Raw genomic sequence first — 96616 nt, 5'->3', positions numbered from 1 at the left:
TTGAGATTGTGGTCCTTTTTTTGGTGCGTATATTTTAGAAATGTTCTTACAAAAAGAAGGTAACATTTTTGTTACGGAATGTTAGAGGAAACCCGGTATAATATAGGTACTGAATCCCATATACACGCGCTGCGTTCTTGCAGAATTATGCAAATTCTCGAATAGGGTTTGTATAGTGAATCAAGCTGGTAAGGAGGGAAGATCATGCGGCGAAATAAATGGCTTGCTCTTTTGGTGCTATTCAGTGTCGCTGTCGCGATTCTTACCGGGTGCGGGACAGAGGAGCCTTCTTGGACATCGTTTGAGGGGGCAGCGAATGAAAAAACGTTTCCGGTCCCTAAAGAAGCGAGTAAAACCGATCGGGCCAGCAGCAACTCGGATATGGACTATGTACGCTATGCTTTACCGGCTTTGAAGGAAAGCGATAGCTTGCCAGCTCCCTATCTGGAGGAAATTGCAGCCTGGGGCTGGACGGAAGAACCGAATCTATCGACCTTTAATCAGAAAGTATTCCTGAAAAATAAACATATGGTGCACTTATCTGTGCATGATGGTTCTTTTACTGTATTGGTCCCGAAAGATGGTAAAGCTGCTGGGAAAAGCAAAAGTGTGGACCTTAATTAATGATGTTACGGTTCCCCACTGGATACAGGAGTTGCGGACATAGGGGGTTGGTTTAAGTAAGTCACAGACGACCTCAATGTAGCAGATAGGTGCTGTGCATATTGAATAATAAAGCTGGATATCAGGAAGCACTCAAAACTGCGGTTAAGTAGATGGGGCTTCCTTTTTTATATTGGCATATCAGATTGGCTCGGAACTTAAGGGTAGGATAAAGAATAAGGGTTAGACAATCCAACGAGAGTATTAGAGGGTAGTGTCGGTGGATGAGGGACATAAAAAGGAACAACCTTATGGGGTTGCTCCTTTTTTTAATATGCGGTTCTAGTCATTGGATATATGCGAGATCGGGTATAAGCTCCTATCTATACGGATAGAGAATAGCTAGTCTATTGTTGATAATACGAGGCATCTTCGTCGGTGAACTTCAACATGCCGTCTTTCCTTTCGCCTGTAAGACGGCTCAGGATGTATAGGCGCGGCGCAATAAGCCACAGATGCCAAAAGAGCAAGGATACAGTAAAGGCTGGTGGAGACCAGAGAATGAATACAGCCGACAAGCAGATGCCGATCCATAGCGTATGTATATGCACACGGCGAAAGAGGCCGTAGCCTATGTACTGGTCTGTCATATAGCCCAGCCAAGGCAGCTTGCGGTGAAACGCCCAGCGCTTGCGGAAGGCTGTTTTGCTTATGAACAGTACAGATCGGGAGATCACGAAGTGTACCCATAAGGTCAAGAAAAAAGCTAAAGCAAACAAAAACAGGCTGGTCCATGAAAAGGCAAGAAGCAGGAAAAGAAGCATAATAACAGGCAACGAGATGTGACTCCATATCAGCTGACGCGGAATACTGATTTTTTTAATAAGCTTGTAGTGATAGTAGGTAGCTTTGGTTCCGGTTTCCTCTGTCATGCAAACAGTCCTTTCATTAATCTACTGCATCACAAGTGGCTTCTCGACCGCCCACAGCCGGAAAAAGGGACGGTGCTGCGCTCATGCGGCTCTGACAAGTACTAAATCGTTTGGGTAAGGCTATAGAATGATCGGCTTCTCGTGTGAGCCAACCTATTCTATAATTACAGGGAAAAGCTATCACGAATGAAGTATGCAACGGCTCCAATGAAAGGGTATCCATATGTAGGAGCTTTTCTTATTATATCGGCATAGACGGCTGTTTTTTAAACCTGTGGGGTACAAACACCATAAGGGCTCACATGGAATATATATAGAGTATATCGTCGATCTGGGCTATGAAAAGGTTTAAAATAGTAGAAAGTGCCCCATACTAATAGTAAAAGATACAAGGGTGGGATGGATATGCATGATCAAGGCGGCCACCGCTGCATTATATGCGGACAACACAAGCATGAAGGCATCTTTATCGTTTCCGAGTTTATCTGTGATGCGTGTGAGGCTGAAATGGTGCGCACGGATGCGACAGACGCCAAATATCATTTTTTTATTGATCAACTAAAGCAAATTTGGGTACAGAAAAATGCATAATATCCTTTGTCAGCTAGTCTTTAAAGGGTTAGTATTCTAGGGCCTGTCGGTACGGGCTTTTTTTTCTGTGAGTAAAAGTAGGATTCCGCTTGATTTTACGATAAAATAGGGTAGATATAAAGCTTTGTTTCGGAAGGATTGCAGAATGATGGGGAAAAAGGCTTCACATGCACCATTAATGGAAGCTCTATTACGTTACCGGGCTCAGGACAATGCTTCTTATCATGTGCCTGGCCACAAAAATGGACAAGTATATGAAAATGAAGATATTGCATCTCTCTTGAAAGAAGTAATGTCTATTGATGCGACCGAAATTACCGGACTGGACGATCTGCATCATCCGGAGGATGTGATCCGTGAGGGTCAGGGGCTGGCCGCGATGTGCTTTGGTGCAGAGGAAAGCTTTTGGCTGATTGGAGGAAGCACGGTCGGTAATTTGGCAATGATTTTGACCGTGTGTACGGAACCGGGGGATTTACTGCTGGTACAGAGAAATGTACACAAGTCAGTCCTGAATGGTCTTATGCTGTCCGGGGCTGCTGCGGTGTTCTTGGAGCCGGAAATAGATACGACCAGCGGGCTTGCGGTTGCTCCTTCGGCGGATACGATACAGACCGCATTAAAAGCCTATCCTTCCGCCAAAGGCGTACTGCTTACGATGCCTAACTACTACGGGATGGGACATGACCTAACAGCGACGGCCAAGGCTTGTCATGCGGCCCATGTGCCTCTGTTGGTGGATGAGGCGCATGGCGCCCATTACGGCTTGCATCCCCGTTTGCCAGTGTCTGCTTTGTCCTGTGGGGCTGATGTGGTCGTCCAGTCAACACATAAGATGCTACCAGCCATGACTATGGGGGCCATGCTACACGTGCAGGGAGGACGGATTAACCGAGAGTTGCTTCGTCAGCGATTAGCAATGGTGCAAAGCTCCAGCCCTTCATACCCGCTAATGGCTTCTCTGGATTTGGCAAGGCGGCATATTGCAGTTCATGGGGCCAATGCCTTTACGGAAGGTTTGGCGGCAGCAGATGCTTTTAGAAAAGGTCTGAAGCAGCTTCCACGCTTTCGACTCGTAGAGCCTATTCAGCTAGCACATCAGGAGAATGAAGCCCAAGAGGGCATTTCTGAGCGCTTGGAGAGGGATGAGGGAGAAGCGGACGGATATTCGACTCATGACCCTTTTAAAATGGTGTTGTATGATACATTTGGTGTATTGGATGGCTTTGGCTTAAAGCGTGAGTTGGAGGCGTATGGCTGTATTCCGGAGATGAGTGACGAAAAACATGTTGTTTTATTGTTTACGTTAGGCTCCATGATTAAAGATGCTAATCACCTGTTGCAGGCTCTTGTGCATATAAATGATGATATACGGTTTAAGGAGACGGCTGGTGGGCCGGGTTCTATGCAGAAGGAGCAATGTGGACTGGATTTAGATTTTTCCACGTGGAACAATGATGGTGCGATGGTTTATTCTAGTCCGGTGCAGTTTGGGCTTCAACCGGTTAAACCGGATCGGATGGAGGTAGTAGCTGTTGAGGACTCTGCGGGCAGGGTGGCTGCGGAAATGATTATCCCGTATCCTCCAGGTATTCCACTGTTATACGCAGGAGAAACAATCACGGAATCCATAGCTAAACGAATGAGACGTCTCCGTGAGCTGGGAGCCAAATGGCAAGGGGCAGCAGATGAAAGGTTGCTTACAATTCGGGTATTCCGTTTAAAATAAAGATTAGATGTTGGAGACTTAACCAATAAAGAAGACTGAATAAAAGAAGCATACGAGCCTGTAGGTGACTCTTATTTTTCAGGCTGGAAAGCAGGGAATGGCATGAATCGCAAAGGAATTTTTATTACGCTGGAGGGGGGAGACGGCTCCGGTAAAACAACGATGATCCAACGGCTGGCTAAGTTTATGGAGGAAGAAGGCTATCCAGTTATTACGACGAGAGAACCGGGTGGTATCGAAATTTCGGAAAAGATCCGCTCTATCATTTTGGACCCTGCCCATACAAGTATGGATGCCCGGACAGAGGCGCTTCTATATGCGGCAGCCCGGCGTCAGCATCTGGTGGAGAAGGTAAAGCCGGCTATTGAAAAGGGAGCTATCGTATTATGTGATCGTTTTGTGGATAGCAGCTTGGTCTATCAGGGATTTGCGAGAGGCATCGGAATTGAGGAAGTGGCTTCGATTAATCGTTTTGCAGTAGATGATTGGGAGCCGGATGCTACATTTTATCTGGATATCGAACCTGAGTTGGGATTGGCCAGAATTAATGCATCCCGGGGAGAGGGAATGGATCGCCTTGATATGGAAAGCATATCCTTTCACCACAAGGTACGTGAGGCGTACCTGGAGCTGGCCTACAAATTTCCGGAGCGAATTACGATTGTGGATGCATCTCCCGCACCGGAGCAGGTAGAGCAAGTATTGAAGGATTTGCTGAAAAAGCGGTTTATTCAAAACTTTAGCATGTAATTGTCGAAGGATATACGGTAAAATTGAGCTAGGGACTAGCTTGTTCCTAATATGGCTTGAAGGAGGAATACAGGATGAAGCTGATTATTGCGATTGTGCAGGATAAGGATAGTAACAGATTATCCAGCGGACTGGTGAAAGCTAATTTCCGTGCTACCAAATTGGCGAGTACAGGCGGATTTTTGCGAGCAGGGAATACGACATTTATGATCGGTGTCGATGACAATCAGGTGGACTCGTTGATGAATGTCATTCGCAGCAGTTGCAAGGTACGTGAACAGCTAGTCACACCCGTTACCCCTATGAGCGGTACGACTGACTCCTATCTGCCTTTGCCTGTTGAAGTACAGGTGGGCGGAGCGACGGTGTTCGTGATGCCTGTAGACCGTTTTGAGCACTTCTGAATCTACACAATAGGACCTATTCTGCCGATATGATAGGGGAATTACCTGTTTCTTGCCCGTATCATGGGAGTAAGGAACAGATCCACTATAACGGTAGCGCCAAGGCGCGGTCCCTGGAAGGCCGCTGGTTTCCCTCAGTTCCATGTTGAACTGTTTTATGAAGGGGAAAAGCGGAAGTATTCGGGGGGAAAGCAGGTTTATATGAAAATAAATCCGGGCTATCGCCCTTTACAGAGTACGTTGTCTACCAATGAAATGAATGCGAAGCCGATCCAGTCCAAGAGCTTTTCCGATGTTATGCAGCAAAATGGGCAGCAGGCTTCACAGGAGGAACTAAACCGTCGCTTCAAGGAAATTCAGATGCAGGGAGACCGTCTGGCACGCTCGATGACGATTCGTGAGCTGAAGGCTTATAAAATGCTGGTTAAACGGTTTCTGGAGGATACGGTTCGGCGTGGCGTGTCGATGAAGGACACAAAGGGCTGGGATCGTCGGGGACGCAGCAAACGATATAAGCTGATTGATGAAGTGGATGAGCTGTTGCTCAAGATGGCAGATGATCTGCTCGAAACTGAGCAAGGCAAGATTGAGCTTTTGCAAGGAGTCGGTGAAATTAGAGGGCTGCTGATTAATCTCTCGTTTTAAATGTAGACTTCTGCCATAAACGAATACGAACGGGCTGTCGCCACGAAGGAATAATCTGCTTGCTGATGATGCTAGCAGATTATTTTTGACTATATTCAGGTAGGTAACGGTTGGAAATATGGAAAAATAGCAGCAAAGCTGCCCTGAAGGACAACTATTTGATGATAGATAACAGTTGTTTTCAGGAGAGAAGGTGAGGAAATATGTCTTTCCAAAATATAATGGGGCAGGATATAGCTAAAAAAATGCTGCAAAGCGCACTTCGGAATGAGGCGGTCAACCATGCCTATGTATTTAGCGGACCGCCGGGAAGCGGACAGATGAAGATGGCGCAGACCTTTGCCAAGGCATTATTTTGTGAACGAATGACGGATGATGCATGTGGCGAGTGTCTGTCCTGCCGTAAGGTAGAGCACGGCAATCACCCGGATCTGTTTATCGTAGAGCCGGATGGAGCTACGATCAAAATTGACCAGATTCGCGGACTTCAGCGCATATTCTCTTATAAATCGGAAAGCGCCAATCCGAAGGTATATATTATCCAGCAGGCGGATACCATGACAGTGCAAGCTGCAAACAGCCTGCTTAAATTTTTGGAGGAACCTCAAGTGCCTGTGGTGGGCATACTCATTTCGGAAAATGGACAGGCATTGCTGCCCACGATCCAATCACGTACGCAGCAGGTTCCTTTTCATGCTTTGCAGCCTGAAGTGATGATGCAGGCCTTGATTGGGGAAGGCTATACGGCAGGACTTGTCCGGTCGGCGGTTCATATTGCCTCGGGACTGGAATCATGTAGAGAAATTCTCCAGCAGAATTGGTTTGCAGAAATTAGAAACGTAGTGTTACAATTAGTGAAGGAGTCCATGAGCCGGGGAAGCTCGTCCATTATTCTCGCTCAACAGAAGATTTTTAAAACTGGACTTTCTGAACACCTGGATATTCTGTTTCATCTGTTTCATTTGTGGTTCAAGGATATGCTTCATTTCCGTTACGGAAGGCACGAAAGCATTGTTTTCATAGATCATTTGGAGTCCGTCTCCAAATTGGCAATCACCCGCAGCACGGAACAATGGGTCTCTTATATGGATTTGGCCGCGAATTGCAGGAAGAAGCTCCGTTTTCACGTCAATGGTCAATTGTGCGTAGAGCAGCTTCTGATCGGGTTGTCCGATACAAGCGGTTCCATCACCGGCTAACAGGAAGGCGCGCTTGTTCCACTCTGCACAATCCGCGACGCCAGGTTCCCGGTTTGTGCGACAGTGAGACTTCAATTGCGGCCATTCGTACATGTCGGCTTCAAATGAGGTTTAGTGGCATACAAGGGGGTTAATTTTTGTATAGTGTAGTGGGTGTCCGTTTCAAGAAGGCGGGCAAGACTTATTATTTTGATCCACTGGACCTTCCGGTGGAGAAAGAAAACTGCGTTATTGTAGAAACCGCGCGCGGTATTGAATATGGCAAGGTTGTGGTGGGCAAAAAAGAAGTAAATGATTCGGACGTTGTCCTGCCCTTAAAGAAAGTCATCCGTATTGCCGGAGATGATGACGCCCTTGTTGTAGAAGAGAATAAATTGGCGGCCAAGGATGCATTCGGTACGTGTTTAAATAAAATCAAAGACCATGGCCTTAAAATGAAGCTGGTAGACGTGGAATTTACATTTGACCGCAATAAGATCATTTTTTATTTTACGGCAGAGGGCCGCGTGGATTTTCGGGAGCTTGTAAAGGATTTAGCCAGTATTTTTCGTACACGGATTGAGCTGCGGCAGATCGGAGTACGGGATGAGGCTAAAATGCTGGGCGGGATCGGTCCTTGCGGACGTATCCTGTGTTGCTCTTCGTGGCTGGGGGATTTTGAACCGGTATCCATTAAGATGGCGAAGGATCAGAGCTTGTCGCTGAATCCGACGAAGATTTCCGGGTTGTGTGGAAGATTGATGTGCTGTCTCAAGTTCGAACATGATAACTACGAGAGTATGAAGGAAGAATTGCCGCAGGTTGGCAAGATGGTCGTCACCTCTCTTGGAGAAGGCAAAGTTGTAGGCGTAAATGCTGGCCATCGTACAGTGCATGTTCAACTGTTTGAGATTAGCAAGGTCAAGGAACTTCCAATGGACGATGTAGTCGTCAAGTAAACCATTAGGTTGCTTCGGGGTGGAAACTTGGATAAATTAAATGTTTTTGCGCGTATTCACGAAATGGAAACCCAAATGGGACAGTTGCATAGCGATCTGGGTGAATTGAAACTGGCAGTAAAAGAGCTGCTGGAGGAAAATCAACGACTAACGATTGAAAACGAACAGGTGCGCAAGATGCTCAAACGTGAAACCTCCAGAGAAGAAAAGACGGCAAAAAGGCCGAAGCTTTCTCCTCCGATCGTCATTAAGGATGAAGAGGAAACGGGTGAGGTTGTGGGCGAAGGCCACGACAATCTGGCGAGGCTGTATCATGAAGGATTTCATATATGCAACGTGTATTACGGACATTTGCGAACGGAAGGCGATTGCCTTTTCTGTCTGTCATTTTTGAATAAATAAAAACAAGCCGTAGGAGCAAGGTGCCTACGGCTTTTTTGTAAGGAAGTATGGGTTTAGAACGATTTGGGATAAAAAGATGGGAGAGCGCTATGTACGAAAATGAACAGAAGTCTGAACGAATTGACGATCTATTGTCACATAATTTGCGTATTATCCAAAGTGATGAGGTGTTCAGCTTTTCCATGGATGCGGTTTTGCTGGCGCGGTTTGCCGGTATTCCGCAGCGTGGAAAAATTTTGGATCTGTGTACAGGCAACGGGGTCGTCCCCCTGCTGCTAACGACACGAACTAAAGCGGCTATTGAAGGAATTGAGATTCAACCACGCTTGGCTGATATGGCTAGACGCAGCGTCAGCCTGAATGGACTGGAGGCAGCGATTCAGATTCGGGAAGGGGATCTGCGCGAGCTGGTTCAAATCACGGGGCATGGTGTATATGATGCAATTACGGTAAATCCCCCCTATACGCCGCTAAACGGCAGTGATATCAAGCTAAACCCTCATCAGGCGATTGCGCGTCATGAGGTACATTGTACACTGGAAGAGGTCATTCAGGCGTGTACGCGGCTTGTCCGTAATGGTGGAAAAGTGTCGATGGTTCATCGTCCGCAACGGCTGGGTGAGATTATAACCCTGATGCGTGCTAACAGATTGGAGCCGAAACGGATTCGGTTTGTCCACCCACGAGCTCATATGGAGGCGAATATGGTGCTCATCGAGGCGCTATGCGATGGTAAGCCGGAGGTTCGTCTGTTGCCCCCGCTCATTGTATATCAGGAGAATGGGAATTATACTCAGGAAATAAGGGATATCTATGGAGAAGTAAGCAAGGGGGATTTACTGTGAAGGCAGCGGTGCAAAAAAGTTTTATAACCAGCGGAGAAGAACGGGGTAAGCTGTATCTCGTTGCGACACCGATTGGTAATCTGGATGATATGACCTTTAGGGCGATTAACACCTTAAAATCGTGCAGTATTATAGCGGCGGAGGACACGCGGCAGACGCGCAAACTGCTCACACATTTTGACATCACGCCGGAAATGCTATTCAGCTATCATGAACATAATAAAGCTGCCAGTGGGCCTGAGCTGATACGTTATATAATGGAAGGAAAAAATTTGGCATTGGTTAGCGATGCAGGTCTGCCGGCCATTTCGGACCCGGGTTCGGATCTGGTCAAGCTGGCGCTGGAAGCGGGAATTAGCGTTATTCCTATTCCTGGGGCGAACGCAGCCTTATCAGCTTTGATTGCCTCCGGACTGAATACGGAAAGGTTTACATTTGCCGGATTCCCTCCACGGGAGAAAAAGGAGTTGGAGAAGCTGCTACAGTCATTTCAGGTATCTCACGGCACGATCCTGTTTTATGAATCACCTCATCGTATTGCACGGACGTTGACGGTATTGAAGGAAACACTGGGGGAACGCAGAGTGGTGCTTGCACGTGAGTTGACCAAGCTGCATGAGGAATGGATACGAGGAACGGCGGAGCAATGCCTTGCCAGACTGGAGGAGCATCCACCGCTTGGTGAATATTGCCTGGTAGTTGAAGGGAAAAACGAAGCAGAAGAGGAAGAGGAGCGACAGGCATGGTGGCAGTCCTTGTCTTTGGAGGCCCACGTTGCGCATTATGAGACAGAAGGGCTGACACGCAAGGACGCTATGAAGCGTACAGCTACCGACCGCTCCATTTCCAAAAGGGATGTATATAACGCGCTTTTATGAAAACTTCCCGAAACAAAAAAGGGCCTTCCAACGGTTGGGTTCAAACCGTGGAAGGCAACAAGGAGTATATATGAAAAAGGTTAGAATTAACAATCTCTTATAAGTCTATTATATACTAAAAATCTTAGTTTGTCACAGGTGTTGGAATTTCTGAGATGCAATCTTGGCAAACAATTTTTCCTTTGAAGTAAATTACGTTCTCGGCGTTGCCGCAGAAGATACAAGCAGGCTCGTATTTTTTGAGCATAATGCGTTCGCCATCAACATAAATTTCCAAAGCGTCTTTTTCGCCAATACCCAATGTGCGGCGCAATTCGATTGGAATAACAACACGTCCGAGCTCGTCAACTTTTCTTACAATACCAGTGGATTTCATCATAATAAATCAGGCTCCTCTCGCCGTTTAAAATAATATAAGTGTCATGATTCGACAAAATTTTCTCTTTTCTGATATTTACTATACCAACGATTCCCAAAACAGTCAACCTTAAAAATGAGCTAACAGATTAATTATGCAAAAGTATTTAGAATAAAGAGCATGATGCGTGTGTATTACCTTATTTTATTGATGATTTAAGCCATTTGTCGATTTGGAAATGCCGAAAAGCTATAATTCGACATATTACGACAAGCTATGTCGAATGAAGGGAATCGTTTAGGATTTTATTGTATCTTAATCCATTATTCAGAATATTAAAGGAGTTGATATCTTGCACCAGCCACTCAGTGAAGAAAAAGTTTTTAAGGACCCGGTACATAACTATATCCATGTTCAGGATACAGTGATATGGCGTTTGATCAATACTCCAGAGTTCCAACGCTTGCGTCGTATTCGGCAGTTGGGTACATCTTATCTTACGTTTCATGGAGCGGAGCATAGTCGTTTTTCGCATTCGCTAGGTGTGTACGAAATTACACGGCGTATTATTTCCCAATTTGAACGCGATGAATTTTCCGATTGGCCGAAGGAAGAAAGTTTAGTCGCATTGTGTGCAGCTTTGTTGCATGATGTGGGGCATGGCCCGTTTTCCCATTCTATAGAAGAAGCCTTTCATATGAATCACGAGGATTGGACATGCCGGATTGTATTGGGGAATACGGAGATTAACGCTGTGCTGCGGCAAGTCGATGAGGAGCTTCCTGCGAAGGTGGCTGCGGTAATTGCCAAAACGTACGACAAGCCGATTGTCGTAAACCTGGTCACAAGCCCACTGGATGCGGACCGTATGGATTATTTGCTGCGGGATGCGCACTCAACAGGCGTCAATTATGGCACCATAGATTTGGATCGTATTTTACGACTGCTGCGTCCTCATAATGGAAGAATTGTTGTGAAGGAGTCAGGTATGCATGCGGTAGAGGATTATCTGATGTCGCGCTATCAGATGTATTGGCAAATTTATTTTCACCCTGTGACGCGCAGCTCGGAAATTTTATTACGTAAAATTTTCAAGCGGGCAAAGGAGCTATTTAGAAACGGATATAAGTTTAGTTTTCTGCTGGATCCATTGCCAGACCTCTTTCGGGGAGAGCTTACGGTGGAACAATATTTGATGCTCGACGAGTCTTTGATTCAGACAGTGTTCAGTCAGTGGAAACGGGAAAAGGACGAGATTTTAAGCGATTTGAGTACCCGTTTTATGGATCGCAAGCTGTATAAATATGTAGAGATCGAAAATATGGATACAGATACCATTGACAACATTCGGACAGCGCTAGAGCTGGTTGGTCTGCATCCGGAATATGATCTGGAAATTGATTTTCCGACGGATCTTCCTTATGATGTGTTTCGGCAGGGTGGCTCGACGGACAACCAGATTTTACTCCTGGGACGTAAAGGAGAAGTGAGAGAAATTTCCGAAGTGTCGGAAATTGTGCGCTCCATTAGCGGCATTCACCGGGGAAAATATCACATGTACTATCCCCAAAATAAATTGGATGGGGTAAAGGACAAGCTTCCTGCCGAAATAAGGAATTATTTTGTCAAACAATAGACAATTATATGCCAAATAAAGTAATAAAGGAGACAAAAAACCTTGAATTTATTCGACACTCACACTCATTTGGATGCGCCGCAATTTGACGAAGACCGCGAAGAAGTTATAGCACGCGCTGTCGAATCGGGAGTGACCCGAATGATTAATATCGGATTTAACCGTGAGACCATTCCGTCTACCATGAAATTGGCCGAAACGTATAATTTTATTTATGCGGCAATTGGATGGCATCCACAGGATGCGATCACGATGCAGGAAGGCGATCTGGAATGGATTGCATCGTTATGCAGTCATAAAAAAGTCGTGGCGATCGGAGAGATTGGCCTGGATTATTATTGGGATACGTCGCCGAAGGATGTACAGCATCGGGTGCTACGCAACCAGATTGGACTGGCTCGTGAGCTGAACATGCCTATTGTCATCCATAACCGGGATGCGCATGAAGATATTGTTAAGATTTTGCGTGAAGAAAAAGCGAGTGAGGTAGGCGGAGTGATGCACTCCTTTTCCGGGAGCTGGGAGACGGCTAAAATGGTGCTGGATATGGGCTTTCACCTCTCCTTTGGCGGGCCGATAACGTTCAAAAATGCCAAGCAGCCAAAGGAGGTACTGGCACAGGTGCCGCTGGACCGTCTGCTCATTGAAACGGACGCGCCCTACCTGACACCGCATCCGTTCCGCGGGAAGCGAAATGAGTCCGCACATGTGGGACTGGTCGCAGAGGCGGCTGCCCAAATCAAGGGAATAGCGGTGGAGGAATTAGTGTCAATAACGACCCAAAATGCCTTGGAACGATTTGACATTAAGTAAAAAAGTGAAGAAATCAATCAAAATAATGAGATAGACGAAGCTAATCATGAATTTGTTGCAGGAAACTCGAGAATATTACAATATTTTAACCGAATATTTTAGAAAATGTACTTGAAACCTGCTTTACAACATGCATAGAAACAGGATATCATCTTTTCAGTGAATTGTTGTTTGAATGTAAACACCAACAGCTCATTTCATGAACCAGTCTCGCTGAGTCCCTTTTACAGGGAACGGGGGAACCGATATGGCTTACTGTACGTCCGGTGTATGGGCAAGAAGGGAACGTCTCTTCCGCCAGCCGGCTCGACCTAGATTCCTTTCCCGGATGGGATTGAACAGGTGGAGGGGCCGTATTTTGATTTCTTTCTGGGTCTTCGGGGTGAATGTGAAGGCGACCGCCATGAGCGGTTGACCCAAGCTAGGGCGTCTCTCTACGTCCGAACCCGACAGCTAACCCCGTAAGCGTAACAAGAGAGAAGCCATCTCGTGCATGATTTTTCCGCATATTCGCACATGTCGGAAGCCACGAAAGAGCTCTCTAGTCTCTTTCTCTGGCTTTTTTTGTTGTGAATAAAAGAAAATCTGTCATCATACTGTGATTAAACAGGGGAGGACAGCATGCCGCGAAGACGGGTACATGGTGCAGGACAGTCGCAGTACGGGCTTGTCTTGTAGAAAATCTGTTATAGTCACGTCAATCTCAACTATGTCTTACTCCAGACGGCGGGCTATGTAAGGAGGACGGAGGAAATGGGCATTTTCCAAAAACAGGAGACCCATGAGTCACGCTCATCCAGCATGTCTTACGTATTGCGTTGGAAGCAAGAAAATGTGCGCCAGGCTGCTTTGGTTGCTATTTTTCTAATCGCACTAACGATTATGATTTCAATTCTGGTGTACACTCAATCTAAAAAACAGGTCTTTTTTGTCATCGATGGTAAGGCATCTGCGGTAGAAACCCGGGAATCCCAGCTCCAAGATTTGCTCAAAGAGCATTCGATTTCACTTCAGCCGCATGATACGGTTTCGATGCCGCTGAACGGAGCAGTTCAGGATGGGGATCGCGTAGTTATCAAACGTGCCAATCAGGTCAAAGTATCCTCAGGCAATGAGACGAAAAAGTTGTACACAACAGAAAATACAGTAGAGGGTGCCATTCGCACCTCGGGCTATAAATTATCGTCAAATGATAAAGTTTACCCTGCTCTGGATGCCTCTGTTTCGTCTAACATGGACATAAAAATCGTCCGTGTGAAGAAACAGCAGGTCGAACAGAAGCAACAGGTGCCTTATCAGGTCATCAAAACGGCCGATCCGAGTCTCTATAAAGGCGATAATCGGGTCATCCAAAGCGGTAAAACGGGTGTTGTGGTCCAGCATGTTCAAAAGGTATACCATGACGGAAAATTGGTATCCAAGCAACTGGTAAACAAGGAAGTCGCGCAAAATCGTGTGGATAAGGTGATTGCGGTAGGAACGAAGAAAAAACCGGTCGTTCTGGCTGCTTCCGTCGGTCCCGAAGATGCCGTTAAGGCAACACGGGTTAGTTCGGGCAATGCTGTCCGTAAAGCAGGTGTGAATTTCAAATACAGTAAAGTATTACAAAACGTCTCCATGACGGCGTATTCCTCACAGGAGTCAGGTATCGGTACACGTACCGCATCCGGCACGCGTGTCACGGAAGGGCGCACCATTGCTGTCGATCCAAGTGTGATTCCAATCGGCTGGTGGGTGTATATTGAAGGGGTGGGCTTCCGCCGTGCGGAGGATACCGGTGGCGCGATTAAAGGCCACAAAATCGATGTGTATTATGAGAGTTTGAGTCAAGCCAATCAGTTTGGTCGGAAGCACGGAAAAACCGTATATGTGATTGGACCCGTGAAGCCTGAAATGAACTAAAAACGTGTTGTATATGTTTGGGTCAATGCGATACTATTAACGTCATAGTTATGCCATGCTAAGAAGAGGATATCCTCTTCTTATTTTGTTTTCAAAAGCAGGGAAAGATGAATATAGCTTACTGTGTAGTAGTGGAGGGAAACGCAAATGATCAAGGAAGTGATCGTGGTAGAGGGTCGGGATGATACGGTGGCTATTCGCCGTGCTGTCGAGGCGGATACGATAGAAACGGGCGGCTCCGCCATCAATAAAATGACGCTGCGCAAAATTGCATTGGCACAGGAGCGGCGGGGTGTCATTATTTTGACCGATCCCGATCATGCAGGGGAGCGCATCCGCAAAATTATCGCCTCCAAGGTGCCCGGTTGCAAGCAGGCCTTTATACCGGAGGCGGAAGCGACGCGCAAAGGGGATATTGGCGTAGAGAATGCCTCGCCTGAAGCGATCAGACACGCTCTCGCACGAGTGCATACGACGGTGGAAGGGGCTGATCCTCTAATCGATTGGGCGGATCTGATTGACGCCGGACTTATTACCCACCCAAATGCTGCTGCACGGCGTATGGCTTTGGGTAATGTGCTGGGGATTGGTTACTGTAATGGTAAGCAGCTACATAAACGGCTCGCTGTGTTCCAGATCAGCCGTGAGGAATTTGCTGGTGCGCTGGCACAAATTGAAAGTGAAGGATTGTGATATCCGTATGACAGGGATTCAAGATATAGCAACACCGCGGCGCACGAAGGAGATTATTCAGCGGCACGGGTTTTCGTTCAAAAAGAGCTTGGGACAAAATTTTCTGATTGATCAAAATATTCTGAACAAGATCGTGAATGCTGCGGGATTGGACGATACGAAGGGTGCACTTGAGATCGGTCCAGGGATTGGCGCTTTGACCGAGAAGCTGGCGCAATCAGCCAAGGTAGTTACTGCTGTCGAGATTGACCAGCGGCTCTTACCTATTCTCGAAGAGGTACTGGCCCCTTATGAGCATGTGAAGGTACGCCACGGAGATGTGCTGAAGCTGGATTTGCGCGAGGTATTCGCTTCCGATTTTGCTGGGGTCAGTAAAGTGAGCGTCGTCGCTAATCTGCCGTACTACGTCACTACACCGATTCTGATGAGGCTGTTGGAGGACAAGCTCCCTCTGGAGAATATCGTCGTCATGATCCAAAAGGAAGTGGCTGAGCGTATGGCTGCGTCTCCTGGGACGAAAGACTACGGCAGTTTGAGTATTGCAGTGCAATATTACAGCGAGCCTGAACTGGTCTGCATCGTACCGAATACGGTGTTTATTCCTCAGCCGAATGTAGAATCGGCGGTCATCCGTCTGCGTGTGCGGGAAGTGCCTCCGGTAGAGGTGGTGGATGAGCAGCATTTCTTCGAAGTCGTTCATGCTTCCTTTGCTCAACGTCGCAAGACCATTTCGAATAACCTGAAAAGCCGTTTCTTTACCAAAGAGAACAGGGACACGCTGGAGCCGCTGTTGCTTCAGGCAGGCATAGAGCCTTCCCGTCGGGGCGAGACGCTGAGCATCGAGGAATTTGCGCGTCTGAGCGCTGTGCTGCTGGGGGCCGGGCTTTCCTAACCTGACGCACAAGTGATCGCTTAGCAGCAGTCAGAGGGCGTCTGGTTGCGCTTTGCACGGTTGTGGCTGGCTTGCATAAGCTCCTGAGCATGGATAAGGAACCAAACTGTGCATTCACCCATACGATATGGGAGGGGTGATACAGTGTGATGATTTTAGGAGACTTGGTCGTTCGAAAATCGTACGGCGGAGATGTCACGTTTCGCGTTGAGGACATCCAGCGGGATAAAGCGATCATTAAAGGGACGGAATTTCGGCTGCTTGCCGATTCCCCCGTGAACGATCTGGTCAAGGTGCCTGCTGACCAGATTAGCGGGAAGACACGGCAAGCCCATATTAAGGCGGATGAGTCTCTCAATCTGTTGCAGCAGGCACGGCAGAAGCAAGCTGCCCGCAGTCAGGCGGCTTTGATCGGGGAGTGGAGTGATCCGGTGGAGTCGACGTATTTTGAAATGCCCGGCAAGGTACTTCATCTGGATGGGGATGCCGGCTATTTGAGAAAATGTCTCAGCCTATATGAGCAACTCCGCGTTCCTGCAGAGGGGCATCATGTACATGAATCGGCAATGGCCGACACGTTGTATCGGTTGCTTCCCCGTATTCGCCCGGATATCGTAGTCATTACCGGACACGACGGGGTATTGAAGCAGCCGCAGCCTTATGATTTATATAGCCTGAAAAGCTATAAAAATTCGCAAAATTTTGTGGCGGCGATCCAGGTAGCGAGACAATATGAGCGTCATCTGGATTCACTGACGATTGTGGCGGGAGCATGTCAGTCCCATTTTGAAGCGCTGCTGCGTGCAGGAGCGAATTTTGCCAGTTCGCCAGGGCGCATTCTGATTCACGCGTTGGACCCGGTATATGTGGCTGCCAAGGCAGCCTTTACGTCGATTCGTGATACAGTCAACATGGGTGACTTGTTTCATCAGACGATCAGTGGCAGCCGTGGCGTGGGCGGTATCGAAACCCGGGGAAGCTATCGTATCGGTCTGCCCAAGCTCGAAAATTTGTCGACTCTTAAAGTAACGCCTTCTGCAATCTAGGGTTTAAACCTGTTGAATAGGATTTGCGTGGATAAAAAGCCTCTGGTTACAGGGGCTTTTTGGCATTTTTATACGCATATTCCTGTTCGCAAAAAATTAAATTGACAAAATATTTTTCGTGTTGATATAATATTTAGCTTGATTTGACATTGTCTCTAAAATTCGTTATAATGGACAAGGAAAGAGGTGGTCGTTAGGCAATGGCTAAAAATACGCTGTTGGAAATCAAACGCAGTCTCGACGCACATGTAGGGCAAAAAATTTTGCTGCGGGCTAACGGCGGACGCCGTAAGACCGTCGAACGAACTGGTGTCTTGGAAGAAACGTACCCTTCTGTTTTTATCGTCAAGCTGGATCAGGAGCAACAAACGTTCAAACGTGTCTCCTACAGCTATGCTGACATTCTTACTGAGTCGGTGGAAGTTACTGTATATGATCCCGACTCCCATACAAGTGTCGAATATTTTGACACACCTTAATTGATTTTATGTAATCTATACCGGCTTTGCAGGTTTAACGGCGGCTTCGTCATTTCAAATGACGGGGCCGTTTTGTATTTATAGGGCAGGATGAAGCATCGCGTCTCTGCGCATACTAAGGCGGGAATGATCTTCCTTATTACACTGCCGAAGGAGGCGTATGCATGAGTCGAAGAAGACGAAGTGTCATGTCGGAAGAGCTTAAGTATGAGCTGGCCAAGGATCTTGGATTTTACGATACGGTCAAGGAAGAGGGCTGGGGAGGCATTAAAGCCAAGGATGCGGGCAATATGGTCAAGCGGGCCATTCAGCTTGCAGAGCAGGCAGCTTCCCGCAAATCGTAGCCATCGTTAGTGCTTCGGTAGTACTGATGAAAAAGCGGGGATCTCCGGTTTTATACCGGGTGGTCTCCGCTTTTTTGAACCTCATGACTTGACACGCTGAGTCTGATATAATATGTTAAGCTGTCTTGAGGGAAAAGTTGAAGGTGGGTGAACGCCTTGAAAATATACGAAAAAGCACCGGCAAAAATCAATTTAATGCTTGATGTATTACGCAAACGGGATGACGGATATCACGAGGTCGAAATGATTATGACCATGGTCGATCTGTCTGATCGCTTGACCATGTCCGAGCTACCGCGTGATACGATTATTATTTCAAGCCAAGCCGGGTACATACCGCTAGATGAGAAAAATCTAGCTTTTCAGGCCGCGCGTCTGATTAAGGAACGTTATGATGTGTCTACGGGTGTGCATATTCATCTGGACAAGCATATTCCGGTAGCCGCAGGATTGGCAGGCGGAAGCAGTGATGCCGCGGCAGCACTGCGTGGACTGAACAAGCTGTGGAAGCTTGGCATCTCGGATGCTGAATTAAGAGTACTGGGCGCAGAGCTTGGCTCTGACGTGCCCTTCTGTATTACAGGCGGTACAGCTTTAGCGAGCGGGCGCGGGGAATTGCTTAAGCCACTTCCGAATCCACCCCAATGCTGGGTGATTCTCGCAAAGCCGCCGATTAATGTATCGACGGCTGAAGTGTACGGACGCGTCAAAGCGGATCAGATCACGCATCATCCGTCTGCCCGGCAGATGGAGCAAGCGATCCTTAACGCTTCTTTTGCCGATGTGTGTAATGCGCTCGGGAATGTACTGGAGGATGTCACACTCAAGCTGCATCCGGAGGTGGAGCATCTTAAAAACTCCATGATCCGACTGGGAGCGGATGGGGTGCTGATGTCAGGCAGTGGTCCTACGGTGTTCGGGCTGGTGTCGAAGGAAGCCAAAGTACCGCGCATCTATAACGGACTCAGAGGATTTTGCAAGGATGTATACGCAGTACGACTTTTGACCTGATTTTGGTTATTTATTTCTAATTTTAGTGGTATTTGTTGTACAAATACGTACGAAGATGATATATTTACTATTAAATATTCGGATTTTACTATATCACTTACATTCCGCCAGCAGCCGGCCAGTCCGCCGGTGCTTTTACTGTACGAAGCGGGCGGCAGGAGAAGAATAGATCGCGAGGAATTGTTGTGAAAAAACTTAAAAGAAGCTCACGATTGGTGGAAATGACACAATTTTTGCTGTCACGGCCGCATACGCTGGTGCCTCTTACGCATTTTGCGGATCGTTATGGGGCGGCTAAATCGTCCATAAGCGAAGACCTGGCCATTATCAAGGAAGTATTTGAGGATGAAGGTATTGGTGAGCTTCTGACGTTGGCGGGAGCGGCAGGGGGCGTCAAGCTGATCCCAAGACTATCCAAGGAACATGCGCTCACATTTGCGAATGACCTGTGTGCCCAGTTGGAGCAACCGGATCGCATCTTACCCGGAGGGTATTTGTATCTGTCGGATCTGCTGGGCCAACCGGCCATGATGAATGAGGCGGGTAAAATATTCGCTACTGCATTTGCCAACAGACAGATCGATGTGGTTATGACGGTGGAAACCAAAGGCATTCCGCTTGCATATGCAACCGGAGCACAGCTAAACTTGCCAGTTGTCCTCGTACGGCGTGACCATCAGGTGACGGAGGGCTCGGCAGTGAGTATTAATTACGTCTCAGGATCACAAAAGAGCCTGCATACGATGTCATTGTCCAGACGTGCTATGCGCGAGAAATCACGTGTACTCATCGTGGATGATTTTATGAAGGCAGGCGGTACGATTCAGGGGATGGTCGACTTGCTGGCTGAATTTGATGCTGAGGTAGCCGGAGTAGGTGTGCTGGTAGAATCGGGCGAGGTGGAGAACGAAGAGCGCTTGCTGCACGATTATATTTCACTGGCGAATCTGACCACAGTCGATTCCCGAAGCAAGCAAATTACAGTCAAGCTGGGGAATTATTTTGATGAGTCTACAGGTCAGTAAAATGTCACAATTCATCAAAAAATACCTAAATATGTCGAAAAGAAATCTTTTCAAAAAAATTACCTGAATTTAGGATACGTTTTGTCCAAAAAAAGAAGGAATTCGAAATGCTGTGTGGAATGTATACACCAAGTCCTATTTGGAAAAAGGTGGTGAAACACACATGCAGATTACGGATGTCAGACTCCGCCGAGTGAACTCAGAAGGAAGAATGAAGGCGATTGCATCCATTACGATTGATAACGAGTTTGTTGTTCATGACATTCGGGTTATCGACGGTAATAACGGGATGTTCGTGGCTATGCCTAGCAAACGCACCCCGGACGGAGAGTTTCGCGATATCGCTCATCCGATATCTTCAGGAACCCGGGAGAAGATCCAGGCTGCTGTACTTACTGAGTACGAACGCGCGGCGGTGGATGAAGAAGTAGCTATTGAAGAAGGCGCTTAATTCGCCTAAAGCAAGATTGGGGTACAAAAGAAAAAGAGGGCCACAAACTGTGGCTCTCTTTTCTTTTTGTCTGGAATGAGATATATTCTTTAATGAGTTAACAGTCAGTTTTAAGGCAACTTGGAGCCATCCGGGCTGCCGAAGCGACTTTTTCATAAGACAGGGATCAAGCAGCAATGCGTCCCAGGGGATGAATGTCCAGCACAAGCTGGCCTGAAAAAATAGCCATTAACTAAAGGTTCGCCGTTATTTTTCAGGAGGATTGTGAAAAGGTAAGAAAAATCTGATCTGGAAATTAACGTTTTAGCCAAAGGGAAATTGTTATTTTCAGGATAGGAGGTTGGACTTGTTGGAAAGGTTGGCAGTCATTCTTGCCGCAGGGCAGGGAAAACGTATGAAATCCAAATTATATAAAGTTCTGCATCCGGTATGCGGGAAACCGATGGTCGGTCATGTACTCGACACGGTTCGTGAAATCGGAGTGTCCCGCAGTGTGGTGATCGTGGGTCACGGTGCGGAAGCGGTACAGTCTTATTTGGGCCCGTCGACAGAATATGCGCTTCAGGCAGAGCAGTTGGGAACGGGGCATGCTGTCAAGCAGGCCAAAGACTTGCTCGGTCAGGAGAAAGGTACGACCATCGTCATCTGTGGAGACACCCCCTTGATCACAGCGGAAACGCTGGAGGGCTTGGTGCAGTTACATGAGAGTCGGGGAGCTGCTGCAACGATTCTGACCGCTGAGCTGGACGACCCTAAGGGGTACGGCCGGGTCATCTGTGATGCTGCGGGAGCAGTGCTCAAGATCGTGGAGCAGAAGGATTGCTCACCTGAGGAAGATGCTGTTCGGGAAATCAACACGGGAACGTATTGCTTTGATAATGCCAAGCTGTTCGCAGCGTTGGACAAAGTAACCAACACCAATGCACAGCAGGAATACTACCTGACAGATGTCATTGGTATTTTGCATGGCGAAGGCGAGAAGGTTGAGGCATATTTAACAGATGATATGTCGGAATCCATCGGTGTGAACGACAGGGTTGCTTTATCAGTGGCTGAGGGATACATGCAGGAACGCATTGTGCGCAAGCATATGCTGAACGGTGTGACCATCATTGACCCGTCCTCTACCTACATCGAGAGTGAGGTTGTCATTGGCTCCGATACCGTGCTGTACCCGAACACATGGCTGCGCGGCCGAACGCAAATCGGCGAAGATTGTGTGATTGGTCCGCAGACTGAGATTCAGGATACCCTGATTCATTCGGGCGCAACGGTGAAACATTCGGTGTTGAACGAAGCTGAAGTGGGCAGCAGTACATCTGTGGGTCCGTTTGCCTATCTGCGTCCGGGTGCGAAGCTGGGCGAGCATGTGAAGATTGGTGATTTTGTTGAGGTGAAAAATGCGACCATTGGTGATCATTCCAAGGTGTCCCATTTGAGCTATGTCGGTGATGCCAAGGTAGGTACAAACGTTAATATCGGTTGCGGGGCAATAACGGTTAATTATGATGGGTATAATAAATCTATTACAGAAATTGAAGATGATGCCTTTATTGGCAGTAATGTGAATCTGATCGCCCCGATTAAGATCGGAAAAGGTGCTTATGTCGTAGCAGGCTCCACCGTAACACATGCTGTCCCTGATAACGATCTGGCCATTGCCAGACCGCGTCAAGAGAACAAAGCCGGATATGCGGATAAAATCCGCGCGCGTGCCAAAGCGAAGAAGAAAAGATCGGAATAACCTTAATCAGCAAGCTGTTGGATCTGTAATGAATGAATCAGCACGGAGGGTTTCTATAAATGACTTATTGCGATTCCAAACTCAAAATATTTACTTGTAACTCCAATCCGAAGTTGGCCCACCAGATTGCGGACTACATCGGAATTCCAATGGGGGAATCCCATACCACATCGTTTAGTGACGGTGAAATCCAAATCAAGCTGTCTGAAAGTGTGCGCGGTTGCCACGTATACATTGTGCAGTCGACTTGTCTGCCAGTTAACGACAACTTGATGGAGTTACTGGTTATGATTGATGCACTCAAGCGGGCTTCCGCCAAAAGCATTAATGTCGTTATGCCATATTACGGCTATGCCCGTCAGGATCGGAAAGCACGTTCGCGTGATCCGATCACGGCGAAGCTTGTCGCTAACCTGATTGAAAAAGCGGGCGCTCACCGTGTAATTAGTATGGATTTGCATGCGATGCAAATTCAGGGATTCTTTGATATTCCGGTGGATCACATGTTCGGCGCGCCAATTCTGGCCCAGTATTTCCGTTCGAAGCAGATTGAAAATCCGGTTGTCGTTTCCCCTGACCACGGCGGTGTTGTGCGTGCGCGGAAGTTAGCGGATTTCCTGAATGCTCCGCTGGCTATTATCGACAAACGTCGTCCTGAGCCGAACGTAAGTGAAGTAATGAACATCATCGGAAATATTGAGGGTAAAACCGCTATTCTGATTGATGACATTATTGATACAGCGGGAACCATCGTGCTGGGCGCGAATGCGCTCAAGGAAGGCGGCGTAACGGACGTATATGCGTGCTGTACGCATGCCGTGCTCTCCGGGCCTGCTATGGAAAGACTGGAGAATTCACCGTTAAAAGAGGTGGTCGTGACGGATACCATTCCAATCGTTCACCCCAATCCGACAAGCAAGCTGAAGGTATTATCTGTGGCCCCATTAATGGGAGAAGCCATTATCCGTGTGCATGAGGAATTGTCAATCAGCAAACTGTTTGAAATCGAATAAGCGCTGGCTCATTAAAAAAGGGGTTGCCTCTTCCAACTGGAAAAGGTAACCCCTATCAGCATGTCAAGCTAAAAGCCTGGTCTGGATATAAACGTGAAGCACTGACGATTGTATAGCGTGTCTTCCATTTCGACAAAATGCTCGTTAAAACGCGCAATGATGCCAATCTGGATATGTACATTCCCGTCATAGACTTGGACAGGAACCGAATGTTTTAAATGATATAGAAAATGGCTGTCATATAAGAGAATATCACCCTGATTGAGCATACCAGCACGCACCTTCCTGTTCAGTATAACTATTTTACCAAAAAATCAAGACTTCGAAAGAGGGTGTCACGGTTTATGAAGTGGATTGTAGGATTGGGCAATCCCGGTCCCCAATACGAAAAAACGAGACATAATGTTGGATTTATGGCGCTGGATGCTCTGGCCGCCCGTCATAACATCCAGATTAACCAAAGCAAATGCAAGGCATTGATTGGAGAAGGACATATTGGCGGAGTAAAAACCGTGCTGATCAAGCCGATGACCTATATGAATCTCTCGGGCGAGTCTCTGCGTGCTTATATGGACTATTACAAAGCGGATATGGATGATTTGGTCGTGGTTTACGATGATTTGGATACAGAAGTCGGCAAAATAAGACTCCGCTATCAAGGTAGTGCAGGCGGGCATAACGGGATCAAGTCGATTATCCAGCATACCGGCACACAATCCTTTAATCGGGTTCGTATGGGTATTTCCCGCCCTGAGCCTGGATACGCCATTGTGGACTACGTTCTGGGAACCTTTCCTAAGAAGGAGAAGGAATTGCTGGCTGGAATGATAGAGGACACGTGTGATGCTTTGGAATACAGCTTGGATCATCCTTTTGAACGGACCATGGCTGAATTCAATAAGTAAGGTCTGGGACAGGCAGGATGGGCTTAAATGGAAGTTTGTTGGACATACTGAAAGGTATAGAAAACTTTCAGGAGGCATATACATTACATGATTGTGAATTATGTATGCAGACATTGTCGAACTTTCTTGGGACGGATTGATTCCGCTGCGATAACCGAAGAAAGGTTGGGCTTCCATTCCTTGACCCCTGCCGAACGTAGAGATATAATAGCGTATAATTCGGGCGGTGAAGTGACCGTCAAAGTCATTTGCGAGCATTGCAACCAGGCGCTGGAAAATAATCCCGAGCTAAGCCTGCTCGTAAATCCGCTCCAATAACAGGTATTCAACTGGTCTCATGTACCAGCTTGAGAGGTGAAGCGGTAATCCCGCTTATGGAGCCTTGGCAGCCTTGCTGAGGCTTCTTTTTCAGTTTGCTGCTCTCTCCAGAGTAAGCATGTAATACCTGTTGCTATTCAGTTACCTGCCGTTATTGTGAATAAATTTACATGCAACTATTTATAAGCATAAAGGGGTGCCTTTTTTGTTACAAGCACTTATTCAGGCTTTTACCAAGGATGCTGATTATGCATCCATTGCAGCAGGTATATCATCAGGCATGAAGGAACAGCTCATATCTGGTTTATCGGGCTCTTCCCGACAGGTACTGATGGCTGCGCTTGCCGAAGATACCGGACGACCGATCCTGGTCATGACGCACAACATGTTTGCCGCTCAAAAAATAGCAGATGATTTGCAGGAAGCGCTTCCTCCAGAACGGGTTTTGTTGTACCCCTCGAATGAGCTGGTAGCTGCTGAGGCCGCCATATCCAGCCCGGAGACGCTATCCCAACGAATTGAAGTATTGATACGATGCGCCCAGGGTTTTCGTGGGATTGTTGTCGTGCCGTTTTCTGGTGTCCGGCGTTTGCTGCCGCTTCTAGAGACATGGCGTGAAGCCCGAATCGAGCTGAAAGAAGGCGAAACGATCCAACTGGAGCCGTTTTTGCTGCATATGGTCGAGATGGGGTACCAGCGGGTGGAGCGTGTAGAATCACGTGGAGAGATGAGTGTTCGTGGCGGGATTATCGATTTTTATCCGATGACAACCCGTTGGGGCTACCGCGTGGAGCTGTTCGATGATGAGATTGACTCCATCCGTATGTTCGACCCGCAAGATCAGCGTTCGGTGGAAAAGGTACAGGAAGTTACCGTAACGCCGTGTAAGGAAGTCATCGCGGATAACGCTCGTATGGATCAGGCGGCAGATGCCGCTGCGATTCTGTTGGAGGAGCAGCTCGGCAAAATGACAGACCGTCAGGCCAAGCTGCATCTGAAAGAGGAGATTCACCGCGAAATTGAGCTGCTGCGGGAGCATGTGTATTTTGACGAAATCTATAAATATATCTCGTTGTTGTATCCTGAACGCAAAACCTTGGCAGATTACATGCCGGAAGACACCATTCTGATCATTGACGAGCCGGCGCGGATGCTGGAAACAGCCAAGCAGCTTGAACGGGATGAGTCCGAGTGGAATTTGCATTTGCTTCAAAACGGTAAAACGTTACCGCAGCTAGAGCTGTCGGATAACGCGGACAATCTGCTGTATAACCGGAGATTCCAGACGTTGTTCCTGTCGATCTTTCTCCGTCAGGTTCCACATACACAGCCGCAAAATATTTTGAATTTCATCTGCCGGGGCATGCAGGATTTCCACGGTCAAATGAATGTGCTCAAGGCGGAAATGGATCGCTGGCGCAAGGCGGGCACACAGGTTATGATGCTGGCGAGTGGAGACGAGCGGCTGGATCGGATGCGCCGGGTGCTTCAGGATTACGGTATTGATGAGCCAACGATGGCTATCGGCAATTTACAAAGCGGTTTTGAGATGCCATCTATTCATTTGGCAGTGATTACTGAGGGCGAAATGTTCTCGCAAAAGCAGCGCAAAGCACGCAAGCAGGGCCGTCATGTGGACAACGCAGAACGGATTAAGAGCTATAGCGAGCTGAAGGTGGGCGACTATGTCGTACACCAGAATCACGGGATCGGGAAGTACATGGGGATCGGTACGCTAGAGGTTGGCGGTATCCATAAGGATTACATGCACATTCTCTATGCGGGCGGCGATAAGCTGTCTGTACCGATTGAACAGATTGACCTAATTCAGAAGTATGTCGGCTCAGAGGACAAGGAACCTAAGATTTACAAGCTGGGCGGAAATGAATGGACACGGGTGAAGAGCAAGGTTCGCAGCTCGGTTCAGGACATTGCTGATGATTTGATCAAGCTGTATGCAGAACGGCAGTCAGCGCCGGGTTTTGCTTTTGAAAAGGATTCACCGGAGCAGCAGGAATTTGAGGATATGTTCCCGTATGAAGAGACGCGCGACCAGATTCGGGCGATTGAAGAGATCAAGAAGGACATGGAGCAGAGCCGTCCGATGGATCGTTTGCTGTGTGGTGATGTGGGCTACGGCAAGACAGAGGTTGCCATTCGCGCTGCGTTTAAGTCGGCTATTGAGGGCAAGCAGGTGGCCGTGTTAGTACCGACGACGATTTTGGCACAGCAGCATTATGAGACGTTCCGTGAGCGCTTTTCCGGGTATCCGTTCAACATTCAGGTGTTGAGCCGTTTCCGTTCGCGCAAGGAGCAGAATGAGACGATTAAAGGGGTTCGTCAGGGGACGGTCGATATTGTCATTGGCACCCATCGCTTGCTTTCGCAGGATCTGGTGTTTAAGGATCTGGGGATGCTCATTGTCGATGAGGAGCAGCGGTTTGGCGTGACGCACAAGGAAAAGCTGAAAAAGCTGAAAACGAATGTGGACGTGCTGACGTTAACGGCTACACCTATCCCGCGTACGCTACATATGTCTATGCTCGGGGTTCGCGACTTGTCGGTCATTGAGACACCGCCGGAAAACCGTTTTCCGGTGCAGACTTATGTTGTCGAGCACAGCCAGACGTTGGTGCGTGAGGCGATTGAACGCGAGATGGCACGCGGAGGACAGGTGTACTACCTATATAATCGCGTACAGGGTATTCAGGAAATGGCTGCCGAGATCAATGCGCTTGTGCCGGATGCCAAGGTGGGCGTGGGTCACGGTCAGATGTCCGAATCCGAGCTGGAGAAGACCATTTTGGACTTCCTGGACGGTGAATACGATGTACTGGTCAGCACCAGCATTATTGAGACCGGGGTGGATATTCCGAATGTGAATACACTCATCGTGCATGATGCCGATAAAATGGGGTTGTCCCAGCTTTATCAGCTGCGTGGGCGGGTAGGCCGTTCCAACCGGATTGCCTATGCTTATTTTACGTACCAGCGAGATAAGGTGCTGACGGAAGTGGCAGAGAAGCGTCTTCAGTCGATCAAGGAGTTTACGGAGCTGGGCTCCGGGTTCAAGATCGCGATGCGCGATTTGTCTATTCGCGGAGCGGGGAATTTGCTCGGTGCAGAGCAGCACGGATTCATTGCATCCGTCGGTTTTGACCTTTACTCGCAAATGCTGGCTGAGGAAATTAATAAACGTAAGGTTAGCGTACTTGGAGAAGAGGATCTGTCGAATCGAAATTGGAGTACATCCATAGATTTGGGCGTAGATGCTTACCTGCCGGGAGATTATATTTACGACAGTATTCAGAAGATTGAGATTTATAAAAAGGTTGCGGCAGTCAGCACGTTTGACGAGGCTATGGAGCTGGAGGATGAGCTGGTCGACCGCTTTGGCGACTTGCCGGAGGCTGTGCGTCATTTGCTGGCTGTGGCCCGTCTCAAGGTGTACGGACGCATGTATGGCATTGAGTCCATTGTCCAGCGGGATGACAACATCGTGTTGAAATTCCACGAAGGGCGCCAGCAGGCGGTACAGACCGCCAAACTTGCGGAGATTGGCAATCGCTTTGAAAGACGTGTACAATTTGAACAGGGCACTCCTATGAGCGCACGCATCAAAGGCAGAGGTCTGGATGATCCACAGATACTAGAGCTGCTGGAGCAATTTTTGAGTGCACTAAAAGATGCATTCACATTGAAGGAGGAACTGCAAAATGTCACAACCAAATAAAAGAAAACCTTGGAGAATGCTATCGGTGGCCATTGCCGCGGTGCTGGCTATATCGGTGCTGGCGGCATGTACGAAGCAAGCCGAGGAGAGTAAGGTCAAGGACCAACCGAAGGATAGCAGTAAGGTTGTCGTGACCTACACTGGCGGAACCATTACGGAAAATGAGTTTAACCAGGAAATCAGTATGATGAAATTCCTGTATCCGGAATATGGAGCGATGCTTGCTTCGGATCAGGTGCGGGAGCAAATTGCCAAGCAAGAAGTGGTGTACAAGCTTCTGGCTGAAAAAGCAGACGATAAGTCCAAGGAACAGGGCGCCAAAGAAGGAACCGAACAACTGGAGCAGTATAAAAAGTCGGTTGGAGATGCTAAATTCAAGACATTTTTAAGTGATCAAAAGCTGACTGAGCAGGGTGTGAAGGATTACTTTACGCGTGTGATGACGGTGATCAACAGTGAGACAAACAAAGTGACGGACGATCAGCTGAAACAGGAATTTGAGAAAAACAAAGATCAATTCACGACAGCAACTGTGCGTCATGTACTGATTAATTTCCAGGATCCAAAAACGAAAAAAGAACGCAAGAAAGAAGATGCTCTCAAGCTGGCCAAAGAAGTGAAGGCGAAGCTGGATGGCGGAGCTGATTTTGCGACGATTGCCAAGAAATACTCAGAAGATCCGGGTTCGGCTTCCAATGGCGGTTTGTATGAGAATGCATCCGTAGCCCAATGGGTGCCTGCTTTCAAAGAAGCAGCCGAGAAGCAGCCGATCAACAAAATCGGTGATCCGGTGGAAACAGAATACGGATATCACATCATCAAGGTGGAATCCCGCAATGAGCCTACGTTTGATAAATTGAAGGACAACGAGAAGGCTGCTTTGAAAAACAAGCTGGCTGGTGAAAGTATTCAAAACTTTACCGAAAAAGATTTGGCCAAACTTAATTTGAAATTCAACCTGCCGAAGGCACCTGCTACGCAAGAGAAAAGCGGCACCACACCGGGCGCTGGCAGCACAACTGCGCCTGGAGGCACAACAAGTGGCACCAGTGATACCAAAGCAGGAACAACCAAGGACGGAGCTACAACCGAAGGTAAATAACTGAACATGCATAAGGAATTGGGAACAGATGAATACTATGGTCAGATATCACCATAAACACCATGACCGTGACGTTCTTCGTGACCGCTTCCGGGGGGGCGGAAGCGTCTTTCGATACCGTCAGTAGTTGACTAAATTCTTCTTGAGAAAGTGGGGCAACATGTGAAATGAAAGCTACTGGTATAGTTCGCCGTATTGATGATCTGGGGCGGGTAGTTATTCCTAAGGAAATTCGCCGCACCTTGAGAATTCGTGAAGGAGATCCGCTTGAAATTTTTGTGGATCGTGACGGAGAAGTCATTTTGAAAAAGTATTCACCTATCGGTGAACTTGGTGATTTCGCCAAAGAATACGCTGAGTCCCTGTTTGAAAGCACAGGCCATATTACGATGATCACCGACCGCGACACCATTATTACGGTGGCCGGAGGCTCCAAAAAAGAGTTTCTGGACAAGCCGATCGGCAGCATTATCGAAGGCAGTATGGATAATCGCAAAACGGTACTGGAAACAGCCAGCGGCTCCTATGAGTTGACCCGAGACCACGAAGAAACACTTTCGTCCTTTGTGGCGGCTCCCATTGTTTCGGGTGGTGATCCTATTGGTTCCGTTGTGTTGCTGAATAAGGACGAAAACGTGAAGATGGCCGAAATGGAGATCAAAATGGCTGAAACAGCCGCTGGTTTCCTGGGCAAACAAATGGAACAGTAATCCCCCGTTCCGACCCTGTAAGACGTACTGAATGGCGAAAGCCGTCTGTCGTCTTGCAGGGTTTTTTTCTTTCCGGAGAAAGAGGCGGTATAATAGGACTCGTGAAAGATGCATATTTCAGGTAGGAGTGGGGAACGGACGATGCAGGAAAATCGCGCCGCTTCGCGGCTGCTACGGGGTGCTGTCATTTTGACACTGGCGGCGGTAGCGAGCAAGCTGATCGGCACATTGCAAAAAATCCCGCTGCAAAATATTGGCGGTGACGGCGTTTTCGGTATTTATAATACGGTTTATCCTTTCTATACGCTGTTGATTACCATTGCTGCTGCTGGATTTCCGGCAGCGATATCCAAATTTGTAGCAGAGTATGAGGCGGTGGGAAACCGGGACGCAGGGCAACGTATAGCCCGGTTGTCCTCCCTTGTATTGGGCATGTTTGGTGTGATTCTGGGTGTGCTGATGTACACGTGCGCACCGCTGATCGGTCAGTGGATCGACAATGCTCATGTCATTCCCTCGGTGAGGGCGGCGGCCTTTGCCTTTTTGTTCGTGCCGGTTATGGCAGGGCTAAGGGGATATTTTCAGGGCTTGCAAAATATGATCCCGACCGCTGTTTCCCAAGTGACGGAGCAGACGGTACGGGTGGGTGTGATGATCATGCTGTTGCTGCTCATGCTGTCGCAAGGAGCCGGACCCGATATGATTGCTGCTGGGGCTGTTTTTGGTTCTGCGGCTGGCGGGTCGGCGGGTCTGGTCGTCATGCTGCTGTTCTGGCGCAACCACAGGAAGAAGCTCAGAAGGCAAGGGAGGCCGTCTGGGCAAGTTTTGCAGCCTGCTGGGAAGACAGAGCAGATGGGCATACAGGAGACTGCGTCTGGACGTTCTGACGTCATAGAGAGAACGGCAGATGATTGGGTGAGTGGCAGTCGTGTTGTCGTATCAGGTATGCTAGAGAGTGCAGCCGGGACAGAGCCGGAACAGGCTAAAGAAGTCCACCGGACGGAGAGTTATGGTACTTTGCTAAAGGCATTGCTTCGTTATGCCTTGCCTGTTTGCCTGGGAGCGCTGGCGGTTCCGCTGATTAGTTTGGTGGACACGTTTACAGTACCTCGCTTGTTAAAGCAGGAGGGATTGGACGATACAGGGGTTATGGTGGCTTTCGGTGTCTATAACCGAGGTCTGCCGCTTGTACAACTGGTGATGATGTTTGCCACCACGCTGTCGGCATTGTTCATTCCGTCGCTGGCGGAAGCCCGGGTAACGGGCGGCACGGAGCTGGCGCGCCGCCAGTGTGAGCAATCGCTGCGCTGGTTCTGGCTGTTGGGACTAGCCGCCGCGACAGGCTTAATTGTGCTGGCGGTGCCCGTCAATGTGATGCTGTACGCGGATGACACCGGCAGCGGAGTCATGCGCTGGATGGCGCTGACTGCCGTAGGCGGCACGCTCAGCATCATCTCGGCGGCGCTGCTGCAAGGGCTGGGCGCAGTTCGCGCCCCAGCCTTGGCGATGCTTGCCGCAGCTGCAGCCAAGGCGCTGCTGAACTGGCTGCTCGTGCCGCAGCTGGGCACGGCTGGCGCAGCCATCGCAGGAGCCGCCGCCTATCTGCTGGCAGCGGCGATCAACATCGCGCTGCTCGCCCGCCTGGCGGGGCTGCGCTGGAGCTGGTCCGCCAGCGTGCTCAAGCCGGCGGCACTGCTTGCCGCCTTGGCCTGCGCAGCCGCGGCAGCAATGTGGGGCACCAGCGCGGCGCTGGGTGCCTTGGGGTGGGCCGCCGAAGGCCGTGCCACGGCGGCGGCGGAAAGCCTGCTGGGCGTAGCCGCAGGGGCCGTGGTGTTCGTGATCGGCCTCGCACGCTTGAGGCTGATCACGGAGGCGGAGCTTGCGGCGGTGCCCAAGCTCGGACGCCCACTGGCAGCCGTGCTGCGCAGACTGCGCGTGCTGGCGTAGCCTTGTGGCTATGCCGCTTGCGGTTGCGCGGCGGGGGTAGCGGTGACAGCCATTTTATGAGCCTGTATATACTTTGTGGTATAGTAGTGCCAAAGCAAAGGAAGCGGAAGCAGGCTACGCACCGTGCATGTATGGAGCGTTTGCCGTGTCTCTGCGGAACGGAGGATTGGACATGAGCGCAACATTAACAGTCGTGGGATTAGGCTCGGGAGACCCGGATCAGCTTACGATAGGGATATTGAACAAAATGCGGGGCGCCTCGGCGTTGTACCTGCGGACGAAGGAGCACCCGGCGGTTCAAGTGCTGGATGAGTTTGAAGTGGCCTTCGAGTCGTTTGACACCGTGTATGAGACAAAGGAATCTTTTCCAGAGGTATACGAGGAAATTACCAGTCAGTTGTTAGCAGCTGCTAAAGCAGCGGACGGAAGCGAAATCGTCTATGCCGTTCCGGGTCATCCGATGGTAGCGGAAGCAGCGGTACAATTGCTCAAAGAGCGTTGCCCTGCGCAGGACATTAAACTGAACATCCTTGGCGGCGAAAGTTTTCTGGATGAAGCTTTTGTGCGTCTTGGTTTTGACCCGATTGAAGGTTTCCAGTTGTTGGACGCAGGTACGCTGGATGCGAGCTGGCTTCAACCTCAGTTGCACACGCTGATCGGACAGGTATATGACACGTTTACGGCTTCGGATGTGAAGCTGTGTTTAATGGAGCGCTATCCTGACGACTATGAGGTCTATGTAGGTCATGCGCTTGGTGTGGAGGGCGAGGAAGCGGTGCATAAAGTGCCACTGTACGAGCTGGATCGGGTGGAGGGTTACGGAAACCTGTCTCTGGTGTACATACCGCGCAGTGAGGATGAGGCGCTGAAACGGCGTTCTTTTGACCGTCTGCATGAGATTGTTGATATTTTACGCAGTCCGGAAGGTTGTCCATGGGACCGGGAACAGACGCATCAGTCGATCCGCAAAAATCTGATCGAGGAAACCTATGAAGTCATCGAAACGATAGATGAGGACGACCCTGAGCACATGAAGGAAGAGCTGGGTGATCTGCTACTGCAAATTTTGCTGCATGCCCAGATGGAAGAGGAAGTCGGAACCTTCAATGTGTATGATGTGATTCAAGGGCTGAATGACAAGCTGATATTCCGCCATCCGCACGTGTTTGGAGACAATCAGGCGAATGATGCGGAAGAGGCGCTGCAAAACTGGGAACAGATGAAAGCCGAGGAAAAACGGATGAAAGGCACAGCGTCAGCCCAACCTTCCGTACTGGATGGTGTCCCGCGTGATTTGCCTGCTCTCATGAAGTCGTACAAGCTCCAGAAAAAGGCGGCAAAAGTAGGCTTTAACTGGGAGAACATTGAAGGTGTATTCGATAAATTGGACGAAGAAGTGGCTGAGCTGAAGGAAGCGGTCCGCGAGGGACATTCCGTGGAGGCGCAGTTGCTGGAGTTGGGCGACGTACTATTTGTTGCCGTGAACGCAGCCCGTTTTATGGGAGTTGATCCAGAAGAGGCGTTGTCTGCCACCAACCGCAAATTTGTCGACCGATTCCAGTACATTGAGGAACGATTACGCGAGCAGGGACGACGTCCCGAGGACAGCAGCGTAGATGAGATGGAGACGTACTGGCAGGAAGCGAAAAAGACTCTTGGCAGACACTAGGCCGTAAAGGCTGAAAATCCCCTTGTGAAGCGTGTCGGTTTGAGAAGACTTGCCAATGGGGAGGCTTTTGTAGTAGGATGTTGGCTTAACTGGGGTCGAATTAAAAAACGACTGCCATTGCAGGATTTTTAAGGCCAAGCCAGAATAACTTGTAGTAATTCTGAAAATAACTGTTTTCTACGGGCAACCGTATTCCAGTTGTGTTCAGAGCGGCTTCGGCCGCAGTTTGACCTCACGTCTGCCCCATTTCATGGACATGCAGCGTGATGATTATTTTTTGATATTTGGGAGGCTTTTAACTTATGAACAAGACAGATCTGATCAACAATATTTCCAGCAAAAGCGGTTTGAGCAAACGTGACGTTGAAGCTGTATTGAATGGCGTTCTTGGTGAAATTACAGATGCACTCGCCAGCGGTGACAAAGTGCAACTGATCGGCTTTGGTACTTTCGAAACGCGCAAGCGTTCCAGCCGTACAGGCCGCAATCCACAAACCGGTAACACGATTGAAATTCCAGAATCGACCGTTCCTGCTTTTAAAGCCGGTAATAAGCTTAAAGAAGCCGTTAACTAATGCGTCTTGATAAATTCTTGAAAGTCTCGCGGCTGATTAAGCGGCGTACGGTAGCCAAGGACGTCTCCGAACAAGGGAGAGTCGTGGTGAACGGACGCGAAGCCAAGCCGAGCAGTGCGGTCAAAGTGGGCGATGAAATCACTGTCCAGTTTGGCCAGAAGCTGGTGACTGTGCGAGTGGAACGGCTCGCCGACACTACACGCAAGGACGAGGCTGCAAGTATGTACACTTTAGTGAAGGAAGAGCCCATTGCCAGAGACAATGGTTTGAACTGGTAGCTGGAATCTAACTTTCTAATATGCGGTACATTAAAGCATCCCTTCATATTTTCATGAAGGGATGCTTTTTCTTATGCAGTTTCTTATTCGTGCAGTTCTAAATCCCGTTGTCCCCTTCATAAGCTAAGAACAGAAGGAGGGGTACATGCCATGATTGAACAAGGGAAGCCCAAGCACCATGACCTGCGCATGCAAAGCCGAAAGCAGCTCGACATTTCAGGCGTCAGCAATGTGGAGAGCTTCGATAGTGAAGAGTTCCTGCTTCAGACCGAGCTGGGTCATCTCACCATTCGCGGACAGCATTTACATATCAAAAATCTCAGTCTGGAAGAGGGGCTGCTGTCCATTGAAGGTTTGATTACTTCCCTCGTCTACCTGGAGCCCGGGGCCCCGGCCAAAAACGGAAAAAGCCTATTCGGCAAGCTCTTCAAATGAACCCTCACACACAATGGCTGACACTGACGTGGATGCTGCTGTCGGGCATAGCTATGGGAGTGGTGTTCGACAGCTACCGGGTGCTGTCCATCCGCTTTCATTTTGCCCGTTGGAGCATTCATATATTGGACGTGCTGTATTGGGTGGCCTCGGCCCTGTTTATTTTCCGTGTGCTGTACGCGAGTAATCGCGGTGAGCTGCGGTTTTATGTCTTTTTAGGACTACTTTTGGGGGTTTGGCTCTATTTTTGGGCCTTTAGTGTTACAACCCAACGTTTTGTGGTAATGTTATTAAAGATAGTCCGCAGACTGACGTTGATCGTGAACAGCATACTGCGCATCCTGATTGTTCATCCGGTGTTGGCGCTGTATCGGCTGGTACGCAAGCTGGTCGGATGGACATGGGCACTCATTGTGTTCCTGGGAAGGATGCTGATATACATCCTGATGCCGGTTTGGAAGCCGCTCGTTTGGCTGATCGGTCCGCTTAAAGCGCGCTGGAGGACTCCAGAATTGCTTGTGAAGCTCGGCATCAGACTGAAAAACACAGCAAAAAGATGGTTTGGAAGGAGGTAGTATCATGCGTAATTCGTCTGTAGATCGCCATTCATCTCCTACGTCCAAGTCCAACGCGGGCGGGCGCAGGCGAATCATGATTTGGTTGCTATCGCTTGCCGCCTTTGGTAGTTGGGCTATTTTTACCTTTTTTTCTCAAGGTATGATTATGGCCGATCGAAGTGAACAGCTCACCCAGAAGGAAAAACAGAAGCAAGCTGCTACACAAACGGAACAACAGCTCCAAACTGAAGTGAATCGTCTCAAGGACCCCGAGTATATCGGAGAAATTGCCAGAAGCAAGTACGGTCTTTACAAACCGGAAGAGACGCCGATCATCGGGGAGCAAAAATAGGCACATCATCGGGCCAATGCTTAGTTGACCTTGGTTCCGCCATTTTGTATAATCAAATCACCACAGCGGGATTTTTTTGCAAAAAAATCGGTTGTATATTTTAAGGGAGGATCATTTTATTCTATGGCAATTGAAGTGGGCACCAAGTTAGAGGGCAAAGTGACAGGCATCACGCATTTTGGAGCATTTGTGGATTTGTCTGGAGGTGTCACGGGTCTCGTTCACATCTCGGAAATCGCCGATAACTACGTTAAGGATGTTAACGATCACCTGAAGATTAATGATGTCGTGACGGTGAAAGTCATTAATGTTGACAAAGACGGCAAAATCGGACTTTCCATTAAGCAAACGATTGACAAGCCGGCAAGTGAAGCCCGTCCGCCAAGAGCTCCAAGACCGGAGCGCACAGGAGGACCAGGCGGAGGCGACCGTTTCGGCGGTGGAGGTTCAGGTCCAAGTCAAGGACGCGGTGGCGGTGGTGGCGGTGGTTTCAACCGCGATCGTGGAGGTCGTTCGTTCAAGCCTGCACCGGGTAAACCTTCATTTGAGGATAAAATGTCACGCTTCCTGAAAGATAGTGAGGAACGCATTTCGTCGCTGAAAAAGAACACCGAAGGTAAACGCGGAGGACGCGGCGCGAAGCGTGTTTAATTCACTTTGACAACCGTATCAACCATACACGGAAAACCGTACAGTCGAAAGACTGCTACGGTTTTTTTGCGTTCTGCCGACAATAGTTGAAATACGTGCAGGCGATGGGAGCGTGGGAGATCTATCCGACTGTAATCTTGCATGCGTTTTATGATATTCAAGATTTGTTGAAGAAAAAGCAGGGCGATCAAGCTGAAAAGTGGACGTTTTTTTTGTCGTGTGGACATAATCGTCCGACAAACTCCAACGGTTTTCCGTCTATCTTCTGGGCTAATCGCTACTCTAAGCGAAAGTGTGGGCGACAGGAAGAGGTCTTGTAAGGAGAGGGAGTTCGTAATTACCATACGCTTCCAAGCGGACGTAGCTTGGCATTGGGGCGGATGCTCTGTGCTTTCGCGCGGAACGTTTTTTTGTCGGAAATTTCTTGGAATAAGACGTGAGGTTCTGACAAACTTTCTCAATCGTTCCGGTTTAAGATGGGAACATCAAATTGATGAATGGGGTGCCTGACGCATGATGGAGAAATGGAACGTGGTACATTTTCCAGGGTTGAAATCCAGAAAGTCCAAATCTAAAGAACGTACGGAAGGTTGGTCTTCCAGACTCAAGAAGCGGCTGGATTCACATAAAGCAGTGCAATGGGTAACGGCGCAAAGATGGATGCTGCTATTGTCTGCTATGGGATTTTTACTGGGACGCGCTACCATTTTGGACGAGCTATCCCCTTTTGCCCTCGCTTACTTTGCAGTCATCATGTTCCTGCGGCGTGATCTGATGCTACCTGTGGCTGTATCGGTCGTGTTGGGCAGCCTGCTTGCCCCTTATCCATCGTTGTTCATGATTGGCGGCGAGCTGCTTGTATTCTATCTCCTGTATCGCGGATTACGAACCTTTGATCGGCTGGAATTATCTTATGCCCCGCTTATGGTTTTCCTGTCTGTATTTATGGTCAATTTATTTTACGCCGTGATGGCCCCGTCCTTCACATGGTATGACCTTATCATCGTGGGAACGGATGCGGTTCTCAGCTTTATGCTGACACTCGTTTTTACGCAGGCCATTCCATTGTTTACGTATCGCAAAAAGACAAGCCAGCTCAAAAATGAGGAAATTTTGTGTCTGATCATTTTGCTGGCCTCTGTGATGACGGGAGCGGTAGGATGGACGATTCACTCACTGTCTGTCGATCATGTGCTATCTCGCTATTTGGTCTTGGTGTTCGCCTTGGTGGGGGGCGCTTCGCTAGGTGCTTCGGTCGGTGTGATTACCGGTTTAATTTTAAGCTTGGCCAATATGTCTGCGATTGTGCAGATGAGTTTGCTCGCATTTGCCGGTTTGCTGGCAGGGATGCTGCGTGAAGGGCGAAAAGGCGCAGTGGCGCTAGGGATGTTGCTAGGTTCCTCAATTCTGACGATCTATTTGGACGGAACCGGGGATGTGCTGACATCAACCTGGGAGAGCTGCGCGGCGATTCTATTATTCTTAATAACCCCAAAAAGTTTCTTTAAAGCGGTTTCTACCTATGTTCCTGGTACGCAGGACCATGCCAAATCCCAGCATGAGTATGCCAAAAGGGTCCGTGATCTCACTGCCGAGCGGGTAACGAAATTTTCCCGCGTATTCAGTCAGCTATCCCGCAGCTTTCACCAGATATCTGCGAGTGAGAGCGCGAAGTCGGATGGTGAGATCGAGCATTTTATGAACGCTGTGGCGGAGGGAACGTGTGCCTCCTGCTTTAAGTGCGAGCAGTGCTGGGACGGAAAGTTTATGCAAACTCATCAGTATATGACGGAAATGATGAGTGCGATTGAGGAGAACCCGGATTTGGAGCCGGAGCAGATGCCGCCGCAGTGGAGCAAGGCGTGCGCCAAGACGGGCGCGGTGCTGCAAGTGATGAAGCAACAGTATAGCCTCTACCAGCATAATATGCAGTGGAAACGCCAAGTATACGACAGTCGTCAGCTTGTTGCTGACCAGCTATCTGGCGTTTCACAGATTATGGAGGATTTGGCGCGGGAAATTCAGCGTGAAGGGCAAACGATGCATCGGCAGGAGGAACAAATACGAGAGGCGCTTGATCGGCTGGGCTTATCCATACAATCCATTGAAATTATTAATCTGGATGCAGGCCAAGTAGAAATTGAGATTGTCCATGCCTATACAAGGGGATTTGACGAATGCCGGAAGATCATTGCTCCACTGCTGTCGGACATATTGGACGAGCATATTGCTGTGATGCGCGAAACAGCGGCAGATCGCCGCCAGGGATTGGCCACGGTCATGTTTGGCTCCGCCAAAACGTATGAAATTGCCACGGGAGTAGCAAGCGCTGCCAAAGGAGGGGATTTCTTCTCGGGAGACAGCTACAGCATGATGGAGCTGGGGAACGGAACCTTTGCGGTCTCTTTGAGCGATGGCATGGGCAACGGAGAGCGGGCGCAGCAAGAGAGCAGTGCGGCGCTTAATATTTTGGAGGAATTACTGCAATCCGGCATGGATGAGAAACTGGCGATCAAGTCGGTCAACTCTGTCCTGATGCTGAGATCACCCGAGGAAATGTATGCTACGGTCGATATGGCGCTGATTGATCAGTATACGGCCCGGACGACATTCATGAAAATTGGGTCAACGCCGAGCTTTATTAAAAGAGGGGAGGAGGTCATTCCCGTATCTGCCAGTAATTTGCCGATTGGCATTATACAGGATATTGAAATTGATCTGGTGTCGCTTCAATTACAGCCGGGTGATATTTTGATCATGATCACAGATGGCATATACGACTCGCCGGGTTATGCGGTAAACAAGGAAATATGGATGAAGCGCATGATTCAGGAAATTGAAAGCGATGACCCGCAGCAGTTGGCCGACTGTCTATTGGAACGAGTTATTCGCTACCAGCAAAATCAAATCTATGATGACATGACGGTAGTTGTTAGCAAAATAGATCATTTCCGCCCAGAATGGGCCACGCTTCATGTACCGGGTATGAGCTGGATGGAGCGCCCGCGTACGGTTAGCTGAATAGACATTGCCCGGGAAATTCCGCCTCCATTTTAAAAATCCGTATTCTTCGTTTGAATCGTTCCAGATTCGGCAAAGATAGAATCTATCGGAATAGATTACGAGGAAGCGGGAGGTCAAAAAGCTATGAAGCAAATTTTGATCATTACAGACGGATGCTCTAATGTGGGTGTCAGTCCGGTCATGGCGGCGGCTCAGGCTTTACAGGAAGGCATTACGGTGAACGTAGCCGGAGTCATAGATTACGGGACGATTGGTGAGCTTGGAAGTACGGAGATTCAGGAAATCGCTAAAGCGGGGGGAGGTTTTAGCCAAATTGTAGGCACGAAGCAGTTGGCGCAGACCATGCAGATGATGACGCGCAAAACAGTGGTTCAAACGATTCAGCAGGCGGTTAATAGAGAGTTAACGCATATTTTGGGTGAGGGGGGTGCCCGACATATCGGTGAGCTGCCGCCGGCCAAACGGGCACAGGTGGTTGAGGTGATGGATGAACTGACAGAAACCAGCGCTTTGGAAATTGCTTTGCTCATTGATGCCAGTGCGAGCATGAAGCCCAAGCTGCCTGCTGTAGAAGACAGCATTCGGGATTTGCTGCTCAGTTTACAGTCCAGAAGCGGGCCTAGCCGTATTTCTGTCTTTCATTTTCCTGGGGGACGGATGGGTGAAGATGCGGTCATGGATATTGGTTGGACCTCTGAACTTAGCCAGGTCAAGTCGATATTCGGCCGTTTGCGGATGAAGGGGGCGACGCCAACGGGTCCAGCCATTTTACAAGTGATTGATTATTACCGATATGTTACACTAGGGGAACAGAAAGATATGGAAGAATCCTATGGCAAAGGAGAAGGGATGCTCGGTGACTACGTCGTCTGATCCCGTTCTTGCACCCGGAACGGTCATCAAGGGCAAGTGGAAGCGGAGCAGCTATGTCATTCAGCGTCTGCTGGGCCGGGGGGCGAACGGAACTGTATATTTGGTAAAAGAGGCACAGGCAGATCGACAATTTGCTCTGAAAATGGGGAAGAACACGCTTGATCTGCAATCAGAGATTAACGTGCTGACCACATTGCAGTCGCAGGGAACCCAGTCCGCTCTCCAGCAAAACGGACATCCATCCTTTTTGTTCGAGGTGGACGATGTATCCTTGCGTAGCGGTGGGGAAATACCCTTTTATGTCATGCGATATGTCAAGGGAGATCCGCTTCATCGTTTTGTGGCGCTCAAGGGAGCGGAATGGTATGGTGTGGCTGGAACTGGCATACTTAATCGTTTGGCTGATCTACATCAGGCAGGATGGGTATTTGGCGATTTGAAGCCTCAAAATATTTTGGTCAATGCCTATGGAGAAGCCGAGTTGATTGATTATGGCGGGGTGTCCCTTGCGGGACGGAGCGTTAAGCAATTTACAGAATGGTATGACAGGGGATTCTGGAATGCGGGCAGTCGAAATGCCGATTCCCAGTATGATCTGTTTGCCTTCGCCCTTCTAACTATTCATATATTGGAGGGCGAATCGTTAAAAGTAGCTGCGGGCAGGCTGCCACAGCTACGTAATACGGCGGAATTGACCATCATCATTCGCCGTAGCCGTGTATTACGACCCTATGCCGAATGGCTGGTGGGTGCAGTGCGTGGAGAATATCCCGATACCCGTGTGGCGGCTCGTTCCTGGTCGCGTCTGGCTTCTGCTCATGTCAGGCAATCGTCCGTGAAAAGAGGAAATCCGCGCTGGCTGGGATATGCTTTCACGCTCTCGCTTTTGCTGCTTGCCGGAGCGCTCTGGATTGCGCTAAGGTAACGGCAGGACTTACATAAGATAACAGATGATCATCATTTTTACGGTCGGCAGAAAAGAGGGTCGTGAATGGGAACAACAAAACCGACCGGTGTTGTGCAGGAAGTGCTCGCCCTCGCGCGAGATCATTCGCTGTGGAGCCCCGGAGACCGCATTGTGGTTGCTGTATCCGGAGGGCCGGATTCGGTGGCCCTTTTGCACATTTTACATGAGATATCCGTCGTACATATGCCTTTGCAGTTGATCTGTGCTCACGTCCATCATGGCTTCAGGCCGGAGGAATCGGATGCGGAGGCTGAAGAGGTACGCCACATGGCCCGGAAACTTGAGGTTCCGTTTGAAATGATTCGGGTTGATGTGCCCGTTTATATGAAGGAGAGCGGCAAGGGGCCGCAGGAAGCGGCTCGCGAGCTGCGCTATGCCTTTTTGCATGATACGGCTGCAAAATGGGCGGCACAGCATATTGCGATGGCTCATCATGGGGACGATCAGGCCGAAACCGTTCTTCTGCACTTGCTGCGCGGTAGCGGCCCGGCGGGTCTGGCGGGTATGCGGCTGACACGCAAGGAAAAAAATGTGCAACTCATTCGCCCGTTGCTTCGTATGTACAAGGCTGACCTGATCGAGTTCTGCAAGTTTCATGACCTTTCCTATGTAACGGACAGCACCAATTTATTATCGAAATACCGCCGTAACGCCATTCGTATGGATGTGCTTCCTTTTTTGGGGCAATATAATGAGCAACTGACACCGTCCCTGAACCGGCTGGCCGAAACGATGGCTGAGGAAAATGATTTTATGGAGTCATCCACGCTGGCGGTATACGAGGAATTAGTACACTTGGATAATGGCAGGCATATGTTTTCAATCGCTTCCTATCGTAAGCTATCCGTTGCTTTACAACGGAGGTTGATTAAACTAATATTAAATTATCTGCCTTCGGACAGTGAAAATTTAGATTTTCGTAAAATTGAGACCGTTCGACTGAGGCTTCTCCAGGAACGGCCGTCCACGTGGAGTTTGGACTTGGGCGGCGGTGCGGTTGGAGTCCGCGAATATGACCAAGCGGTTTTGTTTGACCGTACGCAAGGCGTTATGGGCGAATGGTGCTATGGACTGAACGTATTGCCTATTTCCGGTGAGCTTGAATTGCCTGAGGCGGGTGGTGTACTTCGGTGGCGAAGAACTTCCTATTCGGATGGACCCAATCCGCCGAATGAGGAGGAAGCGTGCTTCGACGCGGATGAATTAGCCCTGCCTTTGACAATACGCTCGCGATTACCTGGAGATACCATGTATGTAATGGGATTAAACGGAAGAAAAAAGGTTAAAGATATTTTCATTGATGAAAAAATACCTCCTTCGCTGCGTCCCATTATTCCCGTCGTCTGCGACCACTCCGGAGCTATTCTCTGGATTCCGGGGGTGCGGCGTTCTGTACATGCCGCAGTGCAAAAGCACACGTCTTCGGTTATATATATGTCATGGCAAAGACAGGAGAGTCCAGGGCACCGGTAATTGCGCAGGAACGGCTTTCATAGTATAAACTTAGGAGGTTTACACCGTTGCAGAATGATATTCAGGAAGTATTGATCAGCGAAGAAGAAATTCAGAGTAAAATCAAGGAATTGGGCGCACAGCTCAGCGTGCAATACGAAGGAAAGAATCCGTTGGTGATCTGCGTGCTGAAGGGTGCGTTTATCTTTATGGCGGATTTGGTTAAAGCTATTACAGTACCATTGGAGCTTGATTTCATGGCTGTATCCAGTTACGGTGTGTCCACCAAATCATCGGGCGTCGTTAAAATTATTAAGGATTTGGACGCTTCGGTTGAAGGACGCGACGTTCTGATCGTCGAAGATATTATCGACAGTGGCCTGACATTGACTCATTTGATTGAATTGCTTAAGAACCGTAATGCCAATTCGGTATGTGTCGTAACCTTGTTTGACAAACCTGCCCGTCGGACGGTTAATCTTGAAGCTGATTATACCGGCTTTACTCTTCCGGATGCGTTTGTTGTCGGTTATGGTCTGGATTATGCCGAGCACTACCGGAACCTCCCATACATAGGGATTTTGAAGCCGGAAATCTACACCAGCTAATCTCAGCCTCCAGTCCTAGGACTAAATAGGGTCCTTTGTTGAGAAGGGCTTATAGGCTATGGTAAAATAACTTAAGTGTTTCGAGAGGAGGTAGGGGATGAATCGGTTCATCCGGAATTCTGGTTTTTATTTGATTCTTTTTTTAGTTGTGGTGGGTATCGTTCAGTTTGTCAGCAACAGTAACGAAGCCTCCGATCTCCCTAGATATGACCAATTACGGCAAGAGGTTAAAGCTAATAATATCTCTAAAGTAACGGTCCAATTTGACGGTTACGCCTATCTTGTAACCGGTGCATATAAGAAGCAGCCGGCTAATGCCAAATCCACCAATTTTTCTGTGTATGTTCCGCCAACGGACTCTGCTTTAACCGAACTGGTTAATGCTAGTGAAACGAACGGATTTGAATACGTACAGAAGAAAATGGAAGGCGAAAGCATTTGGCTGACGTTCTTGACTTCTATTGTTCCTTTGGTGATCATGTTCCTGTTGTTCTTCTTCCTGTTCAATCAGGCGCAGGGCGGTGGCGGCAAAGTTATGAACTTCGGCAAGAGCAAAGCCCGTCTTTATAACGAAGAGAAGAAGAAAGTTACCTTCGAAGACGTGGCAGGAGCCGACGAAGAGAAGCAAGAGCTTGTTGAAGTCGTAGAATTCTTGAAGGACCCGCGTAAGTTCGCAGCTGTGGGTGCCCGTATTCCAAAAGGTGTCCTGTTAGTGGGCCCTCCGGGTACTGGTAAAACACTCTTGGCAAGAGCTGTTGCAGGCGAAGCCGGAGTACCGTTTTTCAGCATTTCGGGTTCTGATTTTGTAGAAATGTTCGTCGGTGTCGGCGCTTCCCGTGTACGGGATCTGTTCGAAAACGCGAAAAAGAACGCACCATGTATCATTTTCATTGATGAAATTGATGCTGTCGGCCGTCAACGTGGCGCTGGATTGGGTGGCGGACATGATGAACGTGAGCAGACGCTTAACCAATTGCTCGTTGAGATGGATGGATTCGGAGCAAACGAAGGTATTATCATCGTAGCTGCAACGAACCGTCCGGATATTCTGGATCCGGCATTGCTTCGTCCGGGACGTTTTGACCGCCAAATTACAGTTGATCGCCCAGACGTTAAAGGCCGCGAAGCTGTATTGTTTGTACATGCACGCAACAAGCCATTAACTAAAGATGTTAAAATGGATGTTATCGCGAAGCGTACAACAGGCTTTACAGGCGCTGATCTGGAAAACCTGTTGAACGAAGCTGCGTTGTTGGCAGCCCGTCGTAACCGTAAAGATATTTCGATGCGAGAAGTGGATGAAGCGATCGACCGTGTTATCGTAGGTACAGAAAAACGCAGCCGCGTAATCAGTGACCGCGAGAAACGGATTGTAGCTTATCACGAAGCAGGCCATACGATTATCGGCTTCTTCTTGGAAAATGCCGACATGGTTCACAAGGTAACGATTATTCCACGTGGACGCGCAGGCGGATATGTCATCATGCTTCCGAAGGAAGATCGCATGCTGACGACCAAGCAGGAATTGCTGGACAAAATCACTGGTTTGCTGGGTGGACGCGTATCCGAGGAACTGTTTATTGGTGAAATCGGAACAGGTGCCTACAGTGACTTCCAACAAGCAACAAGCATCGCACGCAGCATGATCGTGGAATACGGTATGAGTGAGAAGCTCGGTCCAATGCAGTTCGGCACTTCGCAAGGCCAGGTATTCCTTGGACGGGATATCGGTCATGAGCAGAACTACAGTGATCAGATCGCTTATCAGATTGACCAGGAGATGAACCGTTTCATCACTGAGTCTTATGAGCGTGCCAGAGAACTCCTGACGAAGTATTCCAAAGAGGTTCATTTGATCGCCCAAACCTTGCTGGTAGAAGAAACCCTGGAGCTTGAGCAAATTAAACGTTTGATCGAGACAGGTTCTTTGGACGGCAGCACGAATGAGGGAGAAGGTACACCGGAAAATGGTGAGCCTGTGATCGACAACATCGGAGACGTTCGTGTACGTATTCAAGGCAAGGATGACGAGCCAAAGAATACAACGGATCAACCGAATGATATTCCTAATCTGCAAAAGCCAGAGGGCGGTAATAATTCGGGCAACTCTGGTGGTACTCCACCGACAACAACCTGATTATCAGGTTGACAGTTGAATAAGCGTATATGCAAGCTCCGGAAAACCAGTAACTATTGGTTTTTCGGAGCTTTTTAAAATACTGGAGATATAGCTGAGGTGATTTGACAGACGGAGGAACGTTGTGTACATTTATTGATAAATAAACGGCTGTTTGTGTGCTTGACTATAAAAGCTTTCTGCCGCTGTAATCGACTTTCAATTTTTTTGAACATATACCGTGAGCGCATACTGTACAACCTATGGTGTGCGCTATTCTCTGTGAAACAGGTGAAGGCATGATTCCAAGATATCTGGTTGATTTTGACGTAGCGGAATTGCCCAAATTTGAAGCCGACGTGATGATTATCGGCTCCGGCATTGCGGGTTTATACACGGCCATTAAGGCTGCGGAGAATCGGCGGGTGTTGCTAATTACCAAGAAGGCATTGTTGGAAAGCAACACCAAGTATGCGCAAGGCGGCATCGCCGCTGTCACTTCGGCTGAGGATGCACCCGCTTATCATATTCAAGATACTCTGATTGCAGGTGCAGGTCTGTGTGAACTGGAAGCGGTCAGGGCCCTTGTTCATGAGGGGCCAGGCGGTGTACAGGAATTAATACGTTTAGGGACGGCCTTTGACCGGGAGAATGGCGAGCTTGCGCTGACACAGGAAGGCGCACATAGCCATCGGCGCATCTTGCACGCAAATGGGGATGCCACTGGCTATGAAATTGTTCGTGCATTGTCAGAGAAGGTCGCTGATCATCCCGCTATCGAGGTGTGGAACGAGCATATGGTGATTGACCTGATGACCGAGCATGGCGAGTGCATCGGCGCTCTCGTTCAAAAGCCGAATGGCGAACGATTATATGTCACTGCGAATGCAACGATTTTATGCTCCGGGGGCGGTGGACAATTATTTCGATATACGACCAATCCGGATATCGCGACCGGGGACGGGGTTGCTATGGCATATCGCGCCGGGGCAGCTGTGCGGGATATGGAATTTATACAGTTTCATCCGACAGCGCTGTGCCATCCGGGTGCTCCAAGATTTCTGATTTCCGAAGCCGTGCGGGGCGAGGGGGCAGTGCTGCGCAATATTCATGGAGAGCGTTTCATGGAGCAGTATGATTCCCGGCAGGAACTTGCACCAAGGGATATTGTAGCTCGCGCCATCGTTCATGAGATGGAACGTACGCAGGCTGCGTTTGTATATCTGGATATTACACATGAGCCTTCTGAACGGATCAAGCAACGGTTTCCAACCATTTATCGGACATGCCTTTCCCATGGTTTGGATATAACGGCGGACTGGATTCCCATAGCTCCCGCTGCGCATTATATGATGGGCGGCGTCCAGACTAATTTGCATGGAGAAACCACCCTTGCACGCCTGTTCGCATGTGGGGAGGTGTCTTCCACCGGTGTACACGGGGCCAATCGTTTGGCGAGTAATTCGTTATCTGAGGCGGTCGTATTCGGCAGCAGGATTGTCGAGCGGTTACATTCTTTACCGCCGCTGGCCGGTCATACGCTGATATCCTACGATGACAACCGCGTGGACTCTCTGGCTTCGTCTATCATAGAGCAGCAGCTCAAGCTGCAAGAAACAATGGTTCATTATGCCGGAGTCCGTCGGAATGGGGAGGGGTTACAAGCAGCACTGGACCAGCTACGGGGGCAGTTATCCGTTTTCAGCGCTGCCCTGACCAGCCGGGAAGAGATTGAGTTTGCCAATTTGCTCACCTGTGGTTTGCTGGTCACGGATGGGGCGTTGCTGCGTGAGGAAAGCAGGGGAGCACATTACCGTGAGGATTTCCCTGTAGCAGACGATGGCGTATGGCGCAAGCATGTCCAGCAGCGACGTGAGCAAGGGATAACGGAGGAGTACATTCATGACATCTAACAGCGAGCACTACGGAGAATTCAGCGGGTATCAGGAAGAACTGACAGCACAAATTCGCAGCTGGCTGCGAGAAGATACAGGATCGGGTGATGTGACCACGCGCTGGACCATCGAGCCGAATCACCAATCCAAGGCGGTAATCCATGCCAAGGAGTCTGGCGTTGTTGCGGGCTTGCCCGTGGCAGAACTCGTATTTCGGGTCGTAGACCCCTCGCTGTCATTCACTCCACTGGTGACTGATGGGCAGTGGATTGAGCAGGGAACTGTTTTGGCAGAAGTGACAGGGAGTACCCATGCGATTCTGACGGGAGAACGTTTGGCTCTAAACTTGATTCAGCGGATGTCGGGCATTGCGACGCGAACCAAATCCTTTGTTGATCAGCTTCATGGACTCACGACACGCTTGGTGGACACACGGAAAACAACACCAGGGCATCGGTTGCTTGAAAAATACGCTGTTCGTGTGGGTGGCGGTTCCAATCATCGGTTTGGCTTGTACGATGCCGTTATGATTAAGGATAATCATATCAAGGGTGCGGGTGGGATTATACAGGCCGTGACCCGGGCTCGTACCCATATTCCGCACACGATGACGATTGAAGTAGAGACGGAAAATATGGAACAAGTTCAGGAAGCGCTGAATGCCGGAGCGGATATTATTATGCTGGATAACATGTCCGTTCAGGACCTGAAGGAAGCAGTTCGTTTCATTCGGGAACAAGCTCCACATGTCAAAACGGAAGCCTCAGGCAATGTATCGCTGGATACGGTGCGTGCGATGGCTGAGAGCGGCGTAGATGTGATTTCTGTAGGCAGGCTGACGTACTCTTTTCATAATCTGGATATCAGCCTTGACCTTAACGCAAAGAAAGATAGGTGACACCGATTGATTCTTGTAGTGGATGTGGGCAATACCAATATTGTGCTGGGGATGTATCAGGGGCGAGAGCTGCTGCATCATTACCGGATCAGCACCTCCAGACAGGCTACCGCAGATGAATATGGCGTGCTCATACATAATCTTTTTAGTATGGGCGGTGTATTGAAGGATGATATTAAAGGGGTCATTATCTCCTCAGTCGTTCCACCGCTGGTTCATGTGTTGGAGGAAATGTGCGACAAATACATAGGCAGAACACCCCTCATCGTCGGACCGGGAATCAAGACCGGTCTTAATCTACGTTATGAAAATCCGCGGGAAGTAGGGGCTGACCGGATCGTGAACGCGGTTGCTGCTGTCGAGCGGTATGGCGGTCCTCTGGTTGTGGTGGATTTTGGAACAGCGACGACGTTTGATTGTATTGATGACAAGGGAAACTACCTGGGTGGAGTCATTGTGCCGGGTATCGGGATATCGACGGAGGCGCTGTATCAACGAGCTTCCAAGCTGCCTCGCATTGAACTGGAAAAACCCAAGAAGGTCATCGGCCGCAATACGGTTCATGCTATGCAAGCGGGGATCATTTTCGGTTATGCAGGGCAAGTGGACGGTATTGTGGAGCGCATCAAGGAGGAAATGCAGGCAGAGCCTACGGTTATTGCTACCGGAGGTCTTGCCGAGTTAATTGCCTCGGAGACACGGAGCATTCAGAAAGTGTTGCCGATGTTGACGCTGGAAGGATTGCGTATCATTTACCAACGTAACGCTGAATAAAAAATAGATATAAGCTGCCGCCGAGGCCAGCCGGAGATGAAACCGGTTTGGATTGGCGGCGTTTTTCGTCTATACTGAAATATGTTACGTTTTTGAACGATTCGCGTGATCTGTAGATACAGGTTATTTATATAGCAGAAAATCATGCTTTGTAGTTATGCGGGAACACTTACTAACGAAAATAACAGCATATAGCTGCTCTGAGAATAGGGGAGGAACTCAATATGGAAAAGAAACAGGATCGACTTATTCGTGGTACAGCTATGGATGGAAGGGTCAGAGCCTTTGCGGTTCGGACAACAGAACTGGTGGAGGAACTGCGGAGAAGACATGATACGTATCCTACCGCCACCGCTGCTTTGGGACGAACGCTTACAGCGGGTGCCATTATGGGTTCTATGTTAAAAGGTAAAGAACGACTGACTGTTCAAGTTAAAGGTGACGGTCCAATCGGACAAATCGTCGTTGATGCCAACGCTGTAGGTGAGGTGCGGGGCTATGTGTCCGAGCCGCATGTACATTTGCCGAGTAATAGTATGGGCAAACTGGATGTAGCAGGTGCTGTCGGAACAGAGGGTTTTATTCATATCATCAAGGATTTGGGGTTAAAAGAACCCTATCGGGGCAGTACCCCGATTATTTCCGGCGAGCTGGGTGAGGACTTCACCTATTATTTTGCTAAATCGGAGCAGACACCTTCAGCAGTGGGTTTAGGCGTGCTGGTGGATACCGATAACTCGGTTATCGTGGCAGGCGGATTTATTATTCAATTGCTTCCGGGCTTGGATGATGATGAGATTACGGCCATCGAAAATGCAGTCGGCTCCATTCCGCCAGTTACAGCTCTGTTGGATCAGGGTTTGGAGCTTGATGAAATGCTGCGCTGGATGCTGCCGGACGTTCGGGTTCTCGACGAAATGGATATTCATTTTCAATGTGAATGCTCGCGAGAGCGTGTGGAAAAAACATTGATCAGCTTGGGAGAAAGCGAATTGGAGCAGCTGATTGAGGAAGAGGGACAGGCCGAGGTCGTGTGCCATTTCTGTAATGAGGCTTATCAGTTTAATAAAGACGAATTGCAAAATCTGTTAGATCAAGTCAAAGCCTAACCGGATGGGCGGTGCGAGCGATGACTACACGGGAGAAAGGATTATGGACGGCTGTCATTATCCTGACCGTCAGTGTCGCCGCCTTGGGTGGTCTTATCATGCTTCGCGGGCTGTTAAAGCCGGGTGATGTAACCAAGGGCGACGGCGATCATGCTGTGGCGGAGATGGGTCAGGAAGGCATATCGGAGGAGCAGTGGATTGCGGAGCTGAAAAAACGCTATGGAGCCACTACACTGTTACAAATGCTAAACCGCAAAGTTGTGGAGGCGGAGGCTGGGCGTCTCGGTATCAAGGTTACCCAAGAGGATTTGCAGCAGGTTTTGGAGCAAGATAGCAAAGGGTATGCTTCGGATCGCGCCTATTTTGAGGAAATGCAGCAACAGTTTGGCTTAAATCCGGATGATTTGCGGAGTGAGGCGGAATACCGGATTGGGTTGGAGAAAATAGCCACACAGGGTATTCAGGTTCAGGAAGCTGATATTGACCAGTACTGGAAGCAGCACCCGGAGGAATTTGCAGTCGGCAAGCAGATCAAGCTGGCAGCTATATACGCGACCCAAGCGGAGGAAGCTGAGATGCTGCTGGAACGGGTCAAGCAGGGAGAAAGCTTTGATACACTGCTTCAAGAACATTCCAGTTATCTTTTCGGCAAAGACAAAAGCGGACAGCTGGGATGGGTGGATGAGTATGATCCTTTTCAGCCGCAAGAGATTATGAAGGCAGCGAGAGAGCTAAGTTCCGGTGATGTTGCTGGTCCCATCGCGGTTAACGAGGGTTATGCCGTCATTTTTGTACAGGATATCCGCCTGGAAGCTCCCACGAACGAACAACAGATTCGACAGCAAATTCGTCGCTCGCTTGCACTCGCTCAAGCTGCTCCTCTGGAAGAGGTAGAGAAAAGCCTGCGTGATAAATACGGGGTACGGATTTTGCCCGGAAAAGATATGCCATCCATTTCTCTATAAACAGAGTGAGCGATCCTTGATTTGAAGGAAGCGCGATGCTGGAAATCAGAGCTGGAGGCATCGTGTTTTTTATGGCTCGTATTGACAATGGATTTGAAGATTGTTATGATTATCATGGAAAACCCACCTTTTTTATCGGAAATTAAAATCAGGATATTAACAATGTGATTCTGCAAAAAATTAATATAACATTCAATGTCAGGGAGGAACTTATCATGGCTAAAGTCGTCAATAACGTTACCGAACTTATCGGGGAGACCCCTCTCGTCCGTCTTAACCGGATCGTACCCGAAGATAGCGCAGAAATTTATTTGAAACTGGAATACCAGAACCCGGGGTCCAGTGTAAAAGACCGCATCGCGATTAGTATGGTGGAAGAGGCCGAACGTGAAGGACTGCTCAAACCAGGCGGTACGATTATTGAAGCTACCAGCGGTAATACAGGAATCGGCTTGGCCATGGTTGCAGCCGCGAAGGGCTACAAGGCAGTAATCGTTATGCCAGAAACAATGAGTTTGGAGCGTCGCAACTTGTTGCGTGCTTACGGAGCAGAACTTGTGCTGACACCCGGATCGGAAGGCATGAACGGATCTGTTAAGAAAATGGAAGAGCTGCTGAGTGAGAATCCGGAGTATTTTGCTGCCGAGCAGTTCAAGAACAAAGCCAATACCAAAATTCACCGTGAAACGACAGGTCCTGAGATCGTGGAAGCCATTCGCTCCATCGGCGGCAGCTTGGACGGTTTTGTAGCAGGGATTGGTACAGGCGGTACTATTTCTGGTGCAGGGGAAGTGCTTAAGAAAGAATTCCCTGAAATCAAAATCGTTGCTGTAGAACCGGCTGCTTCTCCAATCTTGGCTGGTGGTAAGCCAGGGCCCCACAAAATTCAAGGAATTGGTGCCAACTTCATTCCTGAAATTTTGAACCGGGACATCTATGATGAAATTATTCATGTAGAAAACGATGAAGCTTTCGAAGTTGCGCGTACAGTAGCCAAGGCAGAAGGCATCTTGTCAGGTATTTCCTCCGGTGCGGCTGTTCATGCAGCTTTGAAACTGGCTAAAGAATTGGGCAAAGGCAAGCGTATTGTTGTCATCATTCCAAGTAATGGTGAACGTTACCTGAGTACGCCACTGTATAATTTCGAACTGTAATTACGTCGTAATTGTGTATACTATATGTAAGGAGTCCCTCATTTCCCTGTTGTCAGGGGGGTGGGGGATTCTTTTTAAAAATTAGCATACAGAACTTTGCGCAAAGTAAGGGAAGGGGAAGCACACGCATGAAATCGACAGCTAGAGTAACGGAGGAACAGTGGCAGGTCTGGCAAAAGGAAGGATGGAGTATACTCCCATATATTGCTGAGTATCAATTACCTGCTGACGGTTTACCGTTATCATGGCAGAGGGCATGGGAGGATTCGTCACCTTATGCCTTTTTACTGGAGAGCGCTAAAGGCGGGAGATACACCTATCTGGCCTTAAATCCGGTTGCTTTATTGGAAGGTAAAGGGGAACAGGCAGTCTGGACCAATCTAAAAAGCGGCAAGCGTGATCTCATACAAGGTCAGCCCCTGACAGTTATGAACGACTGGATCGCTTCCTACCGTGCGCCGCGCGTACCGGGTATTCCCTTTTTCACTGGAGGCTTTGCTGGTTATTTCGGCTACGATGTAGCTCGCTCACTGGAGCGCCTACCAATACAGGCAGCAGACGATACAGGCATACCGGACTATGTATGGATGCAAGTGAACGAGCTATGGATCTATGATCATGAGGAAGGTCGTATTTATTGCGCTATTCATACGCCCGCACCTGTTCACTTGGATACCGTCAGTAGTAACACCGCCAGTGTCGATGATGTCGCTTTGGATCAGCAGAAAGCCATACTTTCCGAATATTACGCAGAAGCTGTCCAGCGTGCAGAGCGTATGCTGACCCAGTGGGAAAACATCATACAAGCCGGAGCATCTGATCCTGCTTATATTCGCCGTTGCGCAAGGCTTGCCGAAGAAGAGCTGTTCTTTGCTCATCATGAAGCAGAAGGCTGGAAAGCAGCTTTCAACCAAAAGGATTTTGAACACGCTGTAAAGCGCGTGCAGGAATACATTGCACAAGGTGACGTGTTTCAGGTGAACCTGTCGATTCGTCAGCAACGTACGCTGGCAGCCCAACCTGAGGATATCTATGAGTGGCTTCGCCTGCTGAACCCTTCCCCTTACATGGGCCTGCTGCGGATGCCGGATTTACGAATCGTCAGCGGTTCGCCGGAATTACTGGTAAAGCTGGAGGATGGACGCGTCAGCGCACGTCCCATTGCAGGTACGAGAAGGCGAGGACTCACACCGGAAGAGGATACTGCCATGGCTGCCGAGCTGCTATCGAGCGAAAAAGAGCGCGCCGAGCATATTATGCTCGTCGATCTGGAACGTAATGATATCGGCCGGATTGCTGAATACGGAACGGTTCATGTGCCAGAGTTGCTGACTGTCGAGTACTATTCGCACGTGATGCATCTCGTTTCTCAAGTAGAGGGTAAGCTGGCCGCGGGTCGTACCGCTTTAGATGTGATTGCTGCTACCTTTCCGGGGGGAACCATTACCGGAGCGCCCAAGGTGCGTACTATGGAAATTATTGAAGAATTAGAGCCTGTTCGGCGTGGTCCTTATACAGGGTCCATGGGATGGATTGACTATAACGGCAATATGGAATTAAATATTATAATAAGAACACTAGCTGTCAGAGGCAGCACGGCCTATTTACAGGCAGGTGCAGGCATTGTCATTGACTCAGACCCGTACAGGGAATATCGCGAGTGCCGAAATAAGGCAAGAGCCGTCATGAAGGCAGTACAATGTGGTGAAGAAGAAGCCGCTTTGAGCAAAAGCGGTATCACAGGAGGGTGAGTCGTATGATTTTGGTGATTGATAACTATGATTCGTTTACGTACAATCTTGTTCAGTATTTGGGTGAGCTAGGCGAGGAAGTAACCGTAAGACGGAACGATGAGATTGATCTGAAAGGCATAGAAGAGTTGGCGCCGGAGCATATTCTGATTTCACCGGGTCCATGCACGCCGAATGAGGCGGGAATATCGCTGGACGTGATTAGCCACTTTAAAGGACGGATTCCGATCTTCGGCGTTTGTCTCGGTCACCAGGCCATCGGACAGGCGTTTGGCGGTCATGTCATCCGGGCTGAACGACTCATGCACGGCAAAACATCACCGATTCTCCACCATAATACATCGGTATTTGAAGGCTTGCCTTCCCCGTTTACAGCGACCCGGTATCATTCTTTGCTGGTGGAACGCGAGAGTCTGCCTGAATGCCTGGAAATTACTGCTGAAACTGCGGAAGGTGAAATTATGGGCTTGCGGCATAAAGAGTTTGCCGTGGAAGGAGTTCAGTTCCATCCCGAGTCCATCATTACGGACTACGGGCATCAACTGCTACGCAATTTCCTGAAACGCAAGGTAGGCGTCTGATTCATGAAATACATCGGAATCAATGGCGCCCTCACGGAAGCCGCAGATGCCGTGATTCACGTAAGTGATCACGGCTTTTTGTACGGAATGGGCCTGTTTGAGACCTTCCGTACCTACAAGGGAGTTCCGTTCCTGCTCGATCGTCATTTGCACAGACTGGCAGAGGGCTGCCAGATGCTGGGCATTCCTTTTCAACCGGACAAGAACCAGCTTACCGCGCATATCCACAGTCTGATGGCCGCGAATGGTCTGAACGAAGCATATATCCGCTACACCGTGTCAGCGGGCGAAGAGATACTCGGCTTGCCGTCTGGTGACTATACGCGCCCTAACCATATTTTGTTCGCCAAGCCGCTACCCGCTACGCATATAGAAGCTATGGGAACGACTGCCGTATCGGCGCTTCAGTTGTTGCGAACTCCGAGAAACACGCCCGAGGGCGAGATTCGTTTAAAGTCGCTCCATTATATGAATAACATTCTCGCCAAGCGAGAGCTTCAGCAGTACGTCACTGCCGTCCAGCATAAGGCTGAAGGTATGATGCTTACGGCAGACGGTTTCCTGGCAGAAGGAATGGTCAGCAACCTGTTTTTTGTCCGAAACGGTACGCTGTACACCCCAGACCTGTCCACAGGTATCCTGTCAGGGATTACACGTGGACTCATTCTAGAGCTGGCGCAAGCGAGAGGTATCCACTGTGAGCAGGGTCTATACGGTTGGGACGAGCTGCGACTGGCTGATGAAATATTTATGACGAATTCCATACAGGAAATCCGGCCTGTGAACCTGTTGCTGGAGCCGGATGGAACGACGCACCGGTTATCCGATGCCTGGACACAGACCGGTTCCATAACCGCTCTGCTGTTACATGATTACAGAGAGAAAGCAGGGATAAATTGAATATACCGACCATTTACCGACGAAGCTATCAGATGGGCGATGCCGAGCTTACGCTCGGAAATGCCACTCAGGTGATGGGTATACTGAACGTGACCCCGGATTCATTTTCCGATGGCGGATTGCACAATAGTCTGGAAATTGCTGTTTTACATGCCTTGAAGCTGGTGGAGGATGGAGCCGATATTATTGATATTGGCGGGGAGTCTACCCGGCCGGGGCATGATCCGGTAGGTGTGGAAGAAGAGCTGGCCCGTGTCATTCCGGTAGTACAGGCTATTCACCGTATTGCTCCTCACATTCCATTGTCCGTGGATACTTACAAAGCTGAAGTAGCCCGACAGGCCCTTGAAGCGGGTGCGCATATCATCAATGATGTGTGGGGATTTAAGGCAGATCCTGACATGGCACATGTAGCTTCACAATTCGATTGTCCAGTCATTTTAATGCATAATCGTCATGACCGTAACTATAGCGATTTAATACCTGATATGATTGATGATTTAAAAGAAAGTATCCGATTGGCGCTGGATGCGGGTGTACGTGCGGAACAGATCATTTTAGATCCCGGCATCGGGTTTGCCAAAGATTACAACGAAAATATTCATGCTATGACTTCTCTGGATACGCTAAGTCAGTTGGGTTATCCGCTGTTATTAGCGACGTCACGCAAAAGATTTATCCGTACAGCGCTGGATTTGCCTGTGGATGATGTGGTTGAGGGCACAGCGACTACTGTCGCCTTTGGCATTGCCCAAGGCTGTCAGATTGTGCGTGTACATGATGTTGCGCAAATCAAACGCACGGTGCGGATGTGTGATGCGATGGTGTATGGGTCTAAAAATGCACGGAGTTATGATGGTTAGAAGACGCTGCATGAATGATTTGATCCTGCGATCGCTGTTGCAACGGGATTCTTTGAATTGGTAAAACATTTGGCTGTAAGAATCCCGTTAGGTATATGCTTACGATGTAGCTTTTCTTTGAAAAGCTTTCAGGCGAGCGCTACGCTTCTTCGGATTCAAATCCTTCATTACGCTACTACCAGCATAAAGTCCCCGTATTTTTAGAGGAATTTACTATGCAAGATGAACTAAAGAATAGAATCCGACCGCGTAGTGGCACCTCGTGTACATCTTAGTTCGGCTTATATAGAAAAAATTTAAATAAAAAAGAGGAGTCTATCACTGATGGATAAAATGGTTTTGCATCGTATGGAGTATTACGGCTATCATGGCGTTTTCCCCGAGGAGCGTAAGCTGGGACAGCGTTTCTACATTGATTTGGAACTGGAGCTTGATCTGCGTGAGGCGGGCGAGCAAGACGCATTGGACAAAACGGTTAATTACGCTGAGGTGCATTACACCGTTAAAGATATTGTAGAAAAGGAATCTTACCAATTGATTGAAGCTTTGGGCGAACGTATTGCATCTTCCTTACTGGACACTTATACTAGTGTCAATGCACTGACTGTCAAAGTCACGAAGCCGCATCCGCCGTTCGATATTCATTTTGAGGGCGTGACGGTTGAGCTTTATCGCGCAAGAAAGTAGGAACGGTACATGAACGCACATTCGACCTCTGAGGCATCAGAGGCTTATATTGCTTTAGGGGCTAATTTGGGGGATCGTGAGCATACTCTGTATGAAGCCATCACGGCGCTGGACGAACATCCGGGTATACGGGTGCTGCGTTGCTCCAGCCTGTACGAAACAGAGCCTGTTGGGTATCTGGATCAGCCTTCTTTTTTGAATATGACAGCAGCCATATCCACAATACTTGCTCCAGAGGAGCTTCTGACCTTCATGTTAGAAGTAGAGAGCCGTCTGGGTCGAGTAAGACATATTCCTAACGGTCCGCGCACCATTGATTTGGATTTGTTATGGATGGAAGCGGTGGAGCTCGCTACACCGGATTTGGAGCTTCCTCATCCCCGCATGCTGGAGCGTGCTTTTGTGCTTGTCCCATTGGCTGATATCGTTCCGAACCAAGATCCATCCGGACTGTACAGTATCGTGCATACCGCATTGAAATCATTGGATGGAAAGGACGGCATACAGTTTTGGAAAACATGCAGTTGGCACAACGGCTTCGCGCCTTTCGGAAGCTAAAAGGATTTACGCAGCAGGAGTTGGCTGAGCGAACTGGCATATCGTTGGCCATACTGGGTGCTGTGGAACGGGGCAACCGAACAATAGAGCCTGACATGTTGGACATTATTGCCCAAACGCTAGAAATTGAAGTCCGGGAACTGACGGAATGACGATAAGTGTACGATATAAAAGAAGGAATAAAGGAGTGAACAGATATGTTGAAAATCGGCGGTATTGAAATGAAAAACCAGGTCGTGCTGGCTCCGATGGCGGGCGTGTGTAATCCTGCTTTCCGTCTAATTGCCAAGGAATTTGGCACAGGCTTGGTATGTGCAGAAATGGTTAGTGACAAGGCAATCATTCACGGTAACAAGCGCACACGTGAGATGCTGTTCGTAGATGAGCGCGAGAAGCCGCTCAGTCTGCAAATTTTCGGGGGAGACCGTGAATCCTTGGTGGAAGCGGCTAAGGTCGTGGATCAGGAGACGAACGCAGATATTATTGACATCAATATGGGCTGCCCGGTTCCCAAGGTAACCAAATGTGATGCGGGTGCCCGCTGGTTGCTTGATCCGAATAAAATTTATGAAATGGTATCCGCAGTCGTGGAATCCGTTAGCAAACCTGTTACCGTGAAAATGCGTATTGGATGGGACAGCGAGCATATTTATGCCGTAGAGAACGCCCGTGCCGTAGAACGTGCCGGAGGTCAGGCTGTCAGCGTACATGGCCGTACACGGGAGCAATTGTATACGGGACATGCGAACTGGGATATTATAAAAGAAGTTAAAGAAGCAGTTTCCATTCCTGTAATCGGAAACGGGGACGTGGCATCACCGGAAGATGCCCGCCGGATGCTGGATTTGACCAACTGTGACGGTGTTATGATCGGACGCGGCGCTCTGGGTAATCCTTGGATGCTGTACCGTACGATTGAGTATTTGCAGACAGGTGAGCTTTTGCCTGATCCTTCACCGGAAGAAAAAATCCGCATTGCCATTCTGCATATGGACCGTCTGGTGGCATTGAAGGGTGAAGCTGTGGCTGTCCGCGAAATGCGTAAGCATCTGGCCTGGTACCTTAAAGGACTTAGAGGCTCTGCACGCATTAAGGACGTTGTTATGGAAGAAACAAAACGTGATGATATGGTACGTATTTTGGATGGCTTTGTATCCGGACTACACACGGTAGAAAATGATGAACATTCCACAGGGGCTATTTCTCCTGCCGCCATTGCGCAATAAGGAAGCTGTTTCTGCCTTTGTATGTGATTGACTTTTCCAATTACTTGCCCTATAATCGTTCAGTATAAAATCTTGATGTATGCTACAAATTGTATGCAGCTCTCAAGACAACAGCAGGAAATGTTCTCATTCCCTCAGAGTGGCATATTATGTTTTGAAAGCGTGCATTCCGATGCACTTTTAAACTTTTCCCATGACAGGAGAATCGGTTAAGATGAGCGATAAAGAAGTCATTCTGACACAGGAAGGTCTTAGAAAGCTCGAAGATGAGCTTGAGAACTTAAAGTCTGTCAAACGCCGTGAAGTGGCGGAACGGATTAAGGTAGCTATCGGATACGGGGATATCAGTGAAAACTCCGAGTATGAGGATGCGAAGAATGAGCAGGCTTTCATTGAAGGTCGTGTCATTACACTGGAAAAAATGCTACGCAATGCCCGCATTATCAATAGTGATGAAATTGAAACCGATGTTGTGGGAGTAGGCGCAACCGTGACCGTTGAGGATATGGAATTCGGAGATGTTACAGAGTATGCGATCGTAGGTTCAGCTGAATCGGACCCGCTCCAGAATAAAATCTCCAATGAAAGTCCGCTTGGCAAGGCAATGCTTGGTAAGAAAAAAGGAACTGTTGTGGATGTTACCGTTCCAGCAGGCGTTATACAATATAAAATCGTGGATATCAAAAAATAAGACACGGACTTTGGAATTGAATGTAAAAGCTTCCTTGGGGAAGCTTTTTTTCTCACACCCGGACGGACCCCGGCCCGTCTATTCATATTGAAGGAGCTGATTTAGCACCATGTCGGATGAAACTACTAACCAGGAACCTCAAGAAAATCGTGAGGAACTAAGCGAACTGCTGCAAATTCGCCGCGCCAAATTGGACGAGCTTCGCTCGTTGGGCATTGACCCTTTTGGTCGTAAATACATACGCACAGCTGAGGCGGGTGTACTGCTAAGCAAGTATGACAGTCTGACTAAGGAAGAACTGGAAGAAAAGAATATTGAAATTAGCATTGCAGGCCGTATTATGGCCAAACGGGTTATGGGGAAAGCCAGCTTTGCCCATGTGCAGGATCTCAGTGGACGTATTCAAATCTATGTTCGTCAAGATACCGTGCCGGAAGCCAAATACAAAGCATTCGGTATTTTGGATTTGGGCGACATTGTGGGGATTAAAGGCGTACTGTTCAAGACCAAAACAGGCGAGACCACCATTAAGGTGCTGGACCTTGAGGTATTGTCCAAATCGTTGTACCCGTTGCCGGAGAAATATCATGGTCTGAAGGATGTTGAGCTGCGCTACCGTCAGCGCTATGTCGATCTGGTTATGAATCCGGAAGTACAAAAAACGTTCATTACACGTTCCCGTATTATTCAATCCATGCGCCGTTATCTGGACTCGCTCGGTTATTTGGAGGTTGAAACGCCAACACTGCATTCCATCGCAGGTGGGGCGGCGGCCAAGCCGTTTATTACACATCATAATGCACTGGACATGCAGTTATATATGCGTATAGCCATTGAACTTCATCTGAAACGACTGATTGTCGGCGGATTGGAGAAAGTATATGAGATTGGTCGCGTTTACCGTAATGAAGGTATTTCCACTCGCCATAACCCTGAGTTCACGATGATTGAGCTGTATGAAGCGTATGCTGACTACCAGGATATCATGCAATTGACGGAAAACATGGTGGCTCACATTGCACAAGAAGTGCTTGGTACACAGCGCATTCATTATCAGGGCCAGGAAGTGGACCTGACGCCGCAATGGCGCAGGGTATCTATGGTCGATGCTGTTAAAGAAGTAACAGGCGTGGATTTTGGCGCGCAATTGAGCAATGAAGAAGCTCATCGCCTTGCGAAAGAGCATAAAGTGCCGGTAGAGCCGCATATGACCTTTGGACATATCCTGAACGCCTTCTTCGAACAATTCGTAGAGGAAACACTTATTCAACCGACCTTTATTACGGGGCATCCAGTTGAAATCTCGCCACTGGCGAAGAGAAACGAACAAGATCCACGCTTTACGGATCGCTTCGAGTTGTTTGTTGTAGCTCGTGAGCATGCCAACGCATTCACCGAGCTGAATGATCCGATTGACCAACGCCAGCGTTTTGAAGCACAATTGCTGGAACGTGAGCATGGCAATGACGAGGCTCATGAAATGGATGATGATTTTATCCGTGCCTTGGAATACGGTATGCCGCCAACAGGCGGACTGGGCATCGGCATCGACCGCTTGGTCATGTTGCTGACGGATGCTCCTTCCATTCGCGATGTGCTGCTTTTCCCGCATATGCGTAACCGTACGGTAGAATAACATAACATTATGAATATAGAGGATCAGCCGGGCTTCCCGTGTCTTGTTCCTCTTTTTCATAAGAACGGATGGAGAGAAGACTTCTAATGAAACGCAGCGTCAAGCTTGCCCGGTTTGCGTCGCCTCCTTTTATATTGGTTATCGGATACTTGCTGATTATTGCATTGGGCACTTTGCTGCTAATGCTTCCTATTTCCAATCATAGTGGACATGTTCCGCATTGGATTGATTCACTGTTTACGTCCGTGTCCGCTGCTTGTGTCACCGGATTAGTCGTAGTAGACGTTAATTCAACTTATACGATGTTTGGAGAAACGGTCATCATGGTGCTGATGCAACTGGGCGGTCTGGGTTTTATGACCCTGGCGACCTTGTTTGCATTGCTGCTGGGGCGACGGCTATCGTTGAAGGATCGGCTGCTGCTAAAGGAAGCGATTAATGCCGACAGCATGGAAGGAATTGTGCGCATTATTCGCAAGGTGCTGATTTTCTCTTTTACCATTGAAGCGATAGCTGCCGTAGTCATGGCTTTGCGGTGGATGAGGGAGATGCCCGTCGGACAAGCGATATACTACGGAATATTCCATGCGGTCTCTCTTTTTAATAACGGGGGATTTGACCTGTTCGGAAGCAGCTTCCAACGGTATGCCGGAGATTTCGTGTTCAATATGATTGCATCTGTGCTTGTCATTTCAGGGGGATTAGGTTTTCTTGTACTCAGTGATCTGTTCGATTTTCGCCGTACTCGGAGACTGAGTCTTCACTCCAAAATGGTGTTAAGTGTGTCGGGTGCGCTTATTGTACTTGGGGCGCTGGTCATATTTATTTTTGAGTTTACCAATGCTCGTACCCTGGGTTCACTGAATTGGGAGGGCAAAATGTACGCTTCTGTCTTTCAATCCGTATCTACACGATCCTCAGGAACAAGCACAGTAGATATCAGCGGCTTGAGGCAGGCCAGTCAATTCTTTATCATGCTGTTGATGATTATCGGAGCTTCACCGGGCTCCACCGGGGGTGGAATTAAAACAACCACTTTCCTGCTGATGATGGGTGCATTGTTGGCCGTCATGCGAGGACAGAAGGAAATTGTGTTCTTCCGCCATAGGGTTCCCAACGACATCATGATGCGAGCGCTGACCATTATTATACTTGCGCTATTTATATATTCGATTGTAGTTATGCTGCTCTTAATGACAGAGGATGCACCCTTCCTTTCCCTTGCGTTTGAGGCGGCTTCCGCAATCGGAACGGTAGGGTTGTCTGTAGGAGTGACGCCAGGGCTGTCTGACGCAGGCAAGCTGATCATTTGTGTGACCATGTTTATTGGTCGAATTGGTCCTCTTACGATTGCTTATGCTCTTCGTCCACGTTCGACCAAGACGTTGTACCGTCGTCCCGAAGGGCATATCGTAATTGGATAGCTCAATAGTATAAGAAGATGCACCCGTGCTGATTGACACGGGTGCATCTTTTTTCATTTTACATCATCATCGTCTAATGTGCTGCATATTATGAAAAATATCCAATTTGAGTAAATGAGGCACAATGGACTTGACAGAGACTATTTTTTTGTAGAAAAAAGGCTATTTGTTTCCTTTTATGTAATTATAGACAATATACTAGGAATATTATGTATAATATTGTATGATAGTGGGCGTGAAAGGGGGATAGCTGAGGGGAATACCAATTTCAATTTGAAAGGAATTATCTATTATGTATTTATTTATTATTAGTGCTGAAGTTTTATTCTGGGTTTTTGTTGTTGCAGGGTTGATCGCAAGATATATGTTTGGCTTAAAGAAATTAGGTGGTCTTCTTTTACTGTGTACTCCTATTATTGATATCCTGTTACTGATTGCGGTGTTTATCACGGTGAGCAGCGGCATGGAGATTACGACCGCTACTGGCCTGGCGGCTTGCTATCTTGGCATTACGGTGGCATTTGGTCATAGGTTAATTAAATGGGCAGATGTTCGGTTCTCTCATTGGTTTGGCAAGGGACCGAAGCCCGAACGCAAATATGGCGCTGCTCATGCAAAAGAGGAACGGACGGGGTGGTTGCTTCACCTGTTGGGTTGGGTCATCGGCAACGCGCTGCTGCTCGCCATCATTGTGTATGTAGATGATCCACAGCGTACGGTTTCCTTGGAAGGCATTATGAGTACATGGGCAATTGTTCTGGTAATCGATTTTATTGTTTCCTTTAGCTATACTTTGGCTCCAAAGAAAAATAAGGCGTAGCTCTCAGCACACTCGGATGAAATAAGACCGATCAATCAGGATGTTCAAATCGGAAGGGACATTGATGGTGAAAATGAAGTTGTCACTTCCGGTAGTTTGCTGAGTCCGTCGCTATTGTGGGGATAATTAACAAAAAATGATATTTTTATACTACTCTCGCTTTAACAGTCACCTCATTTTTGCCTCTCTACCTTTTCACTTGTATGGATGCCTTCCGATTTGAACACAGACCAACAGAAGCAGCACAGATTATGTTTTCGTGAGCTGACAGACAGCATGCATCATGTGCTCTCCTGACCTTTTTAAGAAGGAGAGTAATAAGATGATTTTATGTCTTGTCAATATTTATGAATTTTAGATGAATTCTTGAATCTGCGTAAAACGTTGATTGTTTAACTTTGGCAACTAACATGATAATATTCCAGAAAAGATTACATATGTCTATATATGTAGACATACGAAAATAAGTTGTTTTTTTGTTGAAAAATGTAAATGAGAAAGGTGGTTTCTGTGGCAGCACTGCTGAGTGGTAAGAACATTTTGATTATGGGCGTGGCTAATAACAGGAGTATTGCCTGGGGGACAGCCCAATCTTTAGCTGCTGAAGGAGCAAGGCTCATTTTTACTTACGAAAATGAGAGGGTCGCAGATCGGGTGCTAAAGCTCGTTGAAACGATTCCGGGGTCCATTGTCTGTCCCTGTAATGTACAAAGCAATGAAGAATTGGATGCGCTGGCGGATTTTCTAAAGGAGAAAGTAGGCGTCCTGCATGGTTATTTTCACAGCGTTGCCTATGCTAAGGCTGAGGATTTGGACGGCCTGTTCGTCGACACTTCTCGCGAGGGATTCGCCATTGCTCAAGAAATCAGTGCCTATTCTTTGGCTGCTGTTTCCCAACGAATTTACCCGCTAATGACGGAGGGTGGAAGTATCGTCACCATGACGTATATTGGCGCAGAACGAGCGATCAAGAATTACAACGTTATGGGTGTGGCGAAGGCTTCACTGGAAGCCAGCATGCGCTATCTGTCGAACGATCTGGGTACTTACGGCATTCGTGTAAATGCGATTTCGGCTGGTCCCATACGGACTTTGGCCGCCTATGGGATTAAGGATTTTAGCACGATGCTAAAGCATATTGAAGAAACTACGCCCCTACGCAAGACGGTCGATACGTCTGAAGTCGGAGATACGGCGTTATTCCTATTTTCCCATTTATCGAGAGGCATTACGGGAGAAGTTATCCATGTTGATGCAGGATACCATATTACGGGGATGTAAGGAGGGAACGCTGTGCTTGTTACGCATACGGATTGCCGTATTATCTCACCTGAAGGGATTATGACAAGGGAGCGTCTGGAGCGGGATGTTACGATCTTCTCCCGTATGTTGGCTCTCCGAGGAATTCCTGAAGAAGGCAGAGTGATTCTGAAAGCGGCCAATTCTTATTATTTTGTTGTGTCTCTGTTCTCCCTGTGCAACATTGCTGTTTCGGTGACTGTAGTGGACGAGCAGACCGTGCTTGATGAAATAGCTCAAATTTATGACGAAGCGGGTGCCTGCTGTATCCTGACCGATTGCGATCCAGGACTTTCTCATGCTTCTGTTATTCTGATTCAAGATCTAATCCAAGAAGAAGCAGTACACCCACATTGGGTTGGAGAGCCGGAGATCCATGGCATTGACTTTAACAAGTGGTGCGAGAGATCGGATGCCCTCATTCTGTATTCTTCAGGTACGACGGGAAAACCCAAGGGAATCGTGAAAGCTGGATCAGCCTTCATGGACAATATCAGGCATTCTATACATGCCATGAACTACCTGCCGTCTGACCATATGCTCCCTGTTGTACCGTTTTCTCACTTCTATGGTATTTCACTTATCTTCTCCTGGTGGTTAACCTCATGTTCTCTAATTATCTGCAATCCTAAAAACCTCTGGAGCGTCATTACAAGTATTACGAAAGACCGGGCGACGGTCGTAGACGCTAACCCCTCTGTTTTTTACACCTTGTTGCGTATGTTAAGCCGAAAACCCGAACAACTGGAAATGGTCAAGGAATCCCCGGTACGCATGTGGTGCGTAGGCGGCTCCCCACTTACCCAAGACCTCGAAGAGAAATTTAACAACATATTTGGACAGCCCCTGCTGAATGGTTACGGACTTTCTGAACTGGGCAACGTTACGCTGGGGACGCTGGAGTATCCGAAAGGTTGTGGCAAACCGTTACCTGGTGTGGACCTGAAAATACTAGATGCTGCTGGGAATCAACAGGCCGACGGTATCGTAGGCGAAGTGCGGATACGCAGTGCCGGATGTATGGAAGGTTACCTGAATCGTCCAGACCTGACGCAATCCGTTCTACAGGACGGCTGGTTCAAGACAGGGGATCTGGGCTATCTGGACGAGGAAATGCTGTATGTCATTGGCCGCAGCGGTAAGACGGTCAACCGGATGGGCTATATGGTCTCTCCGGTCTATATCGAGGATCGGATTGGTTCGATAGGTTACCGATCCTGCGTGATCACCTTGGAGGACGAGGCTAAAGGAACATTGCTTGTTGCATTCATCGAAAGCGAATCCTCGCAGGCCTTGTCTGTACTCCGCAAAGAGATGAATCGGGTACTACCTTCATACATGTTTCCCGATCTTCTGCTTCCGCTCGCCCATTTTCCTTTAAATCGCAATGGAAAAGTAGATCGGCTGGAGATGGAGCGCATTGCCCTGGAGAAAGTTGCTTCTCGTAAAGTGTAACAAGATATTTACCAAAAACTGCATATAGGAAAGGGAGATTGCACCATGAGTATGAATCCGGAACTGGCAAAAAACACGCTTTTTTTGGAAAGGCATGAAGCAATTCTGAAGTGCCTTAATTATTTGATTGAGCATCGGCAGGAAGTGATGGATATTCTCACCCAATTTTCATCTTATCGGGCCGCCAATGCAGAAATTGATTCCACGATCCTCACACTTCAAGGTGCTTTACAAGAAGTGCAGACCTATCAGCCAAGCCTGCAACGATCTATGGCTGTATTTATGCCTTCCAACGTCGTTTTGTACTCCTATGCATTATACCTCTTGATTCCATCCCTTTACGTTGAGAATATAGACTTTCGTCCTTCTTCTCACGTAAACGAGTACGTCAACATGCTGCATGAAAAGCTCCAGGCTGTACATGGATTACCTATCTGTATTCGTAAAGTTAGCCAGAAGGTGTTCTTGGAGAATTCAGTTATGCCAGCTGATATTGTGGTGTTCACGGGTAGCTATACCAATGCGGAGAAGATCAAAAAACAAATCCGAAAAGAGCAACTCTACATCTTCTATGGACAAGGGATAAATCCTTTCATCATTGGACCTGATGCCGATCTGGAGCTGGCGGTTACCGATGTGATTCGAATGAGATTGTTCAATTCTGGACAGGACTGCCTGGGACCCGACATCATTCTGGTGCATCAAGATGTGACGGAGAATTTTAAAAACTTGCTAATTGAGCGGCTTGACCAACTGGTGTTTGGAGCCAACAATGATCCGAACGCGAGCTATTCTCCTATTTTCTATAAAGACACGCTGTATTCGGTTTCGGAATATTTTAATACGAACGATAAGTTTATTATTTACGGCGGTGGCATTGATTTCCGTACGAAAAAGATGGAGCCGACGATTGTATATAGCGAGCTAGATCAGGATTTGGAGATTATTGAGTATTTTTCACCAGTCTTCAACGTGGTTAGCTACCGAGACGACGAGCAGCTAATCAAGCGTATTTCCTCCAGCTATTTCAGTGAACGTGCGATGGGCTGCAGCTTATACGGGTCTGATCACCTGACGGATGTCCTGCGAAAGAAGCATACGCTGACCATTAATGAGACGCTTGAGGATGTGGATCAGGGCAATAAGCCCTTTGGTGGCTATGGCACGATGTCGAACTATATTTTTTACGATTTTAAGCTCGTTTCGAAGCCAATTTTGATTTCAGAAATTGTCGCAGAATATTTGTCGGAAAAGAGGAGTTTGGTATGACTGCGAGCTTATTTCCCTGGGATGCCATCATTGGCTACTTAACATCGGCTGGGGTTCGGCATCTCTTTGGATTACCAAGTGATGATCTCAAAATCGTATCGTCACTCCCTTCGTCGGGTATGGATTTTATTCTGTGCAAAGATCAGCGTAATGCTGTGTTCATGGCAGCAGGCTATGCACTCACAACCAACCAGATGTCTGTATGTGTTGTAGGTAAAGGCCCTGCGCTCAGTAATACACTCACGGGGCTGCTGGAAGCGAAGAACCTTGGTGCCCCGCTTTTACTTTTGGCGCTCGGCACCGGAGGGGACAAGCTGGGTACCCGATCCTTTCAGGAGGCAGATCAAATCTCACTCGTGAAGCCGCTCGTAAAATGGGCTTACCGTGTCGAGCATGTGGATCGACTTGTATGGGCGCTGGAGCGGGCAGCCTTTTTGGCGATCAATGGTGCTCCAGGCCCGGTCTATATTGAACTACCCGAAAACCTGATGGACCAGCCTGTACTGACAGGGCTTCAGTTTACCCCACCGGAAAAGCTTTCGTGCTCTCCGTCTCTTCGGGAGCTGAATGCGGCATGGGAGATTATCAAGACTGCTCGCAGGCCTATCATTCTGGTCGGAGGCGGAATGAAATCAGTTGCAAATGATGTAATTGAGGTGTTCGCTAGCCAACATGGGGCGGCCTTGTTCGCAACCGCCTCGGGACGGAGCGTAGTTGATGAAGACCACGAACTCTTCTGTGGTGTTGCAGGGCTCTATACAGATCTCAGTCTGAGACAAATCTGGAAGGAATCTGATGTGGTGATCACACTGGGCAGCCGATTGGAAGAAACGGCTACGTTTGAGTGGGATATTTTGCTAGAGGATACACCTTTAATTCAAGTCAATGTCGAGCTGGAGGATTTTGCACACGAATACAGGGGCGTCAAAGTGCTTGGAGATGGATATGCAGCAGTGGAGCAATGGCATGATCGGCTAGGGCAGAAGCCTGATGGAGTGTGGCTTGAAACGATCAGAAGTTGTAAACAGAAGGCATTTTCTAACAGAGCCATTTATCTGGAGGAGCTGAAAAAGGCCACTGGAATCCACGTTCCAGAGCTGCTGGAGATGATTCAGACGGAATTTCCAGAAAATCTGGTGCTTCTTCAAGAGAATGGGTTGCAGGATATGTGGTCCTACTTTTATCCATATTTTCGCTTCACCCAAGGCTCTCTTTCGATTGTTCCCAGTGATCAAACGAGTCTTGGATTCGGTGCGGCCGCTGCTCTGGGAGCAAGTGTAGCAACAGAACGTCCGGTAGTAGCACTTGTAGGTGACGGTGCGTTCAATCTCTTCTTTTCGGATTTTATGACGGCGGTACAGTATCAAATACCGTTAATCTATCTCGTACTCAATAATGGCGGGTATGGTTGGTTGCAAAATCAGATGAATTATAAGCACCTTTCAGGGCAGTCCCTCCCATTTGTTTCAGAGGCGGCCAAGACAGGAATTCAAATTCCACAGTATGAGTTTGTGGAAAGTCTTGCGATCCGGAGCAAGGGGGAGGCCCGGGAACAACTTCAGCTTGCTTGGCAAAAGTATCAGGAGAACAAGCTTGTGGTCGTCGAGGTATATGCTGATCTTGCGGATGTGCATGAGAAAATCAGTCATGTGTATGGCGACTTTCCTCTCTACGAGCAACAGGCTTCCAAGAATTAATTTCAGCGAAGGACGTGGGTACAGTGAGAAGACGTGTTGTGGTGACAGGACAGGGAGTCGTGACGCCGGTTGGGCTTAATCTTACAGATTTCTGGAATTCACTGTTGGAAGGAAAGAGCGGTATCGGACCTGTCACTGTTTTTGATACAGCGGACATTGCGACGAAGATTGGCGCACAGGTTACGGGCTTTGATCCGTTGCAATATATGAGCAAGAAGGAAGCTAATAAAGTAGCACAGTTCACCCAATTTGCCTTGGCGGCTGCCCGTCAGGCAGTCGAGCAATCGAAATTAGTGATTGACGAGCGGAATGCAGGCCGCGTGGGGGTTATTGTCGGCTCTGGAGCAGGCGGCCTCGACGTCATAGAGGAGAACTACAGGAAATTAACAGAGCTTGGCCCCAAAAGGGTTTCTCCTTATTTTGTTTCCTCGATGATGATTAATTCAGCGCCTGGTGAAATATCCATTGCTATCGGAGCCAAGGGGCCTTCGTTTGCTGTGGTTACGGCTTGTGCTACTGGAAGTAATGCCATTGGTGAAGCATTACGTACGATCCAGTACGGCACGGCTGATGTCGTGGTGGCTGGAGGAGCAGAAGCCAATTTTAGTCAGCTTGATTTGGCATCTTTTGCGAATATTCATGCTCTTTCCAGACGCAATGAAGAGCCGCAGAAGGCCAGTCGCCCGTTTGATGTGGACCGCGATGGATTTGTCATCGGTGGAGGAGCAGGGGTCTTGGTGCTGGAGGAGCTGGAGCATGCCTTGAACCGCGGGGCCACCATTTTGGCCGAGGTTGCGGGTTACGGATGCACAACCGATGCGTATCATATCACGGCTCCAGATCCCTCGGGCTCCGGTCCGGCAGAAGCGATCAGCATCGCACTGCAGGATGGTGGCTTGACACCGCAGGAAATCGACTATGTCAATGCCCATGGTACAAGTACGCCGTTTAACGACCGTATGGAGATCAATGCCATTCAGAAGGTATTCGGGGAGCATGCCGCCCATTTGGCGATATCGTCTATTAAATCCATGACAGGCCATTTAATGGGCGGCGCAGGAGCAGTCGAATTAATTGCAACTGTACAGAGCATGATCCACAGCAAAGTACCACCGACACTCAATTGCGACAACCCTGAAGCCCCTGAACTAAATTTTGTCCCGCATGTATATCAGGAACGCGAGGTCCGTGCGGCGATTAGCAATTCCTTTGGTTTCGGGGGGCACAACGTCTGTCTTGCTGTTCGCAAGTGGGAGGGGGTATAAGCCTGTGAGTGAAGAGCTAATCCATATCCCGGATGTGCTTCCGCACAGGTACCCGTTTCTTCTGCTGGATGGCGTGACTGGGTACGAAACATCGCAATGGGCGAAGGGGTACAAGCTTGTCACCTGGAGTGAGTGGTTTATTACAGAGGCTAATCCATATATGCCTTCTATGTTGATCGTGGAGTCGCTGGCACAATTGGCGGCATTCGCTGCGATTGACAAAAAAGGCATTTCATATCTGACCAACCTTAATGGAGTTCGATTCCATAGCTTGGCGAAGCCAGGGGACCGAATTGATCTCCATTTTCAAGTCAACAAGCGTCGGCGGGGCTATATACTCGGAAGCGGTCGGGCTTCTGTAGGTGAGCGTTTGGTGGCTGAGGCGGAAGAAATTGTTTCACTTGATCAATGAGCGGAGGAAGCGCACGTTAAATGGTCCTTTTGTCCTCCTGACTGCCAGTAGCAGCGGGAGGATACTCACATCACGGAATAGGAGTGAACGAGATGAATGACATGCAGTTATATGATTTAACAAATGCGCAGAAACGTATATGGTATACCGAATTACTCTATCCAGATACGTCAGTGTCACAGCTTTCCGGTACAGCCAAGATGAAGGGCCGTATCCATATCGCTGCCTTCATGCAGTCCATTAATTTGATTATCAAACAGTATGATGCGTTCCGCATTCGTATCACCTCAGTGGATGGAGTGCCTCAGCAGTATGTCGTTCCTTATGAAGAGAGACAGTTGGAGTATCTGGACCTTACCCACTATGAAAGTATCTCTGAGGTGGAAGCCTTACTTGAGCAACACAAAAGCAAACCCTTGCAACTGCTGGATTCTGAGCTATTCCAGTTTTTGATTGTGAAGATTAGCGAGGATGAGTATTGGATTAATACCAAGATGCACCATATTATTTCTGACGGGATCTCAATGGTGATCTATGGCAATCAATTGACGGAATTTTACATGCAGATCATTCAAGGAAATGAACCGACGCTGAATGACGATTGCTCCTATATTCAATATATTGCAGAAGAGAACGCATACGAGCTTTCTGACAGATATCAAAAGGACAAGACATACTGGCTCAATAAATTTTCTGATTTACCTGAACTTACGGGTTGGAAGTCATACAATCCGTTATCTCTGAGCACCCACGCCGTTCGGGAGCATTTTACCGTGCCAGAGGTGCTGTATCACGAGTTGCAGGCATTTTGCCAACAGAACAGGATTTCTCTGTTCCAGTTCTTCATGGGTGTGATGTATATCTACATACACAAAGTAACGAATCAGCCGGATGTGGTGATTGGTACTTCGTTCGCTAACCGTGGGAACAAAAAAGAGAAGCAAAAGATCGGTATGTTCGTTAGTACGGCTGCAGCCAGAACATACGTCGAAAAGGACATGGATGTGCTGAGCTTCCTGCAGGAAGTAGCCAGGGATCAAATGTCAATCCTGCGGCATCAGAAGTATCCATATAATCAGTTAATTCAGGATCTTAGAGAAATGCATGGTAACAGGGATATCCAGCGGCTTTTTGGCGTCTCCATGGAATACCGTCTTATCAATTGGGTTGATTTGGATGACGTGCGCATTTTGACGGATTATGATTTCTGCGGCGACGAAGTGAACGATTTCGTGCTTCATATCGTGGAGATCCTGGATGAAGGCGAGCTGGTACTGGATGTCGATTACCGGACGAAGTTGTTTGAACGCAGTGAAGTTAAGGACATGGTTTCCCAGTTGCTTACGATCGCCGAGCAGATCATTCATGCACCGCAGCTTTCCATCGCCGAGGTAAACCTATTGGGTGAAGCAGAAGAGCAATCCATTTTGGCTCTTTCGGAAGGCGTTGCAGTCGATTATCCGCGTGAAAAGACAATCCATGGCTTATTCGAAGAACAAGCCGAGCGCATGCCAGATCACGTAGCCGTTCAGATGGGCGAGCAGAGTATTACATACCTAGCTCTAAACGAGCAGGCTAACCAGCTTGCGAGATATTTGCGCACCGAAGGCGTTGGTGCAGATGTACTCGTGGGGATTATGGCTGATCGTTCCCTGGAAATGGTCGTCGGCATGCTGGCGGTTTTGAAGGCGGGAGGAGCCTATGTGCCCATTGATCCCGATTATCCCGAAGAACGTATTCGTTACATGCTAGAGGATTCAGGAGTCCGTCTGTTGCTCACCCAAAGCCATCTATGGGAGAGTACCACATTTGACGGAAAGCTTGTGAATCTGGACGAAGTTGCATCGTATAAAGGGGACACTTCAAATCTGGAGAGCATTTCGGGGGCGAGCAATCTTGCCTATGTTATCTATACGTCGGGTACAACTGGCAAGCCGAAGGGAACTCTGATCGAGCATAAAAATGTAGTTCGACTGCTCTTTAACGATAAAAATTTATTTGATTTCAGCGCTCATGATACGTGGACGCTATTCCATTCGTTCTGCTTTGACTTCTCCGTTTGGGAGATGTATGGAGCCCTTCTCTACGGAGGAAAATTGGTGATTGTTCCGTCTCTTACAGCCAAGAGTCCAGCAGCTTTCCTGAAGTTGTTGAAAGACAACAAAGTCACCATTTTGAACCAGACACCAACGTATTTTTATCAGGTGCTACAGGAAGAATTGGCGCACTCTTCGACAGAGCTTAGCCTTAGAAAAATCATTTTTGGTGGAGAGGCCTTAAGCCCATCTCTTCTGAGAAACTGGCGGGTCAAGTATCCTGATGTGCAACTGATTAATATGTACGGAATTACGGAAACAACGGTCCATGTCACCTACAAGGAAATCACGGAACATGAGATTGAAGCGGGGAAAAGCAATATTGGTAGAACGATTCCGACACTTAGCGCTTACATTTTTGATGAGCAAAGACGTCTGCAGCCTGTTGGGGTTCCGGGGGAGCTATACATCGCGGGCGACGGTCTTGCCCGAGGGTATTTGAACCGTCCAGAGTTGACGGCTGAAAAATTCGTAGAACATCCATTTCGGGCGGGAGAGCGGATGTACCGTACTGGGGATCTGGCTCGCTGGTTGCCTGATGGTAATATCGAATATTTGGGCCGGATCGACCATCAGGTCAAAATTCGCGGCTACCGAATTGAGCTTGGCGAGGTGGAAGCCCAAATTCTCAAGGCTCCGAATGTAAGGGAAACGATTGTCCTCGCACGGGACGACGAACAGGGCCAAAAATTGCTTTGCGCCTACTACGTGGCCTCCACCGACCTTTCGCCGGGCGAATTGAGATCTCAGCTGGCAGTGGAACTACCAGCCTACATGATCCCCTCTTATTTTGTCCGGCTGGAGCAAATGCCGCTTACGCCAAATGGTAAGCTGGATCGTCGCGCGCTGCCAGATCCTGAAGGCAGTGTACAATCCAGCGAGGTTTATCTGGCTCCGAGAACTGCTGCGGAAGCGCAGATGGTGCTAATCTGGCAAGATATCCTGGGAGTTACCCGCGTCGGTGTCAGAGATAATTTCTTTGAAATTGGTGGTCACTCTTTGCGGGCAACATTGCTCGTTTCGCGGATTCACAAAGAGTTGGGATGTAGCATTTCGCTGCGCGAAGTGTTTCAGTCGCCTACGGTTGAGTCTTTGGCGCAACTGGTCAAAAAGCACATTCCGACAGTGTATGAATCCATCCCACAGGCGGAGGAAAGCGCATCTTACCCAGTGTCCTCAGCGCAAAAGCGGTTATACGTGTTGAGACAAATGGACGGAGGAGAGCTCAGCTACAATATGCCAGGGGTCTTCACAGTGGATGGACCGTTGGATCGCGTACGGCTGGAGTCTGCGTTCCAGGCACTCATCCAGCGTCACGAATCGCTGAGAACGGGCTTCTATATGAAGGATGGAGAGCTTGTTCAGCGTGTGCATAAGGAAGTGCCGTTTGCGTTGGACTGCACAGAAGCTTCGGTGGAGGAGACGGATACGCTCATACGCAGCTTTATCCGTGCCTTTGATCTCAGCCAGGCCCCATTACTGCGTGTTGGCTTGGTGAAGCTGGAAGAGGAACGTCATCTGTTGCTGTTTGATATGCACCATATCATTTCGGATGGGGTTTCCATTCAAATACTGGTGGAAGAACTCACCTCATTGTATCAGGGAGAACAGCTGCCAGAACTGCACATCCAGTACAAGGATTATGCTGTATGGCAACGGGAGCATTCAGAGAACCAGTGGAAAGAGCTTGAAGCATACTGGCTGCAGGCTTTTGAAGGGGAACTGCCTGTACTTGATTTGCCTACGGATTATCAAAGACCTTCTGTTCGCAGCTTCGAGGGTAGCCGAATTGATTTTACATTGGATGCATCCGGCAATAAGGCAATACAGGAACTCGCATCCCGTACAGGTACTACGCTGTATATGGTATTGCTGGCTGCTTATTCGGTCCTGTTGCACAAATATACGGGGCAGGAGGACATCATCGTAGGTTCTCCGGTGGCCGGAAGACCGCAAGCGGAGCTTGAGAGCATCATCGGGATGTTTGTCAATACACTGGCTATGCGCAGCTATCCGGCGGGAGATAAGACATTTCAGGATTATCTTCTCGAAATCAAGGAAACGGCGCTCAAGGCGTTCGAGCATCAGGACTATCCTTTGGAAAAACTGATTGAGAAGCTGGGTGTAGGACGTGATGTCAGCCGCAATCCACTCTTTGATACTCTGTTGGTATTGCAAAATACAGAGCAGGCAGAGCAGGACATGGGCGGGCTGCGCTTTACTCCTTACCCGCTGGAGACTGTTACAGCCAAATTTGACCTGTCACTCAATGTAGAGGAGCAGGGGGCAGAGCTAGCTTTTGGTTTGGAGTATAGCACGGCTTTATATCAGCGTGAGAGTGTAGAGCGACTGGCTATGCACTTGCTTCGGGTTCTGCATGCGGTTGCTGTCAATCCCCAGTTAAAGCTGGTGGAGATTGAGATGATCACACCGGAGGAGAAGGTGCAGATCATTGAAGAATTCAATGCGACATCGGCTCCTTATCCAAGTGAGAAGACTATTCATGAGCTGTTCGCAGAGCAAGTAAAGCGTACACCGGAGCAGACGGCGCTTGTATTCGGCAATGTCCAGCTAACCTACCTCGAATTGGAAGAGAAGGCGGGGCGGCTGGCCCAAACACTGCGTCGCTTGGGAACGTTGAGGGAGCAGCCTGTGGCCGTGATGGGCGGACGAAGCATCGAGATGGTCATTGGTATGCTCGCGATACTACAGGCGGGTGGAGCCTATGTGCCTATTGATCCCGAATACCCGGAAGACCGGGTTCGTTATATGCTCAATGATTCCGGCGCCAAGCTACTACTGGTGCAAAAGGGTGAGTTTGTAAGTGTAGACTACGGTTTACCGATTGTCGACCTCAGCAGTGAAGAGGCTTATGCAGCCGAACCTGCCCAGCTGGAGACTGCCCAGGGGTCACAGGGGCTTGCTTATGTCATTTATACATCGGGAACCACAGGTAGGCCGAAGGGCGTTATGGTTGAACACCGGAACGTGGTCCGTCTGGTCAAAGAGACTAACTATGTGGAGTTGAATGAATCCACACGAATTTTGCAGACAGGAGCCGTGGCCTTCGATGCTTCTACTTTCGAGATATGGGGGGCGTTGCTTAACGGCGGACAGCTCTATTTCGTAGAGAATGACGACATTCTGATTGCTGATAGGCTCAAAGCTGCCATCGCCAAGTACAGGATTACGACGTTGTGGCTCACTTCACCGCTTTTCAATCAGCTTTCATTGCAGGATGAGTACCTGTTCAGAGGGCTAAAAACATTGCTCGTCGGCGGTGACGTACTGTCCATATCTCATATGAACCGTGTGATCGAGGCTAATCCTGATCTTGTTCCTGTCAATTGCTATGGTCCGACAGAGAATACTACCTTCTCCACCACCTACAAGATTCCGGGTCGATTTGAAGGGGGAGTACCGATTGGTCGCCCGATTAGCAACTCGACCGCTTATGTAGTCAATGGATCGCTTCAATTACAACCCATTGGTGCTTGGGGTGAACTGATTGTCGGCGGTGAAGGTGTAGCGCGCGGATATCTCAATCGGCCTGATCTCACGGCAGAAAAATTTGTCCCTAGTCCCGTGAAGGACGGAGAATCCTGCTACCGAACTGGTGATCTGGTACGCTGGCTTCCAGATGGCAATCTGGAATTTAAAGGAAGAATCGATGAACAGGTTAAAATACGTGGCTACCGCATTGAGCTCCCCGAAATCGAGGCTCAGTTGGCCAAGGTGGAGACGGTCATCGACGCCGTAGTAGTCGTTCGCGCGGATGAGCTTGGAGAGAAGCAGCTTTGCGCTTATTATGTGGCGGATCGCATGCTCACCGCAGGAGAAGTGCGTCTGGCTCTATCGCAGGTACTTCCGGGTTATATGATCCCGTCCTATTTTGTGCAGCTGGATCGTATGCCATTAACGTCGAACGGAAAAGTGGACCGCAGATCTCTGCCGGCTCCCCAAGTGGGTGCGCATACGGGACGGAAGTATACGGCTCCTCGTACACCGGCGGAAGAAGCCTTGGCGTCTGTTTGGCAAGGGGTGCTGGGTGCCGATCAGGTGGGTATCCATGACAATTTCTTTGAACTGGGAGGAGACTCCATTAAGGCGATTCAGGTTTCGTCACGGCTACTACAAGCTGGTTATCGCTTAGAGATGAAGGAGCTGTTCAAATCCCCAACCATTGCGGAGCTAGGCGCGGAAATACAAACCGCTGTGCGCATGGCCGAACAGGGAGCTGTGCGTGGAGCGACTTGCTTGACTCCAGTCCAACAGTGGTTCTTTGGACGGAAGCAGGCAGAGCCCCATCACTTCAATCAAGCGGTCATGCTGTACCGTGAACAGGGATTTGAGGAAAAGGCTTTGCATCAGGTGCTAAGAAAACTCGCTAAGCATCATGACGCCCTTCGCATGGTTTTCCGTCAGACAGAGCATGGCTACGAAGCTTGGAATCGTGATCTTGAAGAAGGAGAGCTTTATAACCTGCTTACCGCTGATTTACGGAATGAATCCGATCCGGCTGCAGCCATTACAACGCTGTCGGACGACATTCAGCGCAGTATCAATCTGGCAGAAGGTCCGCTGCTGAAGTTAGGACTTTTCCATTGTCAGGATGGAGACCATCTTCTGATCGTGATCCACCATTTGGTGGTGGACGGGGTATCCTGGCGGATTTTGTTCGAGGATATTGCAACAGGCTATGAGCAGGCGACTCAAGGACAAGCGTTGGTATTCCCGCAGAAGACGGATTCCTTCCTTGACTGGGGAGACGCCCTTGCTCGTTATTCGGAAGGCCCTGAAATGGAGACTCATCGGGCGTATTGGAGAGAGCTGGAGGATCAGCCACTCGAACAGTTGCCGAAGGATGAGGCTGTGGAAAACCTTCTTTTACAGGATAGCAAAGTAGTAACAGCACAATGGACTATAGAAGAAACCGACCAACTGCTGAGAAAAGCCCACCGTGCTTACCAAACGGAGACGAACGATCTGCTATTGACCGCTCTGGGCATGGCCATATCCAAGTGGTCCGGCATTGGAAAGATTGCTGTGAATCTTGAAGGCCATGGTCGTGAACCGATTATACCGAATATCGACATCACCCGTACTGTTGGCTGGTTTACAAGCCAATATCCGGTGATTTTAGACTTGGGCGATAACCTGGAAGTGGCAGCCTTGATCAAGTCTGTGAAAGAAGGGCTGCGCCAAATTCCGAACAAGGGTATCGGATACGGGTTGCTCAAAACCATGGCAAGTCAGGTGGATGCAGACAACTTCAGCTTGCAGCCTGAGATTTCTTTTAACTATCTGGGGCAATTTGATCAGGATTTGCAAGGAAGCTCGTTGCAGATTTCGCCTTATCCGACCGGAAACGCCCAAAGTTTGTTGGAGGAACCAGCCTATACGCTAGATATCAATGGCATGGTGACGGACGGAGCCCTTTCTCTGACGATTACTTATAACGGAAAACAGTATAAGTCATCTACGATGGAACAACTCACTGGATATATTGAAGAAAGCTTGCGGGAGCTTCTCCATCATTGTGTAACCCAGGAAAGAACCGTTTTGACACCAAGTGACGTGCTTGCGAAGGGTCTGAGTATTTCCGATCTGGAAGAGCTTTCTAAGCAAACCAGCCACATAGGCGATATTGAGAATGTATACAGTCTGACACCGATGCAGAAGGGCATGCTGTTTCATGATATGTTTGAGCCGCATACAGGTGCTTATTTTGAGCAGGCTGCCTTTGACTTTAAGGGGAGCTTTGATCCGGCCGTCTTTGGACAAAGTCTCGATGCCTTAGTGGAGCGTCATGCCATCCTCCGGACGAACTTTTATAACGGATGGGGCAGCGAGCCTTTACAGGTTGTTTTTCGGCACAGAGGCGCCAAGCTGGTGTACGAAGACCTGCGGGAGATGGACGAAACGCAGCGCGAAGCTTATTTGAAGACATTTGCTGCAAAGGACAAGGCACAGGGCTTCAACTTATCTGAGGATGAGCTTCTACGTGTTTCGATTTTGTGTACAGGTGAGGAGAGCTTCCGTCTCTTGTGGAGCTTTCACCACATCGTCATGGATGGATGGTGTGTTCCGTTAATTACGCAGGAGGTATTTGAACATTATTTTGCCCTCCTGGAAGGAAGAGAGCCTCAGTTGGCAGAGGTTCAGCCGTACAGTCGATATATTGAATGGCTGGAACAGCAGGATGAAGCAGCTGCGTCCAACTATTGGAGTCGATATCTGGCCGGTTACGAGCAGCAGACGCTTTTACCTCAAGTCGGGGAAGCAAGTAAAGGAGAAGGGTACGTATCAGAAAAGCAGAATTACATCCTCGGCAGGGAATTAACTGGACATCTGGAGAAGGTAGCCAGAGATGCTCATGTCACGATGAATATATTGCTGCAATCCATATGGGGCATTGTACTTCAACGCTATAACGGTAGCCGGGATGTCGTATACGGAAGTGTAGTATCAGGCAGACCAGCAGAAATTCCGGGCATTGATCGGATGATCGGTTTGTTCATCAATACGATTCCAGTCCGTGTGAAGACGGAGGAAAATCTCCCCTTCTCAGTTTTGATGAAGCAGCAGCAGGAACAATTTATGGCTTCCCATATGTATGACACCTACCCGCTGTTTGAGATTCAGGCTCAGACCGATCAGAAACAGGACTTAATCTCACATATTATGGTGTTTGAGAACTATCCTGTTGAGGAGGAGGTAGAACGTCTGGGTGGTGGCGAGGCTGACTTTGAGATTGAGGACGCCGAGCTTCTGGAGCAAACGAATTACGATTTTAACTTAATTATCCTGCCTGGCAAAGAGATGAGATTGCTATTCCAGTACAATGCACTTGTGTATGATCAAGTGACGATTGAGCAAATCAAGGGACATCTGGTTCACCTCATGGAACAAATTGTGGAGAATCCTGCAATTTCCGTGGATGCTCTGGAATTGGTCACGCCGCAGGAGAGAGAGCTGATTCTGGACGTATGGGGTAACACGAAAGTCAGTTACGAGCACTGTAACACGTTCCACGGGTTGTTGGAGGAACAGGCGGGACGAACGCCGGAGGCGACTGCCATTGTGTTCGAGGATGAGATGCTGACCTATGCCGAGCTCAATGCAAAAGCCAACGGACTGGCAAGAAAACTGCGTAATCAGGGAATCCAGACGGGAGATCTGGTGGGGCTGATTGCTGAACGGTCGTCCGAAATGATCGTTGGAATCTACGGCATTATGAAAGCCGGAGGTGCCTATGTTCCAATTGATCCAGAGTATCCGAAAGAACGGATCAGTTACATGCTTGAAGATTCCGGAGCAAAGCTGGTCCTTACACAGGCCCGCCTCTTGGAGCATCTTGGATGGACGGAAAATGTTTTGTTGCTGGATGAACCATCGACATATGATGCCGATACCTCGAATTTGAAGGATACTGTTGGCCCGGATGATCTGGCTTATGTGATCTATACTTCAGGTACGACGGGTCAGCCTAAGGGCGTATTAGTCGAACATCGGGGACTACAAAATCTTTCGGACGTATACGGGACATACTTCGAAGTTACACCGCAGGACCGAATCGTTCAGTTTGCAAGTCTGTCATTTGATGCATCGGTTTCGGAAGTTTTAACGGCACTAAGCCATGGGGCTGCTCTGTGCATCCCTTCTACACAAGACATTTTAGATTATGCCTTGTTCGAACAGTTCATAAACGACAAGGGAATTACGATAGCGACTCTGCCACCAGCTTACGCTATCCACCTTGAGCCTGAGCGCCTGCCAGCACTGCGATGCCTGCTTACCGCCGGATCAGCCGCATCTGTCGAGTTGATCGAAAAGTGGAGGAAGCATGTACGCTACTCCAATGGCTACGGCCCAACGGAGGACTCTATTTGCACCACAATCTGGTCTGTTCCGGATAGCGAGGAAACGCTGGAAACAGTATCCATTGGCCGACCTATTGCTAACCATAGTGTGTACGTGTTGGATGAGCATCTCAGATTGCAGCCTGTCGGCGTAGTTGGAGAGCTATGCATTTCAGGTATCGGGTTAGCACGGGGGTATCATAACCGACCTGCGTTAATGGACGAGAAGTTCGTCGAAAATCCGTTCACTCCAGGGGAGCGTATGTATCGGACAGGTGACTTGGTTCGCTGGTTACCGAACGGTACCATCGAATACGTGGGCCGAATAGATCATCAAGTCAAAATTCGCGGCTATCGGATCGAGCTGGGTGAGGTAGAAGCACAAATGCTCAGAGTGCAGTCCGTTCAGGAAGTCGTGGCCATGGCTGTGGAAGGCGATGACGGTCAGAAGGATCTGGTCGCTTACTTCGTAGCCGCTCGGGAGCTGGAGGTATCCGAGCTCCAGACAGTTCTGTCGGAGATGTTACCTGGATATATGATCCCTTCCCGCTTCATACAACTGGAGGATATACCTCTGACGTCGAACGGGAAAATCAATCGAAAAGCGTTGCAGGGAGAGCGCGGATGGGCAGTTGCTTCATCTGTAGCTCCGAAGACACCTTTGGAAATTCAATTAGCTGAAATTTGGCAAGAAGTGTTGGGTGTAGAGAATGCGGGAGTGAAGGATAATTTCTTCCATTTTGGAGGTCACTCCCTGCGTGCAGCTCTGCTAGTCTCACGAATTCGCAAGGAAATGAACCGCGATATTAGTCTGAGAGAAGTGTTCGATTCTCCTACAATTGAAGGATTGGCTCGCGCCATTGAGGGCTATACACCGCTCAATTTTGAAGAAATTCCTACGGCGGAAGTGCGTGAGCACTACCCACTGTCCTCAGCCCAAAAACGGCTGTTTATTCTAAGTCAGCTGGAAGGCGGAGAGCTGAGCTACAATATGCCGGGAATCCTTACGGTTGAGGGAGCCTTGGATCGGGAACGGCTGGAACAGGCATTCCGTCGTCTGATTCATCGCCATGGTTCGCTGCGTACCCGTTTTGTGACTGTTAACGGCGAACCCGTACAGCAGATCCTGACGGATGTTCTGTTTACTGTGGAATATGCGGAATTGAGCGAGGAAGAGGCAGAAGCTTCCCTTCAGCAATTTGTCCGTCCTTTCGATCTTGGCGAAGCTCCATTGCTGCGGGTCGGCCTTATCCGAATTGCGCATGAGCGCCATTTACTGTTGTTTGATATGCATCATATTGTCTCAGATGGTGTTTCTATGAATATTCTCATAGAAGAGTTTCTCCGCTTCTACCAAGAGGAGGACTTATTACCTGCACTACAGATCCAGTACACAGACTATGCGGTATGGCAGCAGGAGCAACTCGGAAGCGAACGTCTCAAAGCCCAGGAAGCCTACTGGCTGGATGCATTCCGTGGAAGCTTGCCAGTGCTGGATTTGCCGGGAGATGAAGTCCGTCCTGCGGTGCGAAGCTTTGCGGGGGATCGGATCGACTTCTGTATTGATTCTTCTCTGAGCGGTTCACTCCAGCAGCTGGCAGCACGGACGGGCTCCACTCTGTTCATGGTACTGCTGGCAGCCTATACAGCGCTTCTACACAAGTACACAGGTCAGGAAGATGTCATTGTCGGTTCACCTGTGGCTGGGAGATCCCATACGACACTCGAAGGCCTCATCGGTATGTTCGTCGGCACACTGGCACTGCGTACTTATCCAGAAGGGGAGAAGTCTTTCGAGACTTATTTGCAGGAAGTGAAGGAAACAGCGCTGCGGGCCTATGAAAACCAGGATTATCCGTTCGAGGAGCTGGTAGAAAAGCTGGAGCTTCAGCGTGACCTGAGCCGCAACCCGTTATTTGATACCATGTTTGTCCTGCAAAATATCGAGCAGGGAGAACAAGAAATAGAGGGATTGCGTTTCACTCCTTACGATAATGTACATCCTGCTGCCAAGTTCGACCTCACGCTGACCGTAAGTGAAGCGGATGGGGCATTGGATTGCACGCTTGAGTACTCGACTGCGATCTACAAGCGAGAGACTGCTGAACGAATGGCAGGCCACTTTGTACAGCTTATTCGGGAAGCAACCGCCAATCCGGCAATGCCGTTGTCATCCCTTGATATCGTGACACCTCAGGAAAAATCAAAGCTGATGCAGGAGTCGGCCGAAGCCAGAGCAGATTATCCTCGTGACAAGACGATTCATGCGTTGTTCGAGGAACAGGCTGCTCGTACTCCGAATGCAATAGCAGTCGTATGTGAAGAGGCAACCCTGTCCTACAGCGAGCTGAACGAACGGGCAAACAGACTTGCCAGAACGCTCCGCGAGCGTGGCCTCCAACCAGATGGTTTGGCTGGAATCATGGCGGATCGTTCCCTCGAAATGGTCGTCGGGATTTTGGCCATTTTGAAGGCGGGCGGAGCTTACGTCCCTGTGGACCCTGAATATCCGGAGGACCGCATACGCTTTATGCTTGAGGATTCAGGAGCCAAGCTACTGCTGACACAAGCGCATCTGGAGAAACATGTCTCCTTCGCCGGGGACATCGTCAATCTGGACGAGACGGCTTCCTACAAGGAAGATATCTCAAACCTAAAGTCTACAACCGGACCGGAGCATCTTGCCTACGTCATCTACACATCGGGTACGACAGGCAAGCCAAAGGGAACGCTGATCGAACACAAAAATGTAGTTCGCTTGCTCTTTAATGATAAAAATATGTTTGATTTCGGTCCTCAGGATACGTGGACACTGTTCCATTCATTCTGCTTTGACTTCTCCGTATGGGAGATGTATGGGGCATTGCTGAATGGAGGTCGTCTGGTCATCGTTCCATCGCTTACGGCGAAGAGTCCAGATCGTTTCTTGCAATTGCTTAAGGACCAGAAGGTCACTGTCTTGAACCAGACGCCGACATACTTCTATCAATTACTACAGGAAGAGCTTGGTCATCACGCGGCAGAACTGAGTCTCCGTATGATTATCTTCGGTGGCGAGGCATTAAGCCCGGCCTTGCTCAAGGACTGGAGAACGAAGTACCCACAAGTGCAGCTCATCAACATGTACGGCATTACCGAAACAACCGTGCATGTAACATACAAGGAAATTACAGAGCTGGAAATTGAACAGGGCCGCAGCAATATCGGTACCACGATTCCGACGCTGCGTGCATACATTCTGGATGAACAACGCCGTCCACAGCCGATTGGCATTCCAGGTGAACTCTACGTGGCGGGCGAAGGACTGGCGCGCGGCTACCTGAACCGACCGGAATTGACGGAAGAGAAGTTTGTCGCTCATCCGTTTGAAGCGGGCGAGCGTATGTACCGCTCGGGTGACCTGGCACGCTGGCTGCCTGATGGAAGCATGGAGTATTTGGGACGGATTGACCACCAGGTTAAAATCCGGGGTTACCGCATCGAGCTGGGCGAAGTGGAAGCGAAGCTGCTCCATGCTCCGTCTGTAAGGGAGGCTGTAGTGCTCGCTCAGGAGGATGGAAGTGGACAAAAGGTGCTTGTCGGCTATTTTACAGCCGATCAGATACTGACGGTAGGCGAATTGAGAAAAGCCTTGGCCGCAGAGCTGCCAGCTTATATGATTCCGTCTTACTTCATGCAATTGGAACAAATGCCATTGACGCCAAATGGCAAGCTGGATCGCAAAGCACTTCCGGCTCCGGAGGCCAATGTGCAGACTGGAGCAGTTTATGAACCGCCAAGGACGAAGGCTGAGGAAGCCTTGGCGTCCGTATGGCAAGGGGTGCTGGGAGCACAGAAGGTCGGCATCCATGATCATTTCTTCGATCTGGGTGGTGACTCCATCAAGGCGATCCAGGTATCCTCAAGATTGTTCCAAGCCGGGTATAAGCTAGAGATGAAGGATCTCTTCAAATATCCGACAATTGCTGAGCTAAGCCCGTATCTTCAAGTAGCCGGACGCACAGCAGAACAGGGTGAAATTAAAGGCGCAGCAGAGCTGATGCCAATTCAGCGGTGGTTCTTTGAGCGTCATACAGAGGAGCCGCATCATTACAATCATGCCGTCATGCTCTATCGGAAAGACGGCTTTGACGAGGCTGCACTCCGGTTGACAATGACCCAAATTGCTACCCACCATGACGCGCTGCGTATGGTCTTCCGGTCTACAGAGGCCGGATATGCAGCCTGGAATCGTGGAACGGATGAAGGCGAGCTCTATACATTGGATATAGACGATGTGCGACAGGCAGAAGACCAGGTTGCTGCCGTTCAAGCCAAAGCCGATGCCATTCAGGCAAGCTTCCACTTGGAAGACGGCCCGCTGTTCAAGCTAGGCTTGTTCCATTGTGACGATGGTGATCATTTGTTGATTGTCATCCATCACCTCTTGGTTGATGGCGTATCCTGGCGCATCCTGTTTGAGGATATCGCAGCGGGATACGAGCAGGCGTTGAATGGACAAGCGATTGTCCTTCCACAAAAGACAGATTCGTATCTTGTATGGTCTGAACAAGCGGCGAAGTATGCAGCAGGGCCTGCACTGGACAAGGAGCGTGCATACTGGCAGCAGATCGAGGATACAATTCTGGCCCCACTGCCAAAAGATGAAGATCAGGAGCCAGGCACCATTCGGGATACCGAGTCGGTAACGGTAACGTGGTCTGCGCAGGAAACAGACCTGCTGCTGCGACAAGCGAACCGGGCGTATCATACGGAGACGAATGATTTGCTCTTGACTGCGCTGGGGGCAGCAATACAGCGCTGGACAGGCATGGAGCAGATTTTGGTCAATCTTGAAGGGCATGGACGGGAAATGATCATACCGGAACTGGATATCACCCGTACCGTGGGCTGGTTCACAACCCAGTATCCGGTTCTGCTGAACCTTCAAGACGGACAGGAAGTATCTGCACGAATCAAGCGTATCAAGGAGAATTTGCGCCAGATTCCGCACAAAGGAATCGGCTACGGCCTTCTGAAGTATATGGCACTGGAGAAAAGTGGCGGGTTCGGCGTAGAGCCGGAGATTTCCTTCAACTATCTTGGACAGTTTGATCAGGACTTGGAGGGTAATGCCCTTAGCCTATCCACACATTCCGTCGGTAAGGCGCTCAGCGATCACACACCACAGCAATATGCTTTGGATGTGAATGGCATGATTGCCGAAGGCCAGCTATCACTGACGGTTACGTACAGCAGCAGGCAGTATCGCAAGGAGACGGTGAATCATTTTGCCGAATTATTACAGTCCAGCCTTAGTGAGGTTATCCGGCATTGCGTGGCGCAGGAGCGCTCACAGCTTACGCCAAGTGATGTTTTGTTCCAGGGATTAGCGCTGGAGCAGCTTGATCGACTTACGGAGCAGACGGCCCACATTGGAGAGATTGAAGATGTGTACAAGCTTACGCCAATGCAGAAGGGGATGCTGTTTCACAGCCTGCTGGAGCCAGACTCCTCTTCATACTTCGAGCAGGCTACGTTCGAGCTGCGAGGCAGCTTCGATGTAGAGACCTTCTTCGAGAGCTTCCAAGCTTTGGTGCAAAGACATGCCATACTGCGTACCAACTTTTACAACAACATTGGTGATTTACCGCTGCAAGTCGTCTTTAAGCAACGGCCAATCCCATTGCACTACGTAGATCTGCGTGCCGCAACTTTGCAAGAGCAAGAAGCCCAGATCAAGGCTTACACTGCTGAGGATATGGCTAAGGGGTTCAGCTTGTCGGAAGATCCGCTGATGCGGGTAAGCGTCTTGCAAACAGAACAAAGCTCTCTGGTATTATGGAGCTTTCATCATATTGTCATGGATGGCTGGTGCATCCCGATCATTACACAGGAGCTATTCGATTATTATTCTGCCCTGCGCCAGCAAGTACAGCCTGTGCTGCCGCCAGCTCAGCCCTATAGCCGTTATATTGAGTGGCTTGATGCACAGGATGATGAGGAAGCTTCCACATATTGGAGCCAATACCTCAAGGACTATGATGGGAATACCGTATTGCCGGAAGGCAAAACGAAATCTCAAGCTAAAGAAGCGGGCTATGTTCTGAATGAGCATGTTCTCCATCTGGGTGCATCCTTGACCGGTAAAATGGATACTGTCGCTAAGCGAAACCACGTGACCGTCAACACACTCATGCAGACAGCCTGGGGACTGATTCTTCAACGTTACAATGCCAGCTCGGATGTGGTTTTCGGCGGCGTTGTATCGGGCAGACCGGCTGAGATTGCAGGGATCGAAAATATGGTGGGTCTGTTCATTAATACAGTACCTATCCGTGTACAGTCCTCCAAAGACGAAGCCTTTGTCGAGGTGATGAAACGTACACAGGCACAATCATTGGCTAGTCGTGCCTACGACACCTATCCACTGTATGAGATTCAGGGGAAAACAACCCAAAAGCAGGACCTGATTTCTCATATTATGATCTTTGAAAATTATCCGCTCGACGAGCAGGTGGAGCAATCGGGTAATCAAAATGAGGACAATCTCGAAGTCGCGAACTTCACCATGTTTGAACAAACGAACTATGACTTTAACCTGGTTGTGATTCCAGGCGAGGATATCAAGGTTTGCATTCGTTACAATGCTTTGGTCTACGAACAAGAAAGCATTGCACGAATCGGTGGACATTTGTTGCAAATGCTTGATCAGGTAGCTACTCGTCCGCAAGCGACCATAGAGGAACTGGAGATTGTAACATCTGAGGAACGGGTGAAACTGCTAGACTGGGGTGGCAAGGCCCATACCTATCCAACTGATCAGGGTCTGCATACCTTGTTTGAAGAACAGGTTGTCCGTACGCCAGATAAGATTGCAGCTGTTAACGGCGATATTCAGGTCACGTATCGGGAGTTGAACGAGCAGGCGAACAGATTGGCCTCCACCTTGATCGCCCAGGGACTTCGGAGTGAACAAGTGGTTGGTCTGTTGGCGGATCGGTCTGTGGAACTGCTTGTCGCCATTATGGGTGTGCTCAAAGCGGGCGGGTCCTATGTACCTATTGATCCTGAATATCCGCAGGAACGGATTCAGTATATTCTAAAGGATTCCGGCGCTGAGATTTTGCTCACACAGAGCCACTTGACGGAGCTGGCCTCCTTTGAGGGAACGGTTATGGAATTGGATTCCCCGCACATCTACGGAGACGGGGGGGATAACCCTAATCTACCTGTGAGAGGAAACGATCTGGTGTATTTAATCTATACATCGGGTACAACAGGAAATCCGAAGGGAACCATGATTAACCATAAAGGGATCGTGAACTACATCTGGTGGGCCAATAAGGTCTACTGTGCAGGGAAAACAACAGATTTTCCGCTGTACTCGTCCATTTCATTTGACCTGACGCTGACATCAATTTTCACTCCATTAATTAACGGAGGATTAGTACGGATTTACGATGGTATAGATAAGGCGGAGGTTGTTCAGCATATTTTGCGCGAAAATGCGGTGGACATTCTCAAGCTGACGCCAACTCATCTCAGTCTGATTAAAGATATGACCATCCCGGCGGAAAGTCGCATTCAGCAGCTCATTGTGGGTGGAGAGAATTTGACCACACATTTGTCGCAAACCATCACAGATCTCTTTGGCGGCAACATCAAAATTTACAATGAATACGGTCCTACCGAAACGGTCGTCGGCTGCATGATTCACCTTTATGATCCTGTGAAGGATACACGTGAATCCGTACCTATTGGATTGCCGGCAGACAACATATACATCCATATCCTGGATGACCAGCTTCGTCTCGTACCATTAGGCGTGGAGGGCGAAATGTACATCGCCGGGGACGGGGTAGCCCGCGGATACCTGAACCGTCCTGAGCTTACCGCAGAAAAATTCATTAGAGACCCGTTCGCCTCGGAAGGAAATATGTATCGAACCGGGGATTTGGCCCGTCGTCTCCCTAATGGACACATTGAGTACATTGGACGTATTGACCATCAAGTTAAAATACGGGGCTATCGTATAGAGCTTGGTGAGATTGAGGCCAAGCTGCTGGATATTCCACTTATCGAGGAAGCTCTCGTTGTTGCGTGGGCAGATGCCCATGGACAGAAGTCTCTGTGTGCCTACTTCGTAGCTGATCGGGAAATGTCTGTCAGCGAGCTGCGGAACGAACTTTCTGGACTGCCTGCATATATGATCCCGTCCTACTTCGTCCAACTGGACGTGATGCCTTTGACACCGAATGGCAAGCTGGACCGTAAGGCACTGCCTGAACCGAACTCGGGTGTGAAGGCGGGAGCGGCCTTTACTGCTCCGCGGACGGATGTGGAGAACATTTTGGCTTCGATCTGGCAAGGTGTGCTAGGTGTTCCGCTTGTCGGCATACATGACAATTTCTTTGAGCTCGGAGGCGACTCGATCAAATCGATTCAAGTATCATCAAGGCTGCTCCATGCAGGCTATAAACTTGAGATGAAGGATTTGTTCGGCTATCCAACCATTGCAGAGCTGGCCCAGCGCGTTAACGCAGTCAGCCGAATTGCAGATCAGAGCGAGGTACACGGAGCGGTAACACTGGGACCTGCCCAGCGCAGATTTTTCGACGAGCAGTCGACGGACCAGCACCACTTTAATCAGTCGGTCATGTTGTACAGACGGGAAGGCTTCAATACCGATGCGCTCGCCAAGGTTGTTCGGAAAATCGCAGAACATCATGATGCGCTGCGACTGGTGTTCCGCCAAGGAGAGCGGGGATTTGAAGCCTGGAACCGCAGCTTAGGTGAGGGTGAGCTTTATAGCCTCCAGATCCACGATCTGCAGGATGAAACAGACCCGGCTTCGGCAATAGAAGCAGGTGTGGAAGCCATTCAGCGCAGCATCTCTCTCGGTGATGGACCTCTCTTAAGATTGGGCCTGTTCCGCTGCGCGGAAGGCGAACATCTGTTAATCGTTATTCATCATCTGGCTGTTGATGGCGTATCCTGGCGCATCCTCTTTGAGGACCTGCAGGAAGGCTACGAGCAGGCAGCACGCGGAGAAGCTGTCAAGCTTCCGCAGAAGACGGATTCGTACCGTGCATGGGCCCAGGGAATCACACAATATGCGAACAGTCCGGCGGCTGAACAAGAACGCAGCTATTGGGCAGAGGTAGAAGGGGATGGCTTCGCCCCTCTTCCAAAAGACAAGGTAGACGACGCTCTTCTCATCAAAGACAGCGGGACGGTTACGGTGAGATGGTCACCAGAAGAGACAGAGCAGTTCCTGAAAGAGGCGAACCGCACTTACAACACGGAAGTTAACGATTTGCTCCTGACGGCCCTCGGCATGGCTGTTCACGAGTGGACCGGGATCGAACGTGTAGGCATCCTTCTGGAAGGACATGGACGGGAGCCTGTTGTACCTGAACTGGATATCACTCGCACTATAGGCTGGTTTACAAGTCAATACCCTGTCGCCCTTGAGATGAAAGAGGAACTGGAGATCGGCGCTAGAATCAAGCGTGTCAAGGAAGGCTTGCGTCACATTCCTAACAAAGGTGTCGGATATGGTATTTTGAAATATTTGAGCGACGTATCCGATGTCTCCTCCTTCTCTGCTGAACCGGAGATTATCTTCAACTACCTGGGACAGTTCGACCAGGATCTTGCAGGGGGGATGATGGAGGTATCGCCTTACTCAGTAGGATCTGAGGTCAGTGAGCAGATGGTACAGCATCAGGCATTGAACATTAATGGACTGATTGCCGAAGGACAACTTCAGCTTTCGGTCAGCTATAACCGTCAGCAGTTCCACACAGAGTCGGTAGAGAAGTTTGTCGGCATCCTGAAGAACCGTCTCAGCGAAGTCATTGGACATTGTGTACGCAAGGAAAGAACGGAACTTACACCAAGCGATGTACTCCTCAAAGATATCAGCCTGGAAAAAATCGAGGAGCTGGAAGAGCAGACACGGCATATCGGCAGTATTGAAAATATTTATAAACTGACACCGATGCAAAAGGGCATGTTGTTCCACAGCTTGCTGGAGCCTCATTCGGAAGTCTACTTTGAGCAGGCTAAATTTGAAATTCACGGAGCATTCTATCCTGAGGATTTCAAACGCAGCATAAAGCATCTGATGAAACGGCATGCCATATTGAGAACGAATTTCCATGCCGGATGGGGCGATTTCCCTATACAGATTGTGTTCAAAGAAAGAGCGTGTGACTTCGTATACGAGGACCTGCACGAGCTGGAATCCGGTGAAATTGAAGTGCGTCTTTCAGCTTATACTGCTCAGGACAAAGCAAGAGGCTTTGATCTTGCTGAAGGAGCATTGCTGCGTGTTGCTATTCTACGGACAGCAGATGAGGCTTACCATCTGCTGTGGAGCTCTCATCACATCATTTTGGATGGCTGGTGTATGCCTCTTGTGCTTCAGGAAGTGTTTGAAACGTACGGGGTTCTGCGTGAGCAGAGGGAGCCTGAGCTTCCTGCTGCTGTATCGTACAGCCAGTATATTCAATGGCTGGAGGAGCAAGGTGAGGAAGAGGCATCCTCTTACTGGAGAGGTTATCTGGAAGGTTACGAACAGCAGACGAAGCTGCCGCAAGCGACAACACAGCCATTGGCAAAAGCAGAAGCCTACGTATCAGAGAAGCTTGTATTTATGTTGGATGCGGAGCTGACCGAGCGGCTGGAACAAGTGGCCAAGCAGAACCAGGTAACGATGAACACGTTGATGCAAGCAGCCTGGGGAATTGTGTTGCAGCGCTACAATAGAAGTCAGGATATCGTCTTCGGAAGTGTGGTATCGGGAAGACCTGCCGAGATTCCCGGTATCGAAAGCATGATCGGTCTCTTCATTAATACAGTTCCGGTTCGGGTACAGGCCGAGGGAAGCGATACGTTCTCCCATGTGATGAAAAGACAGCAGGAATTATATTTGGCAGGACATGCTTATGACTCCTATCCGCTCTATGAGATTCAGGCACAGAGTGAACAGAAGCAAGATTTGATTTCTCATATTATGGTATTCGAGAATTATCCGGTGGAGGAGCATCTGGAAGAGAAAATTGCCAGTGAAGAGGCTGAGTACAAAATTACGGATGTTCAGATGTTTGAACAGACGAATTATGATTTTAACCTCATTGTGCTGCCAGGCCGTAATCTGGAGTTCTTGTACCGTTACAATGCCCGCGTCTATGATCGGGAGAGCGTGGAACGGATCCAAGGGCACTTGATAAAAATTCTGGAAAGTGTATCTGTTCAGCCTGCCATTCGTATTGATGAGCTGGAGCTGATTACGCCAGAAGAGAAATCGCAGATTATAGAGGTGTGGGGCGATACAGCAGCTCCTTATCCGCATGAGAAGACCCTTCACGGCATATTTGAGGAAAAGGCTGCGCTCACACCGGATCGTACAGCACTTATTTACGGTGAAACGGAGCTTACCTACGGAGAGCTGCATCAGCAGGCGAACCGTCTTGCACGTACGCTGCGTGCTCAAGGGGTCAGACCGGACCAGCCGGTCGGCATCATGGTTGAACGTTCGCTTGAGATGATCATTGGCATCCATGCCATTCTAAAAGCGGGCGGGGCCTATGTACCGATTGATCCGGAATTCCCGGAAGATCGTATTCGCCACATGCTGGAGGATTCGGGAGCGAAGCTTCTGCTGACGAAGAACCATCTCAAAGATCGCTTTCCGTTTGCTGGCACGCTCCTGGCACTTGATGACCCGCAGGCGTATCATGCGGATGACTCGAATCTGGAGCCACTCGCCGGGCCGGAGCATCTGGCGTATATCATTTACACGTCAGGTTCAACCGGTAAGCCGAAAGGTGTAATGATTGAGCATCGCTCTGCCATCCATACGCTGAGCCAGTTGGAAGCTGAATATCCGATGATGGCAGGTGACCGATTCCTGCTCAAAACGACATTCACCTTTGACTTCTCCGTTCCGGAGCTATTCTGCTGGTTCTTTGGGCAGGGAACTCTCGTGATCTTGCCGCAGGGCGCGGACAAAGATCCGGTGGCACTGTTGGAGGCCGTGGATACGAGCCGTATCACGCATCTCAATCTGGTGCCGTCGATGCTCAGTGTTCTTGTTCAATATTTGAAAGAAGGCGGCAGCCAAGGATTCCTTACTTTGAAATACCTGTTTGCCTGCGGCGAGACGCTGCCCGCCAAACTTGTGGAAGAGTACTATAAAGTATCTCCATACGCAGTGCTGGAGAACATCTATGGTCCTACGGAGGCGGCCGTATATGCGACCCGATATACAACGAGCCTTGAGACTGCTGCGCTAACGCATGTACCTATCGGTAAACCGTACGCTAATGTCCAAGTATGGATGATGGACAATGCTTCTCAGGTATCACCTGTAGGTGTACCGGGAGAACTCTGCATTGCAGGCGAAGGGGTAGCGCGAGGGTACTTCAACCAGCCGGACCTGACGGCAGAGAAGTTCATTCCTCACCCGTACAAACCGGGAGCGCGGATTTACCGGACGGGCGATTTGGCCCGATGGCTGCCAGACGGGAATATTGAGTATTTGGGGCGGATCGATCACCAGGTAAAAATCCGGGGTTACCGCATTGAGCTGGGGGAAGTGGAAGCACAAATTTTGAAAGTGCCATCTGTGCAGGAAACGGTTGTTCTTGCACTGGCTGATTCCACTGGAAGTACTCAGCTTTGTGCATACTTTGTGGCCGAAGAGGGGCTTGCAGCGGGCGTACTACGCGAGGCACTGGCCAGCGAGCTGCCAAGCTACATGATTCCGACTGCTTTCGTACAGCTGGCACAAATGCCGCTGAATCCAAATGGAAAATTGGATCGCAAAGCGCTGCCGGCACCGGAAGCACTTCTGCGGAGCACAGCGGAGTACATCCCGCCGCGTACGCCGACAGAAGTAGAGCTAGCGCAGATCTGGTCCGAGGTACTCGGCGTGCAGGAAATCGGGGTCAAAGATCATTTCTTCGAACTTGGGGGCCATTCCCTGAAAGTATTGGGATTGATCCAAAAGATCTCAACCGGCATGGGTGTTCAGCTTCCGCTCCAACTCGTGTTTAATCTTCCGACTGTTGAGCAAATGGCCCATGAAATATCCAAGCTGCGGGCAACAGCTGCTCCTGATGAAGAAGAAATGGAAATTATCCACTTCCCAGGGAAAGGAACACTTAAAGTGTTTTGCTTCCCTCCTCGGGTAGGTTACTCTCTGGGGTACTATGAGATGGCCAATGAGCTGGAAGGACATTGCGAGGTGTTCGGGCTGGAATTTATCGGCGATCGTTTCCAGGGCCAAGACATGCTGGATCGATACATGGATGCCATCGTGGATATTCAAGCTGAGGGCCCATATGTCTTCCTGGGATACTCCCTCGGAGGAAATCTGGCCTTCGAGGTGGCCAAAGCCATGGAAAGCCGAGGTCACCATGTCAGCGACCTTATTATGGTGGATGCTATGAGAAAGATGTCCAAGGATGAATCGACACCGGAGCAGCTTGAGGAGATTGTCGAGACGGTGCTGGACAGCATTGGGGACCAGTACAAATCATTTCTCGCCGATCCAGCTGACAGAGCGCGAGTCAAAGACAAAATGTTGATCTACTCCATCTACCGCAATGAGCTTATTAACGTAGGTGGGGTTCAGGCGAATATCCATGCCTTGGTTGCAGAGGACGATAGTATTGGTCCGGTGACATCATCGGATAAACTGCTATGGCAACAGGCAACGCTTGGTCAATACGAAGAGTATGGAGTCATCGGTACGCACGATGTGCTGCTTGATTCCGGTTATATCGGGGAAAATGCTAAAGTGCTGAGACAGATACTTGGCAAGGTCGCAGAGACCTCATCTAAAAACAAGCCCATTTTGTCCTAAGCTCAATCAAGCATAATAAGTGTTAGGCAGCAAAGACGCCCGGATTCCTTTATATGAAGGAACTCGGGCGTCTTTTGTTTTTTTATGCTGTCATTAACATATAAAGTCCCTAATCATCTGTGTATGCTTTAGATATGGCTGACTGAAAGTGACTGGTGTCGGTGATGAGTTCACGGATTACTTGGATGACAAGCTCCGGTTGATCATGGATAATCATATGCTCGCTCTTCTTGGCAACAATAAATTTGCTGTTTGGAGAGATGCTAAGCATCTCGCGCTGTCCAATTTGCCAACTTTGTTCGATCTGATCATTTCCACGTTTACTAATACCGAACTGAGTCAAATCTTGTTGAATGCCCCGGGCAATCACGCGTACAGGGAGGTTACCCAGATGCTGTCCCCGTATGGCATCTTCGGTAGTGCTCGCTAGATCACCCTCCTCCGCAACAGATCGGAAGTATTTAGAAGAAGCGACAATATTCACAAAAGATTTTCTATCTTGATATTCGACCCGACCCGTTAGCATAAAATTGGGGAACAGGCGAAAAGCCCCTGACTTTTCTAGGAGAATGGATATTAACGGGGAGGGATTGACCTTAGGCCGTTCCTTGGCATAGATTTCATTTGTCCGGCGAGCGTCATTCTCAGGCCTGGCATCCACCAGAACCAATCCTGCCACTTCGTCTTTGTATATCTGCGCGTACAGTCTTGAGTACATCCCTCCGAGGGAATGGCCTACCAGAATATAAGGAGCTTGGATGTCTGCGTTTTTTAAGGCGACATGAAGCTCTCGAACGATGTTTTCCCCAGTTCGTGGAGTAGCAGCCTCCTCGCTCCAGGCATAGCCTGCCCGGTCATAAGATACAACAGTGGCCAATGATGACAGCTTTTCGGGAATATCTCTCCAGGACAGGCTACTTTCCCCACTCCCCGATTCAAACAGTATGGTCGGAGAGCCGCTCCCAAGTTTGTGAATATGAAGTCGATAGCCCCCGGCGTCGACCATTTCCCCCAGAGGGGGGGACTGCAATTTATCCTGTTTGGATGCAATCCACTCATACATAAATCCAGAGATAACGACAAGCAGTAAGCAAGAGATGACAAAAAACACAATTCTCGTCCATGTTCGCCTTCGTTGCTTCATTTGAAGATCTACTCCTCTATAGTGTTATAATTAATCATCAGCTAATGTCATATGAAACAAAATTTTTTTTGTGTGGTTTGTGACTTGCTGAAGATTTCATGTAAACTATCAAAATGAAGTTGCCTAATATCTGCATACTCTCTATTAGAGGGTGGGTGGTTAGGCGATGGAGTTCTCTTATCATGTTTACCCATCCTTTCTTTGTCAAATCATCAATGTTAAAGAAAAATCAGACTTTGAACTTAAATTGTAATGAGTAATACGGGAGGTTATAAACAATTTAATAAAAAAGGTTGCATTTAAATACCTAGTATGATATATTCTAATTCCGGCCAAGAAATACAATATTGCGAGCGAATGTTACAAAAAAAGATTTTAAAAAATGCTTGCAAAGTTGGTTCGGACATGATAAGATATAAGAGTTGGTAAGGCGACAAGCTGAGTCAACGAAAAAGAAATGTTTGATCTTTGAAAACTGAACAACGAGTGAGTGAATGATTTTGTTCGCAAAATCAACCACGAAGATTTCGGTGCATACCGCAAGGTTGCATGAAATCGGAGTGAAAAAAAAGAGATATTTTTATCTCGTCAGTTTCAAAATGAGCACATCGCTCTTTCTATATACCAACTTCGGTTGGTCTTTAATGGAGAGTTTGATCCTGGCTCAGGACGAACGCTGGCGGCGTGCCTAATACATGCAAGTCGAGCGGGGTTGTTGTGGAAGCTTGCTTT

General features: G+C 48.9%; 72 protein-coding genes, 1 rRNA gene and 1 riboswitch. Of the genes, 69 read left to right on the top strand and 4 right to left on the bottom strand.

Annotation, left to right across the window (positions count from 1 at the left end; all coding sequences use genetic code 11):
* Nucleotides 1-204 precede the first annotated feature (204 nt).
* Nucleotides 205-624, top strand: a complete 420-nt coding sequence (locus ACWXW9_RS24750; RefSeq protein ID WP_494931574.1) for a hypothetical protein — start codon at nucleotides 205-207, stop codon at nucleotides 622-624.
* A gap of 386 nt (nucleotides 625-1010) precedes the next feature.
* On the opposite strand, the gene ACWXW9_RS24745 is transcribed toward ACWXW9_RS24750, so the two are convergent.
* The gene (locus ACWXW9_RS24745; RefSeq protein ID WP_025682456.1) at nucleotides 1011-1535 is read right to left on the bottom strand and encodes a hypothetical protein; all 525 of its coding nucleotides are present in this window, start codon (nucleotides 1533-1535) and stop codon (nucleotides 1011-1013) included.
* A 405-nt stretch (nucleotides 1536-1940) separates the two neighbouring features.
* On the opposite strand from ACWXW9_RS24745, the gene ACWXW9_RS24740 reads away from it, so the two are divergent.
* From ACWXW9_RS24740 to rsmI, 10 genes are all read left to right on the top strand, one after another.
* Nucleotides 1941-2126 carry a sigma factor G inhibitor Gin gene (locus ACWXW9_RS24740; protein WP_025682457.1) on the top strand — a complete coding sequence of 62 codons (186 nt, stop codon included), beginning with the start codon at nucleotides 1941-1943 and terminating at the stop codon, nucleotides 2124-2126.
* Nucleotides 2127-2271: 145 nt separating this feature from the next.
* Nucleotides 2272-3855 (top strand): aminotransferase class I/II-fold pyridoxal phosphate-dependent enzyme, encoded by a 1584-nt coding sequence (locus ACWXW9_RS24735; protein WP_494931573.1) that lies wholly within the window; start codon nucleotides 2272-2274, stop codon nucleotides 3853-3855.
* A 102-nt stretch (nucleotides 3856-3957) separates the two neighbouring features.
* The gene (tmk, locus tag ACWXW9_RS24730) at nucleotides 3958-4605 is read left to right on the top strand and encodes a dTMP kinase (RefSeq protein WP_494931572.1); all 648 of its coding nucleotides are present in this window, start codon (nucleotides 3958-3960) and stop codon (nucleotides 4603-4605) included.
* 74 nt (nucleotides 4606-4679) lie between these two features.
* Nucleotides 4680-5009, top strand: a complete 330-nt coding sequence (gene darA, locus ACWXW9_RS24725) for a cyclic di-AMP receptor DarA (protein WP_007427998.1) — start codon at nucleotides 4680-4682, stop codon at nucleotides 5007-5009.
* 201 nt (nucleotides 5010-5210) lie between these two features.
* Nucleotides 5211-5654 (top strand): YaaR family protein, encoded by a 444-nt coding sequence (locus ACWXW9_RS24720; protein ID WP_044646021.1) that lies wholly within the window; start codon nucleotides 5211-5213, stop codon nucleotides 5652-5654.
* A 203-nt stretch (nucleotides 5655-5857) separates the two neighbouring features.
* Entirely contained in the window at nucleotides 5858-6853 is a 996-nt protein-coding gene (holB, locus tag ACWXW9_RS24715; RefSeq protein ID WP_494931571.1) for a DNA polymerase III subunit delta', read from the top strand.
* Nucleotides 6854-6990: 137 nt separating this feature from the next.
* Nucleotides 6991-7791 carry a PSP1 domain-containing protein gene (locus tag ACWXW9_RS24710; RefSeq protein WP_014279023.1) on the top strand — a complete coding sequence of 267 codons (801 nt, stop codon included), beginning with the start codon at nucleotides 6991-6993 and terminating at the stop codon, nucleotides 7789-7791.
* A gap of 27 nt (nucleotides 7792-7818) precedes the next feature.
* The gene (yabA, locus tag ACWXW9_RS24705) at nucleotides 7819-8193 is read left to right on the top strand and encodes a DNA replication initiation control protein YabA (RefSeq protein ID WP_014279024.1); all 375 of its coding nucleotides are present in this window, start codon (nucleotides 7819-7821) and stop codon (nucleotides 8191-8193) included.
* 89 nt (nucleotides 8194-8282) lie between these two features.
* A complete protein-coding gene (locus tag ACWXW9_RS24700; protein ID WP_494931570.1) occupies nucleotides 8283-9038 on the top strand; it encodes a tRNA1(Val) (adenine(37)-N6)-methyltransferase in 756 nt (251 codons plus the stop codon).
* The gene (rsmI, locus tag ACWXW9_RS24695) at nucleotides 9035-9916 is read left to right on the top strand and encodes a 16S rRNA (cytidine(1402)-2'-O)-methyltransferase (protein ID WP_494931569.1); all 882 of its coding nucleotides are present in this window, start codon (nucleotides 9035-9037) and stop codon (nucleotides 9914-9916) included. The genes ACWXW9_RS24700 and rsmI overlap by 4 nt, the downstream gene beginning before the upstream one ends.
* A 124-nt stretch (nucleotides 9917-10040) precedes the next feature.
* On the opposite strand, the gene ACWXW9_RS24690 is transcribed toward rsmI, so the two are convergent.
* On the bottom strand, nucleotides 10041-10295 hold the full coding sequence (locus tag ACWXW9_RS24690; RefSeq protein ID WP_007428005.1) for an AbrB/MazE/SpoVT family DNA-binding domain-containing protein: 255 nt from the start codon (nucleotides 10293-10295) through the stop codon (nucleotides 10041-10043).
* A 331-nt stretch (nucleotides 10296-10626) separates the two neighbouring features.
* Between ACWXW9_RS24690 and ACWXW9_RS24685 the strand changes: the two genes are divergently transcribed.
* The 13 genes from ACWXW9_RS24685 to ACWXW9_RS24625 all read left to right on the top strand — a co-directional run bounded on the left by ACWXW9_RS24685 (nucleotide 10627) and on the right by ACWXW9_RS24625 (nucleotide 23323).
* Entirely contained in the window at nucleotides 10627-11910 is a 1284-nt protein-coding gene (locus ACWXW9_RS24685; RefSeq protein WP_494931568.1) for an HD domain-containing protein, read from the top strand.
* 42 nt (nucleotides 11911-11952) lie between these two features.
* Entirely contained in the window at nucleotides 11953-12723 is a 771-nt protein-coding gene (locus ACWXW9_RS24680) for a TatD family hydrolase (protein WP_494931567.1), read from the top strand.
* A 201-nt stretch (nucleotides 12724-12924) separates the two neighbouring features.
* Nucleotides 12925-13207: riboswitch (cyclic di-AMP (ydaO/yuaA leader) on the top strand.
* Between the two features lie 269 nt (nucleotides 13208-13476).
* Nucleotides 13477-14625, top strand: a complete 1149-nt coding sequence (locus ACWXW9_RS24675; RefSeq protein WP_134911744.1) for a resuscitation-promoting factor — start codon at nucleotides 13477-13479, stop codon at nucleotides 14623-14625.
* Nucleotides 14626-14772: 147 nt separating this feature from the next.
* Complete coding sequence (rnmV, locus tag ACWXW9_RS24670; protein WP_014279030.1) at nucleotides 14773-15318, top strand: ribonuclease M5; 546 nt, start codon at nucleotides 14773-14775, stop codon at nucleotides 15316-15318.
* A gap of 7 nt (nucleotides 15319-15325) precedes the next feature.
* Nucleotides 15326-16210, top strand: a complete 885-nt coding sequence (rsmA, locus tag ACWXW9_RS24665) for a 16S rRNA (adenine(1518)-N(6)/adenine(1519)-N(6))-dimethyltransferase RsmA (protein WP_494931576.1) — start codon at nucleotides 15326-15328, stop codon at nucleotides 16208-16210.
* A 149-nt stretch (nucleotides 16211-16359) separates the two neighbouring features.
* Entirely contained in the window at nucleotides 16360-17256 is an 897-nt protein-coding gene (yabG, locus tag ACWXW9_RS24660) for a sporulation peptidase YabG (RefSeq protein ID WP_494931575.1), read from the top strand.
* Nucleotides 17257-17456: 200 nt separating this feature from the next.
* Entirely contained in the window at nucleotides 17457-17735 is a 279-nt protein-coding gene (gene veg / locus ACWXW9_RS24655) for a biofilm formation stimulator Veg (protein ID WP_014279033.1), read from the top strand.
* A 164-nt stretch (nucleotides 17736-17899) separates the two neighbouring features.
* On the top strand, nucleotides 17900-18079 hold the full coding sequence (locus ACWXW9_RS24650) for a small, acid-soluble spore protein, alpha/beta type (protein ID WP_007428013.1): 180 nt from the start codon (nucleotides 17900-17902) through the stop codon (nucleotides 18077-18079).
* 156 nt (nucleotides 18080-18235) lie between these two features.
* Nucleotides 18236-19090, top strand: a complete 855-nt coding sequence (gene ispE / locus ACWXW9_RS24645) for a 4-(cytidine 5'-diphospho)-2-C-methyl-D-erythritol kinase (protein WP_494931566.1) — start codon at nucleotides 18236-18238, stop codon at nucleotides 19088-19090.
* Between the two features lie 185 nt (nucleotides 19091-19275).
* Entirely contained in the window at nucleotides 19276-20115 is an 840-nt protein-coding gene (gene purR, locus ACWXW9_RS24640; protein WP_134911742.1) for a pur operon repressor, read from the top strand.
* Between the two features lie 163 nt (nucleotides 20116-20278).
* Nucleotides 20279-20566, top strand: coding sequence for a septation regulator SpoVG (spoVG, locus tag ACWXW9_RS24635; RefSeq protein ID WP_007428016.1), 288 nt, complete (start codon nucleotides 20279-20281; stop codon nucleotides 20564-20566).
* A 346-nt stretch (nucleotides 20567-20912) separates the two neighbouring features.
* On the top strand, nucleotides 20913-22310 hold the full coding sequence (gene glmU, locus ACWXW9_RS24630; RefSeq protein WP_494931565.1) for a bifunctional UDP-N-acetylglucosamine diphosphorylase/glucosamine-1-phosphate N-acetyltransferase GlmU: 1398 nt from the start codon (nucleotides 20913-20915) through the stop codon (nucleotides 22308-22310).
* A gap of 59 nt (nucleotides 22311-22369) precedes the next feature.
* Complete coding sequence (locus ACWXW9_RS24625) at nucleotides 22370-23323, top strand: ribose-phosphate diphosphokinase (RefSeq protein WP_014279037.1); 954 nt, start codon at nucleotides 22370-22372, stop codon at nucleotides 23321-23323.
* A gap of 68 nt (nucleotides 23324-23391) precedes the next feature.
* Here ACWXW9_RS24625 and ACWXW9_RS24620 read toward each other — a convergent pair whose 3' ends face one another.
* Entirely contained in the window at nucleotides 23392-23592 is a 201-nt protein-coding gene (locus tag ACWXW9_RS24620; RefSeq protein WP_134911739.1) for a hypothetical protein, read from the bottom strand.
* A gap of 75 nt (nucleotides 23593-23667) precedes the next feature.
* On the opposite strand from ACWXW9_RS24620, the gene pth reads away from it, so the two are divergent.
* The 44 genes from pth to ACWXW9_RS24400 all read left to right on the top strand — a co-directional run bounded on the left by pth (nucleotide 23668) and on the right by ACWXW9_RS24400 (nucleotide 94740).
* A complete protein-coding gene (gene pth / locus ACWXW9_RS24615) occupies nucleotides 23668-24228 on the top strand; it encodes an aminoacyl-tRNA hydrolase (RefSeq protein ID WP_134911738.1) in 561 nt (186 codons plus the stop codon).
* Nucleotides 24229-24315: 87 nt separating this feature from the next.
* A complete protein-coding gene (gene fin / locus ACWXW9_RS24610; protein ID WP_025682476.1) occupies nucleotides 24316-24546 on the top strand; it encodes an anti-sigma-F factor Fin in 231 nt (76 codons plus the stop codon).
* A gap of 205 nt (nucleotides 24547-24751) precedes the next feature.
* A complete protein-coding gene (gene mfd / locus ACWXW9_RS24605) occupies nucleotides 24752-28279 on the top strand; it encodes a transcription-repair coupling factor (RefSeq protein WP_494931564.1) in 3528 nt (1175 codons plus the stop codon).
* Complete coding sequence (locus ACWXW9_RS24600) at nucleotides 28263-29381, top strand: peptidylprolyl isomerase (RefSeq protein WP_494931563.1); 1119 nt, start codon at nucleotides 28263-28265, stop codon at nucleotides 29379-29381. The genes mfd and ACWXW9_RS24600 overlap by 17 nt, the downstream gene beginning before the upstream one ends.
* 167 nt (nucleotides 29382-29548) lie before the next feature.
* Nucleotides 29549-30091, top strand: a complete 543-nt coding sequence (gene spoVT, locus ACWXW9_RS24595) for a stage V sporulation protein T (RefSeq protein WP_044646039.1) — start codon at nucleotides 29549-29551, stop codon at nucleotides 30089-30091.
* 141 nt (nucleotides 30092-30232) lie between these two features.
* Nucleotides 30233-32038, top strand: a complete 1806-nt coding sequence (locus ACWXW9_RS24590) for a putative polysaccharide biosynthesis protein (protein WP_494931562.1) — start codon at nucleotides 30233-30235, stop codon at nucleotides 32036-32038.
* A 172-nt stretch (nucleotides 32039-32210) separates the two neighbouring features.
* Nucleotides 32211-33707 (top strand): bifunctional methyltransferase/pyrophosphohydrolase YabN, encoded by a 1497-nt coding sequence (yabN, locus tag ACWXW9_RS24585; RefSeq protein ID WP_494931561.1) that lies wholly within the window; start codon nucleotides 32211-32213, stop codon nucleotides 33705-33707.
* A gap of 302 nt (nucleotides 33708-34009) precedes the next feature.
* Complete coding sequence (locus tag ACWXW9_RS24580; RefSeq protein WP_007428028.1) at nucleotides 34010-34282, top strand: HU family DNA-binding protein; 273 nt, start codon at nucleotides 34010-34012, stop codon at nucleotides 34280-34282.
* Complete coding sequence (locus tag ACWXW9_RS24575) at nucleotides 34282-34560, top strand: RNA-binding S4 domain-containing protein (RefSeq protein WP_014599342.1); 279 nt, start codon at nucleotides 34282-34284, stop codon at nucleotides 34558-34560. Before ACWXW9_RS24580 ends, ACWXW9_RS24575 begins: the two co-directional genes overlap by 1 nt.
* A 150-nt stretch (nucleotides 34561-34710) precedes the next feature.
* Nucleotides 34711-34995, top strand: coding sequence for a sporulation protein YabP (yabP, locus tag ACWXW9_RS24570; RefSeq protein WP_014279048.1), 285 nt, complete (start codon nucleotides 34711-34713; stop codon nucleotides 34993-34995).
* Complete coding sequence (yabQ, locus tag ACWXW9_RS24565) at nucleotides 34992-35570, top strand: spore cortex biosynthesis protein YabQ (protein ID WP_494931560.1); 579 nt, start codon at nucleotides 34992-34994, stop codon at nucleotides 35568-35570. Before yabP ends, yabQ begins: the two co-directional genes overlap by 4 nt.
* A gap of 4 nt (nucleotides 35571-35574) precedes the next feature.
* Complete coding sequence (locus ACWXW9_RS24560; protein WP_044646042.1) at nucleotides 35575-35904, top strand: FtsB family cell division protein; 330 nt, start codon at nucleotides 35575-35577, stop codon at nucleotides 35902-35904.
* Between the two features lie 123 nt (nucleotides 35905-36027).
* On the top strand, nucleotides 36028-36555 hold the full coding sequence (locus tag ACWXW9_RS24555; RefSeq protein ID WP_025683065.1) for a S1 domain-containing RNA-binding protein: 528 nt from the start codon (nucleotides 36028-36030) through the stop codon (nucleotides 36553-36555).
* Between the two features lie 513 nt (nucleotides 36556-37068).
* A complete protein-coding gene (gene spoIIE, locus ACWXW9_RS24550; protein WP_494931559.1) occupies nucleotides 37069-39576 on the top strand; it encodes a stage II sporulation protein E in 2508 nt (835 codons plus the stop codon).
* A 126-nt stretch (nucleotides 39577-39702) separates the two neighbouring features.
* Nucleotides 39703-40452, top strand: coding sequence for a vWA domain-containing protein (locus ACWXW9_RS24545; protein ID WP_283654061.1), 750 nt, complete (start codon nucleotides 39703-39705; stop codon nucleotides 40450-40452).
* Complete coding sequence (locus ACWXW9_RS24540; RefSeq protein ID WP_134914524.1) at nucleotides 40436-41377, top strand: protein kinase domain-containing protein; 942 nt, start codon at nucleotides 40436-40438, stop codon at nucleotides 41375-41377. Before ACWXW9_RS24545 ends, ACWXW9_RS24540 begins: the two co-directional genes overlap by 17 nt.
* A gap of 66 nt (nucleotides 41378-41443) precedes the next feature.
* The gene (gene tilS, locus ACWXW9_RS24535; RefSeq protein WP_494931558.1) at nucleotides 41444-42892 is read left to right on the top strand and encodes a tRNA lysidine(34) synthetase TilS; all 1449 of its coding nucleotides are present in this window, start codon (nucleotides 41444-41446) and stop codon (nucleotides 42890-42892) included.
* Between the two features lie 47 nt (nucleotides 42893-42939).
* Nucleotides 42940-43479, top strand: coding sequence for a hypoxanthine phosphoribosyltransferase (gene hpt, locus ACWXW9_RS24530; RefSeq protein WP_014279057.1), 540 nt, complete (start codon nucleotides 42940-42942; stop codon nucleotides 43477-43479).
* Between the two features lie 97 nt (nucleotides 43480-43576).
* Nucleotides 43577-45616 carry an ATP-dependent zinc metalloprotease FtsH gene (ftsH, locus tag ACWXW9_RS24525; protein WP_494931557.1) on the top strand — a complete coding sequence of 680 codons (2040 nt, stop codon included), beginning with the start codon at nucleotides 43577-43579 and terminating at the stop codon, nucleotides 45614-45616.
* Nucleotides 45617-45894: 278 nt separating this feature from the next.
* Nucleotides 45895-47508 (top strand): L-aspartate oxidase, encoded by a 1614-nt coding sequence (nadB, locus tag ACWXW9_RS24520; RefSeq protein ID WP_494931556.1) that lies wholly within the window; start codon nucleotides 45895-45897, stop codon nucleotides 47506-47508.
* Complete coding sequence (gene nadC, locus ACWXW9_RS24515) at nucleotides 47498-48388, top strand: carboxylating nicotinate-nucleotide diphosphorylase (RefSeq protein WP_494931555.1); 891 nt, start codon at nucleotides 47498-47500, stop codon at nucleotides 48386-48388. Before nadB ends, nadC begins: the two co-directional genes overlap by 11 nt.
* Before the next feature lie 6 nt (nucleotides 48389-48394).
* Entirely contained in the window at nucleotides 48395-49162 is a 768-nt protein-coding gene (locus ACWXW9_RS24510) for a type III pantothenate kinase (RefSeq protein WP_431085618.1), read from the top strand.
* A gap of 224 nt (nucleotides 49163-49386) precedes the next feature.
* Nucleotides 49387-50271 carry an Hsp33 family molecular chaperone HslO gene (hslO, locus tag ACWXW9_RS24505; RefSeq protein ID WP_494931554.1) on the top strand — a complete coding sequence of 295 codons (885 nt, stop codon included), beginning with the start codon at nucleotides 49387-49389 and terminating at the stop codon, nucleotides 50269-50271.
* Between the two features lie 20 nt (nucleotides 50272-50291).
* Complete coding sequence (locus ACWXW9_RS24500) at nucleotides 50292-51236, top strand: peptidyl-prolyl cis-trans isomerase (RefSeq protein ID WP_494931553.1); 945 nt, start codon at nucleotides 50292-50294, stop codon at nucleotides 51234-51236.
* 215 nt (nucleotides 51237-51451) lie between these two features.
* Nucleotides 51452-52390: a cysteine synthase A gene (cysK, locus tag ACWXW9_RS24495; protein WP_494931552.1), complete on the top strand. Its 939-nt coding sequence runs from the start codon at nucleotides 51452-51454 to the stop codon at nucleotides 52388-52390.
* A 128-nt stretch (nucleotides 52391-52518) separates the two neighbouring features.
* Nucleotides 52519-54141 (top strand): anthranilate synthase component I family protein, encoded by a 1623-nt coding sequence (locus tag ACWXW9_RS24490; protein WP_494931551.1) that lies wholly within the window; start codon nucleotides 52519-52521, stop codon nucleotides 54139-54141.
* 5 nt (nucleotides 54142-54146) lie between these two features.
* Nucleotides 54147-54722 carry an aminodeoxychorismate/anthranilate synthase component II gene (pabA, locus tag ACWXW9_RS24485; RefSeq protein ID WP_025684752.1) on the top strand — a complete coding sequence of 192 codons (576 nt, stop codon included), beginning with the start codon at nucleotides 54147-54149 and terminating at the stop codon, nucleotides 54720-54722.
* A 3-nt stretch (nucleotides 54723-54725) separates the two neighbouring features.
* Nucleotides 54726-55622 carry an aminotransferase class IV gene (locus tag ACWXW9_RS24480; RefSeq protein WP_494931550.1) on the top strand — a complete coding sequence of 299 codons (897 nt, stop codon included), beginning with the start codon at nucleotides 54726-54728 and terminating at the stop codon, nucleotides 55620-55622.
* Nucleotides 55619-56485 carry a dihydropteroate synthase gene (folP, locus tag ACWXW9_RS24475; RefSeq protein WP_494931549.1) on the top strand — a complete coding sequence of 289 codons (867 nt, stop codon included), beginning with the start codon at nucleotides 55619-55621 and terminating at the stop codon, nucleotides 56483-56485. The genes ACWXW9_RS24480 and folP overlap by 4 nt, the downstream gene beginning before the upstream one ends.
* Before the next feature lie 324 nt (nucleotides 56486-56809).
* Entirely contained in the window at nucleotides 56810-57172 is a 363-nt protein-coding gene (gene folB, locus ACWXW9_RS24470) for a dihydroneopterin aldolase (protein WP_007428051.1), read from the top strand.
* A gap of 9 nt (nucleotides 57173-57181) precedes the next feature.
* Complete coding sequence (gene folK / locus ACWXW9_RS24465; RefSeq protein WP_494931548.1) at nucleotides 57182-57730, top strand: 2-amino-4-hydroxy-6-hydroxymethyldihydropteridine diphosphokinase; 549 nt, start codon at nucleotides 57182-57184, stop codon at nucleotides 57728-57730.
* Complete coding sequence (locus tag ACWXW9_RS24460; RefSeq protein WP_494931547.1) at nucleotides 57682-57882, top strand: helix-turn-helix domain-containing protein; 201 nt, start codon at nucleotides 57682-57684, stop codon at nucleotides 57880-57882. The genes folK and ACWXW9_RS24460 overlap by 49 nt, the downstream gene beginning before the upstream one ends.
* Before the next feature lie 45 nt (nucleotides 57883-57927).
* Nucleotides 57928-58956 carry a tRNA dihydrouridine synthase DusB gene (gene dusB, locus ACWXW9_RS24455; RefSeq protein ID WP_494931546.1) on the top strand — a complete coding sequence of 343 codons (1029 nt, stop codon included), beginning with the start codon at nucleotides 57928-57930 and terminating at the stop codon, nucleotides 58954-58956.
* A gap of 214 nt (nucleotides 58957-59170) precedes the next feature.
* Complete coding sequence (gene greA / locus ACWXW9_RS24450; RefSeq protein WP_137061121.1) at nucleotides 59171-59647, top strand: transcription elongation factor GreA; 477 nt, start codon at nucleotides 59171-59173, stop codon at nucleotides 59645-59647.
* A 109-nt stretch (nucleotides 59648-59756) separates the two neighbouring features.
* On the top strand, nucleotides 59757-61283 hold the full coding sequence (gene lysS / locus ACWXW9_RS24445; RefSeq protein ID WP_192512571.1) for a lysine--tRNA ligase: 1527 nt from the start codon (nucleotides 59757-59759) through the stop codon (nucleotides 61281-61283).
* An 86-nt stretch (nucleotides 61284-61369) separates the two neighbouring features.
* On the top strand, nucleotides 61370-62707 hold the full coding sequence (locus ACWXW9_RS24440; RefSeq protein WP_494931545.1) for a TrkH family potassium uptake protein: 1338 nt from the start codon (nucleotides 61370-61372) through the stop codon (nucleotides 62705-62707).
* A 292-nt stretch (nucleotides 62708-62999) separates the two neighbouring features.
* Entirely contained in the window at nucleotides 63000-63527 is a 528-nt protein-coding gene (locus tag ACWXW9_RS24435) for a hypothetical protein (RefSeq protein WP_494931544.1), read from the top strand.
* Between the two features lie 510 nt (nucleotides 63528-64037).
* Complete coding sequence (gene fabI, locus ACWXW9_RS24430; protein ID WP_494931543.1) at nucleotides 64038-64808, top strand: enoyl-ACP reductase FabI; 771 nt, start codon at nucleotides 64038-64040, stop codon at nucleotides 64806-64808.
* 12 nt (nucleotides 64809-64820) lie between these two features.
* On the top strand, nucleotides 64821-66281 hold the full coding sequence (locus ACWXW9_RS24425; protein ID WP_494931542.1) for a class I adenylate-forming enzyme family protein: 1461 nt from the start codon (nucleotides 64821-64823) through the stop codon (nucleotides 66279-66281).
* A 45-nt stretch (nucleotides 66282-66326) separates the two neighbouring features.
* Complete coding sequence (locus ACWXW9_RS24420) at nucleotides 66327-67550, top strand: aldehyde dehydrogenase family protein (protein WP_494931541.1); 1224 nt, start codon at nucleotides 66327-66329, stop codon at nucleotides 67548-67550.
* Nucleotides 67547-69247 carry a thiamine pyrophosphate-binding protein gene (locus tag ACWXW9_RS24415; RefSeq protein ID WP_494931540.1) on the top strand — a complete coding sequence of 567 codons (1701 nt, stop codon included), beginning with the start codon at nucleotides 67547-67549 and terminating at the stop codon, nucleotides 69245-69247. The genes ACWXW9_RS24420 and ACWXW9_RS24415 overlap by 4 nt, the downstream gene beginning before the upstream one ends.
* A gap of 23 nt (nucleotides 69248-69270) precedes the next feature.
* Entirely contained in the window at nucleotides 69271-70512 is a 1242-nt protein-coding gene (fabF, locus tag ACWXW9_RS24410; RefSeq protein WP_494931539.1) for a beta-ketoacyl-ACP synthase II, read from the top strand.
* A 4-nt stretch (nucleotides 70513-70516) separates the two neighbouring features.
* Complete coding sequence (locus ACWXW9_RS24405; RefSeq protein ID WP_404581380.1) at nucleotides 70517-70924, top strand: 3-hydroxyacyl-ACP dehydratase FabZ family protein; 408 nt, start codon at nucleotides 70517-70519, stop codon at nucleotides 70922-70924.
* Between the two features lie 92 nt (nucleotides 70925-71016).
* The gene (locus tag ACWXW9_RS24400; RefSeq protein WP_494931538.1) at nucleotides 71017-94740 is read left to right on the top strand and encodes a non-ribosomal peptide synthase/polyketide synthase; all 23724 of its coding nucleotides are present in this window, start codon (nucleotides 71017-71019) and stop codon (nucleotides 94738-94740) included.
* A 109-nt stretch (nucleotides 94741-94849) separates the two neighbouring features.
* On the opposite strand, the gene ACWXW9_RS24395 is transcribed toward ACWXW9_RS24400, so the two are convergent.
* Entirely contained in the window at nucleotides 94850-95884 is a 1035-nt protein-coding gene (locus ACWXW9_RS24395) for an alpha/beta fold hydrolase (protein ID WP_494931537.1), read from the bottom strand.
* Between the two features lie 641 nt (nucleotides 95885-96525).
* Between ACWXW9_RS24395 and ACWXW9_RS24390 the strand changes: the two genes are divergently transcribed.
* Nucleotides 96526-96616, top strand: a 16S ribosomal RNA gene (locus ACWXW9_RS24390); the annotation flags it as partial.

The organism is Paenibacillus sp. LT-B23 (assembly GCF_059417685.1).
Note: the sequence above shows the minus strand (reverse complement) of the source record. Positions and strands in the feature narration are given on the sequence as shown.

What these genes read in the sequence shown, in the direction of transcription:
- ACWXW9_RS24700 (WP_494931570.1), top strand. Translation starts at nt 8,283, where the DNA reads ATGTACGAAAATGAACAGAAGTCTGAACGAATTGACGATCTATTGTCA.
- cysK (WP_494931552.1), top strand. Translation starts at nt 51,452, where the DNA reads ATGGCTAAAGTCGTCAATAACGTTACCGAACTTATCGGGGAGACCCCT.
- pabA (WP_025684752.1), top strand. Translation starts at nt 54,147, where the DNA reads ATGATTTTGGTGATTGATAACTATGATTCGTTTACGTACAATCTTGTT.
- ACWXW9_RS24500 (WP_494931553.1), top strand. Translation starts at nt 50,292, where the DNA reads ATGACTACACGGGAGAAAGGATTATGGACGGCTGTCATTATCCTGACC.
- ACWXW9_RS24750 (WP_494931574.1), top strand. Translation starts at nt 205, where the DNA reads ATGCGGCGAAATAAATGGCTTGCTCTTTTGGTGCTATTCAGTGTCGCT.
- dusB (WP_494931546.1), top strand. Translation starts at nt 57,928, where the DNA reads ATGTTGAAAATCGGCGGTATTGAAATGAAAAACCAGGTCGTGCTGGCT.
- greA (WP_137061121.1), top strand. Translation starts at nt 59,171, where the DNA reads ATGAGCGATAAAGAAGTCATTCTGACACAGGAAGGTCTTAGAAAGCTC.
- yabQ (WP_494931560.1), top strand. Translation starts at nt 34,992, where the DNA reads ATGAACCCTCACACACAATGGCTGACACTGACGTGGATGCTGCTGTCG.
- holB (WP_494931571.1), top strand. Translation starts at nt 5,858, where the DNA reads ATGTCTTTCCAAAATATAATGGGGCAGGATATAGCTAAAAAAATGCTG.
- spoVG (WP_007428016.1), top strand. Translation starts at nt 20,279, where the DNA reads ATGCAGATTACGGATGTCAGACTCCGCCGAGTGAACTCAGAAGGAAGA.
- ACWXW9_RS24580 (WP_007428028.1), top strand. Translation starts at nt 34,010, where the DNA reads ATGAACAAGACAGATCTGATCAACAATATTTCCAGCAAAAGCGGTTTG.
- veg (WP_014279033.1), top strand. Translation starts at nt 17,457, where the DNA reads ATGGCTAAAAATACGCTGTTGGAAATCAAACGCAGTCTCGACGCACAT.
- ACWXW9_RS24395 (WP_494931537.1), bottom strand. Translation starts at nt 95,884, where the DNA reads ATGAAGCAACGAAGGCGAACATGGACGAGAATTGTGTTTTTTGTCATC.
- hslO (WP_494931554.1), top strand. Translation starts at nt 49,387, where the DNA reads ATGGAAAAGAAACAGGATCGACTTATTCGTGGTACAGCTATGGATGGA.
- ACWXW9_RS24555 (WP_025683065.1), top strand. Translation starts at nt 36,028, where the DNA reads ATGGCAATTGAAGTGGGCACCAAGTTAGAGGGCAAAGTGACAGGCATC.
- ACWXW9_RS24675 (WP_134911744.1), top strand. Translation starts at nt 13,477, where the DNA reads ATGGGCATTTTCCAAAAACAGGAGACCCATGAGTCACGCTCATCCAGC.
- ACWXW9_RS24560 (WP_044646042.1), top strand. Translation starts at nt 35,575, where the DNA reads ATGCGTAATTCGTCTGTAGATCGCCATTCATCTCCTACGTCCAAGTCC.
- nadB (WP_494931556.1), top strand. Translation starts at nt 45,895, where the DNA reads ATGATTCCAAGATATCTGGTTGATTTTGACGTAGCGGAATTGCCCAAA.
- nadC (WP_494931555.1), top strand. Translation starts at nt 47,498, where the DNA reads ATGACATCTAACAGCGAGCACTACGGAGAATTCAGCGGGTATCAGGAA.
- ACWXW9_RS24690 (WP_007428005.1), bottom strand. Translation starts at nt 10,295, where the DNA reads ATGATGAAATCCACTGGTATTGTAAGAAAAGTTGACGAGCTCGGACGT.
- spoVT (WP_044646039.1), top strand. Translation starts at nt 29,549, where the DNA reads ATGAAAGCTACTGGTATAGTTCGCCGTATTGATGATCTGGGGCGGGTA.
- ACWXW9_RS24440 (WP_494931545.1), top strand. Translation starts at nt 61,370, where the DNA reads ATGAAACGCAGCGTCAAGCTTGCCCGGTTTGCGTCGCCTCCTTTTATA.
- lysS (WP_192512571.1), top strand. Translation starts at nt 59,757, where the DNA reads ATGTCGGATGAAACTACTAACCAGGAACCTCAAGAAAATCGTGAGGAA.
- ACWXW9_RS24490 (WP_494931551.1), top strand. Translation starts at nt 52,519, where the DNA reads ATGAAATCGACAGCTAGAGTAACGGAGGAACAGTGGCAGGTCTGGCAA.
- rnmV (WP_014279030.1), top strand. Translation starts at nt 14,773, where the DNA reads ATGATCAAGGAAGTGATCGTGGTAGAGGGTCGGGATGATACGGTGGCT.
- ACWXW9_RS24415 (WP_494931540.1), top strand. Translation starts at nt 67,547, where the DNA reads ATGACTGCGAGCTTATTTCCCTGGGATGCCATCATTGGCTACTTAACA.
- ACWXW9_RS24590 (WP_494931562.1), top strand. Translation starts at nt 30,233, where the DNA reads ATGCAGGAAAATCGCGCCGCTTCGCGGCTGCTACGGGGTGCTGTCATT.
- ACWXW9_RS24400 (WP_494931538.1), top strand. Translation starts at nt 71,017, where the DNA reads ATGAATGACATGCAGTTATATGATTTAACAAATGCGCAGAAACGTATA.
- ACWXW9_RS24435 (WP_494931544.1), top strand. Translation starts at nt 63,000, where the DNA reads ATGTATTTATTTATTATTAGTGCTGAAGTTTTATTCTGGGTTTTTGTT.
- ACWXW9_RS24600 (WP_494931563.1), top strand. Translation starts at nt 28,263, where the DNA reads ATGTCACAACCAAATAAAAGAAAACCTTGGAGAATGCTATCGGTGGCC.
- fin (WP_025682476.1), top strand. Translation starts at nt 24,316, where the DNA reads ATGATTGTGAATTATGTATGCAGACATTGTCGAACTTTCTTGGGACGG.
- ACWXW9_RS24545 (WP_283654061.1), top strand. Translation starts at nt 39,703, where the DNA reads ATGAAGCAAATTTTGATCATTACAGACGGATGCTCTAATGTGGGTGTC.
- ACWXW9_RS24740 (WP_025682457.1), top strand. Translation starts at nt 1,941, where the DNA reads ATGCATGATCAAGGCGGCCACCGCTGCATTATATGCGGACAACACAAG.
- ACWXW9_RS24420 (WP_494931541.1), top strand. Translation starts at nt 66,327, where the DNA reads ATGAGTATGAATCCGGAACTGGCAAAAAACACGCTTTTTTTGGAAAGG.
- yabN (WP_494931561.1), top strand. Translation starts at nt 32,211, where the DNA reads ATGAGCGCAACATTAACAGTCGTGGGATTAGGCTCGGGAGACCCGGAT.
- ACWXW9_RS24620 (WP_134911739.1), bottom strand. Translation starts at nt 23,592, where the DNA reads ATGCTCAATCAGGGTGATATTCTCTTATATGACAGCCATTTTCTATAT.
- ftsH (WP_494931557.1), top strand. Translation starts at nt 43,577, where the DNA reads ATGAATCGGTTCATCCGGAATTCTGGTTTTTATTTGATTCTTTTTTTA.
- ACWXW9_RS24480 (WP_494931550.1), top strand. Translation starts at nt 54,726, where the DNA reads ATGAAATACATCGGAATCAATGGCGCCCTCACGGAAGCCGCAGATGCC.
- yabG (WP_494931575.1), top strand. Translation starts at nt 16,360, where the DNA reads ATGATTTTAGGAGACTTGGTCGTTCGAAAATCGTACGGCGGAGATGTC.
- ACWXW9_RS24745 (WP_025682456.1), bottom strand. Translation starts at nt 1,535, where the DNA reads ATGACAGAGGAAACCGGAACCAAAGCTACCTACTATCACTACAAGCTT.
- folB (WP_007428051.1), top strand. Translation starts at nt 56,810, where the DNA reads ATGGATAAAATGGTTTTGCATCGTATGGAGTATTACGGCTATCATGGC.
- pth (WP_134911738.1), top strand. Translation starts at nt 23,668, where the DNA reads ATGAAGTGGATTGTAGGATTGGGCAATCCCGGTCCCCAATACGAAAAA.
- tilS (WP_494931558.1), top strand. Translation starts at nt 41,444, where the DNA reads ATGGGAACAACAAAACCGACCGGTGTTGTGCAGGAAGTGCTCGCCCTC.
- ACWXW9_RS24720 (WP_044646021.1), top strand. Translation starts at nt 5,211, where the DNA reads ATGAAAATAAATCCGGGCTATCGCCCTTTACAGAGTACGTTGTCTACC.
- folK (WP_494931548.1), top strand. Translation starts at nt 57,182, where the DNA reads ATGAACGCACATTCGACCTCTGAGGCATCAGAGGCTTATATTGCTTTA.
- tmk (WP_494931572.1), top strand. Translation starts at nt 3,958, where the DNA reads ATGAATCGCAAAGGAATTTTTATTACGCTGGAGGGGGGAGACGGCTCC.
- ACWXW9_RS24575 (WP_014599342.1), top strand. Translation starts at nt 34,282, where the DNA reads ATGCGTCTTGATAAATTCTTGAAAGTCTCGCGGCTGATTAAGCGGCGT.
- rsmA (WP_494931576.1), top strand. Translation starts at nt 15,326, where the DNA reads ATGACAGGGATTCAAGATATAGCAACACCGCGGCGCACGAAGGAGATT.
- ACWXW9_RS24625 (WP_014279037.1), top strand. Translation starts at nt 22,370, where the DNA reads ATGACTTATTGCGATTCCAAACTCAAAATATTTACTTGTAACTCCAAT.
- spoIIE (WP_494931559.1), top strand. Translation starts at nt 37,069, where the DNA reads ATGATGGAGAAATGGAACGTGGTACATTTTCCAGGGTTGAAATCCAGA.
- darA (WP_007427998.1), top strand. Translation starts at nt 4,680, where the DNA reads ATGAAGCTGATTATTGCGATTGTGCAGGATAAGGATAGTAACAGATTA.
- ACWXW9_RS24735 (WP_494931573.1), top strand. Translation starts at nt 2,272, where the DNA reads ATGATGGGGAAAAAGGCTTCACATGCACCATTAATGGAAGCTCTATTA.
- yabP (WP_014279048.1), top strand. Translation starts at nt 34,711, where the DNA reads ATGATTGAACAAGGGAAGCCCAAGCACCATGACCTGCGCATGCAAAGC.
- ACWXW9_RS24650 (WP_007428013.1), top strand. Translation starts at nt 17,900, where the DNA reads ATGAGTCGAAGAAGACGAAGTGTCATGTCGGAAGAGCTTAAGTATGAG.